This window comes from Pseudochelatococcus lubricantis, assembly GCF_011762225.1.
GTDB classification, from domain to species: domain Bacteria; phylum Pseudomonadota; class Alphaproteobacteria; order Rhizobiales; family Beijerinckiaceae; genus Pseudochelatococcus; species Pseudochelatococcus lubricantis.
The window spans coordinates 226,786-342,128 of record NZ_JAASQI010000003.1; the positions used below are offsets into that span (position 1 = coordinate 226,786).

Consider the following 115,343-nt stretch of genomic DNA (forward strand, 5'->3'; position numbering starts at 1 on the left):
CGGCGCTGCCCACGCCCGCGAGCGTCGGCACGCTGCTGGCCGGCGCAGACGACGCAGCCTTCGCCACGGGAAAGGGAATTGCGGACGCCAACGCGCCCGTGGCGCTCGATGCCACCGGTGAGACGGTCGCCATCGATCTGGCGGCGGGTCTCAATTTCACGCTCGCGCTGCCGGACAGCCGCACCGTCGCCAACCCCGCCAACGCGCGGCCGGGGCAATCTGGCAGCATCTGGGTAACGCGCACAGCCGCAGGCGCGGTGCCGTCGTTCGGCGCTCACTGGCGGCCGGCCGGGGGCAGCAGCGCATTCAGCGCGGACACGAATGCGGCCGACCTCGTGACATTTCTCGTCATCGCGCCGGGCGTCGTGGCCTACACGGTGCTCGGCGGCTTCGCGGCGTAGGAGGGGAACATGATGCTGGGCCTGCATCCCATGTTGATGGGAGAGATGGCAAAGCCGGAGCCGCCGGGCGTGTGGAAGGCGTATGCCTCGGCGTCGCCGCGCACGATCCGCTCCGTCATCCACGTCAACGGACTGTTCGTGGCGGTGGGGGACGGCGACACGATCCAGACGAGCACTGACGGCGCCAACTGGACGCTGCGCAGCAGCGGCACCGCCGGCGACCTGCGCAGCGTGACCCATGGCAAGGGCCAGTTCGTGGCCGTGGGCGACAAGTGCCAGATATACACCAGCCCGGACGGCATCGGCTGGGCGTCGCACGGGACGCCGGAAGAGGCCGCCGGCGGCATGTGGAGCGTCGCCTACGGCAATGGCCTGTTCGTGGCCGGCGGCGACGGCGGCACGATGTATACGAGCTGGGACGGCGTGTACTGGGCGGCCCGCGCCGGCCACTACGCCGCCAACGCCTACGCGCTGATCTATACCGATTATACCGGCAGCCTGTTCGTGGCCGGATGCGGCGGCGGGCGGTTCCAGACGAGTACCGACGGCATCTTCTGGATGCCCGGCGACGACTTCGGCGTCAGCGCGGTGCGCGCCATGGCCTATGTCGGCGGCGTGTTCGTGGCCGTGGGCGACAGTGGCGTCACGCAAACGGGCACTAATGGCAAGAAGTGGACGCGCCGGTCCGGCGCCCACACGAGCGACATCCACGCGCTCGCCCACGGCGGCGGCCTGTTCGTCGCGGGCGGAGACAGCGGCGCGCTCCAGCGGAGCGCGGACGGAATCACCTGGCAGGCGGACGCCGGGGCGCAAACGGGCGATATCCGGAGCCTCGTCTACGCCGGCGGCCAGTTCGTCGCCGGCGGGCAGGGCGGCCAGATCCAGAAAATGAGATGGCCGTAGCGCATTTTTGCTTGAAAACGCTTTAACGCCGGGAACCGGATGCAATGCCGCCATCCGGGGCGGCTTTTTTGTGGCTGAACTTCTTCATCAAACGAACATGGAGGCCAGCATGGACCGCAAGGTAACGGACCTCGTCATCGACCGCATCAGGCAATGGGAGGGGCTGCGGCTGACCGCCTATCGCGACGCGGGCGGTGTGTGGACCATAGGCTACGGCCACACGGGCGCGGAGGCGCGCGCCGGCCGGACCATCACGCGCGAGCAGGCGGAAGCGCTGCTGCGGCGCGATCTCGCCCGCTTCGAGGCGGCGGTGGAAAAGGCCGTCGGCGTGCCGCTGTCCGACAACCAGTTCGGCGCGCTGGTGTCGTTCGCGTTCAACGTGGGGGAAGCGGCCTTTGCCGGCTCGACGCTGGTGAAGCTGCTCAACGGCGGCGACTACAACAGTGTGCCCGCGCAGCTCGCCCGCTGGGTCCACGCCGGCGGGCGACGGGTGCAGGGGCTGGTCAACCGCCGGGCGGCGGAGGCGGGCCTGTGGGCCGCGGGCGCGTTCGTGTCGTCCGCGCCGGTGGCGGCTTCCGTGCCGCCGCAGGGGTTGCTGACGGCGGAATCCGCCACGGCGACGGCAGGCGTGCTCTCGGCCGTCGCCACGGCGGCGAGCACGCCGGGACCGCTGCAATGGCTGTTCATGGCGATCCTCGTCGCTTCCTACGGCTTCAGCGCACTGTCGTGGTGGTCGCGCCGCCGGGAGCAGGCACGGTGATCAGCCCTCCTCTCGCAGCGCCCGGCGCAGGACCTTGCCGACGTTGCTCCGGGGCAGGGCATCGCGGAAGACGATGGAGCGCGGCGTCTTGTAGGCGGTGAGGAACTGCCTGCAATACTTGACGATATCCTCCTCCGTCAGGTTCGGGTCCTTGCGCACCACAAAGGCCCGGACCGCCTCGCCGGTCGCCTTGTCCGGCACGCCGACGACGGCGACTTCCGAAACGCCGGGATGGCCCGCGACGACGTCCTCGATCTCCGCCGGGTAGACATTGAAGCCGGAAACCAGGATCATGTCCTTCTTGCGGTCGACCAGCACGACGCGGCCGTTGTCCGTGAGGCGGGCGATGTCACCGGTCTTCAGCCAGCCGTCGGCGGTGAGGGCGCGGTCGGTCTCCTCCGGCGCGTTCCAGTAGCCGCGCATGATGTTGGGGCCGCGCACCCACAGCTCGCCTTCCTTTCCCGGCGCGACCTCCTCGCCCAGATCGTCGCGCAGGCTGATCTCCATGGAGGGCAGCGGCAGGCCGACGCTGCCGTCGAATTCGTGGCCGTCGACCACCGGGCTGAAGGTGACGACGGGCGACGTCTCGGTGAGGCCGTAGCCTTCGATGATGGGCACGCCCGTGCGCTCGCGCCAGCGCCGCGCCACGGCTTCCTGCGTCGAGGCGCCGCCGGCGATGGCATAGCGCAGGCCGCTGAAGTCGATCCGGCCGAAATCCGGGTGGTTCAGCATGGCGTTGTAGAGCGTGTTGATGCCCATGATCGCCCTGAACTTCAGCCTGGCGATGGTTCGGATGAAGCCCTTGATGTCACGCGGGTTGGCGATCAGCACCGACGTCATGCCGTAGGACATGAACAGCAGCAGCATGTTGAGCGCGAAGATATGGTAGAGCGGCAGCGGCACGATGACGCTGCCGCCGCCCGTGAGGCAGGCGAGGGCGCGAACCTGCTCGACATTGGCGACGAGGTTGCGGTGGGTGAGCATCGCCCCCTTCGCCCGCCCGGTGGTGCCGCCCGTGTACTGCAGGAACGCCAGATCGTCGCCAAGGATGCGCGGCCTGCACGGCGGCTGCTTGCGGCCGATCGCCAGCGCCTCGCGCAGGGACCGCGCGCCGGGCAGGTCGTAAGGCGGGACGGCCTTGCGGAACTTCAGGACCAGTTCCACGAGCCAGCGGCGCGGCAGGGGCAGCAGATCACCGATGCCGGTGACGATGACCGTGCCGACGGGCGTCTGTGCGCGGACTTCCGCCAGCGTGGCGGCGGCGAGGCTGCTGACGACGATGACCTCCGCGCCGCTGTCGACGAGCTGCGACTTCAGCTCGCGCGCCGTGTAGAGGGGATTGACGTTCGTGACCACGAGGCCGGCCTTCAGGATGCCCAGAAGCGCCACCGGATATTGCAGCAGGTTCGGCATCATCAGCGCCACGCGGGTGCCGGCGCGCAGGCCGAGGCCGTTTTGGAGATAGCTGGCGAAGTCGTCGGAGAGGCGGTCCAGCGCGCCGTAGGTCATCGGTGCGCCGAAACTCGACAGAGCGACGCGGTCGCGGTAGCGTCCGGCGGCTTCCGCGAACATTGCCGGGATGGACGGAAAGCGGTCGGGATCTATGGTCTCCGGCGCGTTCGGCGGGTAGTGATCCAGCCAGATCGGTTTCATGGCTTCCCCCAGATAGCCTGATATTGGACAGATGCCTTGCGGCCCGGGGCGCGTGCCGGGCCGGGGCGTCGCTTCTAGCGGAACACCGCCAGCGGCTGTTCAGGGTCGTCCCAGCGGTAGCGCATGCCGACGGAGACGATGTCGGCCGAGGGCTTGAGGTCCGCCACGAAGGGCAGGCCCACGTAGTCCGGATGGCCGGGCACGATGCGCACCGGCGCGGGCTTCACGAAGAGATGCGCGTAGGAAACATCGAACGACAGCTTGTCGTTCCACCGGTAGGAGGCGCCGAGCGACGTCCACAGCCGGTCGGCATCCGGGATGCGCACGTTGCGCACCGCGTCCGAAATCGGCGACAGCTCGTAGCCCAGGCCGCCGCGCAGGGTCAGCCTGTCATCGACCTTGTACTCCGCGCCGAGGCTGAAGAACCAGCCGTCGTCGTACTGGAACTTCAGCGCCGTGGCGGGGGTGCCGGTGACCTTGTTGACGACCGCGACGCGGTTCAGCCGGCTCCAGTTGGTCCACTCCACGCCGGCGAGCAGCGTCCAGCGTTCGTCGATGCGCTGCGACAGGCCGAGCGTCAGCACCTCCGGCAGGTTCACCTTGGCGCGCACCGGGACGGAGACGCCGGGACGGGGCAGCAGCGAACCGTCCAGCTCGTGATGGATGGAGGAACGGAAGCCGAGGCCGATCACCGTGCCCTCGGCGGGCGTGAGCGTCGCGCCCAGCACATAGCCGACACCGGTGTGATCGCCCTCCAGCGAGACGTTGGGCGCGCCGAAGCCGATGCCGGAAGCCTGCCGCAGGGTGACGTCGAGATACTGGACCTGGATGCCCGCGCCCAGCGACAGCCAGTCGTTGACCTTGTAGGCAATGATCGGCGTGGCGTTGAGGGAGAACACCTTCGACGTGCGGCCGTAGACCTGGCCGGCCCAGTCCTGATTCGGTTTGGTGACGAAGCCGAAGGGCGTGTTGGTGGTGAGGCCGAGCCAGAACCGGTCGTTCAGCTGGATGGCGGCGGTGCTCGCGGGCAGCACGCCTGCCTGGCTGATGTTGCCGGAATCCCGCGGCACGCCGCCGGCTGCCCTGACGGTGCCGAGCGTGTAGAGATCGGGCTTGATGGTGGACCGCGGCGCGACAAGCGTGACGCTGCTCTCAAAGGTGAGGCCCGGGTTCATGGTGATCGTCGCCGGGTTCCAGAAGGCCGACGACAGGCCGCCCGAGCCCGCGCTGACGCCCGCGAACGACAGGCCGAGCCCACGGGCGCTCTGCTCGCGCAGTGCGAAGGAGCCTGCGATAGCCGGCAAACAAAATCCTGTAAAGGAGAAGGAAACGGCCAGCATGCATGCCAGCCGCGAGGGCTTGTTCATATGGTCCTCCCTATATGTTTTTTTGGCGTCCGCCTTGTCGGCGGCTCTTGTTGGTGGCGATACGGCGGGTGGGCCGTATCGCTTCTTGCCCCGTGGGCGTGCGGTCAGTCTTCTCCCTGCAGCAGGCCGGCGAGCTTGAGGGCGACGCCCTGCGACCCTTCGACCTTCAGGCGGCCCGTGGAATAGGCGACCAGGGGGTTGAGCTTGCCGTCCATCAGCTTCTGCAGGTTGGCGGAGGACAGCCGCACGGTGGTGTCGGCCTCTTCGCCGCCCGCCTCGACGCTGATGCCGTCCTCGCCGTCGGCGATGGTGATGGTGTCGTCGTTGTCCGTCAGCGCCACCACGACGCGGTAACCGATCCGCGCCACGTTGCCGACGCGCGCGCGGATCGCATCGATGAGTTCTTCCGTCGCGACCATGCGGATTCTCCTTCTGTCACAGCGCGCTCCGGTCTGGTCTATGGGGACGCGCCAAAATCAAAGAACTAGAACCGGTCCTCGCCCAGCGCCATCGTCGACGCCTTGCCGCTTCTGATTGCCGACCACAAGGCACCGGTCTGCGGCAGCAGGCGTTCCATGTAGAAGCGGGCGGTCACCAGCTTCGCTTCATAGAACGCGGCATCGGCGCCGGCGGTTTCACGTTTCCCGACGGCGATCTTCGCCATGCGCGCCCACATGTAGCCCAGCGCCACGAGGCCGAAGAGGCGAAGGTAGTCGGTGGCGGCGGCGCCGGCCTCCTCGGGATCGCGCAGGCCGTTCGCGGCGATGTGGGCGGTGGCCTGCTGGAGAGTGCCGAATGATTTGGCGAGCGGGCCGATGAAGTCGGCAAGCGCCTCGTCCTCCAGATTGGCGTCGATGAAGGCGAGCACGGGATGGAAGAAGCTGCGCAGCGGCCGGCCGAAGTTGGACGACATCTTGCGGCCGACGAGATCGAGCGCCTGCACGCCGTTGGTGCCCTCGTAGATCTGGGCGATGCGGGCATCGCGGACGTATTGCTCGACGCCGTGCTCGCGGATGTAGCCGTGGCCGCCGTAGGTCTGCACCGCGAGGTTCGCCACCTCGAAGCCGAGGTCCGTGAACAGCGCCTTGACGATGGGCGTCATCAGCGCCACGCGGTCCTCCGCCGCCGTGCGGATCTGCTGGTCCGGCGACAGCTCATGCTCGTCCAGCGCACGCGCCACCCAGCCGCAGAGCGCGCGGCAGCCCTCGGTATAGGCGCGGGCCGTCATCAGCATGCGGCGCACGTCGGGATGGACGATAATGGGATCGGCGGGCCTGTCGGGGTACTTCGCACCCGCCAGCGAGCGGCCCTGCAGACGCTCCCGCGCGTAGGCGACGGCTGCTTGATAGGCAGCCTCCGCCACGCCGAGTCCCTGCGTGCCGACCGAGACGCGCTCGCTGTTCATCATGGTGAACATGGCGCGCATGCCCTTGTGCGGCTCGCCGATGAGCCAGCCTTTTGCGGCGTCGAAGTTGATCTGGCAGGTGGCGGACGCCTTGATGCCCATCTTGTGCTCGATGCCGGAGCAGCTCACGCCGTTGCGCGGGCCGGGGTTGCCGTCGGCATCCTGCAGGAATTTCGGCACCAGAAAGAGGCTGATGCCCTTGATGCCCTTCGGCGCGTCGGGAAGCCTCGCCAGCACGAGGTGGACGATGTTTTCCGTGAGGTCGTGCTCGCCGGCCGAGATGAAGATCTTCGAGCCGGTGATGCTGTAGCTGCCGTCGCCCTGCGGTATGGCGCGGGTGCGCAGCAGGCCGAGGTCGGTGCCGCAATGCGGCTCGGTGAGGCACATCGTGCCGCTCCAGCGGCCCTCGACCATCTTCGGCAGCCAGGCGTCCTTCAGCTCTTGCGATCCGTGCGACCTCAACGCCAGATAGGCGCCATGCGTGAGGCCCGGATAAAGACCGAACGACAGGTTCGACGAGCAGATCATTTCCTCGACGAGCTTGTAGACGCTCGCGGGCAGTCCCTGTCCGCCATAGGCCGGGTCGCTCGCCGCGGCATTCCAGCCGGCCTCGCGGAAGGCGTCGTAGGCCTGCCGGAAGCCCTGGGGCGTGCGCACCACGCCGTTCTCGTAATGGCAGCCTTCCAGATCGCCGCTGGCGTTGAGCGGCAGCAGAACGGTTTCGGTGAAGTTCGCCGCCTGCTCCAGCACATCGTCGATGAGATCGGCGGACAGCTCGCCCTGTCCCTCAAGCGCTGTCAGCTCCGCGCTGCCGTGCAGCTCGTGCAGCACGAAGCGCATGTCCCGCAAGGGAGCCTTGTAAACCTGCATTGTCTCCTCCCCGTTGAAGCGCCCGCCGCTTTCGCTGGCGGCGGGCATTCGTGTTGCGTTGTGCCGTCAGTTGCGGAGCGGCTTGCCGGTCAGCAGCATGTGCTCGATGCGCGCCAGCGTGCCGGGCGTGCGCGCGAGGCGCATGAACGTCTCGCGCTCAAGCCGCAGCACATCCTTTTCGGCGGCCGGCACGGTGGGGTCGGCATCGCCGCCCGAGAGCACGTCCGCAAGCCCGTCCGCGACGACGAGGTCGTGGTCCGTGGCGATGCCGCGCTTGTGGAAGCCCTGCGCGGCCATCATCATGGCGAGCTTGCCGGACGGGCCGGGCAGGACGATCTCGACGCGCTCCGGCGGCGTGTAGCCTTCCACGAGTTCGAGCGCGCGCGCCTTCGCGTCCGCGAGCAGACGGTCGCGGTTCATGGTGACGCGGTCGCCCTCGCGCAGGATCAGCATGTCGCGCGCCTCCGCCGCCGATTTGGAAACGGTGGCGGTAGAGACCATCTCGAACACCTTCGCGGGCGCGGGCATCGGGCCATGCGGCAGCTTGCCGGGCGCAGACCAGCGCACCAGCAGCTCCTTGCAACCGCCCCATGCCGGCACGAGGCCGACGCCGCATTCGACGAGGCCGGCGTAGGTCTCGGCGTGCGCCTGCACCGCGTCCGAATGCAGCAGCAGCTCGCAGCCGCCGCCGAGCGCCATGCCCGACGGCGCGCCGACAACGGGGAAGGGGGCGTGCTTCAGCGCGCCGTAGACCTTCTGGCCGGTGGCGACGAGCTTCTCGATCTCGCCCCACGCGGCGATGTTGGCCGCGAAGAGCGCCAGGCCGAGGTTGGCGCCGACGGAGAAATGCCGGCCCTCGTTGTAGATCACCAGCGCCTTGTAGTCCCTCGCGACCAGCTTGATGGTGCGGTCGAGCGCGTCCAGCACCTGATCGTCGAGGGAATTGCCCCTCGTGGTGATCTCGAAGCACGCCACGCCGTCGCCGATATCCCACAGGCTCGCGGCGCCGTTTTTCAGCACCGGCTGCGACCGGCGCCTGATGTCCTCCAGCAGGATCACGCCTTCCGGGCGGACGACGTCGTGATAGTCGCCGTCGAGGCCGAAGAACTGCAGGCGGCCGTTTTCGACGCGGTAGAATTTCCGGTCGCCGATCTGCTCCAGCAGCGGCGGCACGGTTGCGCCCTCCGCCTTCAGCCGTTCGACGAGCCACGCCGCGCCCACGCGGTCGATGAGCGCGAACGGCCCTTCCTTCCAGTTGTAGCCGAGGCGCATGGCGTCATCGATGGCGACAATGTCGTCCGCCGCCTCCGGCACCAGACCGGCGGCGTAGGCCAGCGTGCGGCCCATCACGCGCCAGGCATATTCGCCAACGGGGCCGGGTGCGTTGAACAGCGCGCGCAGGTCGCGGCCGGCTTCCTTCAGCGTTTCCGTATCCGCCCTGGCCGAAGGGCGGTAGGCGCCGGTCGCGAGGTCGATGCTCTCCTTGACGCGCCCGCCGTTCGCGGTATTGAGGCGATAGAAGCCGCCCTTGCCCTTGCGGCCCGTGTAACCCTCCGCGATCATGCGGCCGATCAGCGGCAGGTCGCGGTTCAGCGCGTGGAAGGCATCCGCCGGCGGCAGGCTTTTCGCCAGACTCGCGTTGATGTGCGGCATCAGGTCCAGCCCCACGAGGTCGGCGAGGCCGAAGACGCCGGTCTTCGGGATGCCGAACGGCCGGCCCATGACGGCGTCGGCGTCCTCGATGGCGAGGCCGAGGTCGATGGCCTCCACGACGCCCGCCTGTATCCAGTAGACGCCGAGCCGGTTGGCGATGAAACCCGGGCTATCCTTGCATCTGACGATGGACTTGCCCAGCCTTTCGTCGGCGAAACGCGACACGCGCGCCGCCTGCGCGGGATCGGTATCCGCTCCCGCCACCACCTCCAGCAGCCGCATGTAGCGCGGCGGGTTGAAGAAGTGGGTGATCAGGAAGTTCAGCCGGAACGTTTCCGGCAATCCAGCGACGAGGTCGTGCAGCGGAATGGTGGAGGTGTTCGAGGACACGGCTGCGTCCGGCCGGCGTGCCGCCTCGATCTTCGCGTAAAGCGCCTGCTTGATGTCGAGACGCTCAATGACGGCTTCGACGATCCAGTCGCATTCGCCGATCCGGGCGAGATCGTCGTCGATGTTGCCTGGCTCGATGAGCCTCGCAGCCTTTTCCGACATCAGCGGGGCGGGGTCGGTCTTCTTCAGCCGCTCGATGGCGGTGCGCGCGATGGCGCTGCGGTCTCCGCCTTCCGCCGCGCCGGCAGGAACAATGTCGAGCAGCAGCACCGGCACGCCCGCATTGGCGACCTGCGCCGCGATGCCCGCCCCCATGACGCCTGCGCCGATGACGGCGACTTTTTCAATCTTGCCGTTGGTCATCACACGCGCTCCAGAATCGTTGCGATGCCCTGGCCGCCGCCGATGCACTGGGTGGCGAGCGCGTAGCGCTTGCCCTCGCGCACGAGCAGGCTCGCGGCCTTGCCGGTAATGCGCGCGCCCGTCGCGCCGAGCGGATGGCCGAGCGCGATGGCGCCGCCGTCGATGTTGAGCGTTTCCTCGCGGATGCCGAGTTCGCGCACGCAGGCGAGCGCCTGGCTGGCGAAAGCCTCGTTCAGTTCCACGATGTCGATGTCATCGATGGTGAGCCCGGCGCGGTTCAGCGCCTTGCGGGTCGCGGCGACGGGGCCGATGCCCATGATCTCCGGCTCGCAGCCCGCCACGGCCACCGAGACCACCCGGGCGAGCGGCGTCAGGCCGTTCCTGTCGGCATAATCCTCGCTCGTCACGAGAACGGCGGAGGCGCCGTCAGTGAGCGGCGAGGACGTGCCCGCGGTGACCGTGCCTTGCGCGTCGAAGGCCGGCTTGAGGGCCGCGAGCGCCTCGGCGGTGGTGTCCGGGCGCGGGCAGCCGTCGCGCGTTACCAGACTCTTGCCGGTATCGATGGCGACGATCTCGTCGTCGAGGCGCCCGGCCGCCTGCGCCTCGGCTGTCAGGCGCTGGCTGCGCAGGGCGAAGGCCTCCTGCTCCTGGCGGCCGATGTCCCACTGCCTGGCGACGTTTTCCGCCGTGTCGCCCATGCCGAGCAGCGCGCCCGGACGGGTTTTCGCGAAGGCCGGATTGGGCAGCGGGTTGAAGCCCATCATCGGCACGCGCGACATGCTTTCCACACCCGCCGCGATGAATGCCTCGCCCGCGCCGAGCTGGATCTGGCCCGCTGCGATGTGGATCGACTGCATCGACGATCCGCAATAGCGGTTGACCGTCATGCCCGCGACGGACAGCGGCAAGCCGGCGAGGAGACCCACGGCGCGGCCGATGTTGAAGCCCTGCTCGCCCTCCGGAAAGGCGCAGCCCATGATCAGGTCCTCAAGGTCGGCGGCTTTCACGCGGCTGCGCTCCACGAGCGCGCGCACCACCTGCGCGGCGAGGTCGTCCGGGCGCACACGCGCCAGATCTCCCTTGCGGGCAAGCCCGAAGGGGGAACGGACGTAGCCGGCGATGACGACATTCTTCATTGACGTAATCCTCCCCAAGTAATGGCAATCGATTTTTTTATTCACTCGGCGGCGGCCAGTACGGCGCTATAGTCTGTCCTGTTTACGTTGAAATAGGCAGATTATAGCTTCCTTATATTGAGCGAATTCTGATCGATCAGATGGTTCCATCTGATCGGAGCGCGCTCTAGCGGCCGGAAGGCGCGGTTCTGCTGCCGTATGCCATCGCCGCGCGGGCTTCCCGCTCGATCTCGTCGAGTTCGGCCAGCGCCTCGTCGAGGGCGATGCGCTGCTCCTGCAGGGACTGCCGGCGCACGCCGATGCGCTTCAGCAGCATGCGCAACTGCTCCTGCTGGGTCCTGTCGGCGTCGTAGAGATCAAGATACTCCCTGATCTCGCGCAGCGAAAACCCCAGCCGCTTGCCGCGCAGGATCAGGATCATGCGCACCCGGTCGCGGTGGCTGTAGATGCGGTTGTTGCCGGCGCGGCGCGGCGCGATCAGCCCGCTATCCTCATAGAAACGCAGCGTGCGCGCGCTTACGCCGAGTTCGCGGCCAAGCTCCGTGACCGAATAGAGGCGGTCGTCCGGCGCGCCCGCGTCTTCGCCGAAGCCGCCATCCACCGCGGCGGAAACGGTCTGCTCCGGCACCGCATCGATCGCGCCCGCGTCAGTCATTCCGCCCTGTATCCCTGCTGCATGTTTTTCATCCTCCCGTCAGCTGGCGATACGAATCGCCCGCACGCGCCGGAGCGGCGGCCATTTGCAGCCTTGTTGCTCATGCTCCAAGCTTCCCTATACATCTCATACTTGACGTATACGTCAATTGCAATACCACTTGGTGAGGAAAGATCGCCCGGCCCGGGCCGTCTGGTGGAATCCGCCGGTGTAGGCAATAGTTGCGGGCGATGGTTGCGATCGCATCAAGGATGCATTTGGGAATGGAGCGCCTGGAATGGGTTTGATGTCTCTTGTCGAAGGCCGGCTGACGCTGCCGGCGATTGCCGCGCCGATGTTTCTGGTTTCGGGGCCCGATCTCGTGATCGCCCAATGCCGTGCGGGCGTCGTCGGCAGCTTTCCCTCGCTCAACGCGCGGCCGCTTGAGGTGCTCGACGAATGGCTTGTGCGGATCGGGGAGGCGTTGCGCGCCCACGACGCGGCGCATCCTGAAAAGCCTGCGGCGCCTTTCGCGGTCAACCTGATCGTGCACCGGTCGAATGCGCGTCTCGACGACGATCTGGCGCTCGTCGTCAAGCACAGGGTGCCGCTGGTCATCACGTCGCTCGGCGCGCGCGAGGACGTGAACGCCGCGATCCACGCCTACGGCGGCATCGTGCTGCATGACGTGATCCACACCACCTTCGCCCGCAAGGCGATCGAGAAGGGCGCGGACGGGCTGATCGCCGTCTCCGCCGGCGCCGGCGGACATGCGGGCGCGTGGTCGCCATTCGCGCTCATCGAGGAAATCCGCGCGTGGTGGGACGGGCCGCTGGCGCTGTCCGGCGCCATCGCCACCGGGCGCGGCGTGCTGGCGGCGCGCGCGGCGGGGGCGGACTTCGCCTACATCGGTTCCGCCTTCATCGCCACGCAGGAGGCGCAGGCGCCGCAGGCGTACAAGGACATGATCGTGGCGGGCGGCGCCGCCGACATCATCTATACGGATGTATTCACCGGCGTTGCGGGCAACTATCTGAAGCCTTCACTGACGGCGGCCGGCATCGATCCCGACAAGCTGTCGCAGGTGACGCCGCAGGCGCTGGACCTCGCGCTGTCGAAGGACGGCCCCCGGCCGTGGCGCGACATCTGGGGCGCGGGGCAGGGAATCGGTGCGATTCGCGAAATACCGACGGTCGCCGGCCTCGTGGCGCGGCTGAAACAGGAGTATGACGCCCAGCGCGAACGGCTTTGCGGCGCCCCCGGCGCAGGGGAATGAGGGCGCCGGGCGAGGCGCGGGTCGCGGACTGTTTTGCGCATCGCCCGCAAAATCACCATATTGAGGCGTGAACACCACGCGCTACTGAAAAGATGACAAGCGAGCCCGTTGCCATGCAGCCCCCCCTTGAAGAGATTCTCGACAACTTCGCGTTCCTCGACGACTGGGACGACAGGTATCGATATCTGATCGAGCTGGGGCGCACGCTGGAGCCGCTGCCCGAGGACGCGCGCACGGAGGACAACAAGGTGCGCGGCTGCGCCAGCCAGGTGTGGCTGCAGTCGAGCGTCGTGCCCGATTCGCGGGGCGGCGCGCCGGTGCTCATCTTCCACGGCGACAGCGACGCCCATATCGTGCGCGGGCTGGTGGCGCTGGCGCTCGCGATCTTTTCCGGCAAGCGCGCGGCCGAGATCGTGCGCACCGATGCCTTTCCGGTCTTCGACCAGCTCGGCCTCGCCGCGCACCTTACGCCCCAGCGCTCCAACGGCCTGCGGTCGATGGTGGACAGAATCAGGAAAGACGCCCAGCGCGTCGTGGCGCAATCGTCGCCGAACGCGGCGGCAACCGCCGATTCCGCCTGACTCCGCGCAATGGAAGGCGCGCGGGACGATATCTCTGCCGGAAAATACGCCGCACGGGGACTTGTCCACAGGCGTCACGCAAACGACATAACAAGTGCCTCACCCCCCATTGACAGTTCGGGAACGGCTTCGTAAACAGACGTCCTCGCTTGCAGGCGAGCCCAGGTGGCGGAATTGGTAGACGCGCTGGTTTCAGGTACCAGTGACGCAAGTCGTGGAGGTTCGAGTCCTCTCCTGGGCACCATCAGTCTGATCTCTTTCATGAAATCGGCTGATCAGGTGCAGGGCGCATCCCGGAAAGCAAGGGATCAAGGCGCTGCTGATAGACTTTCCCATTACGATTAAGGCCAGGTTGATTACGTCGCAATTGTCGTGTGGCGAGTCGGCCTCTGTTGCCTTTGCGGCGGAGGCGGTGGCTACCGTGGCAAGAGCCATGGCGATGTTGCCATGATATGCGGGGTCGCGGGGACCGGATGACAGATTATCTCCACCACGTCATGCTCACTACCGGCGACGTCACGCGGATGCCGCGCGACGGGATTTCGGACGACGACATCGGGGCTATCGCCGAGATGCTGGATGGCGTGTTGCTGGGCGGCGTGCTGCCGGCTCCCGGTGCGGAAGAATATCTGGTCAACGGCTCACACCATCGGGATAACCTGATGGTCACGTTATGGCGCGGCCCCTGGCCGAAGCGGACGGCAGTCCTGACGACGGCCGTGGCGCGCGGGCCGGGGCCTGCGCTGACGTTGTGGCGCGAGATGCACCGCAGCGCGCGCGTACCTCTTGCCACCGACACCGGCAACCCGCCGCCGGAGCCGTGGATCGCCGACCGCGTGGAAGCGAATGCAGTCGCATATGCGGCGGAGGCGTCGCGGATCGGTGACTGGTCGCGACGCCTCGGCTGGGCGTGGATGGATTATGGCAGGTGAGGGCGCAGGCCGGCTCCTCAATCCGCCTGATCGAACAACTTGCTGAACTGCCGCGGCTGGGAGCGCAGGTACTGGTTGGGCGCGCGCACGCTCGCGCCGAAATGGGCGGCGGCGTGCCAGGGCCAGTGCGGATCGTAGAGGATGGTGCGCGCCAGGGCGATGAGGTCGGCATCGCCGGTGCTGACAATTGCTTCGGCCTGCTCGAATTCCGTGATCAGCCCCACCGCGACGACCGGAATTCCGACAGCGGCCTTCACCGCCCGCGCGAAGGGGACCTGATAACTGGGGCCGATGGCGATCCGCTGGTTTTCGGCCAGCCCGCCGCTCGAAACGTGGATGGCATCGCAGCCGCGCGCTTCCAGCGCCTGCGCGAAAGCAATGGTCTGCTCGACATCCCAGCCGCCTTCCACCCAGTCGGTTGCGGAGACGCGCGCCGAGACCGGGCGGTCGGCCGGAAAGGCCGCGCGCACGGCGTCGAACACCTCCAGCGGGAACCGCAAGCGGTTTTCCAGCGATCCGCCGTATTCGTCATCGCGCCGGTTCGAAAGCGGCGACAGGAACTCATGCAGCAGGTAGCCGTGCGCGGCGTGGATCTGGACTGCGTCCAGCCCGAGTCTGCCGGAACGTTCGGCCGCCTGCGCGAAGGCCAGGCGGATGCGTTCAAGCCCGTTCCTGTCGAGCGCTGCCGGCGCGACATCGCTGGCGCGGAAGGGCACGGCGGATGGGGCCACCGTCTGCCAGCCATTCGCATGGTCGGGCGGAATCTGCGCGCCGCCGTTCCACGGCACGTCCGTGGAGGCCTTGCGGCCGGCGTGGGCGAGCTGGATGGCGATCGGCATGCCCGACCAGCGGCGGATGCCGTCCAGCGTCCGGCCCAGCGCGGCCTCGGTTTCATCCGAATACAGGCCGATGTCCCTGTAGGTGATGCGCCCTTCGGGCGCGACGGCCGTCGCCTCGATCGTCAGCAGGCCGGCGCCGGAATTGGCGAGGCTGCCAAGGTGAATCAGGTGCCAGTCTGTCGTCTTGCCGTCCTCGGCCGAGTATTGGCACATAGGAGCGATGACGATTCTGTTCCGCAGGGGTAGCTTGCCGATGTCGATCGGTGAAAATAACTTCGCGTGAGTCACGATTGCTTTCCTTCGCGTAGAAACAGGCGGTGTCCCCAAGAGTGGCACAGCGGACGGCTGGCGACCATGCGCTCCGGCAGCACAGGCCGACGGATCGATCAACGGACACTGAAGACAAGCAATTTTATAGATGATCGCGATGAAGCTCCACCGCCGCGACAGGGGACACCACCGGACAGGTGCGCACAAGCACCCATCCCAATTTCAGCAGCATTTCACTGTGAGATTGAGTGGTGCGGCCGAGAGGACTCGAACCTCCACTGGTTGCCCAACTAGCACCTCAAGCTAGCGCGTCTACCAATTCCGCCACGGCCGCAGCGTGTCCCGAAGGAGCATGTCCTCCCGAAGTGGGCTTGGATGTAACAGAACGTTTCAGCTTCCACAAGTCCCTTGCGGCATCTCGCGCCGGACGATTCACATTGCCTGTGGGCAACTTTGCCGTGCCCGCCGCGCGGGGGGCGGCAAAAAGGTTTGCCGGATATAGCGGCGCGGCCGGCGGGGGCCTATATTACGGTCACGAACGCGCTTCGGGAAAACGAATTGCCTTCATTTCGAGGCGCGCGGGCAAAGGCGGGAATCAGCCGGCTGATTCGACAGGGCCATTACGCGCCGGCGGGATTTCGCTTTATGTCCGGCTGCAATCGTTCAAATGTAGGGTGACGCGGTCGGCGGCGGGAATCGGGCCGGAGACGGCGGAGAATCAATGTATCAAGAGCAGGTCATGATGAGCGAGCATTCCGATGACGGCCCGCGTCTCCCGAGGCTGGTGGTGTTTTCGGGCGCCGGCATCAGCGCCGAGTCCGGTATCGCGACCTTTCGGGACGCCAACGGGCTCTGGCACGGGCACGATCCGCGCGACGTCGCCAATTTCGATACGTGGCGGCAGAATCATGCACTCGTCCACGCATTTTACAATCATCGGCGGACGGAACTCGGCAAGGTGGCGCCCAACCCCGCCCATGCGGCGGTCGCCACGTGGGAAAAGGACTTTCCTGGCCGGGTGCTGAACATCACGCAGAACATCGATGATCTATTCGAACGCGCCGGGGTGGAGAGCACGGTGCATCTGCACGGCTTCCTGCGCAACCTGCGCAACACGCGCACCGGGGAATTGCGCGACATCGGCTACACGAGCTTCGACCCCGCCGGCGATCCGCAGCGCGTGATCAAGCCGGACGTGGTCTTCTTCGGCGAACTGGCGCCGAACTACCGGCTGCTGGGCGAACTCGCCGCAAGCCTCGACGAAAACGACACGGTGATCAGCATCGGCAGTTCGGGCGCCGTGGTCAGTATCGACGGGCTCGTGGAGGCGACCGGCGTCTTCGGCATCCTGAACGTGCTGGACAACGTCGTGGGCGCGATCGACGAGCGTGTCTGGCACGAGCGCTTCTTCGAGCCGGCGACGCGCGCCGTCGAACGCATCGATGAGATCGTGCGCGAGCGCATGCAGGAGAAGCCATGACCGCGTCGTCCTTGCCCGTCGCGCGCGGCGACCTCGTGGACAGGCTGCTGCCCGCGCCCGGCGCGTCGCCCGTCGAATGGATCGTCACCGACACGCCGGTGCCTTACGAGACGGCGATGGCACTGATGGAAACGCGCGTCGCGGCCATCGCGGACGGCAAGGCCGGCGAATGCGTGTGGCTGCTGGAGCATCCGCCGCTCTACACCGCCGGCACCTCCGCCAAGCCGGAGGACCTCGTCGACCGGCGCTTCCCCGTGTTCCGGACAGGCAGGGGCGGGCAGTTCACCTATCACGGCCCGGGCCAGCGGGTGGCCTATGTCATGCTCGACCTCCACCGCCGCACGCCCAGCCCGCAGACGCCGGATCTGCGCCGTTTCGTGGCTTGCCTTGAAAGCTGGCTGATCGCGACGCTCGATGCGTTCAACGTGCGCGGGGAGCGGCGGGAAGACCGTGTCGGCGTCTGGGTCAGGCGGCCCGAGATGGGCGACGGCGCGGAAGACAAGATCGCCGCCATCGGCATCCGCGTGCGCCGCTGGGTGACGTTTCACGGCATCAGCCTCAACGTGGAGCCCGACCTGTCGCATTATCAGGGCATCGTGCCTTGCGGCATTCGGGGGCATGGCGTCACCAGCCTGGTCGATCTCGGCCTGCCCGTCACGCTCGCCGACGCCGACGTGGCCCTGCGCGCGGCGTTCGAGGATATTTTCGGCGAGACGGTTTCGGGACTCCAGCCATGACGGTTCTTGTAGCGGGAGCGCCCGCATGAGCGGGCTGCATCTCATCAAGCTGTGCGTGGGCGTCGATTCGGTCGCCGAACTCGTGGCCTGGAACGCGCAGCATGAGGGCCGCGAGAGCGGCCACACCACGCGCATGACACCGAAACGGAACGACGAACTGCTCGACGGCGGATCGCTGTACTGGGTGATCAAGGGCCAGATCGCCTGTCGACAGCGGCTGCTGGAGTTGCGCCCGATGCGCGGCGAAGACGGCGTATCGCGCTGTCGCCTCGTGCTGGACGGCACGATCGTGCCGGTGGTGCCGCGGCCGTATCGTGCGTTTCAGGGCTGGCGCTATCTTGAAGCGAAGGATGCGCCGCCCGATCTGGAGGAAAGCTCCGGCGCCGTCGCCGCCATGCCCGAGGAGATGAAGCGCGAACTCGCGGCGCTCGGCTTGATCTGAGCCCGGCGCCCGTTGCGTTCACGCCCGTACGTTTTAGCCCATACGTTTCGCTTGGACGCCGGATGCTTTATGATGGCGGCAACGCAGGAGGATCGTTTGAAAAGAGTGACGACCTTGTTGACCGGCGCACCCGTGCTTCTGGTGCTGGTTGCCGGTTGCGCCTTCGCACAGCCGGCGGGGAATGCCGGGCGCTGCATCGCTGTGGGCGGTGAAACACCAGCCGGCGCTGGCGCCGATTGTCGCGGCGGGCCGCTGAAGCCGGGCGATCCGCGCTTTGGCAAGCCGCAGGTGCCGCAGTCGGCGCAACGCGCGGGGCCGCCGGGGCAGACGTTCCAGATCGGCGGCAGCAGCGTGACGCTTTCCGGCTCCGTGCGGGTCGAGGGTGTATATTCTTCCCGCTGACGGTGACCGGCACGCGGAAGACGCCCGTTTTCCCAATCATTGATGGTATGGCGTATGATCTACCTTCTTGGAGGAATTCTTGCCGTCAGCCTGCTCTGGTGGGTGGGGAAGAACTATGCCGACGCCGATCCCCGGCAGATGGCGGCGCTCGTCCGCAAGATCGGCGGCTGGGGCCTCATCGCCTTCGCTGCACTGCTGCTGCTGCGCGGGCGGATAGACCTCGCCGTGCTCATGGGCGGCGCGGGCTGGTGGCTGGTGCAGGGAAACCGCCTAGATGCGTATCTGAACAGCCGCTTTTCCCTTGGGCGAAAAAACGCTGAGGGAAACGCGCACGCGGGGCCGGTCGAGCGCACGCGGCCGGGCGAGATGTCCGAAAAGGAGGCTCTTGAGATACTCGGCCTTCATCCGGGGGCGACCGAGACGCAGATTCGCGAAGCCCACCGGAATCTGATGAAGAAACTGCACCCCGACCAAGGGGGCACGAACTACCTTGCCATGCGGGTCAATCAGGCCAAGGACGTCTTGTTGAACCGACATCGCTGATGGCTCCGCTTTCGGATTGATCATCGGGTGGACAACCTGGAAGCGACGTCGCCGCTTCCGCTATGGCAGCAACCTTGGCCCGAAGGCTCAGCCGGGCGTCGCGAAGCAGTCGAACCCGCTGCGCTTCAGCGTCTTGCATGCGGCCTGCGCGCCTTCGGGGTCGAAGCCGGAGAAGCGCGCCCTGAACAGCGTGACGTTGCCGCGCACGACCTTTTCGGTGAACGGCGAGGCATTGGCCAGCAGGCCGCGCGACTTGCTCTTCGCCTGCTGCAGGATATGGTGGGCCTTGTCCTCGTCGGCAGATGCGCCAAGCTGGATGATCCAGCCGGGAGCGCGCGCGGCGGACGCCGCAGCCGGCTGTGCCGGCGCCTCGACGGCGGGAGTGGCGGCGAGCTTGGCCAGCGCCTTTTTTTCCAGCGTCCGGTCGGGTTGGACGGAAGCGAGCGTCACCGTTGCCTCCGCAGGCCGGGGCGCGGGCGCCGGAGCGTCCGCATACGCGAGCGCGCCGCTGGTCGAGGATTGCGCGGCGGGGCCGGAAGAGGGCGTCACCGTCGCGCCCGAGGCCGAGGCGACGACCGGGCGGATGTTGGACAGGTCGATCGGCTTGCCGATCTGCAGCGGCACCGTATTGGAAAGGGGCTGGGACGGCGGCACATAGACCGGCTCGGCGCTGGCCACCCGGACAGGCGCCTCGACATTGCGGGCGCTGGGTGCCTCGACGACGAGCGCCGTCCGGCGGCGGCCGGTGGAGGCGTCCGGCAGGGACTGTGCCAGCAGGACTTCCATGCGTTGATCGCGCTGCGCGCCGGAGCGCCCGCCCAGAACCGTGGCCACCACGTGACGGCTGTCCGTGCGCAGGGACGTCAGCAGGTTGAAGCCGGATGCCCGCGTATAGCCAGTCTTGATGCCGTCGACGCCCTCGACGCGGCCGAGCAGGCGGTTGTGATTGCCGATCGACCGGCTGCCGTAGTTGAAGGTCCGCGTGCCGAAATAGGCATAGTAGCGGGGGAAGCGGTCCTGGATAGCGCGTCCGAGGATCGTGAGATCGCGGGCGGTCGTGATGTTCGGCGGGTTAGCCGGCAGGCCATGCGGATTGCGGAACGTCGTCCTGCTCATGCCGAGCGCGCGCGCCTTCTGGGTCATCATGCGGGCGAAGTCGGCCTCGGTCCCGGCGATGTTTTCGGCGATGACCATCGAGACGTCATTCGCGGAGAGCGTGACGAGCGACTTGATGGCGTCCTCGACACGGATGGTGCTGCCCGCCCTCACGCCAAGCTTGGTCGGCGGCTGGGAGGCGGCGTATTTCGTGACCCGCAGGCGAGTGTCGAGATTGAAATTCCCGCTCTCAAGCTGTTCGAAAAGCAGATAGAGCGTCATCACCTTGGTTATGGATGCCGGGATGCGCGGGGCGTCCTCGTTTTCCGCGAACAGCGTCCGGCCAGTCTTGACGTCGACGACCATCGCCGCAGATGGAGGCGCATAGGCGGGCGCATGGCTCCTGCGCTGCGCAGCATCGGCGGAACTGGCCGCCCCAACGACAACGGCAGCCGCCAGACCAGCCGCTCCCGAAATCTCAAGAATGCGATGACGTTTCCCCACAACGCAACCCCAGATCATAGCCGCCGCCCCTTCATCACACCTTGCAGCACTCACCGTTCTGTGCCTTCCGGCTTACACGCCCGAGAGCGCGTCGCCCGGCCGGCACAGTCAACAACCCTAAAGGGACGCGGTTACGGAGCCGTTAATTCCACGACGGTTCCGGCTGAACTTATTTTGCACCGCACAATAACGCTTGACAACTTTTGTGCAGTGCACATATATTGGCGGCGTTCGATATGCTCAGATGGGCAGGTAACGGTTTGGCCTTGGGAACGGCATGTCGGGAAGGGAACCGGTGCGGGCGATTCTCCCGCATCGATCCCATGTATAATGAAATCCGGGCGGACGCCGGTCCGCGCTCAAGGAGATACATGATGGCTGCGCAGTACGAAGACGTTCAGAAGTTCGGCAAGGAACAGATCGACAGCTCGCTCAAGGCGTTCGGCGCCTTCTCCAAGGGTCTGCAGGGCATCGCCGCCGAGCTGGCCGACTACACCAAGCGTTCCTTCGAGGAAGGCACGAGCGCGCTTGAGAAGCTCGCTGCCGCGAAGACGCTCGACAAGGCTCTCGAAATCCAGACCGAATACGCGCGCACCGCGTATGAGAACTTCGTCGCCGAGTCCACCCGCATCGGCGAACTCTACACCGACCTGACCCGCGAGGCCTTCAAGCCTTACGAGGGCGCTTTCGCCCGCAGCCAGTCGCAGTCGCACTGACGATACCGTCGGTCGGGAAGGGCTGACGCCCGTCCGCCGCGCAGGCCGTTTTGCGGCATGCGGTCGGGGCGGGTGTGGTGCCCTGCGTTCAGTAATATGTGAAAAAGCCCGGCGATGCGGGCTTTTTTGCTTTCTGGCGGCGCGGATGTTCCTGCTCGCCGCCCGGCAGCGACGACCTGAAAGCTTTGTGACTGAATTATTGCATGGGGGACTGGCGTGGAGGTGCAACCGCGATTAGATTGTGCAGGGTGAGGAATTCGACGCGCCGCAGCAGCGGCCGGGGATGTGATCGGGCAGTGACGCAGTCAGGAACGACGGGAGCGAGCGGGGTGCTCCAGGCAGCAGAACATCCGGGCATATTGCCCGCATTTCCGACTGCTTGCCGGAAAGCGGCGTCTGGCGTTGCCGGCATGGCGACAAAAGGGCGTTCCGCGGACGGGCACAGCCGCGCGGTGTGGCATATGGCGGACAAGCCGTCGCGAACGGTCTCCATTCCCGAAGGGCCGGGGACCACGCTGCTGACGCGCACCCGGACCCGCACGAAGCGGCCGAGCATGTATCGCGTATTGCTGCTTAACGACGACTACACGCCAATGGAGTTCGTCGTACATGTACTCGAACGGTTTTTCAACAAGAACAAAGAAGATGCCACGCGCATCATGCTGCACGTCCACCAGACGGGCGTCGGCGAATGCGGCATCTTCACCTACGAGGTTGCCGAGACCAAAGTGACTCAGGTTATGGACTTCTCACGCAAACACCAGCATCCTCTCCAATGCGTCATGGAGAAGAAATAGGGCCCACCCAGCCGGAGAAAGGATTTTCCCTTGCCGACATTCTCCCGCAGCCTTGAACAGGCCCTGCATCGTGCCTTGGCTTTCGCCAACGAGCGCCGCCATGAATATGCCACGCTCGAACACCTGCTACTCGCGCTGGTGGACGATCAGGACGCAGCGGCCGTGATGCGGGCCTGCAACGTCGACATCGAGGCGCTGCGGCGCAATCTCATCGATTATGTCGACGGTGAACTCACAAATCTGGTCGTTTCCGGACGTGAGGATTCGAAACCGACAGCGGGCTTCCAGCGCGTCATTCAGCGCGCGGTCATCCACGTCCAATCGTCCGGGCGGGAAGAGGTGACCGGCGCCAACGTGCTCGTGGCGATTTTCGCCGAGCGCGAGAGCCACGCCGCGTATTTCCTGCAGGAGCAGGACATGACGCGCTATGACGCCGTCAACTACATCAGCCACGGCATCGCCAAGCGTCCCGGCGTCGCGGAATCGCGCCCGCCGCGCGGCGCCGACGAGGAGGCGGAAACGAGTTCTCCCAGCAACGAGGAAACCGAGGTTCGCGCCAAGAAAAAGGGCGATGCCCTCGATGCTTACTGCATAAACCTCAACAAGAAGGCGAAGGAAGGCCGCATTGATCCGCTGATCGGCCGCGCCAGCGAAATACAGCGCACCATCCAGGTGCTGTGCAGGCGGCAGAAGAACAATCCGCTGCTCGTCGGCGACCCCGGCGTGGGCAAGACGGCCATCGCCGAGGGGCTGGCGCGCAAGATCGTGACCGGCGAGGTGCCGGACGTGCTGAAGGACGCGACGGTGTTCTCGCTCGACATGGGCACGCTGCTCGCCGGCACGCGCTACCGCGGCGACTTCGAGGAGCGCCTGAAGCAGGTAATGAAGGAAATCGAGGCGCACCCGAACGCCATCGTCTTCATCGACGAAATCCACACCGTCATCGGCGCGGGCGCTACATCCGGCGGGGCGATGGATGCATCGAATCTGCTGAAGCCGGCGCTCGCCTCCGGGACGCTGCGCTGCATCGGCTCGACGACCTACAAGGAATATCGCCAGTATTTCGAGAAGGACAGAGCGCTGGTGCGCCGCTTCCAGAAGATCGACGTCAACGAGCCGAGCGTGCCGGACACGATCGAGATCGTGAAGGGTCTGAAGCCCTATTTCGAGGACTTCCACAAGCTGCGGTACACGAACGAGGCCATCAAGGCTGCTGTGGAGCTTTCGGCGCGCTACATCCACGACCGCAAGCTGCCGGACAAGGCCATCGATGTCATCGACGAGAGCGGCGCCTCCCAGGCGCTGCTGCCGGCAAGCCGGCGCAAGAAGACTATCGGTATCCGGGAGATCGAGGCGACGATCGCGACCATGGCGCGGATTCCGCCGAAGACGGTGTCGAAGAACGATGCCGAGGTTCTGGCGCATCTGAAGGAAACGCTGGAGCGGGTGGTCTACGGGCAGGATGCGGCCATCGAGGCGTTGTCGGCGGCGATCAAGCTGGCGCGCGCCGGGCTGCGCGACGGCGAGAAGCCCATCGGCAGCTACCTGTTCGCCGGCCCCACCGGCGTCGGCAAGACGGAGGTTGCGCGCCAGCTCGCGCACGCGCTTGGTGTGGAACTTCTGCGTTTCGACATGTCGGAATACATGGAGCGGCACACCATTTCGCGGCTCATCGGCGCGCCGCCCGGCTATGTCGGCTTCGACCAGGGCGGCCTGCTGACGGACGGCGTCGACCAGCACCCCCATTGCGTGTTGCTGCTGGACGAGATCGAGAAGGCGCATCCCGATCTCTACAACATCCTGCTGCAGGTGATGGACCACGGCAAGCTGACCGACCATAACGGCAAGCAGGTCGATTTCCGCAACGTGATCCTGATCATGACGACGAACGCCGGTGCGGCGGATCTGGCGAAGCAGGCCTTCGGCTTCACGCGCACGCGCCGCGAGGGTGACGATACCGATGCGATTTCGAAGCTGTTCACGCCCGAGTTCCGCAACCGCCTCGACGCCGTGATCTCCTTCGGCCACCTGCCGAGGGAGGTGATCGCCAAGGTCGTCGACAAGTTCGTGATCCAGCTTGAGGCCCAGCTGGCCGACCGCAACGTCACCATCGAGCTGACAGACGAGGCACGCGACTGGCTGGTCGAGAACGGCTACGACGAGTCCATGGGCGCGCGTCCGCTCGGCCGCCTGATCCAGACGACGATCAAGACGCCGCTCGCCGACGCCGTCCTGTTCGGCCTGCTCAGGAATGGCGGGGCCGTGCGTGTCGTGGTGGTGAGCGACGAAACGGGCAGGAAGTCGCTTGCACTCGACTATCCGCAGGGCCCGGTCACGCCCCAGCCGGAGAAGGACGTCGCGGGCTCGCGCCGGAAGCGCGGCAAGCCGGACGAATCCGGCGGTGCCGACGACGGACCCGACGGTGACGATGGTGGGCCGGACGATCCGGACAAGGATGGCGCGGGTGCGGTGGAAGGTCAGCGCGCCGGCAGTTCCACGCCGAAATCCGGGACGGACGCTCCTTCCAAGTCCGGCGCCGCCAGGCCGCGCCGCTCCCGCAAGACTGTCGAGGCGGAGGAGAAAAAAGCAGGAGACAAGAAGGCAGGTGCGAAGGTATCAACGCCTGTCAGCATCGTCCCCAAGGTTCCCCTGCCACGGAGTTGAGTTTTCATGTCGACCTGGTTTGAACGCAGACGCGATCGGGCGCGGCGGCGCCGGCACTTCGAGGAAGTCGCCGCATGGGTCATCCTGCCGTTGATCGTCGTGATCGGCTGGGTCGTTGGTCAGCAGGTATATTCTGAACTGGAGGAGCCGATTTCGGCCTTTCTTCAGAACATTGATCGCGAGCGGTGAGCGTGCGGGCAAATGCCGCCGTTCACACGTTCTCGAACCGCATGACCCTATAACTTCCGTAAGTACGGGAGCAGATCGTGCCTCGCCGCGAGGCATTTCTGTCGGGCATGCCCGCGGGATCGCGTAACAGGCGACAGATATCGATAATGTAACATGGCGGCGCGGGATATGGCGCTGGCATCTGGCAGTGCGCCGGGGCAGTTCGCGCGGCGGCTGTCGAGCCGTATGGCGGTGTAAACCTGCAATCGTCCCGACAGGCAATCGCCTGTCGGGATTTCTGTTTCGGCAAGCTGCGCGCTTACCGCCGCGACCACCAGCCCGACCGTTTCGGCCTTGTGTCGTCATCGGACGGCGCTGCCTCCGAAGCTTCCGCCGCGTCGGCTTCCGTTTCCGGCGTAACAGACTCAGCCGGGTCGTGACCGTTGCCCTCGACAGCAGGCGCAGGGACGGGCGCGGCGTCATCCGCCTCATGCTGCGGAAACGGCGCTTCCTCAGGCGACGCGGGCTCGTCGCCTTCCACGTCCTCTGCTTCGCCGGCCGTTGCATCAACCGTCGTCTCGGCTTCCGTCTCCGTCTCGGCAGACGGCACCGGAAGGGCCGGGGCAGCAATCGTCTCCTCATCTTCGACGCGGAGCGCCTCAGCCGGAACTTCTTCCGCCAGCGGCTCTATCTGCGCGACCGCCTCATCGGCCTCCGCATCGTCCTCATCCTCCGCGAAGGAATCGTCCTGCGCGGACGTATCCTGCTCGGCCCCGCCAGCAGTCTGTCCGCCTTCCTCGCCGCCGCGTCCGCCACGCCGGCGGCGCCGACGGCGCCGACGCCGGTTTCCGGCTTCGCCCTCGGCCCCGGAAGCGTCCTGCTTCAGCTTCTCGTCGGCCGCTTCTGCCTCGTCGTCACCATCGCTCTCGTTCTCGCCGGGGGGGATATCCGCATCGCTGTCGGACACCTCCGGCTCCTCATGCGGGCTCTCGACCGCTTCGCTCCACCGGCCGGCGGGCTCGGCCACCGGACGCGCCTGCACCGCAGCGGGCTCGCCCTGCGGCTCGGGGCGGATGACCGCCTCGCCGCGCTCCAGCGCGTAGTAGTTGACGCCGGTGAAGTTGACGTCGTCGGCCAGAATCGAGATGGCCACGCCGAAGCGGGTCTCAAACTCGCGCAGGTGGAGGCGCTTCTGGTTGAGCACGTAGAGCGCGACCTCGGTGCGTGTCCGTACCTCGATGTCGTAGCCGGCGTTCTTGATCAGCGCTTCTTCGATGGCGCGCAGGATATGCAGCGCGATGGAGGGCGTCGCGCGCACGAAACCGGTGCCGGCGCAGTGGGGGCAGGGCACCGACGAGCTTTCCAGCACGCCCGTGCGGATGCGCTGGCGCGACATCTCCAGCAGGCCGAAGGCGGAAATCCGCCCCACCTGGATGCGCGCCCGGTCATTCTTCAGGCAGTCCTTGAGCTTCTTCTCGACATTGCGGACGTTGCGCCTGTCCTCCATGTCGATGAAGTCGATGACGATGAGCCCGGCAAGGTCACGCAGGCGCAACTGGCGGGCAACTTCCTCCGCCGCCTCCAGATTGGTGCGATACGCGGTGTCCTCGATGTTGTGCTCGCGCGTCGAACGACCGGAGTTGACGTCGATCGAGACGAGCGCCTCGGTCGGGTTGATGACGATGTAGCCGCCGGATTTCAGTGTCACCTGGCTGGAGAACATGGCATCGAGCTGACCCTCGACGCCGTGGCGGGCGAACAGCGGCTGGATGTCCTTGTACGGCTGCACGGCCTTCGCATGGCTCGGCATGAGCATGCGCATGAAGTCCTTGGCCTCGCGATAGCCGTCGTCCCCGGCCACCAGAATTTCGTCGATGTCCTTGTTGTAAAGGTCGCGGATGGCGCGCTTGATCAGCGAACCCTCCTCGTAGACCAGCGCGGGCGCGCTCGACCGCAGCGTCAACTCGCGCACGCTCTCCCACAGGCGCAGCAGATACTCGAAATCGCGCCGGATCTCGGCCTTGGTGCGCGCGGCGCCGGCCGTGCGCACGATTACGCCCATGCCGTCCGGCACCTCAAGTTCCTGCGCGATGGCCTTGAGGCGCTTGCGGTCCGGGATATTTGTGATCTTGCGGGAGATGCCGCCGCCGCGCGCGGTGTTGGGCATCAGCACGGAGTAGCGGCCGGCAAGCGACAGGTAGGTCGTCAGCGCCGCGCCCTTGTTGCCGCGCTCCTCCTTCACGACCTGGATCAGCAGCACCTGGCGGCGCTTGATGACCTCCTGGATCTTGTATTGACGGCGCAGCGGACGCTGGCGGCGGTCCGACACCTCCTCCAGCGCGTCGGAAGCACCGCCGACGTGCTCGACGTGGTCTTCGTCACCGTTGCCGTTGTTGTCGTTATTGCCGTCCGTCTCGGCGTCGCCCTCGTCCCGACCGCCGTTCTCGTCGTCGGCGGTGACGGAGGCGCCCTCGTCGGCGTGTTTCGCCCCACCGCGGCGGCTGCGGCCCCCGGAGCGCTCGTCGTCGCGGTCGAGGTCGCGCTCGGCGCGAGCCTCCTCGTCGAGCAGCGCCTGACGGTCGGCAACCGGAATCTGGTAATAGTCGGGATGGATTTCGCTGAAGGCGAGGAACCCGTGCCTGTTGCCGCCGTATTCAACGAACGCAGCCTGAAGCGAAGGCTCCACACGGGTGACCTTGGCGAGATAAATATTGCCGCGCAGCTGTTTACGATTGGCGGACTCGAAATCGAACTCTTCTACCTTGTTTCCACGGACCACGACAACCCGGGTTTCCTCCGGGTGCGAGGCATCGATAAGCATCTTGTTAGCCATGTTGAACTCTCGAAAGGGCGCCCGCAGCCGAACGCAGCAACGGCCGTCGGCGGACCGCCGGAGACGCAGCCACGCCAGAAGGCCGGCCGCGTTCCACGGGTTGCATGTCGCTGGAGCGCAGAAGCGCCGGAACAACGCCGGCGCGCAGGGCGAATAGGAATGATGGAGCGGGGAAATCGCCCGAAACCCGGTTGACCGGCACGGTCCATGCCTTCAGCGAAAGAATGGGCGGCGCGGAAAACCCGCACGGGACCGGCTTGGGGACGCACGATCGACGGGCGAGGCGGCAGGGACATCGACGACGGCTGTGCCGCAGAAAAAACCGTGCAGCCCGCATGCCGGCGACACAGGTTCCGCGGTGCAATCTCAAGCCTGTCGATCAAAGCCTGTTCCAAAAACGTGCGCCCGCCCGGGAAACCCGGCAGCGGACAATATCCAATACAACCTTTTCAGGCAGCGTCCGCCCCCGCCGCTATACGATCGGGACAACGGCCGCTGCCGCGAGGCGACGCGATGGAGCGCCGGGATTGACGCCGGGCATTGACGGATCGCACCCGTCGGCCGGCGAGGACCGCGGCACGGCGCGACGAGGCAAAACCTCTCGCGCCCATGCGACGAATCACGGGCTCCGCTGATCCAGGCCACGACGGTCGTCAAACGACGGCCGCACAAGAATTTTCGCGCATGGGCCACCACGTTGGCGGGGCGGGCAGGCGAGGGTGCTAGCTGTCGCTGCGTTCGCCCTATGGGGGGAACGACGCATGACGATGCCGAAACCGGATCATCTTCATTACAGAACGGAATTGCCATTTGGCAAGCGTTATGCGTGACATGGGTCAATTATGTTCGGCATCCGTGTCATGCATCGGCGGGATGCGTATTGCTGCCGGGTGTGACATGCGTCACACGAAATGTTGATTGCGGTGCGGTAAAAAGAGATTAACCATCCTCCCATTATGCTGTCGAAAGCGAATGGCCCGAACAGCAGCTAACGTGAAGAGCGGCAGCGTATGGAATCCCGGCACGGCATTGACATCCCGGCGTGCAAGTCTCGCCCGTGCACACCCGGCGTTGGCGCGTTCTGCCTGCACGCGCTTCGCGCCTGCCTTCTCGCGCTTGCGCTGTTCGTGCCGGCGGGCCTCTCCGTCGGCGCAGCCGGCGCGCAGGATCGGCCGTCCGGCGAGGTGATCCGGGCAGTCGCCATTGACCTCTCGGGAAACCGGGAGAAATCGCGGATCGTGCTGACCCTGTCTGCGCCCGTGGAGGCGCGGGCGTTCCTGCTGGAGCGGCCGGACCGCGTCATCATCGACCTGCCGCAGGTCGCGTTCAGCATGCCGGGTGATTCGCACGCCGACGGACGCATGAAGGCTGCGGGTCTCGTGGCATCCTTCCGCTACGGGCTGTTCGCGCAGGGGCGTTCGCGCATCGTGATCGATCTCAAGGAGCCGGCGCTGGTGACGCAGGTCGTCAGCGAGCCGGTTGCCAAGGGAGCGACGCTTACCATCGAATTGTCCCGCGCGGACCGTGCCGCCTACAGCCGCGCGGCGATGCAGCCGATGGTCGAGGCGGCGGCGGCTCTCTCGGCGGCGGAGAACGCGCGCGCGGCGGCCGCGCGTGCGTCGGCCGGGGCGGATGCGTCGGCCGATCGGCGCGACGATCGCCCCCTCATCATGATCGATCCCGGGCACGGTGGCGTCGATCCCGGCGCCATCCGCAAGGGCGTTCAGGAAAAGGATCTTGTGCTGGCCTTCGCGCAACGCCTGCAGGACAAGATCCGCACGGGCGGGCGCTACCGCGTGCAGCTCACCCGCAGCGACGACAGCTTCGTCTCGCTGCGCGGGCGCGTGCGGATCGCACGTGAGGCCGGAGCGGACCTGTTCATCTCCGTCCACGCTGATTCGCTCGGCGGCGGCGGTAACGACAGCGTGCGTGGGGCGACCGTCTACACCAGCTCCAGCATTCCGACGGACGCTGAATCGGCGCAACTCGCGGCGAAGGAAAACCTCGCCGACCAGATCGCTGGCGTCGAGGTTGCGGAGGAGGCCGACGACGTCGTCGGCATTCTCGCCGAACTGACCCGGCGCGAGACGCAGACACTCTCCCACATCTTCGCCGAGCGTACGATCGAGACGCTGCGCGCGCAGGTGCGTCTCAACCGCAATCCGCAGCGGTCGGCGGGTTTCCATGTGCTGAAAGCGCCTGATGTGCCTTCGGTCCTGCTGGAACTCGGCTATCTGTCGAGCGAGCAGGACGTGGCGTTGCTCACCTCCGACGCCTGGCAGGAAAAGACGGTCAGCGCGCTGGTCTCGGCCATCGACCGCTTCTTCGCCCGGCGCATCGCCGAACAGGGGCGGGACAAGGGCTGAGCGCGTCCGGGGCACCTGCCGTCGATGCCGTAAAGACACATAACCTTCAAATGCCCCGGAACGGGTGTTTTCCTGAACTGCATCTTCATGATAAAGGCATATATTAAAGACAACGTGTGTTTCCGGCTATGGCCGGACGGTGGTGGTGCGGTTTTCCAGGATCGTTTTCCTGATTTGGGCGACAGGCCTTACATATGAGATTTCTGCTTCGGTTCGTCGGGTTTGCGTTTGCCGCCCTCGCGCTGCTGTTCGTGGGCGGCGCGGCGGTCGTCGGCTTTTTCATCTGGAAGTACTCCCAGGACCTGCCCGACTATTCGCAACTGGCCAACTACCAGCCGCCCGTCACGACGCGCGTGCACGCGGGGGACGGCAGTCTGCTCGCCGAGTACTCGCGCGAGCGCCGGCTGTACCTGCCCATTTCCGCGACGCCGAAGCTGCTGATCGACGCCTTCCTTTCGGCTGAGGACAAGAGCTTCTACAAGCACGCTGGTGTCGATCCGGAAGGCATCGTGCGCGCGTTCGTCTCGAACCTGCGCAGCGGAGGGCGCCCGCAAGGCGCTTCCACCATAACCCAGCAGGTGGCGAAGAACTTCCTGTTGAGCAGCGAGCGCAGCTACGACCGCAAGATTCGCGAGATACTGGTCGCCCAGCGCATGGAGAGCGTCTACTCGAAGGACAGGATCCTCGAGCTTTATCTCAACGAGATATATCTCGGCATGGGCAACTACGGTATTGCCGCCGCCGCGCTGAACTATTTCAACAAGTCCGTCAACGAACTCACGCTGCCGGAAGTCGCCTATCTCGCCGCGCTGCCCAAGGGGCCGAACAATTACAACCCCTACACGCGCAACCAGGCGGCCGTCGATCGCCGCAACTGGGTGCTCGACCGGATGGCCGAGAACGGCTACATCACCGCCGCCGACGCGGCTGCCGCCAAGGCGACGCTCCTCAAGCCGACGCCGCGTGCGCTCTCGCCCAATACGTACGTCGCGGGTTATTTCGCGGAGGAGGTCCGCCGTCAGCTTGCCGAACGCTACGGTGAGAAGGAACTCTACGAGGGCGGCCTGTCGGTGCGTACCACGCTCGATCCCAAGTTGCAGGCTACCGCCCGCAAGGTGCTGACGGACGGGCTCGTGCGCTATGACGAGGTGCGCGGCTGGCGCGGTGCGGACGACAGGATCGACCTTGACGGGGACTGGGGCGAGGCGCTCGCCAGGAAGCCCCGGCTCGGGGACGTCAGGCCGTGGGAACTCGCCGTGGTGCTTGCCGTCGACAGCCAGAACGCGCGCATCGGGCTGCAGCCTGGGGTTGATCCGGGCGGGCGGGTGGATTCCGAGCGGCGCACGGGCGTGATCACGGCCGAGGGCGTGCGCTGGACGCGCCGGCGCCTCGGGCAGGTGCTGTCGGTGGGGGATCTCGTTTATGTCGAGCCCATCGCCGGGCGGCAGAACAGCTACCGCTTGCGGCAACTGCCGGAGATTTCCGGCGCCATCGTGGCGCTGGACCCGGCGACAGGGCGCGTTTTCGCCATGGTCGGCGGCTTCTCCTTCGACCAGAGCGAGTTCAACCGCGCCATCCAGGCACTTCGGCAGCCGGGCTCGGCCTACAAGCCCTTCGTCTATGCGACGGCAATCGACAATGGCTATACGCCGTCGAGCATCGTGGTCGACGGTCCCATCGAGATCGATCAGGGGCCGGGCATCGGCATCTGGCGTCCGGAAAACTACGAGAAGCGCTTCGCCGGCCCGCGCACGCTGCGATACGGCCTCGAACGCTCGAAGAATCTCATGACCGTGCGTCTGGCGCGCGATATTGGCATGCCGCTGATCATCGAGTACACCAAGCGCTTCGGCATCATGGACGACATGCCGGCGATGCTGTCGATGTCGCTCGGCGCGGGTGAGACGACGGTGCTGCGTCTGACGGCGGCCTATGCCATGTTCGTCAACGGCGGCCGCCATATCCGCCCGACGCTGATCGACCGTATTCAGGACCGCTGGGGCAAGACGCTGTTCCGCCACGACCAGCGCACCTGCGATACCTGCGCCGCCGACCGCTGGCACGGCCAGGCCGAACCCGCGCTCGTCGACAACAGCGAGCAGGTGCTCGACCCGCTCACCGCCTACCAGATCGTCTCGATGCTGGAGGGCGTCGTGGAGCGCGGGACCGGGCGCCTCGTCGCCGAGGTCGGCAAGCCGCTCGCCGGCAAGACCGGCACGACGAACGACGCCAAGGACGTGTGGTTCGTCGGCTTTTCGCCCGATCTCGCAGTGGGCGTTTACATGGGTTACGACCGTCCGCGCTCGCTCGGCGCCAAGGCGCAGGCGGCAACCTACGCCGCGCCGATGTTCCGCGACTTCATGAAGATCGCGCTGGAGGACAAGCCTGCGACGCCGTTCCGCGTGCCGGCGGGCATCAAGCTGATCCGCGTTGACGCGGCCACTGGCAGGCGGACTTCCGGCAGCGGCAACGGCGTCATCCTGGAGGCGTTCAAGCCCGGTACCTCGCCGCCCGACACGGTTGTTTCCAGCAACGCGCAGAAGGCGCCGGCAGCGTCCGCTCCGCCGCCGCAGGCCGCACCGCCGGCCGGCGGGTTTGCCGCGGGCGGCCTCTACTGACGCCGTCGCATTTACAAGCCACCATTTACATTGCACCACGGGACGGCTATGTCCCGTGTTTGCATTCTCTTCAGACAGTTCGTTTGCCGTTATCAGGAAGCCATGCGCGCAGAGATCGAAAACCTCATCGAGAACGTCAAGCAGTCCGTGGGACTGCTGAGGAGGCATCTTTGACTGGGATGTCGCACAGAAACGCCTTGCCGAACTGAACGCGCTGGCCGAAACCCCCGACCTGTGGGACGATGCGGAAAAGGCGCAGAAGATCATGCGCGAGCGCACCGACCTCGACGAGGCGGTGGCGACCGTGCTGCGCATCGAGCGTGACCTTGCCGACGCCATCGACCTTATCGAACTCGGCGAGGCGGAAGGCGATCAGGAGATCGTGACGGAGGGCGAGGAAACCATCCGCGCCCTTGCGGCCAACGCGGCGCGCCGTCAGGTGGAAACGCTGCTTTCGGGCGAGGCGGATCAGAACGACACCTTCCTCGAAGTGCACTCCGGCGCGGGCGGCACCGAGAGCCAGGACTGGGCGCTGATGCTCATGCGCATGTACTCGCGCTGGGCGGACCGGCGGGGCTTCAAGGTCGAGATGCTCGAAGTCACCGACGGCGAGGAGGCGGGAATCAAGTCCGCGACCCTGCAGATCAAGGGCCACAACGCCTATGGCTGGCTGAAGACCGAATCGGGCGTGCACCGGCTGGTGCGCATCTCGCCCTTCGACTCGAACGCCCGCAGGCATACGAGCTTCGCCTCGGTCTGGGTCTACCCGGTTGTCGACGACCGTATCCAGGTGGACATCAAGGAATCGGACTGCCGCGTGGATACGTTCCGCGCCTCCGGCGCGGGCGGCCAGCACATCAACAAGACCGACTCCGCCGTGCGTATCACGCACATTCCCACCGGCATCGTCGTGTCGTGCCAGGCCGAGCGGTCCCAGCACAAGAACCGCGCCACGGCATGGAACATGCTGCGCGCGCGCCTCTACGAGCTGGAGTTGCAGAAGCGCGAGGAAAAGGCGAGCGCGGAAGCGGCCAGCAAGACGGATATCGGCTGGGGCCATCAGCTCCGTTCCTACGTGCTGCAACCCTACCAGCTCGTCAAGGACCTGCGCACGGGCGTGACGTCCGGCACGCCGTCCGATATTCTTGACGGCGACATCGATTCCTTCCTCGAAGCCGCGCTGGCGCAGCGCGTCTACGGCGGCGGCGGGGATGTGGAGGACATCGACTGACGGGCCGGGCTAATGCCCGGCGCCAAGCCAACGTATTCGGGGGATGACGGTCTGCCATGTCGCTCCCCGGCGACGTTGACGCTTGCGCATTTCATGTTGTGATGCAACATTGAAGACAGACTCGTATTTCACGCTTCCGGCTTCACTCGGGGCGGCGGGTAATAACAACAACAATATCGCCTGCCGGAAAGCGGGCGATCGGCTCACGAGGGCTCAACAAAATGGCGGGCGAACGCACGCAAAACCTTCAGGACACCTTCCTTAATCACGTCCGTAAGAACAAGGTTCCGCTCACGATCTTCCTCATCAACGGCGTGAAGCTGCAGGGTGTCGTCACTTGGTTCGACAACTTCTGTGTTCTGCTGCGCAGGGACGGTCATTCGCAGCTCGTCTACAAGCATGCGATCTCCACCATCATGCCCGGCCAGCCGGTGCAATTGTTCGAACAGGCGGAAGAGCTTGGCGAGAGAGCATAAGTTTCTCAGTCGTCCTGGCCGGGTGAACGGCCGTTCCGGTATTCTTTGTCGATGTCATTGACCGAGCAGCGGCCTACGGCCGGCGGCACGCGCACGTTCGTCGTCGGCGCGTATAGCACCCGCAAACCGAAGCCGGCAGCAGTGCCCGCTACGCCCGACGAGTTCGCTGCGGTACGCGATCCACAGGCGCGAATCGATGAGGCGGTCGGGCTTGCCCGCGCCATCGATCTAGAAGTGGTGCGGCCGATCGTTGTCGGCCTCGACGCTGTCCGCCCGGCGACCTATCTGGGCAAGGGGCGCGTGGAGGAGATCGCGCAAGCGGTGAAGGACGACGATGTCGGCCTCGTGGTGATGGATTGCGCGCTTTCGCCTGTGCAGCAGCGTAACCTCGAACGGGCGTGGGGCGTCAAGGTCATCGACAGGACGGGCCTGATTCTCGAAATCTTCGGCAGCCGGGCCCACACCCGCGAGGGCACGCTGCAGGTTGAACTCGCGCATCTTTCCTACCAGAAGAGCCGCCTCGTGCGCTCGTGGACCCACCTTGAGCGCCAGCGGGGCGGCTTCGGCTTCCTAGGCGGCCCCGGTGAAACGCAGATCGAGGCGGACCGGCGCATCATCCAGGAGCGCATGACGCGCATCGAGCAGGACCTCGAAGCGGTGAAGCGCACGCGCTCCCTGCACCGCGCCAGCCGCAGGCGGGTGCCGTATCCGGTTGTTGCGCTCGTCGGCTATACGAATGCGGGCAAGTCGTCGCTGTTCAACCGGCTGTCAGCCGCCGAGGTGATGGCGGAGGACATGCTGTTCGCCACCCTCGATCCCACGGCGCGGTCGGTCACGCTGCCCCATGGCGGCAAGGCGATTCTCTCGGATACGGTCGGCTTCATCTCCGACCTGCCGACCATGCTGGTCGCCGCCTTCCGCGCCACGCTGGAGGACGTCATCGAGGCGGACGTGCTGCTGCACGTGCGCGACGTTTCCCATACCGACACACTGTCGCAGGCGGCGGACGTCAACGCCATCCTGCGCGAACTCGGGATCGACCCGGACGGCGGTGCGCGCATCATAGAGGTGTGGAACAAGGCCGACCTGCTCGACGAGGGAGAGCGCGAGCGCCTGCTCAACGTGGCGGAAGGGCGCCCGGCGGACCAGCGCCCGGTGCTGGTCTCCGCGTTGACGGGTGAGGGGCTCGACCGGCTGCTCGCCACCATCGAGGACCGGATCGCGCGTGGCCGCGGCGTCTTTCTCGTCAGCCTGGAACCGGAGGACGCCGGCCTCGCGAACTGGCTTCACGAGGAAACCGAGGTGCTGGAGCGGCGCACGGACGATAACGGCCGCTTGTCCATCGTGGTGCGCGTCGCACCGGAGAAGGAGCCGCGCCTGCTCAACCGCTTCCGTGGTGCCCGGCAAATACGCTGATATGGTAGTCTGTTATCGGCATTCCTTAGTATAACACACGAACGGTATCCCGCGCGCGAACGCTCTCAGGAGGCGGCGGATGGCGATGAGACCTTCGCCTCCTGCCACAGTTCCTCCATTTCGCCGAGTGTTGCTTCGGATATCGTTTTTCCATATTTATCAATGTGTTTTTCGATATATTTGAAGCGTGACATAAACTTTTCGTTGGTGGCGCGCGCGGCTGCCTCCGGATCTATGCCCAGATGCCGGGCGAGGTTGGCGACGGCGAACAGCAGATCGCCGATCTCCTCCGCCACCGCAGTGCGGCCGCGCGGTGCGGCCTCATCCTGCGCGATGGCTTCCTCCACCTCGGCGAGTTCCTCGCGCACCTTGGCGATCACGTCGGCGGTGTCCGTCCAGTCGAAGCCGACGCGGGCGGCCTTGCGTTGCAGCTTTTCGGCGCGCATCAGGGCGGGCATGTTGGCGGGCACGCCGTCGAGCAGGCTTTCATCCAGCTGACTGCCGCCGCTGCGCGGGGCGCGTGCGTTCTTTTCGGCGGCCTTGATGTTTCCCCACAGGACCTTGACCTGATCCGGCGTCAGATCGCGCGCATCGCCGAAGACATGGGGATGGCGGCGGATGAGTTTTTCGGTAATGGCCTGCACCACGTCGCCGAAAGCGAAGTCACCCCGTTCCTCCGCCATGCGGGCGTGGAAGACGACCTGGAGCAGCAGGTCGCCCAGCTCCTCGCGCAGGTCGTCGAAATCGCCGCGCGCGATGGCGTCGGCCACTTCGTAGGCTTCCTCGATGGTGTAGGGGGCAATGGTCGCGAAATCCTGTTCGAGATCCCACGGGCAGCCCGTGCCAGGCGTGCGCAGGGCGGCCATGATCTCCAGCAGGCGGGCTATATCACGCGATGGCGTCATCGTTCGATCCTCGAAAGCCTCATGTGAAGGCGAGTCTCACCCCATGGCAAGATGGCATTCCATGTCGCCATGTGGTCTTCTGCAAGCCATGCACAGTTGATTCCCGGCCAGTGTCGCTAGACCGGAGAACATTGGCAAAGCCTAGCATTGGCCAACTAACAGTGGCTAAGTCTAAAGGAGCCTCCTGTCAGGGGGATGACCCGATATGCCTGACGATACTTCTCCGACGTCTCCCGCGGGACGAGTCGCACCCGCCGCGACGGAACGGCGGGCGGCGTCGCGGCTTGCCCGCGTCGCGTCCTTTCTCGCGATGGATGTGCTGTCGGCCGCGGGCGCGATCGAGCGGGCGGGCGGCAGCGTTATCCATATGGAACTCGGCGAACCCTCCGCACCGACGCCGCGCCGCATCCGTGACGCGGCGAAACGGGCGCTCGACGGCGACAGGGTGAGCTACACGGAGGCGCTGGGGCGGGGTGCGCTGAGGGAACGCATCGGCAGGCACTATAGGGACACTTACGGCGTCACGGTCGATCCCGCGCGCATCGTCGTCACCACCGGGTCATCGGCGGGCTTCGTGCTGGCCTTCCTCGCGCTGTTCGAGCCCGGCGCGCGTGTTGCGGTGTCGGCGCCCGGCTATCCCGCCTATCGCAACATCTTCGCCGCGCTGGGGATCGAGGCCGTGCCGGTGCCGCTCGACGACGCCAACGGCTGGACGATCACCGGCGCGGCGGTCGAGCGCCTGCATGCAGAAGCGCCGCTAGCGGGCGTGCTCGCCATGAGCCCGGCCAATCCCTCGGGCGTCACAATGAAACGGGAAACGCTCGCCGCGCTTGCGGGCGCGTGCCGGCGGCTCGGCCTCTGGTTCGTTTCCGATGAAATCTATCACGGGCTGACGTACGGCGTCGCGGCCGAGACGGCGCTCGCCTTCGACGACGAGGCCGTGATCGTCAATTCGTTCTCGAAATACTACTGCATGACGGGATGGCGCATCGGCTGGCTCGTGCTGCCGGAGCGGCTGGTGCGCGGTGTGGAGCGGCTGGCGCAGAACCTCTACATCTCGCCGCCATACTTGTCCCAGGTCGCGGCGGAAGCTGCCTTTGATGCCATAGACGAGCTTGAGGCAATCAAGGCCGGCTATGCCGCCAACCGCGACCTGTTCCTCAACGAGTTGCCGAAGATGGGTCTCGGCAAGGGGCCGGCCGCCGATGGCGCGTTTTACCTGTACATCGACGTCAGTCATCTGACCGACGATTCGCTCACGCTGAGCCGGGCAATCCTGCGGAAGGCGGGCGTCGCGGTAACGCCCGGCCTCGATTTCGACCCCGACAACGGCGGCCGCTTCATCCGGCTGTCCTATGCCGGCTCGCAGGCGGACTGCCGGGAGGCCGTGTCGCGGCTCTACAGTTTCGTCACCGCGAACGCATAGAGCCGACGCGCCACGAGCCGACGGGCCTCATGCCCCCTGCGTGTCGGCGTCGAGCGCGGCGCGAATGCGGCCTGCGTGCTCCGCCAGCACCGCCGCGTCGGCGAACGCGCCTGATGCGTGGCGCTGCAGCGGCACGCCCTCGAAACGGGGAATGATGTGGACATGGAGGTGGAAGACCGTCTGTCCGCTCGCCGTCTCGTTGAACTGGCTGACGAAAACGCCGTCGGCGCTGAAGGCCGCGCGGGCTGCGCGGGCGACCCGCTGCACCGCCTTGAACAGCACCGCGACCGTTTCCGGATCGGCGTCGAGAAGGTTGCGCGACGGCGCCTTGGGGACGACGAGCGTATGGCCCTCGCCCTGCGGCATCACATCCATGAAGACGAGGATGTCGTTATCCTCATAGACCTTGGCGGCCGGAATCTCCCCGCGCAGGATCTTCGCGAAGACGTTGTCGGGATCGTAAACGGTCATGGCGCGCTCACCCTTGTGACGATTTCGATGCGGAAGCGCCGCGATGCGGGGGCATTGCAACATTTCCGATGCTGAATGTTGCGATGCAAAGGCATCGCAACTTGGGCATCGCAACTTGGCGCGCAAACGTCAACGGGCAAACCGCGTTTTCGCCCCTCGCGGGGCGCGGACCGTGATGGCGGAAAAGGGAGAGAGGCTGGCCGGGAGCGGCGGCGGAAACCGCACACGCCGCTCGCCGGCCAGCAACCCCACGGACCCAGGAGATGCGGCGGACCTGAGCACTCCGTAGGGTAAACTGACGCCTTACTTATAAACGATCTGGATCAGGTGTAAATCTTTAAGCTGCAGAACTTTGCCGGCCCATGGACAGAACCGCGGGAAACGCAGGAGAATCAGGGTGCCGGACTGTAGGTGCGGACCGTTTCCAAAAACTTCGCTACCGAAATCGGTTTCGACAGATAGGCCTCGCAGCCACTGGCGCGGATTCGCTCCTCGTCGCCCTTCATGGCGAAGGCGGTGACGGCGATGACGGGAATCGCGCGCAATTCCGCATCGGCCTTCAACCATTGCGTGACCTCGATACCGGAAACTTCCGGCAGCTGGATGTCCATGATGATGAGATCGGGCTTGTGATCGCGCGCGAGTTCCATGGCCTCGCGGCCGTTCGTGGCCTTGAGCGTGGCATAGCCATGCGCCTCCAGCAGATCGCCGAAGAGCTTCATGTTCAACTCGTTATCCTCGACGATCAGCACCGTGCTGGTCATGCCCCAACCTCGCCCCATTCTGCCGGTACGCACTGGCGGATTCACAACACCAGAACACGCGGCATAGTCGCATATTCGACGTGTTTTCCGATTCTTCCAATAGAAAAGCGCAGCGCGCAGCGCCTGAAACAGCGCCGTCCACCGGCGATTCGGCGCTGGCGGGGAAGGCGCGGCCGCACGACGGAGCGGCAGGGGCCCGGCTGTCGAATTGCCGTCCGGCCTGTCTCTTCGGTTCATGCATCAAATGGAATCGGAAAACGGTATCCGTTTCCCGATTCCATGCCTTATGCTTGATGTAACCGGATCGCTCACCGACGCATTGCCCGCCCGGGCGCGCGGCACGGCGACAACCCATTGATGAAAGGCGGAATTCCATCATGTCCCGTTCGATCTCCGCGCGCTCAGGTGCCGGCGCCCAGCAGGATCCCGAGGCGCTCGCCATCTCGGCGCTTGCGTTTCTGGCCGGCGAGCCGGAGAGGCTTGGCCGCTTTCTCGCGATTACCGGGCTTGGGCCGGAGACGATTCGCGGCGCGGCGTCGAACCCCGGTTTCCTCACGGCGGTGCTCGATTATCTCGCCAATGACGAAACCCTGCTGGTCGCCTTCGCGGCCAATGTCGGCATTGCACCCGAGGCCGTGGCGCAGGCGCAGGCGCGGCTGGCCGGGCCTTCAGCCGGCTCCCTCTGAGCGGCCTGCGGCTGCGTCCCCGTTTACCCTTGTGTTGCCGGGCGCGATCCGTCAAAACATCGGGGTGGGCCGCGCCGGTCCGCATGCCTTTCCCGTTCGCCAATCAGAGAGAGATCGAGCCATGAGCGCCATCGATACGAAACTCGCCGAACTCGGCATCGCGCTGCCGACGCCCGCGATCCCCGTCGCCAATTATGTCTCGTTCGTCCAGTCGGGGTCGCTGCTCGTCATTTCCGGCCAGTTGCCGCTGGGCGCCGATGGCACCATCGACCCGGCGCACAAGGGCAAGGTCGGCGGCGACGTGGCGCCGGAAACGGCTGCCGAGGCCGCGCGCCTCGCCGCCATCAATGTATTGGCCCAGGCGCAGGCTGCCGTGGGCGACCTGTCGCGAATCGTGCGCGTCGTACGCCTCGGCGGCTTCATCAACGCGGCGCCGGGCTTCACCGCGATCGCGCCCGTCATGAACGGCGCCTCCGATCTCGTCGTCGCCGTGCTGGGCGATGCGGGCCGTCACGCCCGCTCCACCGTCGGCGTCGCGGAGCTGCCGCTGGGCGCGGCGGTTGAGGTCGAAGCCCTGATCGAGGTCGCCTGATGAGCGCGCCCGCCTCCGCCTCCGATTGGCTCGCCGCCCGGCCGGTCGCGCATCGCGGCTTGCACGATGCCGCGCTCGGCGTGGTCGAGAACACGCCCACGGCCGGGCAGGTGGCGGCGCGGGCGGGTTTCGCCATCGAATGCGACGTGCAGCTCTCCGCCGATGGCGAGGCCGTCGTGTTCCATGACTTCACGCTCGACAGGCTGACGACCGGGCAGGGGCGTGTCGACGACCTGAGCGTGGCGGAACTCGCCGCGCTCTCCTACAAGGGCTCGACCGACCGTATCGTCACCCTTGACGCCTATCTCGACCTGATCGGCGGCCGCGTGCCGCTGATCGTCGAGATCAAGAGCCGCTTCGACGGCGACCTGCGGCTGACGCGCCGCACGGCCGACATCGTGAATCGGCGCAGCGAGCCGGTGGCGCTGATGTCGTTCGATCCGGATGTGGTGGAGGCGCTGCGCGCGCTCGCCCCGGATCGCCCGCGCGGCGTCGTCGCGGAAGCCGCCTATACGCACGGCGAATGGCAGGAGCTTTCCGACGAGCAGCGGCACGAGCTGACGAACTTCCTCCACATAGACCGCAGCCGGCCGGACTTTATCGCCTGGCATGTGAAGGACCTGCCGCACACGACACCCGCGCTGGCGCGCCATTTCGGCCTGCCGGTGCTGACGTGGACGGTGCGCAGCCCCGACGACCGCGAGGCGGCGGCCCGGTTCGCCGACCAGATCATTTTCGAGGGCTTCCATCCTTGAAGATCGGCGTCGCGGGAGCCATCGCTGCCATTCCCGCCGCAGAATGGGATGCCTGCGCGCTTGACAGCGCGCGGCACGCGCCGGGGGAAGACGCCGACAACCCCTTCGTCCGCCACGCTTTCCTGCGCGCGCTGGAGGAATCGCGCTCCGCCGCGCCGCGTGCCGGCTGGCAGCCGCTGCACCTGACCGTCCATGACGATGCGGGCAGGCTCGCCGCCACGGCGCCATGCTATCTGAAAGGCCACTCTCAAGGCGAATACGTGTTCGATCACGCCTGGGCGGATGCCTATGAGCGGGCAGGGGGGCGCTACTATCCGAAGCTTCTCGTCGCGGTGCCCTTCACGCCCGCGACCGGGCCGCGCCTGCTGGTACGCGACGGTCCGGCGCAGGAAGAGGCGCGCAACGCGCTGATCGGCGGCCTGCGCGCGCTGCGGAAAGAAGCCGGAGCGTCGTCCATCCACGTCAATTTTACGACGAATGCGGATTCGGAACGGCTGGAGCAGGCAGGTTTCCTGCCGCGTATCGATTGCCAGTACCATTGGCTCAACGAAGGCTTCGGCTCGTTCGAGGACTTTCTGTCCGCCCTCGCGTCACGCAGGCGCAAGACCATCCGGCGCGAGCGGCGTGAGGCGCTGGCGCCGGGGATCACCGTCGAGCACCTGCGCGGCAGCGACATCGCAGAGGAGCACTGGGACGCCTTCTTCGCCTTCTATCAGGACACCGGCAACCGCAAATGGGGCCGCCCCTACCTGACACGCGCCTTCTACGACAAAATCGGCCGCACCTTCGCGGACAGGGTGCTGCTCGTCATGGCGAAGCGTGCCGGGCGCTACATTGCGGGCGCCATCAACTTCATCGGGCAGAATACGCTGTTCGGCCGCCATTGGGGGGCGATCGAGGAACACCCGTTCCTGCATTTCGAGGTCTGCTATTATCAGGCGATCGATTTCGCCATCGCCAATGGACTTGCGCGCGTGGAGGCGGGTGCGCAGGGCGAGCATAAACTGGCGCGTGGCTATCGGCCGGTGCTGACCCATTCCTGCCACGATATCGCCGATCCGGCCCTGCGGCGCGCCGTCGCGGACTATCTGGCGCAGGAGCGCCCGGCGGTGGAGCGGGAGGCGTGTTATCTGGAAGGGGAAACCCCGTTCCGCAAGCCGACACCGTAAACGCAAAACGCCCCCGGAGCGCATCGCGGGGGCATTCGGCGCAAGTACAAAACTACCTCAGCGGCAGCCTTACTTGATCTTCGTTTCCTTGAACTCGACGTGCTTGCGCGCGACGGGATCGTACTTCTTGATCGCCAGCTTGTCGGTCATCGTGCGCGAATTCTTCTTCGTCACGTAAAAGTAACCCGTGCCTGCCGTCGAAGCGAGCTTGATCTTGATCGTGGTGGCCTTGGCCATGGCGTAACCTCTGTCAGGTGACGCCGCGGCGGGCGTCCGAAAAAATGCAAAAAGCCGGAAACCCGGCTATTCATGTTATTGACATGCAGCATCGCAAGGCCCGTGTCAAGGGCGCGCAACTCCCTTCGGGCGGCTTTTCCCCGCCGGTCCGACTAGGAAGAAACGCCGCATCGCGGGATGCGATGAAAATCTTGTTTTCGCCTTCTGACGTACCTAGGTTAAACCGATGATGCGTCGAGAGCGGCGGCGGGCGTGCGTGTTTGATTCGTTGCGGGAGGATTTGGCATGGGTGGATTTGGCAGTATCTGGCACTGGATCATCGTCGGTGGCCTCGTGCTGCTCCTTTTCGGCGGACGCGGCAAGATTTCCGACCTGATGGGCGATGTCGCGAAGGGCATCAAGGCGTTCAAGAAGGGCCTGTCCGATGACGACAAGCCGGCTGCGGACAACGATGCGGCGCAGAAGCCCGTGACGCATCAGGAAACGGCGAACCAGGCGGCGCCCCAGGAAAACAAGGTGAGCTGAACCGCCTTCCGCCCGATCGGGCGGATGTGCAAGCGTCGGCAATTGGTTGCAGGGATATTCCGAGGTGACATCCCGGAATTGTCATCGGCGTCGGGACGACAGAGCGCGGCATGTTTGATCTGAGTTGGAGCGAGCTTCTGCTGGTGGGAGCCGTCGCGCTTGTCGTCATCGGCCCGCGCGAGCTGCCGCGTGTCCTGCGCACCGTGGGGCAGGCATTCGGCAAGATGCGGCGCATGGCCGGCGAGTTCCAGACGCAGTTCAACGCCGCCATGCGCGAGGCGGAACTAGACGAAATCCGCGACACTGTCCGCGACGTGAAGAGCACCGCAAGTCGCGCTATGGATACCAAGGTCAACACGGCGTTCGATCCGTTGCGGCAGGTGCGCGACGAGCTGCGCGACGCGCTCCAGAAGGCGGAAACGAAGACAGAAGTGCCCGCTCCGGCGCCCGTCCATGCCGACTGGTTCGACGCGGCGTCGGTGGTCCCGTCCGCCGCCCGCGCCGGTGAGTTTTCCGCGCCCCTGCCGGAGGTTCCCGCGCCCGCCGGGCCGCCGCTTGTCGCGGAGGCGTCGCTTGCCCGCATCGTCCACAAGAAGGGGCGGCGTGTGATCGTGGCGGCGCCGCAGGAGGCGGTGAGGCCGCTGTCGCGTCCGTTGTCGGGCACGGCGCGTCTTTACAAGGCGACGAAGTTTTCCGCCCTTCCGGCCCGCTCCGCCGCGCGGCGGAAGCAGCGGCCGTCTGCCCCCGTGACGCCGCCGGGCGGCAGCGAGGGCGGCCAATGAGTACGCAAGTGACCCGAGCGAGCGATGACGTGAACGCCCATCCTTCAGACGAAGACGAGATCGAGGCATCCCGCGCGCCTCTCATCGATCATCTCATCGAGCTTCGCTCGCGCCTGATCAAGGCCATGCTGGCCTTCATCGTGATGTTCTTCCTGTCGTTTGCCTTCGCGAAGCAGATCTATAATATTCTGGTCTGGCCCTATATTTTCGCGGCGGGCGAGGGGGCGGACGTGCGTCTTATCTATACGGCGCCGCTCGAATACCTGTTCACCCAGATCAAGATCGCGGCCTTCGGCGCGGCGTTCTTGTCGTTCCCGGTGGTCGCCATCCAGATCTACAAGTTCGTCGCGCCGGGGCTCTACAAGAACGAGCGCCAGGCCTTCCTGCCTTATCTTTATGCCACGCCGTTCTTCTTCGTGCTTGGCGCGCTGGTGGTGTACTTCATCGCGATGCCGATCGTCATGCGCTTTTCGCTCGGCCAGCAGCAGGTGGCGGAGGCCGGACAGGCGGCTATCCAGCTCCTGCCCAAGGTGAGCGAGTACCTGTCGCTGATCACGACGCTGATTCTGGCCTTCGGCATCTGTTTCCAGTTGCCCGTGATTCTCAACCTGCTGGCACGGGCGGGGGTGATCGATTCCGCTTTCCTCACGTCGAAACGCCGCTACGCCATCGTCATCGTGTTCGCGGTCGCGGCCGTGCTGACCCCGCCGGACATCATCAGCCAGATCGCGCTTGCGGTGCCGACGTTGCTCCTTTACGAGCTTTCCATCGTCTCGGTTCGTCTGACCGAGAAGAAACGCGCCGCGGCGGATGCCGCGCGGCAGGACGGATAGTCCGCCGCGCACCCGTCCGGCATGGGCGAGGCAGGCAGATTAAGGAGAGGCGGTGCGCCCGCGCCGCCGTTCGGGAACGTCATGCACGACATCCGTATCATTCGCGATAACTCCGAAGGCTTCGATGCGGCGCTGGGGCGGCGGGGGCTGCCGGCGGTGGCGCAATCCATCGTTGCGATCGACGAACGGCGCAAGTCCGCCATCGCCTCGCTGCAGGTGCTTCAGGAGAAGCGCAACGCGTTGTCGAAGGAGGTCGGTCAGGCCAAGGCCGCCCGGGACGAGGAGCGGGCGCAGGCGCTGATGGCCGAGGTCGCCTCCCTCAAGGAAGCCATGCAGGAGGCGGAAGAGGCCCAGAAGGCCGCCATCGCGGAACTGGACGAGGTTCTCGCAGCCCTGCCGAACACGCCGCTCGCCGAGGTGCCGGATGGTCCGGACGAAAGCGCCAATGTCGTGCATCACGTCTTCGGTACGCGCCGGGAGTTCGATTTCGCGCCACGCCAGCACTTCGAACTCGGCGAGGAACTGCGGCAGATGGACTTCGAGACGGCGGCGAAGCTGTCCGGATCGCGCTTCGTCGTGCTCAAGGGGCATCTCGCCCGGCTGGAGCGCGCTATCGGCCAGTTCATGCTTGACATCCACACGCAACACAACGGCTACACGGAAGTGAATCCGCCGCTGCTGGTGCATGACGACACGATGTTCGGCACGGCGCAATTGCCGAAGTTCCGCGACGATCAGTTCGCCGTCTCCGACGACAAGTGGCTCATCCCCACCGCCGAGGTGCCGCTGACGAATCTCGTGCGCGAGATCATCCTGCCGGAGGGCGAGCTGCCGCTGCGCTTCGCGGCGCTTACTCCCTGCTTCCGGCGTGAGGCTGGTGCGGCGGGACGCGACACGCGCGGCATGCTGCGCCAGCATCAGTTCACCAAGGTGGAACTCGTCTCGATCACCACGCCCGAAACATCGCGCGATGAGCACGAGCGGCTGCTGTCCTGCGCGGAGGCCGTGCTGAAGGCGCTGGACCTGCATTACCGCGTGGTGACGCTGTGCACCGGCGACATGGGCTTTGCCTCGCAGAAGACTTACGACATCGAGGTCTGGCTGCCGGGCCAGCAGGCGTACCGTGAGATTTCGAGCTGTTCGGTCTGCGGTGATTTTCAGGCGCGCCGCATGAACGCCCGCTACCGGCCCGACGACGAGAAGACGTTCGGCAAGGGCGCCCGCTTCGTGCATACGCTCAACGGATCGGGCACGGCGGTCGGCCGCGCGCTCATCGCCGTCATGGAAACGTGGCAGAATGGCGACGGGTCGGTCACGGTGCCGGATGCGTTGCGCTCCTACATGGGCGGCATCGAGCGGATCGAGGCCATTTCCTGAGCTGAAATGGAAGTCTGGGCGGCAAGGAGCGGGCCATGCGCATTCTCGTGACCAACGACGACGGAATCAACGCCGAGGGAATCGCCATACTGGCGCGGGTGGCGGCCGAGCTGTCCGACGACGTATGGGTCGTCGCGCCCGAGACCGATCAGAGCGGCGTATCGCATTCGCTGTCGCTACACGATCCGCTGCGGCTGCGCGATCTGGGCGGGCAACGGTTCGCCGTATCCGGCACGCCCACCGACTGCGTCATCATGGCCGTGCGTCATCTCTTCAAGGATGTGCTGCCAGACCTGGTGCTGTCCGGCATCAACATCGGCCAGAACGTCGCCGAGGACGTCATCTATTCCGGCACGGTGGCCGGCGCGATGGAGGGAGCCATCCTCGGCATTCCCTCCATTGCCCTGTCGCAGGTGTACGGTCCCGGCGGGCGCGGTGACGCCAATTGGGACTGCAGCGCCACCCATGCGGGCGAGGTTGTCCGCCGCGTGGTGAAGGCCGGGATCGAGCCGGGCATTCTGGTCAACGTGAACTTCCCGAGCTGCGCGCCCGAGCAGGTCGCCGGCATCGCGGTCACGGCGCAGGGGCGGCGCAACCTCGCGCTGCTGAAGGTCGAGGAGCGGCTGGACGGCCGCAACAAGCCGTATTACTGGCTGATGGGCGCGCGCAATCCGCATGAGCCCGTCGACGGCACGGATTTGTGGGCGGTGCGCAACAACCGCATCTCGGTCACGCCCCTGCAGATCGACTTTACCCACGAGCCGACCATGACGCGCTACGCCGGCCTGTTCCACGGGCTTCGTGGATAGTCGGCTGCGCACATGTCCCAGGCGGATTCGCACCAGCCGGATCGTACAGCGGAAGAAACGGTTGCCTTCCTGCTCGCGCTGCGGGAGCGCGGCATCCGTGACACCGCCCTGCTGCGGGCCATGGAGATGGCGCCGCGCCCACTTTTCGCGCCGCGCCGTTTCAGCGATCTGGCGCGGGCCGACATATCGCTGCCGCTGCCGTGTGGCCAGACGATGACGGCGCCGGGCATCATCGCCACCATGGTGATGGCGTTGAAAGTCGCGCCCCGACACAGGATTTTCGAGGTCGGCACCGGCTCGGGCTATGTGACGGCGGTGCTCGCCCGGCTGGGGGCGCAGGTGATCTCGGTGGAGCGTTACCGCACCCTTGCGCTCGCGGCGACGGAGAGACTCGCGACCATCGGGCTTGCCAACGCGCTCGTCCTGCCTGGCGACGGCCTGTCCGCGGCTGACGTCGCCGGGCAGCGCCTTGACCGCATCCTGCTGAACGGCACCATCGCCAGCGAGTTTCCCGCGCCGCTGCTCGCGAGCCTCAACCCCGGCGGTGTGCTGGTCGGCGCGCAGGTTATCGGGGGCGAGTCGCGACTCGTGCGCGTGACCCGCCGCGCGCTGCCGGAAGCCGTTCCGGCGGAGCACGGAGCCGGCGGGCAGCAACTGCTGGAGGAAGGGCCGGAGTTCACGCAGGAAATCCTTGGCCCCGTCCGCTTGCCGCCGCTGGCGCATGGCGTCGCGCGCGTGCTGTGAGGGTTGCGCCTGCTGCGCGGAACATGGCAGCAAGGCTGTGTCACGACACTGCACCGGAAATCGTCATTCAAGGTGAATCAATTTCCCCCGAACACCGGTTTGGCAACGCTTGTTTAACCAGAATCCGATCTTATTGACCCATCGAGATTCACGGGTACGGGTTAGGTGGGGGCAATGCCTGAGAGCGAAAAAACGTTGCTGCCGGTGGTTCATGCGGGGTCCATCCAACGTCTTGCCGTGGCAGGATTGCTGGCGAGCGCCGTTGCGGCATGCAGTTCCGATACCTTGCGGTTCGGGGACAACCCGTTTGCCAATCCATTCAGTAATGCGCGGGCCGACAACACGACGACGGGCAGCATCGGCTACTCGCCGTCGATGCCCGTGCAGTCGGCGCCGCTTGATCCGCCGGTTCCCGTCCGGCAGGCTTCCCCGCAGCCGAACTACAGCGCGCCGGTGAACGCCGCCGCGCAGCAGGCGGCGAGCCGCGTCGAGGCCGTGGGCGGCACCGCCAGGGGCTGGACGGCGCAGGGCGGGTCGCAGGTCTATGTCGGCACCGGCGATACGCTCGCCACCCTGTCGGGGCGTTACAACGTGCCGACGGCCGCCATCCTCGCCGCGAACGGCCTTTCCGGCGCCAATCAGATCGCGCCCGGCCAGCGACTGGTCATTCCCGTGTACAACGCCGGCGGCGGAGCCGCCCCGGCCGCAACCGCAACTGCTGCCGCCAGCAGCGTGAGATCGACAGTCACCTCGGCGGCCGCTCCCGTGCAGCAGGCGGCGACGCACACGGCGACGAAGGCTGCCGGCGCCGTCAGCAACGTGTCGCACGCCGTCGCGAAGCCTGTGGCGCGGGCCGAAGGCTCGCTGAACGATCAGGCTGCCCGGATCGCGAAGGTCAGCACGGCCGCGCCGGCGTCTCCGCCCGCGCGCCAGGTCGTCGCTGCGTTGCCTCCGGTCGCGACGCCGGCTGCAACTCCCAAGGCTGCCGTGGCGGCGGCGGTGCCCAAGGCCGTCGCGGCTCCGAAGGTCGTTGAGCAGAAGCCGGTCGCAGCCGTGACGCCGGCGCCCGCACAGGCAAAGCCGGTTGCGGAAGACAGGCAGCCGGAAGTCGCGGCGAAGGCTGCGGCCGAGGACAGCGCCGGCTTCCGCTGGCCGGCCCGTGGGCGCGTCATCAACGGCTTCGGCAGCGGCAACGAGGGCATCAACATCGCCGTACCGGAAGGCACGGCAGTGAAGGCAGCGGAGGGCGGCGTCGTCGCCTATGCCGGCAGCGAGCTGAAAGGCTACGGCAACCTGGTGCTGATCCGCCACGACAACGGCTGGGTGAGCGCCTACGCCAACAACGGCGAGCTGAATGTCAAGCGCGGCGACAAGGTGTCGCGTGGCCAGACCATCGCCAAGTCCGGCCAGACGGGCAATGTCACCTCGCCCCAGCTTCATTTCGAGTTGCGCAAGGGTTCCAAGCCGGTCGATCCCGTGCCGCACCTCGCGGGCTTGTGATCGCCCGGACCACGGAAAACAGGCAAGGGCCGCACGCAAGCGCGGCCCTTGCCTGTTGGATCAGGCGTCGATGGGCACGCCGAGCCGCCCGGCGAGGTCCGTCACATACTGCCACGCCGTGCGCCCGGAGCGCGCGCCGCGCGTTGTCGACCATTCGAGCGCGTCGGCCCGCAGCTTCTCGCGCAGCAGATCGAGGCCGAAACGTTCCGCGTAGCCATAGACCATGTCGAGATATTCGTCCTGGCTGCACTTGTGGAACCCGAGCCAAAGGCCGAAGCGGTCGGATAGCGAGACCTTCTCCTCGATGGCTTCGCCGGGGTTGATGGCGGTGGCGCGCTCGTTGTCCATCATGTCGCGCGGCAGCAGATGCCGTCGGTTCGAGGTGGCGTAGAATACGACATTCGTCGGCCGCCCCTCGATGCCGCCCTCCAGCACGGCCTTCAGCGACTTGTAGGAGGTGTCGTCTGCGTCGAACGACAGGTCGTCGCAGAACACGATGAAGCGATGCGCGTCCGCGCGCAGGATCGCCATCAAACCGGGAAGGCTTTCGATATCCTCTCGGTGAATTTCCACAAGTTTGAGCGGCAGGGCGCCTGCCGAGGCACGCGCGGCATTGATTTGCGCATGCACCGCCTTCACGAGCGAGGACTTGCCCATGCCGCGCGCGCCCCACAGCAGCGCGTTGTTGGCGGGCAGCCCTCCGGCGAAGCGTTCTGTGTTCTCGGCCAAGGTGTCGCGCAGCCGGTCGATGCCACGCAGCAGGCCGATTTCCACCCGGTTCACGCGCGGCACGGGAGCGAGCGTGCCCGGCGGCTGCCATACGAAGGCGTCGGCGGCGGCGATGTCCGGCGCGGGGGAGGCCGGTGGCGCCAGCCGTTCGACCGCCTCGGCAAGACGCCTGATTTCCCTGAAAAGCGCCTCGCCCAGTTGCATGGCAGCCGCCGCACCTGCGTCGCCGCCCGAACGCTCATCCGTCATGGACATTCACCCTTCGATGTTTTCGCCCCGCGACTCCGAAAGCCGATTTGAGGCGTTTGATTTCGCTTGCGCGATGGTTATAGTCCCCGCAACTTTCCGACTCCATATCCATACCGGATTGGCGCGTTCTTTCTGTCTGGAGGATGACCCTTGATTTCGATGGCCTTTGCCCAGGGCACGACCGCCGCTCCCACCGGGAGCAGCATCATTATCCAGTTCATCCCCTTCATCCTCATCTTCGTGGTGATGTGGTTCCTGATCCTGCGCCCGCAGCAGAAGCGCGCCAAGGCGCATCAGGAGATGGTGAAGGGTGTGCGGCGCGGCGATACCATCGTGACCTCCGGCGGCTTCATCGCCAAGGTGACGCGGGTCATCGACGACAACGAGCTGGAGGCGGAAATCGCCGACGGCGTGAAGGCCCGCATCGTGCGCTCGACCATCGCGGACGTCCGCGCGAAGGGCGAACCGGTGAAGGGCGAGGCCGCCAACGACGCCGGCAAGTAACCGGCGGCGCAGCGACGTAATCGCCCGTATTCTCCGGCGCCGCGACCGCCGGACAGAGGACACTGGCGCATCGGACCGCGAGGCGGAAACCGGCTTCCGGATCGGTCCGATGCCCGACAGGAAAACAAGATTGGCCCTGCGCGCGGATCGGCGTACGGCTATCCGCCCGGCATCAGGAAGGCCGCCCGACAATGCTCCGTTATTCGACCGGCAAGGTCGTTGCCGTTCTCGTGCTTACCATGCTCGGCTTTCTTTTCGCCGCGCCCAGCCTGTTCACCCCCGCCCAGCGTGACGCCTTCATCGCGTCCGTGCCGTCGTGGATACCGCGCGCGCTGGTGCCGCATCAGGGCATCGTGCTCGGCCTCGACCTGCAAGGCGGTTCGCATGTCGTGCTGGAGGTCGATACGAACGATCTGCTGCGTACGCAGCTCAACCTGCTGCGCGACGACGTGCGCGCCATCCTGCGGGACGAGCGGGTGACGGCGCAGGGTGGCATTGTCGTGCAGCCGCGCGGCGTGCAGATTCGCATTCCCGACGGCGAGGCGCGCAACAAGGTGCTGCCGCGGCTGCGCGAATTGTCGCAGCCCATCGGCAATCCGCTGCTGGGGCAGGCGGGCGCTTCCACGATTGACATCACCGCGGACGCCGACGGCCTCATCCGCCTGACGCTGTCCGATGCCGGCATCAACGATCGGGTGCGCCGCGCCGTCGATCAGGCGATAGAGGTGCTGCGCCGGCGCGTGGACGCACTTGGCACCACCGAACCCAACATCCAGCGTGAGGGCGCGGATCGCGTGCAGGTGCAGGTGCCGGGCCTGCAGGACCCGCAGAGGCTGAAGGAAATCCTCGGCCGCACGGCCAAGCTCGAATTCCGCTTCGTGTCGGAGACGGGCTCCGGCGACGTGGAGAACATTCCCTCGCAGGAGATCCCCGGCCAGACCTTCCCGGTGGAGCGCCAGCAGGCGGTTGACGGCGCCGACCTCGTCGATGCGCAGCCATCGTTCGACTCTCAGACCGGCCGGCCCATCGTCAATTTCCGCTTCAACATGCGTGGCGCGCAGCGCTTCGGACAGGCGACGACGGAGAACGTGGGCCGCCTGATGGCCATCGTGCTCGACAACGAGGTGATCTCCGCTCCCCGTATCCAGACGCCGATCACCGGCGGTTCGGGCATGATCTCCGGCAGCTTCACGGTGGAGCAGGCCAACAACCTCGCCATCCTGCTGCGCGCCGGCGCGCTGCCCGCCAAGCTCACCATCGTGGAGGAGCGCACGGTGGGGCCCGGTCTGGGGCAGGACTCCATCGAGGCCGGCAAGGCGGCGGTGGCGGTCTCCACGGTGTTCGTCGTGCTGTTCATGTTCGCGACATATGGCCTTTTCGGACTGATCGCCAACATCGCGCTCGTTGTCCACGTCGTGTTCATCTTCGCGCTGATGTCGCTGCTCGGCGCGACACTGACGCTGCCCGGCATCGCGGGCATCGTGCTGACCATCGGCACGGCGGTGGACTCGAACGTGCTCATATACGAGCGCATGCGCGAGGAATCGCGGGCAGGGCGCTCGCTGATCACGGCGCTGGAAGCCGGCTTCAACCGCGCTTTCGCGACGATCATCGATTCGAACTCCACCATGCTGATCGCTGCGCTGATCCTGTTCTTCCTGGGGTCCGGGCCCGTGCGTGGCTTCGCCGTGGTGTTCATCCTCGGCATCCTGACGACGGTCATCACCGCCGTCACCATGACGCGGATGATGGTGGCGCTGTGGTACCGGCTGGCACGGCCCAAGAGACTGCCGTTCTGAAGACTGCCGTTCGAACGTATTGAAGTGAAGGGTTGGCGCCGCCCCGCGCGGGCCGCCCGCTGAGGAGAGACGAGAGTGCGCCTGCTTCGCATCTACCCCGATGACACCCGTTTCGGCTTCGTCCGCTTCCGGCGCATCACGCTGCCGCTGTCGGCGCTGCTGGTCGTGATGACGGTCGTTCTCGGCATGACTGTCGGCCTCAATTTCGGCATCGATTTCAAGGGCGGCACGCTGATCGAGATGCAGGCCAAGTCCGGCAAGGCCGATGCGGGCGCCATCCGGCAGACGGCGGAGGGGCTCGGCTTCGGCGGCGTCGAGGTGCAGGAATTCGGCACGCAGGGCGGTGTGTCGCTGCGTTTCCCCATCCAGGAAGGCGGCGAGGGCGCACAGAGCAACGTCGTGCAGCAGGCGCGCGCGACCTTCGAGGCGGATTACGAGTTCCGCCGCGTGGAGACGGTGGGGCCGCGCGTGTCGGGCGAACTAGTGCGCTCGGGCACGCTCGGCATCGTGCTGGCGATCGGCGCGGTGATGGCCTACCTGTGGTTCCGGTTCGAGCTGCAGCTCGCGATCGGCGCCATCATCGGCACCATCCACGATATCATTCTCACGGTCGGCTTCTTCGTCGTCACGCAGTCCGAATTCAACATGACGTCGATCGCCGCGATCCTGACCATCGTCGGTTATTCGCTCAACGAGACGGTGGTGGTGTTCGACCGCACGCGCGAACTGATGCGCCGTTACAAGAGCATATCGGTCGAGGAGCTGCTCGACGTTTCCGTCAACACCACCATGTCACGCACCGCGATGACCGCCACGACGACCTTCCTCGCCGTGCTGGCGCTCGTGCTGTTCGGGGGTGAGGCGATTCGCGGCTTCGCGGAGGTCATGCTGTTCGGCGTGGTGATCTGCACATACTCGGCGGTGTTCGTGTCATCGCCCATCCTGATCTATCTCGGCTTGCGTTCGCGCCCGGCCGAGTCGGCACAGGCGGCGACGCGGGCGGACGCAGCGGAGCAGACGCCCTGATGTCGAAGCCGGAGGCACGCTACGAGGGTTTCCTGCCAGGGCAGCATCCCGTGACGGCCTACGGCAATGGCGGCTTCCGATTCGCCGGCATGTCGCACCGGGGATCGCTGCTGCTGTTGCCGTCCGGCGTCGTTGCCATCGAAGCGGCCTCAGTCGCCGATCTGTCCACGGTGCAGCTGACGCAGGTCGCGGCGGAAGGCGAGGGGGTCGAACTGCTGCTCCTCGGCACCGGGCGCAACATGCAGCTGCTGCCTGCCGGTCTGCGGCAGTTCCTTTCGGAGGCAGGCGTGCGATTCGAGACCATGCAGACCGGGGCGGCGATCAGCACCTACAACGTCCTGCTGGCGGAAGACCGGCGCGTGGCGGCTGTCCTGATCGTCGTGGAGTAATCTCCCCGTCATGTCGGCGTGTCGTTGCAAGGGTGCAGTCACCGTTTGCTGAAATTGCTTTGGAGCGCACGATGGCGCCGACCGTTTCCGTGTCTGCCTTCTCCCATTGCGAAGCCATCGTGCGCGAGCACGAACCGGACCGTTACTGGGCGAGCCTCTTCGCACCGGCGGACAAGCGGCCCTATCTCCACGCGCTCTATGCCTTCAACCATGCGGTCGCGTGCGTGCGCGAATCGGTCAGTGCGCCCCTTCCGGGCGAAATCCGCCTGCAATGGTGGCGGGATGTGATTGACGCCGCACAAAGCGGCGCGCAGGGCGACCCGGTGAGCGAGGCTTTGATCGCCACCATCACCCGCTTTTCGCTTCCTGTGCAGGCCTTCCACGACCTGATCGACGCGCGCGTCTTCGATCTCTACGACGACCCGATGCCTTCGCTCGCCGATCTGGAGGGATATTGCGGGGAGACATCGTCCGCCCTGTTCCGGCTGGCGAGCATCGTGCTGGCCGATGGCCGCGATCCGGGCGGCGCGGACGCCGCCGGGCATGCGGGCGTCGCCCATGCGATGACCGGCCTGCTGCGCGCCCTGCCGTGGCATTTGCGGCGGGGGCAGGTCTACCTGCCCGCCGACGTTCTGGAACGGCACGGCGTGAGCCGCGAAAGCCTGACGACGGGCGCCGCCGATGGCCCGGGTCTGTCACGGGCGCTCGCCGACCTGCGGGCGGTTGCTCGCGATCATTTCACCAAGACCGAGACGGCCATGGCTGATGTGGCGCCGGAGGCCCGGGCGGCCTTTCTGGCGGCGGCTACCGTTCCGGCTTATCTCGCGCGCATGGAGCAGCGCGGCTACACGCCGTCGCGCTCCATCATCGATCTGCCGCAATGGCGTCGGCTATGGGCCTTCTGGCGGACAGCCGGGCGCTGGGGCCGATAGGGTAGCCAGCCACGACGCGAGGTCCCGCCGCGCCCGCGTCGTCAGCGCCTGCTTGCGTGCGAGTGCCTTGGCCGATCCCCGCAGCCGCTTGCCGTCCTCCGAGCGCAGCGCCTCGGTGAGCGGCGGAAACAGGCCGAAGTTCACGTTCATCGGCTGGAACGAGGAGGGTTTCGATACGGCCTCACCCTCCGCGCCGTCGTCGTCCGCATCGACGGAGACATGGCCACCGGTGATGTAGTCGAGCAGCGCGCCGATCGCCGTCGTCCGGGGCGGAAGGGGCAGGCTCGCCCCCGTGTCCTCGGCTGCGGCAAAGCGTCCGGCCATGAGGCCCACCGCCGCACTTTCCACATAGCCCTCGCAGCCGGTGATCTGTCCGGCGAAGCGCAGGCGTGGCAGCGCTTGCAGCCGCAGCGTCCTGTCGAGCAGGCGGGGGGAGTTGATGAAGGTGTTGCGGTGCAGGCCGCCCAGCCGTGCGAACTCGGCGTTTTCGAGGCCGGGAATCATGCGCAGGATGCGCGTCTGCTCGCCGTACTTCAGTTTCGTCTGAAAGCCGACGATGTTGTAGAGCGTCGCGGAAGCGTTATCCTGCCGCAACTGCACGATGGCGTAGGGCTTGACGAGAGGATTGTTGGGATTGGTCAGGCCCACCGGCTTCATCGGGCCGAAGCGCAATGTCTCGCGCCCGCGTTCCGCCATCACCTCGATGGGCAGGCAGGCGTTGAAATAGGGCGTGTTTTTTTCGAATTCCCGGAAGTCCGTCTTCTCGCCGGCCAGCAGCGCGTCGACGAATGCTTCGTACTGTTCCTGCGTCATCGGGCAGTTGAGGTAATCGGCGCCCGTGCCGCCCGGCCCCGCCTTGTCGTAGCGCGATTGCGCCCAGACGATGTCGCGGTTGATCGTATCCGCATGGACGATGGGCGCGATGGCATCGAAGAAGGCGAGCGCGCCTTCGCCGGTGGCTCCCTGCACCGCGTCCGCCAGCGCCTGCGAGGTGAGGGGGCCGGTGGCGATGATCGTCCGCCCCCAGTCCTCGGGCGGCAGGTCCTTCACCTCCTCCCGCACGACGGTGATGAGCGGATGCGCGCCGATGGCTGCTGTCACCGACTGCGAGAAGCCCTCGCGGTCCACGGCGAGCGCGCCACCCGCCGGCACCTGATGGGCATCCGCATGCGCCATAATCAGCGAGCCGAGCGCCCGCATCTCCTGATGCAACAGTCCGACAGCGTTGGTGCCGGCATCGTCCGAGCGGAAGGAATTGGAGCAGACCAGTTCGGCCAGCCCGTCTGTCTTGTGGGCGGGGGAACTGTTGTCGGGGCGCATCTCGTGCAGCACGACGGGCACGCCCTGGGAGGCGACCTGCCAGGCAGCCTCGCTGCCCGCGAGCCCTCCCCCTATTATGTGAACCGGATTCGTCATCCGGTCTATGTGTCGCTTATGGGGGCAAGCGTCAAGCGAGGTTAGCGTCCTCGCCGCGGCTTACCGCAAGCGCCCAAACAAGAACGCCCGCCTGCTAACAGGACGGGCGTTCTATCGAGGCCTTCACGGTGCCGGTGTCACGCCAATGCGTGCCACAGTCACGCATTGGAATACTTCTTGGCGACGTACGGGATTTCCCAGCGGGACAGACCAACGTCGTTCAACTCACGATCCGAAAGCTGCGAAAGCTCGCGAATGGTCTCACGGTACAGACGCCAAGCGCGGATTTTGGACAGAATATAAGAAACGATCATCACACTCTCCTGATGCAGCGATGCGGAGGGATTAATCTCCTGCACTGTTGCGATGCAATATACGTCACCAGCGCATGCTGAGGGAGAGGGCATTTGGAAGATCAGTCAGGCATTCAATGCATGGCTAGAAGGCAGTTTCTTCACGATTTGCCCACAATTGGGGCAAAAAGATAAATGGTTTCATGTGTAAGCATTGCGCTCTCGTCATTCCGCCGCTTGTGTGCGCTTGCGAAGAGGTCGGCGGGCCAGCACTTCCCGCAGGAAATGGCCCGTATGGCTCTTCTCGTCTGCGGCGATCGTCTCCGGCGTGCCCTGCGCGACGATCCGCCCGCCGCCATCGCCGCCCTCGGGCCCCATGTCTATGATCCAGTCCGCCGTCTTGATGACTTCGAGGTTATGCTCGATCACCACGACGGTGTTGCCCTGCTCGACGAGTTCGTGCAGCACTTCGAGCAGCTTGGCGACGTCATGGAAATGCAGGCCGGTGGTCGGCTCGTCGAGGATATAGAGTGTGCGGCCGGTGGCGCGTTTCGACAGCTCCTTGGAGAGCTTGACCCGCTGCGCCTCGCCGCCGGACAGCGTCGTCGCGGGCTGGCCTACCTTCACATAGCCGAGCCCGACGCGCGACAGCGTCTGCAGGCGGTCGCGGATGGCCGGCACGGCCTTGAACAGCTCCAGCCCCTCGTCGACCGTCATGTCGAGCACGTCGGCAATGGAGTGGTCGCGGTATTTCACCTCCAGCGTCTCGCGTTCGTAGCGCTTGCCCTTGCAAACGTCGCAGGTGACGTAGACATCGGGCAGGAAGTGCATCTCGATCTTGATGACGCCGTCGCCCTGGCACGCCTCGCAGCGCCCGCCCTTGACGTTGAACGAGAACCTCCCCGGCTGGTAGCCGCGCGCCTTCGCCTCCGGCAGGCCGGCAAACCATTCGCGGATCGGCGTGAACGCGCCCGTATAGGTGGCCGGATTCGAGCGCGGCGTGCGGCCGATGGGCGACTGATCGATGTCGATCACCTTGTCGAGCTGCTCCAGCCCGTCAAGTGCGTCGAACGGGGCAGGGTGGGCCACAGCGCCATTCAGATGCCGCGCCGCCGCCTGGTAGAGCGTGTCGATGACGAGGGTGGACTTGCCGCCGCCCGACACGCCGGTGACGCAGGTGAAGGTGCCGAGCGGAAACGCGGCGGTGACGTTCTTGAGGTTGTTGCCCCGCGCGCCCCTGAGCGTCAGCATGCGGCTTTTCTGCGGCTTGCGGCGCTTGGCGGGCACCGGCACCGAGAGTTCGCCGGTCAGATACCTGGCCGTCAGCGAATCGGGGGATTTCAGCAGCTCCCCGGGCGTGCCCTGCGCCACGATGCGCCCGCCGTGGACGCCCGCGCCGGGCCCGACGTCGACGACATAATCCGCCTGCAGGATGGCGTCCTCGTCGTGCTCGACCACGATCACGGTGTTGCCGAGATCCCGAAGGCGCTTCAGCGTCTGCAGCAGCCGCTCGTTGTCGCGCTGGTGCAGGCCGATGGATGGCTCGTCCAACACATAGAGCACGCCGGTGAGGCCCGATCCGATCTGGGACGCAAGCCTGATGCGCTGGCTCTCGCCGCCCGAAAGCGTGCCGGAGGCGCGCGCCAGCGTGAGGTACTCCAACCCCACATCGAGCAGGAAGGTGAGCCGCTCACGGATTTCCTTCAGGATGCGGTAGGCGATCGCGTTCTGCTGCTCGGTCAGCGTCACCGGCGCCGCCTCGAACCAGCCGCGCGCGTCGCTGACCGACAGTTGCGACACCTCGCCGATATGTTTCCCCGCGATCTTCACGGCCAGCGCCTCGGGCTTGAGGCGGAAGCCGTTGCAGGCGGCGCAGGGCGTCTCGGACATGAAGCGCGCGATGTCCTCCCGCGCCCATTCGCTGTCCGTCTCCTTCCAGCGCCGTTCGAGATTGGGTATGACACCCTCGAACGGCTTGTTGACCTCATAGCTGCGGCTGCCGTCCGCATAGAGGATGCGCACCTTCTCGCGCCCGGTGCCGTAGAGAATGGCGTTGCGCAGGCCCTCCGACAGCTCCGACCACTTCGTCGCCATGCCCTCGCCGAAGTGAGCGGAGAGCGCGTCGAGCGTCTGGGCGTAATAAGGCGAGGTCGATTTCGCCCAAGGCGCCACCGCGCCGTCGCGCAGCGTGCGGCCCTCGTCCGGCACCACCAGCGTGGGCGAGACGTGCATCTCGCGGCCGAGCCCGTCGCAGACCGGGCAGGCGCCATAGGGGTTGTTGAACGAGAACAGCCGCGGCTCGATCTCCGGAATCGTGAAGCCGGAGACGGGGCAGGCGAATTTCGACGACAGAATCAGCCGGCGCGGCGCGCCTGATTCGTCCGTTTCGTCGGCGAATTCGATGACGGCAATGCCGTCCACCAGATCGAGCGCGGTCTCCAGCGATTCCGACAGGCGCGACGCCATATCGGTGCGCACGACCAGCCGGTCGACCACAACGTCGATGTCATGCTTCAGCTTCTTGTCGAGCGATGGCGCGTCCGCGATCTCGTGGAAGACGCCGTCGATCTTCACACGCTGGAAGCCGCGTTTCAGGAACTCGGCGAGTTCCTTGCGGTACTCGCCCTTGCGCCCGCGCACCACGGGCGCGAGCAGATAGAAGCGCGTCTTCTCCGGCAGGGCGAGCACCCGGTCGACCATCTGGCTGACTGTCTGGCTTTCGATCGGCAGGCCCGTCGCCGGCGAATAGGGCACGCCGACGCGCGCCCACAGCAGGCGCATGTAATCGTAGATCTCCGTCACCGTGCCGACGGTGGAGCGCGGGTTGCGCGAAGTCGTCTTCTGCTCGATGGAGATGGCTGGCGACAGGCCGTCGATCTGGTCGACGTCCGGCTTCTGCATCATCTCCAGGAACTGGCGAGCGTAGGCGGACAGCGATTCGACATAGCGGCGCTGCCCCTCGGCATAAATCGTGTCGAAGGCCAGCGATGATTTGCCGGATCCCGACAGGCCCGTGAACACCACGAGCCTGTCGCGCGGGATCGTCAGGTCGACGTTCTTCAGGTTGTGCTCGCGCGCGCCGCGAATGCTGATCACGTGGCGGGGGCCCGCCGGCAGCGGGGTCGAGCCATCGAAAAGGTCGTCAAGAGAGGCCATCAGTCACCAGCCGGTTGCAGAAAAAGGCACGCCGGAATACGGTCAGGAAAAGTCGTCATGCGCAAGGCGATCATAGCGGCATCCGATGCCCGGTGTTGTGCGTTTGTCGAAAATCGGTCTTGCATTCACTTTTGCACTGCATTAGGAACATTTCAAGAACAATTTTCTTTGCGGGACGGGTAGGTTCGATTGGCGGCGTTTTCCGGGCATAAGCGCTTCGGGGCCGGGCGTGCGGATTGGTGGCACCGGCGGATTCGCGTATTGTCCGGGTTCGCCAACGGCACCCGCAGCAGGAGGACATCGGTATGGCAGGCAGCGTCAACAAGGTCATTCTCGTCGGCAATCTCGGGCGCGATCCGGAGATTCGGCGCCTCAATTCGGGAGAGCCGGTCGCGAGCCTGCGCATCGCCACGTCCGAGACCTGGCGCGACAAGGGGACCGGCGAGCGCCGCGAGCGGACGGAATGGCATAATGTCGTGATCTTCAACGAGAATCTCGTGCGTATCGTCGAACAGTACCTGCGCAAGGGCACCAAGGTCTATGTGGAAGGTCAGCTGCAGACGCGCAAGTATCAGGACAAGGACGGCCAGGAGCGCTATACGACCGAGGTGGTGCTGCAGCGCTTCCGGGGCGAACTGACGATTCTCGACAGCCGCGGCGGCGGTGAGGAAGGCGCCGGCGGGTATGGCGGCGGCAGCTTCGCCGGCGCGGAGCCATCGCGCCCGGCCGTCAGCGACAGGTCGCAGACATCGGGCAGCGGCAGCTACGGAGGCGGCCAGTCCGGGAACTATTCCACGGACCTCGACGACGATATTCCGTTCTGATCGCGGTATCTGTCGGCATGCCGGCATTCCTTGGCCGGTTGCCGGCGGCCTGCAGGTTCAGGTATTGCCGCACATCGGGTCGCGCTTAGGTTCCATAATCGTGCTTACGCGATTCATCTATCCGTGTAGCCGCGTCACACCCCCTGCGTGGCGCCAGCTACACGACGTCGCCATTTGATATAAGGAATCGACACCAGCGTGCCGATGACCAGATGGTAGAGAACGACGGCGAGCGCGGCTCTTTCGTCGGGGAAATTGACGCTGGCGATTGCCATGGCGATTCCCGGATGGCGCGTTCCAGTCGCCAGTGCCAGCACGGTGCGGTCCTTCGGCTCTGGACCACCGAGCTGGTGGCCGACCAGAAGACCGATCAGCGTGAAGGCCGCCAGCGCGACGGCGACGCCGTTGCCCACCATCGCCCATACAGCCGGCCATGCCACGAACAGCACCGGCAGGCATGCGGCGACGAGCAGCGCCATCGCTGCAGCTGAAACAGGCCGGGCAATCCGGTCCGCGAAGGCCGGCGCGTAGTGCCGCACAGCAATGCCGGCTGCCAGCGGCGCGATGACGGACGTGAGTTCTATGAAGCCTATCTTGAGCGCCGATATGCCCGTATCGTGTCCGAATGCCGCGCCGACGAGTCTCACGGCGAGCGGTGCCAGAACGATCGCCATGAGCGAGGCCGCCACCAGCAGGCCGATGGTATAGGTGGCCGAGCCGCCCGCCCCGCGCTGCTTGTTGGCAAGGATGGGTGGCACCGGCGAGACCGCCAGCGCCACCAGCGCGATGCTGACCGGCCGCGGCAGATGGAACAGCGCGGCGATCGCTGCGGCGACGACAACCATGATGACGTTCATGGCGAGGATCGAGCGCAGGAAAAGCGCGCGATGCTGCACAAGGTATATCGCATCCTCCCGTCTGGCGGAAAGACCGATCGTGAAGACGAGAAAGAGGATGCTGACCTTGATCGTCAGCAACAGCAGGTGCGCGAGCGTCATGCCTGCACTCTATGCGTGAAGAATATAACGATATTATTTATCCCGGGATTTATGCCATGACTGCCACGCCCCCGGCCTGCGGGTCGTCGCCGCGTGCGGGATGGCGCGCGGCGACGGGCAGGATCACTCCGCCGCCACGCGGGCATAGGCCGCGGGATCGTAGTTGAGGATCGGGCCGAGCCAGCGCTCGACCTCGGCCACGTCCATGCCCTTGCGCAGTGCATAATCTTCCACCTGATCGCGCTCCACCTTGGCGACGCCGAAGTAGAACGCTTGAGGATGCGACAGGTAGAGCCCCGAAACCGATGATCCCGGCCACATCGCGTAGCTCTCGGTGAGCTTCACGCCGATGCGCTCTTCCGCCTTCAACAGGTCGAACAGCGTCGCCTTCTCGGTGTGGTCGGGCTGGGCCGGATAGCCCGGCGCCGGACGGATGCCCCGATAGTCCTCGCGCAGCAACGCCTCGTAATCGTCCTCGCGTTCGTCGGGTGCGTAGCCCCAGAATTCGCGCCGCACGCGCTGGTGCATCCGCTCCGCGAAGGCTTCCGCCAGCCTGTCGGCGAGCGCCTTGACGAGGATGGAGGCATAGTCGTCGTTGGCGTGCTCGAAGCGTTTGGCAATTCGCTCCTCGGCGAGGCCGGAGGTCACCACGAAACCGCCAATGTAGTCGGCCTTGCCGCTGCCCCCGGGCGCGACGAAATCGGACAACGCCACGTTCGGCTTGCCGTCGCGCCGGGCGAGTTGCTGGCGCAGGGTATAGAAGGTCGCGATCCGCTCCTGACGGCTTTCGCCCGTATAGAGCGCGATATCGTCGCCCACCGCATTCGCCGGCCAGAAGCCTATGACGGCCTTAGGCGTGAACCAGCGCTCGTCGACGATCCGCTTCAGCATCTCCTGAGCTTCCGCATAGAGTTGGCGCGCCACCGGGCCCTGCGTTTCGTCGGCGAGGATATCCGGGAAGCGCCCGCGCAGCTCCCATGACTGGAAGAACGGCGTCCAGTCGATGTAGCGCGCGAGTTCGCCCACGTCGTAGCTGCTGAAGGTGCGCGTGCCGAGGAATGCAGGTCTGGGCGGCGTGTAGTTCGCCCAGTCGACGGCGAAATGGTTCGCCCTCGCCTTCTCGATCAGCACGCGCTTCTTGTCGGCCTCGGCGCGCGCATGGGCGGCGGCGGCCTTCGCGTAGTCCTCGCGGACGCCGGCGATATAGCCGTCGCGCAGGTCCGGCGAGAGCAGCGACGACACCACGCCCACGGCGCGGCTGGCGTCGTTGACGTGGATCGCCTGCCCGCGCGCGTAGTTGGGGTGGATTTTCACCGCCGTATGCACCCGGCTCGTGGTGGCGCCGCCGATGAGCAGCGGGACGTCGAAGCCCTCGCGCTCCAGCTCCGCCGCCACATGCGCCATCTCGTCGAGCGAGGGCGTGATGAGGCCGGAGAGGCCGATGATATCGACCTTCTCCGCGCGCGCCGTGTCGAGAATCTTCTGTGCCGGCACCATGACGCCGAGATCGATGATCTCGTAATTGTTGCACGCCAGCACGACGCCGACGATGTTCTTGCCGATGTCGTGCACGTCGCCCTTCACGGTCGCCATCAGCACCTTGCCGGCGGAAGACAGCTGGGAGAGGCCCGTCTCCTGCTTCTCCTTTTCCATGAAGGGCATGAGATAGGCCACGGCCTGCTTCATCACGCGGGCGGATTTCACCACCTGTGGCAGGAACATCTTGCCGGCGCCGAACAGGTCGCCGACCACATTCATGCCCGCCATCAGCGGCCCCTCGATGACGTGCAGCGGGCGCTGCGCGGCAAGGCGGGCCTGGTCGACATCGTCCTCGATATATTCGGTGATGCCGTTGACGAGCGCGTGTTCGAGACGCTTGCCGACTTCCCAGGTGCGCCACGTCAGGTCCGCCTCGCGCGCCTGCTTGCCCTTGCCCCTGAAATCCTCGGCAAGCGCCAGCAGCCGCTCGGTGCCGTCCTTGCGCCGGTTCAGGATCACGTCCTCGCACGCCTCGCGCAGCGCGGGGTCGATCTCGTCATAGACGGAAAGCTGCCCGGCGTTGACAATGCCCATGTCCATGCCAGCCTGGATGGCGTGGTAGAGGAAAACGGCGTGCATCGCCTCGCGCACCGGCTCGTTGCCGCGGAACGAGAACGACAGGTTGGAAACGCCGCCTGAGATGTGCGCATGCGGCAGGGTCTGGCGGATGCGGCGTGTCGCCTCGATGAAATCGACGCCGTAGTTGTCGTGCTCCTCGATGCCGGTCGCGACGGCGAAGATGTTGGGATCGAAGACGATGTCCTCCGGCGGAAAGCCCGCCTCCTCCGTCAGCAACTTGTAGGCGCGTGTGCATATCTCGACCTTGCGCGCCTGCGTATCCGCCTGCCCCGTCTCATCGAACGCCATGACCACGACCGCCGCGCCATAGGCACGCACGATGCGCGCCTCGTGCAGGAACTTTTCCTCGCCCTCCTTGAGCGAGATGGAGTTGACGATTCCCCTGCCCTGCAGGCACTTCAGCCCGGCCTCTATGACGCTGAACTTCGAGGAATCGACCATGATCGGCACGCGGGCGATGTCGGGCTCGGACGCCACCAGATTGAGGAAGGTCGTCATCGCCTTCTCACTGTCGAGCAGGCCTTCGTCCATGTTGATGTCGATGACCTGCGCGCCGTTCGCGACCTGATCCCGTGCCACATCCAGCGCCGCTGCGTAGTCGCCGGCCGTAATCAACTTGCGGAAGCGCGCGGAGCCGGTCACGTTGGTGCGCTCGCCGACGTTGACGAAGGGAATGTCGGGCGTCAGCGTGAATGGTTCGAGGCCCGAGAGGCGCAGCAGCGGCGGTTGCGTCGCCGGCTTGCGCGGCGCCTTGTCCGCCACCGTCTCGGCAATGGCGCGGATATGGTCGGGCGTCGTGCCGCAGCAGCCGCCGACGATGTTGACGAGCCCGGCTCCGGCGAACTCGCCGATGAGCTTCGCCATTGCTTCCGGGCTTTCGTCATAGAGGCCGAACTCGTTCGGCAGCCCCGCGTTCGGATAGGCGCAGACGAAAGTGTCCGCCGCCTGCCCCAGCTCCTGGATATGCGCGCGCATCTCCCGCGCGCCGAGCGCGCAGTTGAGGCCGATGGAGAAAGGGTCTGCGTGGCGCAGCGAATACCAGAAGGCCGTCGGCGTCTGCCCGGACAGAGTTCGCCCGGAGAGGTCCGTGATCGTACCGGAAATCATGATCGGCAGCCGCACGCCGGTTTCCGCGAACACCTGTTCGGCGGCGATGACGGCGGCCTTGGCGTTCAGCGTGTCGAAAATGGTCTCGATCAGGATGACGTCCGCGCCGCCCGCGATCAGCCCGCGCGTCTGCTCGGCATAGGCGCCGCGCACTTCGTCAAAGGTTACAGCGCGATAGCCGGGATCGTTGACATCCGGCGAGATCGACAGCGTGCGGTTCGTCGGGCCGATGGCGCCCGCCACGAAACGCCGGCGGCCGTCTTTCTCCCGCGCGATGGTGGCGGCCTCGCGGGCCAGCCGCGCGCCCTCGAAGTTGATGTCAAACACCGCTGATTCCAGCCCGTAGTCGGCCTGCGCGATCGAGGTGCCGGAGAAGGTGTTCGTCTCGACGATATCCGCGCCGGCCAGGAAATATTGCAGGTGGATGTCGCGGATGGCGTCCGGCTTCGTGAGCACGAGGATGTCGTTGTTGCCCTTCAGGTCCTGTCCGTGGTCCCGGAAGCGCTCGCCGCGGAAGTCGGCCTCCGTCAGCTTCAGGCCCTGCACCATGGTGCCCATGGCGCCGTCGAGGATCAGGATGCGCTCCCGCGCGGCGGCCGTCAACGCCCTGCGGACCTCGGCTCCGTCAACAACCGGCGATGTACTCATTCTCAACTCATCCTCTCTCCGCCGCACGGGGCGGCGCTGAAACCGCGTCAGGCGGCTGCTTGCGCCTGCCCGGCCAACGGGCGCAGGCCCAGCAGATGGCAGATCGCGTAGACGAGATCGGCGCGGTTCATCGTATAGAAATGGATATCGGTGACGCCGCGGTCCACCAGATCGAACACCTGTTCGGCGGCCACCGCCGCCGCGATCAGGCGGCGCGTCTCCGCGTCGTCGTCGAGGCCGTCGAAGCGCTGCGCGAGCCAGGCCGGCACGCTCGCCCCCGCGCGGGCGGTGAAGGCCGCCGTCTGGCGGAAATTCTGCACCGGCAGGATGCCCGGTACCACGGGGATATCGATGCCCGCCGCGCGCACCTTGTCGAGATAGCGGAAGTACACATCGTTATCGAAGAAGAACTGGGTGATCGCGCGCGCCGCGCCCGCCTCGACCTTCTGCCGCAGCACATCGATATCGACATCGATGCTCGCGCTCTCCGGGTGTTTTTCCGGATAGGCGGAAACGCTGATCTCGAAATCGCCGATCTGGCGGATGCCCGCGATCAGCTCGGGCGTCGAGGCGTAGCCTTCCGGATGCGGCGCATACGGCGTGCCGATGCCGCCGGCCGGATCGCCGCGCAGCGCCACGATGTGATGCACGCCCGCCTCGGCATAGGAGCGGATGACGTCGTCCACCTCCGCCCTCGTCGCGGAGACGCAGGTGAGATGCGCGGCCGGGCGCAGCGCCGTCTCCTCCACGATGCGCCGGACGGTGGCGTGCGTGCGCTCGCGCGTTGAGCCCCCCGCGCCGTAGGTCACCGAGACGAAAGCGGGACGCAGCGGCTCCAGCCGCTTGATCGAGGCCCAGAGCGTCTCTTCCATCGCCGGCGTTTTCGGCGGAAAGAACTCCAGCGAGACGCGCACCGGGCGCGTGCCGTCGCGGCTCGGCCGGAAGCCTGGTCGGAACCCGGGACGGGATTCATGAAGCGTCATATCAAAAACTCCCGTCAAGCAACTGCGGATATGGAAGAATATTCTGGAACATCGGTAACGACGCGCCGGTCGCGAGCGAGATACAGCGAGACGGTCAGCAGATCGCCCCGGCCGGGCTCGGCAGGCGTCAGGTCGCGATAGCCGATGAGGTCGAGTTCCGCCTCCTCCAGCCAGCCGGACATCTGCTCATGGGAAAAGCCGAGCCTGCGGTGGGCGTGCTTCTCCCGCAGGAACTCAAGCTCGTGGGCGGCGAAATCCACGATCAGCAACCGCCCTCCCGGCGACAAAGCCCCGGCCGCCTCGCGGATGGCGCGCGCCGGATCGTCGAGGAAGTGCAACACCTGATGAATGAGCACGAGATCGAAGGAATGGCGCTCGACAGGCAGCGCGTGGATATCGCCCTGCCGGAGCTGGACATGGGACAGGCCCGCCTGCTCCAGATTGGCGCGCGCGACGGTCAGCATGGCATGGCTTGCGTCGAGGCCGACGGCCCTCGCCGCCCGCTCGCCCAGAAGCTGCAGCATGCGGCCGGTGCCGGTGCCGAGATCGAGCACGGCGCGGAATGGTTGCTCGCCGATCATCTCGCGGATGGCGGCTTCGACGGCATCCTCCGGAACGTGGAGGGCGCGCATCTCGTCCCAATGCCCCGCGAGACGCGAGAAATGCACCTGCGCCGCCTGTGCCCGCGCCTCGCGCACGGCATCGAGCCGCTGCCTGTCGGCCTGCAGCCGGGAGTCCCCGCGATGCAGGCGCGCGACGAGATCGCGCACCACCATGGCGCCGGCGTTCTGGTCCGCCAGCCGGAAGAAGGCCCACGCACCCTCGCGTTGGCGCTCGATCAGCCCGGCTTCCGTCAGCAGCTTGAGATGGCGCGATATGCGCGGCTGGGATTGCGCCAGAATGTCCGTCAGATCGGAGACGTTCAGCTCGCCCTCGGCCAGCAGGGCGAGAATGCGCAGGCGCGTTTCCTCGCCTGCAGCCTTCAGCGCCGCCAGCATCGCGGACAGCGGAACGGCCATGGACGCCTTCTCCCGGAGCGGCCCGCGAGATCGCAAAGGAGCGGACGCTGCCGCTGATGACGTCGTGCCGGAAGTCATGTTCGCACCCCGCTCAAGCCCGCGATATTCCTCGCGTCCCCCTCGTCCGGGACGCTCCATGCCTTATTTTGAAGAACTGCAAAAATCATATAAAGATATATTTATATATATTCTCGCATGGAGGCAAGCGCCATTTTCCGGCGTCTCCCGCCCCTGCGGGCGGGCGGGCCGCCTCTTGACCGGCGCCTGGCGAGGGGTCATATGTCGTTTCAAGCTGTTTCCGGATAGGTGCTGCATCGGCGGGCCTGTGCGGGAGTGTTCCGAAACGAAGTGCCAAAAAGGGCTTCGGATATGTCACGCATGCCATCGTTGTCCTCGCCGTTCCTCCTTGGCTTCGACGAGATCGAGCGCGCGCTCGACAGGGTCGCCAAGGCCGCGAGCGACGGTTATCCTCCCTACAATATCGAGCGCATCGCCGGCGAAGGTAACACGCCGGACCGCCTGCGCATCACGCTGGCCGTCGCAGGATTCACGCGCGAGCAGCTTGAAATTACGCTGGAGGAAAACCAGCTTGTAATCAGAGGCCGTCAGACTGAGGATAAGGGCCGCCAGTTCCTGCACCGTGGCATCGCGGCGCGGCAATTTCAGCGGTCGTTCCTTCTGGCGGACGGCATGGAGGTGTTGGGGGCCGACCTCGCTAACGGGCTCCTGTCGATCGATCTGGTCAGGCCCGAGGCCCAGCGCATCGTCCGGCGGATTGATATTCTGGCGCGCGATTGATCGCGGCCAAGACTCGCGACTGCTTCTGAAGGAGAGTGCGATATGATCAATGGTTCCTTTGAATTCGACGGCGACGCGACCGACGTGCGGGCTTTCGGCCTCGCTGGCGGCGGCAAGATCGCCTACCTGCGGTCCATCCGTTCCGAGGACGTGAAGAAGCTGTTCCCCGATGCGCCCGCCATCAAGCCGGGCCTCAAGCTCTTCGCCCTGCTCGCGGCGGACGGCACGCCCATAGTCGTCACCGACTCGCGCGATGCGGCCATCGCCAACGCCTGGGCGCACGATCTTGAGGCAGTGAACGTCCACTAATTCAGTATCTTACCGGGTGATATTCATATGCCGCCGCGGGTTCTCCTGCGGCGGCATTGTTTTTCAGGCGGAAACGGCTCCAGCGACGGTCGCCACCAGCAGATCGATATCCTGCGGGCGCGAGAGCCGGTGATCGCCGTCCTTGATGAAGGTCACGGTCGTCGCCTCGCCCGGCAGGTGCTCCACGAGTTCCAGCGCGTGGCGCCACGGCACATCCGGGTCCTGCATGCCCTGCAGGATATGCACCGGGCAGCCGGGGGCGATGGGCGCGCCGAACAGGTTGTGGCGCGCGCCGTCCTCAATCAGCGCCCGGGTGATCGGATAAGGCTCGCCATAGGCCGAAGGCACCAGCAGACGGCCGCTTTCCGTAACGGTGCGCCGGTCGCTTTCGCTCATGGCGGCCCACATCAGCTTGTCGGTGAAATCGACGGCGGGCGCGATCAGCACCAGCGCGGAAGGCGCGCTGTCCGTTCCCGCAAGCGTGCGTGCGGCAAGCAGCGAGAGCCAGCCGCCCATGGAGGAACCGACGAACACCGGCCGCGTGCCGGCCCTGGCGCGGATGATGCTCACTGCATCCGACAGCCAGTCCGAAATGGTGCCCTCCTCGAATCGCCCGTCGGATTCGCCGTGTCCCGAATAGTCGAAACGCAGGAAGGCCTGCCCGCTTCGCTGCGCCCAGTCGTCGAGCGCGGCGGCCTTGGTGGCGCGCATGTCCGAGCGGAAGCCGCCGAGCCAGACGACGGTCGGCGACCGCCCCTCGCGCGGCAGATAAGCCACACGACGACCGCCGGTAGCGGTTTCGTTAATGAAAAATTGCGCGTTCGGCTGGTTCACTTTACATAACTCCGCTGTCAGCATGGGTATTGTACGAATCTTTCCACCTACTCTTACCATTGGTGAACCTGTCGATGCGACCGGGCGCTCTCCGACCGAATGTATCCCGTGGCCTGTCCGCGACGACGACGCACCCGCTGTACGGCCGCACGGTCTTGCAGATCATTCCCGATCTGGAGGCCGGCGGGGCGGAGCGCACCACGGTCGATATCGCCGCCGGCCTTGCGGAAGCCGGTGCGCGCGCGCTGGTCGCGACGGAAGGCGGCCGGCTGGTGGGCGAGCTGCAGGCCAATGGCGGCGTCTGGGTGCCCTTCCCGGCCCGTAGCAAGAACCCTGTCGCGATGGCCTTCAACGCGCGCAAACTGGCCCGCCTTTGCCGACAGGAGGGCGTCGAGCTGCTCCACGCCCGCTCCCGCGCGCCGGCCTGGGTGGCGCTGATGGCGGCAAGGGTGCTCGGCCTGCCGTTCGTCACGACCTATCACGGCAGCTATTCGGGCAAATCGTCCGTCAAGGTGCTGTACAATTCCGTCATGGCGCGCGGCGACGTGGTCATCGCCAATTCGCGCTACACCGCGGGTCTCATCGAGGCCGCGCATCCGGTTGCAGCCGGGCGTGTGAAGGTCATTCACCGTGGCACGGATCTCACGCAATACCAGCCCGACAGGGTGGCGCCGGAGCGAGTCGAGGCGCTGCGCAAGCAATGGCAGACCGCGCCGCACCAGCGGATCGTGCTGCTCGCCGCACGCCTCACCGCATGGAAAGGGCAGCGCGTACTGATCGAGGCGGCGCACCTCCTGCACGACGGGCAAGCCCATCGCGACGCGCTTGCGGACGTGGTCTTCATCCTCGCCGGCGACCCGCAGGGGCGCGATGGTTACGTACGCCAGCTCGACAAGGACGTCGCGCGCCTCGGCCTGACGGACGTCGTGCGCCGCGTCGGCCATTGCGCGGACATGCCAGCCGCCTTTCAGGCCGCGTCCGTCGTCGTCGTGCCGTCGACCGAGCCGGAAGCCTTCGGGCGGGTGGCGGTGGAAGCGCAGGCCATGGGAACGCCGGTCATCGTCTCCGATCTCGGTGCGGTGCCGGAAACCGTGCTGAGCCCGCCGGACGTCGCGCCCCAGCAACGGACCGGCTGGCGCGTGCCCGCCGGCGACGCGCCAGCCCTGGCCGCCGCCGTTGCGGAGGTGCTGCTGCTCGGCGCCTCCGCCCGTCAGTCGCTGACCGCGCGTGCGCGCCGGCACGTCGAGTCGCATTTCTCGCTGGAATACATGGTTAATGAGACGCTTGGCGTCTATGCCGCCCTGCTGGCCGGCAGGCAGCGCACGCCGCAGGGTTGACACAGGTCGTCATTTTCGTGTCGTGATGTGGCCGGATGCTATTGACATTGTGGTACTTTATGCAAATGTTCCGGTCATCGAGGCAGTGCGTCGTGGCAGGAGGGCAGTTGATTTTTTCGGTTTGATCCGGGAGGTGCCCATCGCTGTCCGGCGTCAATCAGGAGAGATCAGCCATTCGCCGCCCCATGAGATCGCTTGCGGTTCCGCAGAAGGAAGGGCCGCGCGCCAACAGAGACATCCGTGGCGTTCGTGAAGTTCAACTTATCGATGAAGAGGGCCAGAATCGCGGGGTCGTATCGTTCTTCGACGCCCTGCGCATGGCCGAGGAAGCGGGACTGGACCTCGTCGAGATAGCCCCCAACTCGACCCCCCCCGTCTGTAAGCTGCTCGATTACGGCAAGTTCAAGTTTCTGGAGCAGAAGAAGGCCGCCGAGGCCCGCAAGAAGCAGAAGACCGTCGAGGTGAAGGAGATCAAGCTCCGCCCCGGCATCGATGACAACGACTATAACGTCAAGATGCGGGCGATGCAGCGCTTCTTCGAGGAAGGCGACAAGGTCAAGGTAACCTTGCGCTTTCGTGGTCGCGAGATGGCGCATCAGGATCTCGGCTACAAGCTGATGCTGCGCGTCAAGAACGATGTGCTCGAAACCGCCAAGGTGGAGAGCGAGCCGCAGCTCGAAGGCCGCCAGATGACCATGGTACTGGCGCCACGGTAGAGCTTTATATCAGGTATATCGAATAACAATTATTGGCGCTTGCGTGACGGCGCGCGCTTGCGCACAATGACTCCCGGGGGCGGCGGACAACGGGTTCGCCCTCCGCGCATTCCCGGGAGCAACATATGTCGTCGCCGCTCGTTTCTCCGCAATGGCTCGCCGAAAAGCTCGGCCTCGCCGGCAGTGCCGCCGATCCCGCCGTCGTAACGGTCGACGGATCGTGGTATCTGCCCGCGGAGAATCGCGACCCGCAGGCGGACTATCTCAGGGCGCACATTCCCGGCGCCGTTCGTTTCGACATCGACGCCCTCAGCGATCGCGCCTCGCCCCTGCCCCATATGCTGCCATCAGCGCCGGATTTCGCCGCGCGCATCGGCGAACTTGGCATTTCCGACAAGGATATCATCGTCGTCTACGACGGCGCGGGCCTGTTTTCGGCTGCGCGCGTGTGGTGGACCTTCCGTCATTTCGGCGTGGAAAACGTCTTTGTGCTCGACGGTGGCTTTCCACGCTGGCAGGCGGAGGGGCTGCCGGTCGAGGCAGGCAGCGTGACGCGCCAGCCGGCGGCCTTCGCGGTGAAGCCGGCGCTTGAGGCGGTGATCGATGCCGAGGGCGTGCGCACCTATCTCGATCGGGCATCCGCCCAGGTCGTTGACGCACGCGGCGCACCCCGCTTCCGGGGAGATGTGCCGGAGCCCCGCCCGGGCCTGCACAACGGCCACATTCCGGGTAGCCGGAACCTGCCCTTCAGCGAGATCGTCAACAACGGGCAGCTCAGGCGCCCGGAAGAAATTGCCCGGGCCTTCGCACAGGCTGGGGTGGATACCGACAGGCCGGTCGTCGTCACCTGCGGCTCCGGCGTCACGGCAGCGGTGCTGGCGCTCGGCCTCCACAGGTTGGGCAAGCCAGTGACAGCGCTTTACGATGGATCGTGGGCGGATTGGGGCTCGCGCGAGGACCTGCCGGTCGCCACCGGCCCGGCATCGTGATGCCAAGGGATATTGGCCGACCCGACTGATCGGCCATTATCCATGCCTCGTCTGCTCAACTACTTTCAACAAAATTTTGTGTAAGCTATTGATTAAAAATCACATTATCCGGGTGGTTGCGCGATTTCCAGCATGTGGCGTGTCAGCCGGCGCTCGAAGCGCAGCCAGACGCGGCGGGTGATTTCCACCAGCACCAGATAGAGTACGGCGGCGTAGATATAAACGTTGAAGTCGTAGGTGCGCGAATAGGCATAGCGCGCCTCGCCCATCAGGTCGAAGATGGTGACGAGGGCGGCGAGCGCGCTGGCCTTGACCATCAGCACCACCTCGTTGCCGAGCGGCCGCAGTGCCACGATCATGGCCTGCGGCAGAACCACGAGCCGGAACGCTGGCCAGTAGCCAATGCCGAGCGCCCGCGCGGCTTCCCATTGCCCGGTGGGCACGGATTTGATCGCGCCACGGAAAATCTCCGCCTGATAGGCTGCTGTATTCAGCGTGTAGGTGAGCAGCACGCAATACCACGCCTCGCGAAAAATCCACCAGACGCCGAGTGTTTCAAGCGTTCCGCGAAATTGCAGGCCGCCATAATAGACGAGGAAGAGCTGCACCAGCAGCGGCGTGCCGCGCAGCGAATAGCTGAATGCGCGGAACGGCGCGCGCAGCCAGCGCCTGCGGGACAGCAGCGCGAGGGACGATGCAAGCCCCAGCACCGCGCCGAGGCTGCAGGTGATGACGACGATCTGCACCGTGATGCCGAGGCCGGACACGATGCGCCCGCCGTAGCGTTCCCAGAGTTCCGGACTGCCGAACGGCGTGAACAGCACGCCGAGCGCCTGCGTCAGCACCGCGTGCAGCCAGCCGGTGAGGGTCGGGATGAGATCCGTCATGCGTCCCGCTCCCGTCCGCGCGCACTGCGCCGTTCGAGGTGCGCGAAAAGCTCGCCGGAAACGGCGGAGATCAACAGGTAGACAACGAAGGCGGTGATGTAGAACAGAAAATACTGCTTCGTCGTGCCCGCCGCGACCTGCGTCATGCGCATCAGCTCGGTCAGCGAGATCACGGATACGAGCGAGGTATCCTTCAGCAGCACCATCCACAGGTTGCCGATGCCAGGCAAGGCGTGGCGCAGCAGTTGCGGGAAGATGACGAGGCGCAGCGTCAGTCTGCGCGACAGACCGAGCGCGGCGGCGGCGGCATACTGGCCTTGCGGAATCGCTGTGAAGGCGCCGAGCCACACCTCGCTCGCGTAGGATGCGTTGACCACGCCCAGCGCGACGACGCCCGCGGCGAAGGCCGGTATTTCCACGACGACGCCCGGCGCCACGGCCGCGAACAGTTGCCGGAGCGCGATCTGCGCGCCGTAGAACACGAGGAACAGCGTCAGCAGCTCCGGCAGGCCCTTGAACACCCACGCGAACGCAACGGAAGCGCCGCGCGTGATTCTGCCGCCGGAGCGCTGCGCCAGCGCCAGCAGAAAGCCGAACATGATGCCGAACGGAAAAGTGACGAGTGCGAGCGCCAGCGTAAGCAGCGCCCCCTTCAGAAGCTCGTCGCCCCATCCCCCCTCGCCGAACGATAGCAGGCTCAGCAACTCGGACGCCGGCATAAGCACGCCCCCTGCGTCCGCCCCCGCGTGTGCGTCATTGGATCGTCAACCGTCTCGACCGCCTGGGAAATCCGTGCGGCTTGAAAATGATAGCCGCTGTCAAACCGCAAAACGGCGCCCGTGTCCAGCCGGGAAGCCCGAATTCCTCAGGGATTCCCGCAGGAAATACAGCCGCGGGGGCGCAAGGCCCTCCCCGGCGGTGTCACGATCAGTCGAGCTTGTAGTCGAAGTACTTCGCCGCGATCCGCGCGAAGGTGCCATCGGCGTGCACCTCGTCGATCGCCTTGTCGAGCAACGCCTTCAGATCGCTGTCTTCCTTGCGCAGCGCCGCGCCGATGCCCTCGCCATGGTACTCGAGAACATTGTCGAGGTCTGCCAGCAGCTTGCAGCACGCCTGCCCTTCCTTGCTGCGCAGGAAGTCCATGATCGTTGGCTTGTCTGCCATCGTGGCATCGATGCGCCCGCCGGCGAGATCGGTGTTGGCCTCGTCCTGCTTGGGATAGAGACGGATGTCGGCGTCCTTGTAGACGCCTTCCGCGTAATTCGTGTGGATGGTCGACGACTGCACGCCCAGCACCTTGCCCTTCAGGCTTTCGGGCGAGGCGTCCTTGAGGGGCGAATCCTTCGCGACCGCGACGCTGGGGCGCAGCACGAGGTAGGGCTTCGTGAAGGCCACCTGCTTCTTGCGCTCCTCGGTGATCGACATGGAAGCGAACACCGCGTCATAGCGGCCCGCGAGCAGCGCCGGCAGGATGCCGTCCCAATCCTGCGCCTGGAAGGTGCAGGTTACGTTCGCCTTCTCGCAGATGGCCTGCGCGAGATCGATCTCGAAGCCGGCGACCTTGCCGGACGAATCCGTGTAGTTGAAAGGCGGATAAGCGCCTTCGGTAGCGATGCGAATGGTTTTCCATTCCTTGGCCGACGCCGGCGTGGCGAGCGGCAAGGCGGCGAGCGCTGCCGCAAGCGCGACAGAGGCTGCAACGGTAAGACGGCGCATTACGGTTCCCCTTATGATTTTGCGGACACAGGCACTGCATCCCCGTTCCCGCCCGCCGGAACGGGAATCGCATGACATCTGGCTTCTAGGGTACCGGAAAGACGACGCGGCTTACAAGCCGTCCGTTTGAAGGGCATCCGGTGCGCGACAATGGGCCGCCGGATGCAAACGGGGGCTGCGGCCGGCGCCGCGCCCCCGGAAAGTCAGGCGAAAGACAGCCGATCAGGCCGCGGCGGCGCTCGCCTCTTCGAGCGTGCGCACGGAAAGCACCATTTCGGGCACGTATTCCGGCACGTGGATCTTCGCCGTCGTGTTCTCGACGATGGTGTCGACCACGATGCCCGGCGCGCGCTCGCGCAGGACGAGGCCGTCGTCGGTGGGCTCGATCACCGCGAGTTCCGTGACGATCAGCGTCACGCGGCGCAGCGAGGTCAGCGGCAGGGTGCATTTGGGCACGATCTTCGGCCGGCCGCGCGCCGTGTGCTGCATGGCGACGATGACGCGCCGCGCGCCGGTCACGAGGTCCATCGCGCCGCCCATGCCCGGCACCATCTTGCCCGGCACCACCCAGTTGGCGAGCTGGCCGTTCTCGTCCACCTCAAGCCCGCCGAGCACGGTGGCTTCGACGTGGCCGCCACGGATCAGGCCGAAGGAGACCGCGCTGTCGATGGTAGCCGCGCCCGGCAGGGCGGAAACGTAGCCGCCGCCAGCGTCGGTCAGGTCTTCGTCCTCCATGCCCTCCGGCGGGCGGGCGCCCATGCCGATGATGCCGTTTTCCGACTGGAAGAAGACGGAGAGTTCCGCCGGCACATAGCGCGACACGCCGGTGGGCAGGCCGATGCCGAGGTTGACGAGCGAGCCGGGTTTGAGTTCACGCGCCACGCGGCGCTGGATGATTTCCAAGGCGTCCATGCTCAGGCCCTCTTGATCAGATAGTTGACGAGCACGCCGGGCGTGCGCACGGCGTCCGGCGGAATCACGCCGACCGGGACGATCTCGCGCGGTTCGCAGATGACGGTGTCGGCCGCCATCGCCATGATCGGGTTGAAGTTCGTCGCCGTCAGCTGATACGTGAGGTTGCCCACGTAGTCAGCCTGGTCGGAGTGGATGAGCGCGAAGTCGGCTCTCAGTGGCGGCTCGTAGAGCCACTCCTCGCCGTCGATCTCGATGACGCGCTTGCCCTCGGCCTCGATGGTGCCGAGAGCCGTCTTCGTCAGCACGCCGCCGAGTCCGTAGCCGGCCGCCCGAAGCTGCTCCGCCAGCGTGCCCTGCGGCGCCAGATCGATGACCATCTCGCCGTCGATCATCTGCTTCTGCGCTTCGGGGTTGAGGCCGATATGCGACACGATGAGCTTCGACACCGCGTGCGCGTGCACGAGGCGGCCGATACCGAAATCGGGACGCCCGGCGTCATTGCCGATCACGGTGAAATTCTTGCGGCCGGCCTCCACAAGCGCATCGACGATACGGTGCGGCGTGCCGACGCCCATGAAACCGCCGATCGCCAGAACGGCGCCGTCCGGGATCAACTCCGCAGCCGCCTGCGGCGTGATTGCCTCTTTCATGTCTACTCTCCAGCCGTTGAAACGGAAACAAGCGAAGCCATCTTCCGACCCGTCGCGCCATGAGCCACGTCAACGATAGAATGCTTGTAACAATGGCAACTATTTGCACGGTCGACGTTTTGCATGACAACCATGACGGGCATGTGTCGTCAAGCGGCCCCCGTACTACAATTGTTGCATCGCACGGAAACTGTCACAACGCCCATGCGCGATACCTTCCGCGGCCGGTCGTCTCGCGCAGTCCGAGTTCGGCGATCAGACCCTGTGCCGCGCGCGGGGAAACGGCGAGCGCCTGCGCCACCGTGCCCGCCGTCACCAGCGGCCGGCGCGTTGCCAGCGCGATCAGCGCCGGCAGCCGCGATGTCGTGCGCCGGTTGGCGCACTTGCGCTCCAGCAGGCTGATCGCCAGTGTCAGGCGGTCGTGCTCGCGCAGGCCCGCCGCCGCGCAGGCGCGCACGGCCTCGCACCACGCGGCGAGCCGCGTCGCGCGGTCGGGCGAGCGCCGCCGCTCCCACGGGGATAGGCGCAAGCCAGTGTTGAGGCACGGCAGGTGCGCCAGCGTCTTGCCGCGCTGCCGCAAGTAATCCGCCACGATCTGCCGGCCGAGCCACGCACCCCGGCGCACGGGTGGCGCCGTCTCCCACGCATCCCACAGCAGGCCGGCGGCGATGACCGGCGGCAGGCCGTCCATGACGGCGGCCATACGCCGCCATGCGGCCAGTTGCGCGGCCTCGTCCGGGTCCGCTGCCGGCAGCGGCTCCCGCCGCGTCCCGCCTTCCGCCCGCGCTTCTCCGGCGAGCGCTTGCGCCGAGCGGGCGAGCGCTTGCGCCGAGCGGGCGAGCGCGGCGTCGATCAGCGCCAGCGCGGAATCGAGCGCTGCGTTTTCGTCCGTGGCTTCCGGCGCGCGCGCGTCCGCGATTTCCGCCCCCGGCAGGCGGGTTTGCGGGCGCTCCCCCTCGCCGTGCAGGCGCGCGAAACCTTCCGGCGACAGGGCCCAGCCCGAAGGCTGCGCCGCGATGACGCGGCGCGCGCCGACGATGGCCCGCGCGCGGATCAACTGCGGCGTCGGGGCATGTATATCCATGCCGGCGTCATGCAGCACCAGATCTTCCAGCGCCACGAGTTCTCCCTCGATCCACAGCGACGCGCAGGCATCCGCGAAATGCGAACGGGCGATCCATCCCTCGCCGGCGGCGCCTGCGCGCAGGCGCTCGTCAAGGCGTGCCAGCGCGTCCTCGGCGGCGACCAGCGGGCCGGCGAGAGACGCCCACGGTAAATCCGCCGGCCCGCAGGCGGCGAAGCGGTCAGCGGAGGCGCCCGGCATGGTGGAAACCGTCAGGATACGCCGTCCACGTGGACGAGGCCGGCCGGATGGTGCGCCTGTTCCCGGGATGCAAGCTCATGAGGCGATATCGCTTTCCTGCTCCACCGCGCCCTGTGCTCCCGCCTGCACCAGCGCCAGCCATGCGTCCTCGTCGATGGTTTCGATGCCCAGCGCCCGTGCGCGCTCCAGCTTCGATCCCGCCTTCGGGCCGGCGACGACGAGATCGGTCTTCACCGAGACGGAACCCGCGACCTTCGCGCCAAAACGTTCCGCCATGGCCTTCGCCTCCTCGCGCGTCATGCGTTCCAGCGAGCCGGTGAACACCACCGTCTTGCCCGCCACGGGGCTGTCGCTGACTGTCGCCTCCATCGGCTGAGGCGTCACCCGTGCCAGCAGCGCGTCGAGCGTCTCGATGTTGTGCGGTTCGGCGAAGAACTGCACGATGGCGTCCGCCACCACCTCGCCGATGCCGTCGATGGAGGTCAGTTCCGCCCAGGCTTCGTTGTTCAGCGCCTCGGCCGATATCCCCCTGCCGGCGTCGAGGGCGGCCTGCCGGAACGCGGCGAAGCTGCCGTAATGGCGCGCGAGCAGCTTCGCCGTCGTCTCGCCGACATGGCGGATGCCGAGCGCGAAGATGAAGCGGTTAAGTGTCACCGTGCGGCGCGAGTCGATGGCGGCGAAGAGGTTGCGCACGCTCACCTCGCCGAAGCCCTCGTAGTTCTTCAGCTTGCTGACCGGGTTCTGTGAATCGCGCTCCTCCAGGGTGAAGATATCCTGCGGGCCGTGCACCAGCCCCTTCGCGAAAAACAGCTCGATCTGCTTCTCACCCAGCCCGTCGATGTCGAAGGCGTTGCGCGAGACGAAGTGCTTCAGCCGCTCCACCGCCTGCGCCTCGCAGGTGAGGCCGCCGGTGCAGCGGCGCGCCACGTCCTGCCGGCCTGTGCGCGGATTCGTTTCGCGTACCGCGTGGGCGCCGCATACGGGGCAGACTTCCGGAAACACGAAGGGCTGCGCGTCCGCCGGGCGGCGTTCGGGGACGACACCGATGATCTGCGGGATCACATCGCCCGCGCGCTGGACGATGACGGTATCGCCGATGCGCACGTCCTTGCGCGCGATCTCGTCTTCGTTGTGGAGGGTCGCGTTCGACACGACGACGCCGCCCACCGTCACGGGTTTGAGCTTGGCGACGGGCGTCAGCACGCCGGTGCGTCCCACCTGGATGTCGATGGCGAGCAGTGTCGTGGCCGCTCGCTCGGCCGGGAATTTGTGCGCCAGCGCCCAGCGCGGGCTGCGTGAGACGAAGCCGAGGCGTTCCTGCAGCGCGAGGCTATCGATCTTGTAGACGACGCCGTCGATGTCGTAACCGAGATCGGCGCGCTGTGCCTCGATGATGCGGTAGTGGGCGAGCAGCTCGTCGGCCGACTGGCAGCGCGTCATCAGCGGATTGACCGGCAGGCCCCAGCGCTGGAAAGCGGCGATGACGCCATATTGCGTATCCGCCGGCAGGGCCGTGCGTTCGCCCCACGCATAAGCGAAGAACGCGAGCGGCCGCGCCGCGGTGATCTGCGGATCGAGCTGGCGCAGGGAACCGGCCGCCGCATTGCGCGGATTGGCGAACACCGGCTTGCCGGCCTCCAGCTGGCGGGCGTTGAGGGCGGCGAAATCGGTGTGGCGCATATAGACCTCGCCGCGCACCTCGATAACCTCCGGCACGTCGCCGCCCGCCAGTTGGTGGGGAATGCCCGCCACCGTCAGCGCGTTGGCGGTCACGTCCTCGCCCTCCTCGCCGTCGCCGCGCGTCGCGGCGGTCACCAGCCTGCCGCCCTCGTAGCGCAGGCTGCAGGAAAGGCCGTCTATCTTGGGTTCGGCGGTGAAGACGAGCGGCGTGTCCGCCGGCCAGTCGAGAAAACGGCGCACGCGGGCGACGAACTCGCGCACATCGTCGTCCGAAAAGCCGTTCGACAACGAGAGCATCGGCACCCTGTGGCGCACCTTGGCGAATTTTTCGGACGGCCGCGCGCCGACCTTGACCGACAGGCTCTCGGCGTCGCGCAGCGTCGGAAAGCGCGCTTCGAGCGCATCGTAGCGGCGGCGAAGGGCGTCGTAGTCCGCATCCGAAATGACCGGCGCATCCTCGCTGAAATAGCGCACGTCATGGGCTGCGATTTCCGCGCCCAGCGCCGCATGCTCCCGCTTTGCCTCGCGCGGTGTCAGGACGGCCACGTCGACCGGACGCAGATCGGACGCCATGCTCAGGCTCCCTTCAGCAGGCGGACGGCGGCGGCGCGCGCCTCGCTTGTGATGGTCGCGCCGGCGAGCATGCGCGCGATCTCCTCCTGCCGCTCGTCGTGCGCCAGCGGCGCGACGCGGGTCGCGACGCGCTCCTCGCCGTTCGCGCTCCTGTCGCCGACGGCCTGCTTGGCGATCAGCAGATGCGTGAGGGCGCGCGCGGCGACCTGCGGCGCATGCGTCACGGCGATGACCTGCACGCCGCGCGACAGGCGGGCGAGCCGGTGGCCGATGGCATCCGCCACCGCGCCGCCGACGCCGGTGTCGATCTCGTCGAACACGAGCGTGGGCGCGGAACCCCGATCCGCCAGCACCACCTTGAGCGCCAGCATGAAGCGCGACAGCTCGCCGCCGGAGGCCACTTTCATCATCGCGCCGGGTTTCGTGCCGGGGTTGGTCTGCACCCAGAATTCCACGCGGTCGAAGCCCTCGGCGGTGCGCGCGTTCTCGTCTGTGTCGACGCGGGTGATGAAGCGCGCCCGCTCCAGCTTCAACGGCGGCAGTTCGCCATTGACGGCGGCATCGAGCTTTTCGCCCGCCGCCCGCCGCGCCGCGCTCAGGGAGCCTGCCGCCGCGAGATAGGCCGCCTCCGCCTGCGCCAGTTCCGCCGCAAGGCTCGCGAGCCGCTCCTCCCCCGCGTCGAGCGCCGCAAGGTCGGCCTCGAATTTTTCGCGCAGGGCCGCGAGATCGTCGGCGAGCACGTTGAACTTGCGCGCCGCCGCCCGGATGGCGAACAGGCGCTCTTCCGTCTGCTCCAGCTCACGCGGATCGTACTCGGCGTCGCGCAGTGCCTGTTCGAGCACGTTGCCGGCGATTTCGAGTGCGTTGATGGCTTCGTCTAGCGCCTTCACCGAGGGTTCGATCAGCGCGGGCGCCTGATCCGCCCGCCGCTCCAGCCGCCGGACGGTCGACGCCAGCACCGGCAAGGGCGAGGTGTTGCCGGCGACACTCTCGTATGCCTCCCGCAGCTCGCGCGCCACCTTTTCCGACTGCATCATCACCTGGCGGCGCGCCGCCAGCTGTTCCTCCTCGCCCGGTTCCGGCGCGAGCTGCGCGAGTTCCTCCGCCGCGTGGCGCAGAAAATCCGCCTCGTTGCGTGCGGCCTCCACCCGCGCCGCGTGGTCGGCGAGCGCCCGCTTCAGGCGCTGATAGGCGCCGTAGGCGCCGGCCACCTCGTCCGCCTGCGCCTCCAGGCCCCCCAGCGCGTCGAGAATGGCGCGGTGCGAGGCCGGATCGGTCAGGGCCCGGTCGTCGTGCTGGCCGTGGATTTCAACGAGATGCACGCCGATGCCGCGCAGCGTCTGCACGCTGACAGGCCGGTCGTTGACGAAGGCGCGCGTGCGCCCGTCGGCATATTGGACGCGGCGCAGGATGATCTGCCCGTCGCCGGGGTCGCAGAACTCGTCCGCGGCGCGGCGCGCGGGGTGCTCCGGCGCCACCTCGAAGGAGGCGGTGACCTGCCCCTGCGCCTGCCCGTGGCGAACCAGCGCGCCATCCCCACGCCCGCCGAGCGCCAGCGCGAAGGCATCGAGCAGGATCGACTTGCCCGCCCCCGTCTCGCCGGTGAGCACGGTCAGCCCCTCCTCGAACGCGAGGTCGAGGCGGTCGATCAGGACGATATCGCGAATCGAAAGATGAACCAGCATCGCTCACGCTATCCGGAAAGGATGGGAACAGAGTAGCAACAAATTCTGCCTACAACCAGCCCTTCCACCGGAAAAAAAAGTAGGGCGTGACCGCGGCCATGATCATGACGAAGATAGCGACCGGATAGCCGAACTGCCAGCCGAGTTCCGGCATGTCCTGAAAGTTCATGCCGTAGATGGAAGCGATCAGCGTGGGCGGCATGAACACAACGGACATGACCGAGAAGAGCTTGATGATGTTGTTCTGTTCGAGGTTGACGAGGCCGAGCGTCGCATCGAGCAGGAACTGGATCTTGCCGGACTGGAAGGTGGCGTGCTCCTCCAGGGACTGGATATCGCGCAGGATGGTGCGCAGCTCCTTGCGCAGTTCGCCGCTGCCCCCGCCGCTGCGGTAACTCGCGGACAGGAACAGCAGGGCGCGCTCCAGCGACACCAGGCTCTCGCGGCTCATGGCGATGAAGGTGCCGGCGTGGCCGAGCGCGCGCAGCGTCCGCTGGTGGCCCTTGCCGGCGGCCTTGCTTTTCTCCTCGAACACGGAGCGCGACAGCACGTTGATTTCCTCCGCCGTTGCCTGCAACACCTCGGCGGAACGGTCGATGATGGCGTCGATCAGCCCCTGGAAGATGGCATCCGCCGTGCCGGTCGTGCCGCCCGGCTTCGACGCGCGGAAGGCGAACATCGCAAAGGCGCGCGGCTCGTCGTAGCGCACGGTGACGAGCGTGTTGCCTTTCAGCACGAACGTGACGCCGGCCATGTCCGGTTCGTCGTCGGCGGAAATGAGCAGCTTCACGGTGATGTAGCGCGCGCCGTTGTCGTGGTACAGCAGCTCGGAGAGTTCGATGTCGTCCATGTCCTCGCGGGTGGGCATCTCGACGCCGAGCGTCTTTTCCACAAGCTCCTCCTCGGCCCGCGTCGGCTCGACGAGGTCGATCCATACGGCATCGGGAGGGATGGGCTCGCCGAAACCGAGCATCTGCCGTTGCAGCCTGACGTTCTGCGGTTGCGCCTCACCGGGAGCGATGCGATAGACGATCAGCATGCGGTATCATCCCCTGATCTGGACATGCGTATGGAACGCGATCCCGGAAAGCGATGCCCGCCCGCCGGGAAATATCGTGCATCAACAAAGAGACAGAGCGGGAAGCAGCAAGAAGTCATCCCGATCCAGCGCGAGAATCCGCCAGCCGCGTCCGCTTGGGGCACACGCTTGGCAACCTCGCGCTGATGCTTTATGCGTAGCGCCTGCCGGCGTCAACGTGAGGGAGCGGACGGGCTGGCATGCGGCCGCGACTTCCGCTATCGCGTTGCCTGTCCGATACTTTTTCACGTGCCCGCCGTTGGGCGCGACGTTTGTGCCCATTTAGGCGCCTGCCCTGCTCCAATGACGGCCCGATCCGACGATTCGTCCACCCTGCTGCTGCCGGCGACCCCGGAAGGTATTGCCCGCGCGGCGGCGTTGCTGCGGGCTGGGCGGCTCGTCGCCTTCCCGACCGAGACCGTCTACGGTCTCGGCGCGGATGCGACTTCCGGCGAGGCCGTCGCCGCCATCTATGCGGCGAAGGAACGGCCGCGCTTCAACCCGCTGATCGCGCATTATCCCGATGTCGCGAGCGCGATGCGCGACGGGCGTTTCAGCGACGCCGCGCGCCGGCTGGCGCAGGCCTTCTGGCCCGGGCCGCTGACGTTGGTGGTGCCGAAGTCCGGCGATTGCCGGATCAGCGATCTCGCTTCCGCCGGGCTCGACAGCGTGGCGCTGCGCGTTCCCTCCCACCCCGTTGCCCGTGCGCTGCTCGCGGCGGCGGGCGTGCCTGTCGCCGCCCCTTCCGCCAACCGGTCGGGGCGCGTCAGCCCCACGTCCGCGGCCCATGTGCTGGGCGATCTCGACGGGCGCATCGCCGCCGTTATTGATGGTGGGGAAACGCAGGTGGGCGTGGAATCGACCATCGTCGCGTGCCTCGGAGAGCGGCCGGTGCTGTTGCGCCCGGGCGGCGTGCCGCGAGAGGCCGTTTCCGACGTGCTCGGGTTCGCCGTGGATGAGCCGGCTGTAGGCATTTCCGCAAACGAGGGTGCGCCCGTGGCACCGGGGCAGCTCAGCTCGCACTACGCCCCCCGCGCCGCCGTGCGCATGCATGCAAGCGACGTTATGCCGGGCGAGGCTGCCCTGCTGTTCGGCCCGCCCCTGCCGGGCACGGAGCAGGCCGCCGCCTTCCTCAACCTCAGCGAGCGCGGCGATCTGGCGGAAGCCGCCGCGCGGCTATTCGCGTATCTGCGTGCGCTCGACCGGCCAGGCATCGACAGCATCGCGGTGGCGCCCGTTCCCGATACCGGGCTCGGCGAGGCGATCAACGACCGGCTGAGGCGCGCGGCCGCGCCCAGAACGGCGTGATACTTCCCGCCTGACACTTCACGCATAACGCGCGCCAACGAAAAAGCCGGTCCGAAGACCGGCCTCCGCAAACAATCGGGCAATTGGCCCGTCAGTTCTTCAGCTTGGCCGCGAGCTTGGCGACATGGGCGCCCTGGAACTTCGCGCCGTCGAGGTCCACCTGCGTGGGCTGGCGGCTGCCGTCGCTCGCCGCAATCGTGGATGCGCCATAGGGCGAGCCGCCGACGATGCCGTCAAGCGTCGTCTGGCCGGCGAAGGAATACGGCAGGCCGGCGATCACGAAACCGTGGTGCAGCAGCGTGGGCAGGAAGGTGAGCAGCGTGGACTCCTGGCCGCCGTGCTGGGTGGCGGAGGATGTGAACACCGCGCCGACCTTGCCGATGAGGGCGCCCCTGGCCCACAGCCCGCCGGTCTGGTCGATGAAGGCGCGAAGCTGCGAGGCGACCACACCGAAGCGCGTGGGCGCGCCGAAGATGATGGCGTCATAGTCGGCCAGTTCCTCGACGGTGGCGACGGGCGCCTTCTGGTCGAGCTTGAAATGGGCGTTGCGGGCGATTTCTTCCGGCACAGTCTCCGGCACGCGCTTCACCACGACTTCCGCGCCTTCGGACGCGGCGCCTTCGGCGACGGCATAGGCGAGCGTTTCGATGTGGCCGTAGGTCGAATAATAAAGGACAAGGACTTTGGCAGCCATGGGTATCGTTCTCCCATTCGATGTTGGATGGGCAGACAATACCGTTTCGGGGTGACAGCGCGAGCGCTATCTGCGCAGAATGCCGCTTGCATCAATGCAAGCAAGGACGATTCCTGCACAGGAGACCGTTGTGGAGCAACCGCGCCAACCTTCCCGCGATTTCGTCGGCCGGATGTCGTGGGACGATTTCAGGCTGGTCCGCGCCATCTGTGAATCCGGCTCGCTGACGGGCGCGGCGGAGGCGCTCGGCGTCAATCATTCCACGGTTTTCCGGCGGCTCGCCAATCTGGAGGCGCTGATCGGCGTGAAGCTGTTCGAGCGCCACCGCTCCGGCTATACGCCCACGCCGCCGGGCGAGGAGATTCTCGCTATCTCGGAACGTTGGGCGGATGATGTCGCGGCGCTGAGCAGGATGCTGATGGGCTGTTCGCATTCGCCCGCCGGCGAGTTGCGCATCACCACCAACGACACCCTGCTGATCCATCTGCTGACACCGCTGTTCGCCGGTTTCCGCAGGGAATATCCGAATATCCAGCTCGAAATCCTGCTGGCGAACCAGCCGCTCAATCTCTCGAAGCGCGATGCGGACATCGCCATCCGTGCCACCGACAATCCGCCGGAAACGCTGGTGGGGCGGCGGCTCAGCACCATGGCGTGGGCCGTGTACGGCCGGCGCGCGGACTTTGGAGACCGCCAGCCCGGCGAGGCGGAACTGGCACAGGCCGACTGGGTTTCGATGAACGATCATTTCGGCGCCATGAAAGCGGTGCGCTATGCGCATGCGATGTCCGCCTCCGGCAAGCCCGTCTACCGCGTCAACAGCGTTCTCGGCCTGGCGGAGGCGGTGGAGGCCGGCATCGGCATAGGCCCGCTGCCCTGTTTCATCGCCGATGCGAAGCCCGCCCTGCGGCGGCTGACCCCGCCAAATCCGGATTTCTCGACAAGCCTGTGGCTCCTCACCCATCCGGACCTGCGCCGGTCGGTGCGGGTACGGGCGTTCCTCGACTACGCGGCATCCGATGTCACACGCCTGCGGCCGTTTCTGGAGGGCGAGGAACGGCAGGTTTCTGCTGCCTAAAGCGTTTTCAAGCAAAGTGGATACCGGTTTGCGTGAAGAAAGCGCGTAATATCAAAAACTTATAGCATTTCGGCGTTTCAATGAAATGTCGAAATGCTATAGAGTGTCTTCCGATCAGATGGAATGCAAGTTGCGGTCAATATAAAATTTGGAGCGCATGGTCTGCTTCCATCAGCACGTCTGGCGCTCTGGTCACGCAGCGTTCAGGTCTGGCCGGGGCGCAGCTTGTAGAAGATGTGGCGGCCGATGACGTCCATCTTCTTGAGCTTGCTTGCCCAGAAGGGGCGCACGTAGTCCGCGTGGTAATGGGTCGCGCCGCCTACCTCGGCGTTGTACATCTGGCCTGCCACGACCCGGTCGGCCACACGCACGGCCACGCTCCAGGAGCGCCTGTCGGTGATGCGCAGCGAGCGCCCCTCGCAGGCGAATGAGAACTGGCAGCCTTTGTAACGATGGCGGTTCTGGTAGACGACGCCGCAGACGCTTTTCGGATAAAGGCCGCTTTTCACGCGGTTCAGCACCACCTGCGCCACGGCTGCCTGCCCGGCTTCCGTTTCCCCGCGGGCCTCGAAGTACACGGCCTCTGCCAGGCATTGCGCCTCGCGCTGCGTGTTATCCGCATCGATGAGGTCGGCATAGCGCGGCGGCGTGTCGCTCAGCGGGGTTTCCTCAAGCGGCGCCTTGGTGATGATCGTCGTGCGCGGCGGCGGCGCGGCGGGCCGTTTCGTCAGCAGCCCGACCGCCATCTCGGGCGGCAGCGCCAGCGGCACGGCGGCGATTTCGACCGGCACCGCATCCGCGGGCGCCGGCGTGACGGAAGCGAGCGCCTGCGCGGCCGGTGAAGGTGGCGTCGCGCCATCTCCCAGAAAAATGGTCGTGCCGCCCGCCCGCACATAGGCGGGCGTGGTCCGCGGGGCAACGGCGAGCTGGGTCGCGATGGCCTCTTCCTCCGTCAGCGGCTGGATGCCCCACATGTCCTCGACGGCGGGAATCTCGGTGGAACCTTCCATGAGCAGCGTCGGCGGCAGCAGGCGGATGTCACGCCCGAGCACGGCCTGTGCCTCGGTGGCGCGCGTGCGCGCCGTCTCGTGTCCCTGACGACTGATGGACGGACTGACGCCCCCGAGCGGATCGCCCTTCCGGCTGCGAATGATCTCCGGCCACGCGCCGGGATAGCGTTTCAGGTCGCCGCGCGGCGCGGCCGTCTGCACTTCGGCATCGCTTTCCTGCACCAGCGGCACCGGCTGGAGAGCGCGGGCCAGATCGGGCGCGGGCAGGCCGATCATGGTGGCGGTGGCGCGCGTGTGGCCCGGCACGATGTCCGCCGTCGTGAGCGCCAGTCCCCGGCTGACCCCGGCGAAGCTGATGCCCGAGTTCGCCTCCTGCCCGGCCGTGGCGGTGAAGGAGATCAGCATGCCGCCCGCCAGCGCCCAGGGAGCAGCGGTGGCGAAAGCCCAGATCAGTCCGGATTTGCGTCGACGCATTGGCTCGTCACTCAACTCGAAAAGCGATTGTTATGGTTATCGCTTGTCAAGGTTGAGGCTTGGTTAAAGGTGGCCGCCGGAAGAGCAACAGGCGCCCCCGCCGTTTGCCGGGCGGAGGCGCCTGTCGTCCGAGTACCAGTCCGGGGCGGATCAGGCGGCGGTCACGCCTGGCTTTCCGCCCTCACCTTCAGCGCGGCCTGCGCGGCGGCGAGACGCGCGATCGGCACGCGGTAGGGCGAGCACGACACGTAATCGATGCCGGTTTCCTCGCAGAAGGCGATGGAAGCCGGATCGCCGCCATGTTCGCCGCAGATGCCGAGCTTGATGTTCGGCCGGGTCGCCCTGCCCTTCGCCACTGCATGCGCCACCAGCGCGCCCACGCCCTCGCGGTCGATGGTCACGAACGGGTCCGACGGCAGGATGCCCTTGGCGGTATAGTCGCCGAGGAAGATCGCCGCGTCGTCACGGCTGATGCCGAGCGTCGTCTGCGTCAGGTCGTTGGTGCCGAAGGAGAAGAACTCCGCCGTCTGCGCGATGTCGTCGGCCTTCAGGGCGGCGCGCGGCAGCTCGATCATGGTGCCGACCTGATAGTCGAGCGTCACGCCCGTTTCTTCCGCCACCGCCTTCGCGATCGTATCGATGCGCACCTTGGTGAGGTCGAGTTCGGCCTTCGTCATGACGAGCGGCACCATGACTTCCGGCTTCACCGTCTCGCCCGTCGCCTTCGAGACCTGGGAGGCGGCCTCGAAGATAGCGCGCGCCTGCATCTCGGCGATTTCCGGATAAAGGATCGCGAGGCGCACGCCGCGGAAGCCGAGCATCGGGTTGAACTCGTGCAACGCCTGCGCGCGGCCCTTCAGCTTGTCCGCGGGCACGCCGAGCGATTCCGCGACTTCGGCAATCTCCGCGTCGGTGTGCGGCAGGAACTCGTGCAGTGGTGGGTCGAGCAGGCGGATGGTCACCGGCAGCCCCTGCATGATGGTGAACAACTCGACGAAGTCCTGCCGCTGGTAGGGCAGCAGCTTCGCCAGCGCCGCCCGCCGGCCGGCCTCGTCGTCGGCGAGGATCATCTCGCGCACGGCGATGATGCGCCGGGCGTCGAAGAACATATGCTCGGTGCGGCAGAGGCCGATGCCCTCGGCGCCGAAGTTGCGCGCGGTGCGCACGTCGTGCGGCGTCTCGGCGTTGGCGCGCACCTTCATGCGGCGCACGGAATCGGCCCACCCCATCAGCGTGGCGAACTCGCCGGACAGCTCGGGTTCGAGCATCTTGACCTCGCCGGCGATGATCTGGCCAGTGCCGCCGTCGATGGTGAGAATGTCGCCGGCCCGCAGCGTGACGCCGCCGGAGGACAGCGTGCCCGCCGCATAGTCGACGCGCACGGAGCCCGCGCCGGACACGCAGGGCTTGCCCATGCCGCGCGCCACGACCGCCGCATGGGAGGTCATGCCGCCGCGCGTCGTGAGGATGCCTTCGGAGGCATGCATGCCGTGGATGTCTTCCGGCGACGTCTCGACGCGCACCAGGATGACCTTGCGACCGGCCTTCTTCGCCTCCTCAGCCGCCTCGGACGTGAACACGATCGCGCCCGACGCCGCGCCCGGCGAGGCCGGCAGGCCGGTAGCCAGCACCTTGCGGTCGGCCTTGGGATCGATGGTGGGATGCAGGAGCTGGTCGAGCGCGGCGGGCTCGACGCGCGCGACCGCCTCTTCCTGCGTGATCAGGCCTTCGCCGGCGAGATCGACGGCGATCTTCAGCGCGGCCTTGGCCGTGCGCTTGCCATTGCGGGTCTGCAACATCCACAGCTTGCCGGACTCGATGGTGAATTCGAGGTCCTGCATATCGCGGTAATGGCTTTCGAGCAGCTTGTAGATGCGAACCAGCTCGGCATAGGCATCCGGCAGCGCGGTTTCCAGTGAGGGCCGCGTGGAGGCGGAGGCGATGCGCGCCTGCTCGGTGATGTCCTGCGGCGTGCGGATGCCGGCGACGACATCCTCGCCCTGTGCGTTGATGAGGAACTCGCCGTAGAGTTCCTTCTCGCCCGTGGAGGGATTGCGCGTGAACGCGACGCCGGTCGCGGACGTCTCGCCGCGGTTGCCGAACACCATCGCCTGCACGTTGACGGCGGTGCCCCAGCTCGCGGGAATGTCGTGCAACTCGCGGTACTTGATGGCGCGCGCGTTCATCCACGAGCCGAACACGGCGCCGATGGCGCCCCAGAGCTGCTCCTTCGGGTCCTGCGGGAAAGGCTTGCCGGTCTCGCGCTCGACGATCTGCTTGTACTGGCCGACGAGCTGCTGCCAGTCGGCGGCGTCAAGCTCCGTGTCGAGTTCGACGCCCTTGCGCTCCTTGTAGACTTCGAGCACTTCCTCGAAATGGTGGTGGCCGACATTCAGCACGACGTTGCCGTACATATTGATGAAGCGGCGGTAGCTGTCCCATGCGAAGCGCTCATCCCCGGCAGCCGTCGCCACGGCGACGACCGTCTCGTCGTTGAGGCCGAGGTTGAGGACTGTGTCCATCATGCCGGGCATTGAGGCGCGGGCGCCCGAGCGCACGGACACGAGCTGCGGATTTGCGGGATCGCCGAACACCTTGCCGGTCTGGCGCGAGATCCGGGCCAGCGCGCTCTCGACGGCCTGCTCAAGGTCCGGCGGATAGCTTTGGCCGTTCTCATAATAGTAGGTGCATACATCCGTCGTGATGGTAAAACCGGGGGGAACAGGCAGACCCAGATTTGCCATCTCGGCAAGGTTAGCGCCCTTGCCGCCAAGCAGGTTGCGCATATTGGAAGCGCCTTCAGCCTGACCGTCACCGAATGTGTAGACCCATTTCGTCATTTGGCGTTCGCCTTTTAGAGCATGATCCCGGATCGCTCCCGCCGACGCGGCGCATCCCCGGAAGGTGATATGCTTCAACATAAAGAACAGAGCATGACGAACGCCGCTGCCGGCGCCGCGAGGCTCCATCCCGCTTCGAACTGAACAGCCGTGCCGGCCAGGATCGTCGTCCTGTCCGGATCATCCGGCCGCTCCCCTGGCCTGACGGGCCGCCCGCGCCCAACGAACCGCCGTCCGCCAGTGGCGGCCGGTTCATCGGGGGCGTTTCAGCCCGCCAGAAAGCGCTCCCGCATCCGCGAAACCGGAAACGGGCTCGCGAGGCTTGGCGCATTCAAACGAAAAATGCAATGCGACATCGGACAGAATATGACCAAATGACGATACAAAGCTTGTTCCGCACGAAATTATATTGTCCGAAACGTGTCGAACAAGCCCCCGCAAAATCGCGCGCTGACTCATCCGCCGATCACACCGAAGTCCGCCACCGTGTGCGTCGCGGCGCGCAGCGCGTCTAGCAGCTTGAGGCGATTCGTGCGCAGCTCGCTGTCCTCCGCGTTGACTGTCACCGCATCGAAGAAGGCGTCGACGGCGGGGCGCAGCTCGGCGAGCGAACGCATGGCCGCCTCGAAGTCCTCGCGTTCGACCGCAGCGTGCGCTTCCTCCCGCGCCAGGCGCAGCGCCTCGACCAGTGTCCGCTCTTCCTCCTTCCCCCTGTCGAGGATCAGCGCGACGTCCGCGCCGCCCTCATAGGTGCGGCCGTCCTTCTTTTCCTCGATGCGCAGGATGTTCGCCGCGCGCCGGTATCCCGCGAGCAGGTTGGCGCCGTCCTCGGTGTCCAGAAAACGCCCCAGCGCCTCGACGCGGCGCACGATGAGCACGAGGTCGTCCTGTCCCGCCAGCGCGAACACCGCCGCGATCAGGTCATGCCGCGCGCCCTTGTCGCGCAGGTAGACGGTGAGCCTGTCGGCGAAGAACGACAGCAGATCAGCGATGAGCGCCGCCTTGTCCGCCTTCACCGGCAGCGCATCGAAGGCGGCGTCGAGCAGCCGCGACAGCGGCAGGCGAAGATTGTTGTCCAGCACGAGCCGAATCACGCCCAGCGCCGCGCGCCGCAGCGCGAACGGGTCCTTCGAGCCGGTGGGCTTCTCGTCGATGGCCCAGAAGCCCGCGAGCGTATCGAGCTTGTCGGCGAGCGCCAGCGCCACCGATACCGGTCCCGAGGGCGTCGTGTCGGACGGGCCCTGCGGCTTGTAGTGCTCCTCGACGGCGGCCGCCACCGCCTCGTCCTCGCCCTGCGCGGCCGCATAGTAGCGGCCCATCAATCCCTGCAGCTCCGGGAACTCGCCGACCATTTCGGTGACGAGATCCGCCTTGGCGAGCCCGGCTGCCCGCTCCACCTTGCCGGCGTCCGCGCCGACGAGCGGGGCGATGAGGCCGGCGAGCTTCGCGATGCGCCCGATGCGCGCGGCCTGCGTGCCGAGCTTCTCATGAAAGACGATGTTGAGCGCCTTCAGCCGCTCCAGCCGCTGGTCTAGCGGCTTCAGCGCGCTGCCGACGAATTCCGGCAGAGGCTTCTGGTCGGTGTCCCAGAAGAAGCGGGCGTCGGAAAGGCGCGCCCGCACGACGCGCTCGTTGCCCGCCACGATGGCGGCGCCGCCGTCCGACGCCTCGATGTTCGCCACCAGAATGAAGCGGTTTGCGAGCTTTCCCGTCGAAGCCTCTTTGAGAACGAAGCATTTCTGGTTGGCGCGGATCGTGGCGCGGATCACCTCAGGAGGCACCGCGAGATAAGCCTCGTCGAAACGTCCGATCAGCACCACAGGCCATTCCACGAGGCCGGCGACTTCTTCGAGCAGCCCTTCGTCGGGGATGATGTCATATCCCTGCGCGAAGGCGAGCGTGTTGGCGTCTGCCAGGATGCGGCGCTTGCGCTCGTCGAGATCGAGCACGACATGCGCTTTTTCCAGCGCGGCGATGTAGTCGTCGAACCGCCGCACGAGGATCGGCCCCCGCGACAGGAACCGGTGGCCGCGCGTCACGTCGGAGGCGCGCAGGCCGTCGATATCGAAGGGCACTACGTCGGGAATCTCAGTCTCCGGCCCGAAGGTGCACAGGATGGACTGAAGCGGGCGCACCCAGCGCAGGCTGCCGGGCTCGCGCGAGGCCTCGCCCCAGCGCATGGACTTCGGCCACGGGAACGCGCGCACCACGGCCGGGATGATCTCAGCCAGCACCGCCGCCGTCTCCCGCCCCTCGCGGCGGATGCGGGCGACGTAGAATTCGCCCTTCTTCGGGTCGGCGACGATGTCCGCCTCGTCGATGGAGTTGAGGCCGGCGCTCTTCAGAAAGCCCTGCACAGCCGCCTCCGGCGCGCCGACGCGCGGTCCCTTGCGCTCTTCGTTCTGGTCCGGTTGGCGCACGGGCAAGCCGATGACCTGCAGCGCGAGGCGGCGCGGCGTGACGTGCGCCTGCGCGCCCTCATAGACGAGGCCCTGCTCCACGAGGGCGTCGGTGACGAGCTTTTTCAGGTCATCGGCCGCTTTGCGTTGCATGCGGGCGGGGATTTCCTCGGAGTGAAGTTCAAGAAGCAGGTCTGGCATCGGTCGTGGCTTTTCTCGTGTCGGGTCGGAATGCGGAGGTCGTGGGCGGGCGTCATGCGGCGCCGCCGCCCTCCGTCAGCAGCCACGCCGCGCCGCACGCCTTGGCGAGTTCGCGCACGCGCAGGATGTAGCTCTGGCGCTCCGTCACCGAAATGACGCCGCGTGCATCGAGCAGGTTGAAGGCATGGCCGGCCTTCAGGCACTGGTCGTAGGCGGGCAGCACCATGAGATGGCGCCCGTCCGCCGAGGCGCCCTTTTCCAGCAGCGCCCGGCACTCCTCCTCCGCCTCGCGGAAGCGGCGGAAAAGCGCCTCCGTGTTCGCGTATTCGAAGTTGTAGCGCGAGAACTCCTGCTCGGCCTGCAGGAAGACCTGACGGTACATCACCTTCTCGTCGCCTTCGCGGCCGTTGAAGTTGAGGTCCATGATGCTCTCGACGTTCTGCAGGTAGCACGCGAGGCGTTCCAGCCCGTAGGTCAGTTCGCCCGACACCGGCATGCATTCGATGCCGGCGACCTGCTGGAAGTAGGTGAACTGGCTCACTTCCATCCCGTCGCACCAGCATTCCCAACCGAGCCCCCACGCGCCGAGAGTCGGGTTCTCCCAGTCGTCCTCGACGAAGCGCACGTCGTGCACGCGCATATCGATGCCGATGGCTTCGAGAGAACGCAGGTAGAGTTCCTGCAGGTCCGGCGGATTGGGCTTCAGGATGACCTGGAACTGATAGTAATGCTGAAGCCGGTTGGGGTTTTCGCCATAGCGCCCGTCCTTGGGCCGGCGCGAGGGCTGCACGTAGGCCGCCTTCCACGGCCTCGGCCCCAGCGAGCGCAGCATGGTGCCCGGATGCGAGGTACCCGCGCCCACCTCCATGTCGTAAGGCTGAAGAATCACGCAACCCTCCGCCGCCCAGAAGCGCTGCAGCGTGAGAATCAGCCCCTGAAAGGAACGTGTGGGATGCAGGGGGTCTTTTATATCGGGCGTGGTCATCGCGATCTTTGCCGAACTGGCCCCGGCACTTGCGAGGCGATCTGGAGATGCGACAAACTAGTCCGCGATCGTATCAAGTCAAGGTGCGGAACGAGCTTTCCGCCTCAGCGGATATTTTTCCGGTGATGAAGCCGGTGACGCCGGCCCGTGCGCTCCGGATATCCGTACATGCGATCGCCAGCGCGCGCATCGCGCGAACCTCGCTTCGGGCTTGCGCCCGCAGGCGTGACGCCCAATAATTCCGTGATAGGCGCGTTGCCCCCACTTGGCGGCGGGCGCGCGGGCTGATATGGCGTTGCCATGACTGCGCACAGCTTTGACAACATCCGTAATTTCTCGATCGTCGCCCACATCGATCATGGCAAGTCGACGCTCGCCGACCGTCTCATCCAGACGACCGGCGCTGTGTCCGAGCGCGAGATGGTCGAGCAGGTGCTCGACAGCATGGACATCGAGCGTGAGCGCGGCATCACCATCAAGGCGCAGACGGTTCGTCTCGAATACAATGCGAAGGACGGCAAGACCTATGTCCTCAACCTGATGGACACGCCCGGCCACGTCGACTTCGCCTACGAGGTGTCGCGTTCGCTCGCCGCCTGCGAGGGCTCGCTGCTGGTCGTGGACGCCTCGCAGGGCGTGGAGGCGCAGACGCTCGCCAACGTCTATCAGGCGCTCGACGCCAACCACGAGATCGTGCCCGTTCTCAACAAGATCGACCTGCCCGCCGCCGAGCCCGAGCGCGTCAAGGAGCAGATCGAGGAAGTGATCGGCATCGACGCCTCCGACGCCGTGGAGATTTCGGCCAAGACAGGCCTCAACATCGAGGGCGTTCTGGAGGCCATCGTCACCCGCCTGCCGCCGCCGAAGGGTGACGAGACGGCCCCGCTCAAGGCGCTGCTGGTGGATAGCTGGTACGATGCGTATCTGGGCGTCGTCGTGCTGGTGCGCATCGTCGACGGCGTCATGAAGAAACACCAGACCATCCGCATGATGGGCACCGGCGCTACCTATCAGGTGGAGCGCGTCGGCGTGTTCCGGCCCAAGATGACGCCGGTCGAGGTGCTCGGCCCCGGCGAGGTCGGCTATCTCACAGCCTCGATCAAGGAAGTGGCGGATACCGCCGTCGGCGACACCATCACCGAGGACAGGCGCCCCTGTGCCGAGCCCCTGCCCGGCTTCAAACCCGTGCAGCCGGTGGTGTTCTGCGGCCTGTTCCCCGTGGACGCGGCCGACTTCGAGGACCTGCGCGCGGCGATGGGCAAGCTGCGCCTCAACGACGCCAGCTTCTCCTTCGAGATGGAAACCTCCGCCGCGCTCGGCTTCGGCTTCCGCTGCGGCTTCCTCGGCCTGCTGCACCTCGAAATCATTCAGGAGCGGCTGGAGCGCGAGTTCAACCTCGACCTGATCTCCACCGCGCCCTCGGTCGTGTACCAGCTGAAGCTGCGCGACGGCACGAACATGGACCTGCACAATCCGGCCGACATGCCGGACGTGATGAAGATCGAGGAAATCGCGGAGCCGTGGATCCGGGCGACCATTCTCACGCCCGACGAGTATCTCGGCGCGATCATCAAGCTGTGTCAGGACAGGCGCGGCGAGCAGGTCGATCTCAACTACGTCGGCAAGCGCGCCATGGTGGTGTATGACCTGCCGCTCAACGAAGTGGTATTCGATTTCTACGACCGCCTGAAGTCCGTCTCCAAGGGCTATGCTTCCTTCGACTACCAGATCACCGAGTATCGCACCGGCGATCTCGTGAGGATGTCGATCCTCGTCAACGCGGAGCCGGTCGACGCGCTCTCCATGCTGGTGCACCGCACGCGGGCGGAGGCGCGCGGGCGAGCCATGTGCGAGAAGCTGAAGGAACTCATCCCGCCGCACATGTTCCAGATTCCTGTGCAGGCCGCGATCGGCGGCAAGGTCATCGCGCGCGAGACCATCCGCGCCCTGCGCAAGGACGTGACCGCCAAGTGCTATGGCGGCGACGTATCGCGCAAGCGCAAGCTGCTCGACAAGCAGAAGGAAGGCAAGAAGCGCATGCGCCAGTTCGGCAAGGTGGAGATTCCGCAGGAGGCCTTCATCGCCGCCCTGAAGATGGATGACTGAGCGCGCCTGTTTCCTCCGCCGCGCAAACCTCCTAATCTGACGGCGGGGGAGGAAGACGATGGCAGGGTGGCTCGTCGTTCTGGTGGCGCTCGTCTATCTGTGCGGCCTGTTCGCGGTCGCCCACATGGGCGACACCTTCGGCAAGCGCATGATGGGCGGCAGCGCGCGCGCAAGCATCTATGCGCTGACGCTCGCCGTCTACTGCACGTCGTGGACCTTCTTCGGTTCGGTCGGGCTTGCGGGCCGTTCGGGGCTGGACTTCCTCACCGTCTACATCGGCCCCGTGCTGCTGCTGGGGCTCGGGTTCCGCTTCATCACGCGCGTGGTGGAGCTCGCCAAGGCGCAGAACATCACCTCCGTCGCCGACTTCCTAGCCGCCCGCTACGGCAAGAACGACCGCGTCGCCGTGCTGGTGACGATGATCGCGGCAATCGGCGTCATCCCCTATATCGCCCTGCAGCTCAAGGCGGTGTCGTCCTCGCTGACAGTGTTCTTCGAGGCCGCGCCGGACATCACCTTCATCCCGCCGGCGGCGCTCGGCATCGATCTCGCCTTCGTGGTCGCGGCCGTGCTGGCGGCATTCGCGGTGGCGTTCGGCACCCGCCATGTCGACGCGACCGAGCACCAGGACGGGCTCGTGCTCGCCATCGCGCTGGAATCGCTCGTCAAGCTGGTTGCCTTTCTGGCCGTCGGCATCTTCGTGACCTATGTCATGTTCGACGGCGTCGGCGACATTCTCATGCGGGCGGCGGTCACGCATCCGGGCGGCGACATCCAGGAGAAGACGTCGGATGTCGTGACCTACCTGACGCTCACGCTGCTGTCGCTCGGCATGGCGATGCTGCTGCCGCGCCAGTTCCACATGATCATCGTCGAGAACCGCGATATCTCGGATGTGCGCCGCGCGGCGTGGATGTTTCCGCTCTACCTCATCGCCATCAACGTCTTCGTGCTGCCGCTGGCGCTCGCCGGGCAGGCGGCGTTCCCGGAGGGCGCCATCGATCCCGACATGACGGTGCTGGCGCTGCCGCTGTCGGCGGGAGCGCACACGATGGCGCTGATCGCCTTCATCGGCGGGCTGTCGGCGGCAACCGCCATGGTGATCGTCGATTCGGTGGCGCTCGCCATCATGATCTCGAACGATCTCGTCATCCCCTTCATCCTGCGGCGGCGCGCGCGCGCCAACACCCACAACACGGGCGACCTCAGCGGCTTCGTGCTGCTGGTGCGGCGCGGCTCCATCGTCACGGTGATCCTGCTCGCATATGTCTACTATCGGGTATCGGGCGAAGCGGCGCTGGCCTCCATCGGCTTTCTGTCGTTCGCGGCCATCGCGCAGCTCGGCCCCGCCTTTGTCGGCGGCTTCGTCTGGCGGCGCGGCACGGCGCTCGGCGCGAGCGCCGGGCTCGTCGCGGGTTTCCTGGCATGGGCCTATACGCTGCTGCTGCCGAGCCTCGCCGGCAGCGGGGGCGGCGACTGGGCGTCCTTCGTATCGCAGGGACCCTTCGCAATCGAGGCCCTGCGGCCGACGGCGCTGTTCGGCACCGATCTGCCGGAGCTGACGCATGGCGTGTTGTGGAGCCTGTCGGTCAATCTCGCGGCCTACGTCGTGTTCTCGCTGCTGCGGCCGGAAACGGCGCTGGAACGCCTGCAGGCGAACGTCTTTGTCGGTTCGGACGGCGCGCCGCTCGCCGTGGTGCAGACGTTCTGGCTGCGCCGTTCCCCGGTTTCCGTGGAGGACCTGAAGGGCGTCGTAGCCCGCTATCTCGGCAACGAGCGCACGGAGCGCGCCTTTGAGAGCTTCACGGCCCATCGCGGCGGGCCGACGTCCGGCGAGGCGGACATCCACCTCCTGCGTTACGCCGAGCATCTGCTCGCCTCCGCCATAGGCGCGTCAAGCTCGCGGCTGGTGCTGTCGCTGCTGCTGCGCGGGCGCAACCTCTCCACGCACGATGCGCTGCGCCTGCTCGACGACGCCTCCGCCGCCATCCAGTACAACCGCGACATTCTCCAGCACGGCCTCGACCACGCGCGGCAAGGCATCACGATCCTCGATCGAGACCTGCGGCTCATCGGCTGGAACCGCGCCTTCCGGGACCTGTACGACCTGCCGCCCCACCTCGTGCGCTTCGGTGTCGGCATCGATGAGATCGTCCGCTATAATGCCGAGCGCGGGTCCTACGGGCCGGGCGATACGGAGGATCTGGTCGCCGTGCGTCTCGCGAGCCTCATCAGCGAGGTGGAGCCGGCGCGCCTGCGTCTCTACCCGGCGAACCGCGTCATCGAGGTGCGCTCCAACCACCTGCCGGACGGCGGCGTGGTCACGACCTATACCGATATCACCGAAGCGGCCGCCGAGGAGGAGGCGCTGGAGCAGCGCGTGCGCGAACGGACCGAGGAACTGACGCAGCTCAACGTCGCCCTCACCCGCGCCAAGGCCGAGGCGGAGGAGGCGAACGCCTCCAAGACGCGCTTTCTGGCCGCCGCCAGCCACGATATCCTGCAGCCGCTGAACGCCGCCCGCCTTTACGCCACATCGCTGGTGGAGCGTGACCGCAAGGCGGACAATGCGGCGCTTGCCGAGAATGTCGAGGCGTCGCTCGATGCCGTCGAGGAAATCCTCACCGCGCTGCTCGACATCTCGCGCCTCGACAGCGGCGTCATGCAGCCGGAACTGTCGAGCCTGCGCATCGACAGTCTCCTGCGCCAGTTGCAGCGCGAATTCGGCATGGCCGCGCAGGAGAAGCACGTGGGGCTGCGGGTCGTCGCGCCGGCACTCACGGTGCGCTCCGACCGGCGGCTGTTGAGGCGCATGCTGCAGAATTTCGTCTCGAATGCAATCAAGTACACGCCCTCCGGCCGTGTGCTGATAGGCGCGCGCCGGCGCGGCAGCAGTCTGCGCATCGAGGTCTGGGACACCGGCCTCGGCATTCCGGCCAGCCAGCAGCACCTGGTGTTCCGTGAGTTCCAGCGGCTACAGCAGGGGGCGAAGATCGCGCGGGGGCTGGGGCTCGGCCTGTCCATCGTCGAGCGCATTAGCCGCGTGCTCGCCCATCCGGTGTCGCTGTGCTCGGAGCCGGGCAAGGGCACGGTATTCATGGTGACGGTGCCGCTGACGGAGCCCGTCGCGCCGGAAACGCCGGCGCCGCAACTACCGGTCGCGCCGGTGACCGGCCTGGAGGACCTCGCGGTGTTCGCCATCGACAACGAGCCCACCATCATTGACGGCATGCGCCAGCTGCTCACCGGCTGGGGCTGCACGATCGTGACGGCCGACGGCGTCGGTACGGCGCTCGACCGGCTGGCGCGCTGCACGCGGCCGCCGGATGTGCTGATCGCCGATTACCACCTCGATCAGGGCGACGGACTTGCCGCCATCGCGGCGCTGCGGGAGCGGCTGCGCCGACCGGTGTCCGCCATCCTGCTGACGGCGGACAGGTCCCCGACCGTGCGGCAGCGCGCCGAGGCGGCCGGCGTTCACGTGCTGCACAAGCCGCTGAAGCCGGCCGTGCTGCGCGCGCTGCTGACGCGCTGGCGGGCCGTGGACGCGGGGTCCGTGTAGGCCCGCCCGCCGTTTTTGGAGTTCCGGCGGAGCGCCGTATCAGCTCTGCACGCCCTCGACGAGCCAGTCCATCTTCAGCAGGTCGGCGTCGCTGATGGTTTCGCCCGCGGCGATCCGCACCGCACCCTTCTGGTCCTTCACCGGGCCGGCGAAGGGCTGTAGCGTCCCGGCGGCGATCGCGTCGCGGACGGCATCGGCCTGCTTGCGGATTTCTTCCGGCAGGGAGGGGTTGTAGGGCGCCATCCTGATCAGCCCTTCCTTGAGGCCCCACCAAGTGTCGTCCGACTTCCACGCCCCGTCCAGCACCAGCTTGACGCGCTCCTTGTAGTAGGGCGCCCAGTCGTAGACAATGGCGGTGAGGTGCGCGCGCGGCGCGAAGCGCGACATGTCGCTCGCCTGCCCGAAGGCGTAGGCGCCGCGTGCCTCGGCCACCTGCATGGCGGCGGGGCTGTCGACATGCTGGGCGATGACGTCGGCGCCGCCGTCGATCAGCGCCTTGGCGGCATCGGCTTCCTTGCCGGGATCATACCACGAGTTCAGCCAGATCACCTTCACGGTGAGATCCGGCCGCACCTTGCGCGCGGCGAGCAGGAAGGCGTTGATGCCCATGATCACTTCCGGAATCGGGAACGACGCGACATAGCCGACCGAGCCGGTCTTCGACACGAGCCCGGCGATGGTGCCGAGCACCGCCCGCCCCTCATAGAAGCGGCCGTTGTAGATGCCGACGTTGTCGGCGCGCATGTAGCCGGTGGCGTGCTCGAACACGACCTTGGGGAACTGGCGCGCCACGCGGATCGTCGGCTGCATGAAGCCGAAGGAGGTCGAGAAGATCAGGCCGTTGCCCGCCGTCGCGAGCTGGCGGATGACGCGCTCGGAATCCGGACCTTCGTTGACGTTCTCGACGAAGGTGACCTTGACGCGGTCGCCGAACTCCGCCTCGACCGCCTTGCGGCCGAGATCGTGCGAGTAGCTGTAGCCGTGGTCGCCGATGGGGCCGACGTAGACGAAGCCGACCTTGAGCGGATCGGCGGCGAGGCCCGTCCGGGTTCCGGCCAGCATGGCCGCCGTTGCACCGGCACCGACGATCAGCGAGCGCCGGGAAAGGGGGAGCGAGGTGATTTCCGACATCTGGTTTCCTTCGGGAAGCGTAAACCGATCGCGCTGATGCATATAGGTTTTCGCGTCTGCTTTGAACGGCAAAATGTGCGGTGACCGCAATTTGTGCGCCGCCCGCGGCACCGCTGCCTCAGCGCGATGCGCGGAACGGCTTGCCGAGGTCCGCCGGTGCGCGCGAGCCCGTCCCGCCTGCCTGCGACCGGGCCGAAATGACGGTAAGCACGAGGACGGTGGCGACATACGGCAGCATCGAGAACATTTCCGAGGGCAGCCCCCACGCGCCTTGCGCGTGGAGCTGCACGATGCCGACGCCGCCGAACAGATAGGCGCCGACGAGCGCGCGCCACGGCCTCCACGCCGAGAACACCACGAGCGCCAGCGCGATCCAGCCGCGCCCGGCTGTCATGCCCTCCATCCACATCGGCGTGTAGGACAGCGACAGGAAGGCGCCCGCGAGCCCGGCCATGGCGCCGCCGAAGAGGCTCGCCGCGTAGCGGATGGCGATGACCGGGTGGCCCAGCGCGTGCGCGGCTTGCGCCGACTCCCCCACGGCCCGCAGCTTCAGCCCGGCATGGGTGCGGTTCAGGAACCACCACGTCGCGGCGACGGCAGCGACCGAGAAATAGACGAGCCCGTCATGCCTGAACAGCAGCGGGCCGGCGACGGGAAGGTCCGAAAGGCCGGCGATGTCGAGCTTCGGCAGCGCCGGAACCGGCTGGCCGACGTAAGGCGCGCCGACCAGCGCCGACAGGCCTATGCCGAAGATCGTCAGCGCAAGCCCGGAAGCCACCTGGTTGGCGGAAAGCGAGAGCGTGAGGACGGCGAAGACGAGCGCCATCAGCATCCCGGCCAGCGCCGCCGCCAGCAGGCCCGCGAGGTGGGAGCCGGTGAGCAGCGCCGCCGCGAAACCGGCCATCGCCCCCATCAGCATCATGCCCTCGATGCCGAGATTGAGCACGCCCGAGCGCTCCACCACGAGTTCGCCGGTCGCCGCGAGCAGCAGCGGCGTCGCGGCGCTGATGGCCGCCGCCATGACGGGGATGAGAAAGTCGATCATGGTTGCGCCGCCCGCGGGGAACGCGCGCCGGTGAGCCGGATGCGGAAGCGCAGCAGGCCGTCGGTCGCCAGCAGATAGAACAGCAGCATGCCCTGGAACACGCCTGTCGCCGCCTGCGGCAGGCCGGCGGTGATCTGCGCGTTCTCGCCGCCGATGTAGGTCAGGGCCATCAGCGCCGCCGCCGCGACGATGCCGGGCGGGCTGAGGCGGCCGAGGAAGGCCACGATGATGGCCGTGAAGCCATAGCCGGGCGTGAGCACCGGCACAAGCTGCCCTATGGGCCCGGCGGCCTCGAACGCGCCGGCAAGGCCGGCGGCGCCGCCGCCCACCAGGAAGGACAGCCACACCGTGCGTCGTGTGCTGAAGCCCGCGAAGCGCGCTGCCTGCGGCGCGTCGCCGACGACCGCGATCTCGAAGCCCGTCACCGTCCGCGCCATCACGAACCACGCCGCGAGCGCCGCCAGCAGCGCCACGAGCGCCCCGGCATGCAGCCGCGTGCCCTCGATCAGCACGGGCAGCAGCGCCGCTTCCGAGAACAGCCGCGTCTGCGGGTAGTTGAAGCCGTCCGGGTCTTTCCAGGGCCCGAAGACGAGCATCTGCAGGATCAGCGAGGCGACGTAGGTCAGCATCAGGCTGGTGAGGATTTCGTTGACGCCGAAGCGAGTCTTGAGAAAGGCCGGGATTGCGGCCCATGCCATGCCGCCGGCGACAGAGGCCGCCAGCATCAACGGCAGTATCCACCAGCCAGCCTCGTTCCAGAACGCCAGCGCCACACCGCCCGCCGCGATGGCGCCGATGATGAGCTGCCCCTCCGCGCCGATGTTCCAGACATTGGCGCGGAAGCCGATGGCGAGCCCCGTGGCGATCAGTGCCAGCGGCGCGCCTTTCACGCCGAGTTCCGTCAAGCTCTGGAAGGTCGTGAGCGGCGCGAGCATGAACTGGTAGAGCGTCTCCACGGGATCGAGCCCCAGCGCCAGAAACAGCACGAAGCCCGAGGCAACCGTGAGCGCCACCGCCAGAAGCGGCGCCACGATCCCGAACCACGGGCTTTCGGGCCGGCGCACGAGTTCAAGCCGCATCGCGCGTTTCTCCCTCCGCGCCGCCCATCAGCAGGCCGATCTCGTCCACCGTCACCTGCGCGGTTTGCAGCGTGCGCGACAGCCGCCCGCCGCTGATGACGGCGATGCGGTCGGTCAGCGACAGCAGTTCGTCGAGGTCCTGCGAGATCACCACGATGGCGGCCCCTTCCCGCGCCAGGTCGGCGAGCGCGATATGGATCGCTGCGGCGGCTCCGGCGTCGACGCCCCAGGTGGGCTGTGCCACAACGAGCACGGCGGGCTTCTGCAGCAGCTCCCGCCCCACCACGAACTTCTGCAGGTTGCCGCCGGACAGGCTGGATGCCGGCACGTCGACACCGAAGGTGCGCACGTCGAAGGCGGAGACGATCCGCTGCGCGAACCGCCGCGCCGCATCGCGCCGGATAACACCCGCGCGCGTGAGCCCCATATGATGGCGGGCCGAGAGCAGCGTGTTGGCGGCGAGGCTCATGCCCGGCACGGCCGCATGGCCATTGCGCTCCTCCGGCAGGGTATAAAGGCCGGCGAGGCGGCGTGCCTGCGGCCCCCTGTCGGCGACCGGCGCACCGTCGACGGCGATCGCGGCGGCGGCGGACGTCCGCCACTCGCCGGACAATGCCTCCATCAGCTCACCCTGTCCGTTGCCCGCCACACCGGCGATGCCAAAGATTTCGCCCGGCCCGACGGAAAAGCGGATGTCCCGCAGCGCCACGCCGAACGCCCGTTCCGCCGGCCGGTCAAGACCGTTGACGGACAGGCGCGCGGGCTTCTCCGGCGCGCGGTCGGACGGCATGCGTTTCGTGACGCGCAACTCGTTGCCGATCATCATCTCCGCCATGGAACGGGCGGTCTCGACAGCGGGGTTGCAATTCGCCACCACGCGCCCGGCGCGCAGGATGGTGGCGCGCTGGCAGAGCGCGCGGATTTCGTCCAGCTTGTGGCTGATGTAGAGAATGGAGCAGCCTTCCGCCGCGAGCCGACGCAGGGTGGCGAACAGCACCTCCGCCTCCTGCGGGGTAAGGACGGACGTCGGCTCGTCCATCACCAGCAGCCGCGGGTTCTGCAGCAGGCAGCGCACGATCTCGACACGCTGGCGCTCGCCCATCGAGAGCGTGCCGACCGCACGGCCGGGTTCGAGCGGCAGGCCGTAGCTCGCGGACACGGAGGCGATGCGTGCCGCGAGCGCGCGCCGGTCTCCGGCGGCGTCGAGGCCGAGCGCGATGTTTTCCGCCACCGTGAAGGCATCGAACAGCGAGAAATGCTGGAACACCATGCCGATGCCGAGCCGGCGCGCGGCGTGCGGGTCCGTCGGGGCGACGGTCTCCCCGTTCCAGCGAATCACCCCGGCGTCCGGCCGCAGCAGGCCGTAGATGATCTTCACCAGCGTGCTCTTGCCCGCGCCGTTCTCTCCCACGAGCGCGTGTATCTCGCCGGGGGCGACGGAGAAGGATATGTCGTCGTTCGCCACCACCGCGCCGAACCGCTTCGTTATTCCGGCGAGGGCGAGACGGGGAGGAACAGCGGACATGAGAACGGGCGATCCCTGAAAATGCAACCAGAACAAAGGACGGCCCATCGCCGTCGATGCGCCCGCGCCGCTCCTTCGCAGAAGAAATCCGCCCCCTCGGCATCGTCACGAATGACGGCCATCGACGACGTTTTCTTCACCGGAAAGTGTGACGCGGATGCTCCCTTAACATGAAATTCAAACAAAGCGGAGTCGCGATTGGCGGCCCCTTCGCGCGGCGCGGGAAAATCGAGAGAGCCGGCGCCGGGGTCACCCGGTTTCCGCGAGGCTCGTCAACAGCCCCGCGCTTGAGCCTTGCGCTCGTCCGGGCATTGTGACAAAAACCTGTCGTATTACCCGGCGAAGGGGCGGCGCGCGCCGCCGTTTCCGGATATCCTTCGCCTCGCGCCATCGGAACACCGGGAACGGCGCCCGGCGCGGGCCAGTAGCTCAATGGTTAGAGCCGACCGCTCATAACGGTCTGGTTGGGGGTTCGAGTCCCTCCTGGCCCACCAATTCATTTCAACATCTTGCAATAATGTATCGCGAAAATGTTCCGGGCCGCCCGTTTCCGTCCTTGACGGGAGGCGCGCGCCGCCGATGATCGGAAGCGACCGGGAGGAATCGTTATGGCGATGCAGATGAACGGGAAAACGCAATTCCACCTCTGGTACTGGTTGGCGGCTTTCGTCGTGCTGATGGTGTTCCAGTATTTCTTCGCCACGGCCACGCAGGTCGCCGAAATCCCCTACAGCCAGTTCGAGACCTATCTCTCCGAGGGCAAGATAGCCGAGGTCGCGGTTTCGGACCGCTTCATCCAGGGCCAGTTCAAGGAGCCAGTCGACGGCCGGCCGATGTTCGTCACGACGCGCGTCGAGCCCGATTTCGCGCAGGCGCTGCAGGCGCACGGCGTCGTCGTCACGGGCCGGATCGAGAGCACCTTCCTGCGCGATCTCCTGTCGTGGATCGTCCCCGTCCTGCTGCTCGTCGCCGTGTGGATGTTCGTGCTGCGGCGCATGGGGGCGGGCGACGTCGGCGGCGGGTTGATGCAGATCGGCAAGTCGAAAGCGCGCATCTACGTCCAGTCCAACACCGGCGTCACCTTCGCCGATGTCGCGGGCGTCGACGAGGCCAAGGACGAACTCAAGGAGATCGTCGACTTCCTCAAGGACCCGAAAGGCTATGGCCGGCTCGGCGGGCGCATGCCGAAAGGCATCCTGCTCGTCGGCCCGCCCGGCACCGGCAAGACGCTGCTCGCGCGTGCCGTCGCCGGCGAGGCGGGCGTGCCGTTCTTTTCCATCTCCGGTTCGGAATTCGTCGAGATGTTCGTCGGCGTGGGCGCGGCGCGCGTGCGCGACCTGTTCGAGCAGGCGCGCGCGAGGGCGCCGGCCATCATCTTCATCGATGAACTCGACGCCCTCGGCCGCGCGCGCGGCATCGGCCCGCTGTCGGGCGGCAACGACGAGAAGGAGCAGACGCTGAACCAGCTTCTGGTCGAACTCGACGGCTTCGACCCCTCTGCGGGGCTCGTGCTGCTGGCGGCGACCAACCGGCCGGAAATCCTCGACCCGGCGCTGCTGCGCGCCGGTCGTTTCGATCGCCAGGTGCTCGTCGACAGGCCGGACAAGATCGGCCGCATCCAGATCCTCAACGTCCATCTGAAGAAGGCGAAGCTCGCCACCGATGTGTCGCCCGAGCAGATCGCGGCCCTGACGCCCGGCTTCACCGGCGCGGACCTTGCCAACCTCGTCAACGAGGCGGCGCTGCTCGCCACCCGCCGCAAGGCCGACGCCGTGACGATGGAGGACTTCAACAACGCCATCGAGCGCATCGTCGCCGGGCTGGAGAAGCGCAACCGCCTGCTGAACCCGAAGGAGCGCGAGATCGTCGCTTATCACGAGATGGGCCACGCGCTCGTCGCCATGGCGCTGCCCGGCTCCGACACGGTTCACAAGGTCTCGATCATACCGCGCGGCGTCGGCGCGCTGGGCTACACGATCCAGCGGCCCACGGAAGACCGCTTCCTGATGACGCTCGACGAGCTGGAGAACAAGATGGCGGTGCTGCTCGGCGGGCGCGCCGCCGAGTGGATCATCTTCCACCACCTGTCGACCGGCGCGGCGGACGACCTCGTCAAGGTCACGGACATCGCCCGCGCCATCGTGACCCGCTACGGCATGACGGAAAAGCTCGGCCATGTCGCGCTGGAGAAGGACAGGCGCTCGCTGATGGCGACCGACCAGCCCTACTATGGCCCGCCGGAGCGCACCTACTCCGACGAGACGGCGACCTCCATCGACGAGGAGGTGCGCCGCATCGTGGACGAGATGTTCGCGCGCGCGGTCGCGCTGCTCACCCGGCGGCGCGACGTGCTGGAACGCTCCGCCCGCATGCTGCTGGACAAGGAGACGCTGGTCGAGGACGATCTGCGGAACTTCGCGGCACAGGCCGGCCCGCAACCGGCCGCCCCGGCGCAGGAACAGCCGCAGGGCCATCCGGCCGGCGCATGACGGCACCAGCCGGACAGGTCGGCCGGGATCCGTGCCCTTACCCGGGGAAGAAGTCGTCGAAGACGGACAGGGGCCGCACGCCGAGCATCGTGCTCTCCTGATCCGTATCATGTCCCCAAGTGCTTGAGCCGGAAGTGTTCGAGCCGGATACCGCCGCGGTAGCCTTGCCGCGTGCCGGCCCGTCGATGAGGCCGCCGTCGCGCTGCACCGTGTTCGTTTCCGTCTCGACGGCGGTTGCCGCCGCCACGCTGGCGAATGTCGACGGGGCGGTGCCGAGGGAGGCGATAATGCTGCTGATATCGGAGAGGTTGCCGGCGGTCAGCGCGGGCAGGTTCTCGAAAACAGCGTCGCAGTTCTTGTCAAAGGCCACCTCGCCGGCAGGCGTCTTGATGCTGAAGACTTCCGTGTGCGCGCCGTCCGTCACCTTCCAGGAATTGCCGCCGACATTGGTGAGCGTCGCTCCGCTGCTGAAGCCGGAGAGCACGATACGGTCGCCGACCCCGACGCCGTTGCCGACGAAGTCCTCGATGATATCGCCCGCGATCTCGCCCTTGCGCAGGATGAACACGTCGTTGCCCTCGCCGCCCCAGAGCCGGTCGACGCCCGCGCCGCCGTCGAGGATGTCGTCGCCGGCACCGCCGCGCAGGATGTTCTTGCCGCTGCCGCCGCCGATGAAGTTCGCGAGGGCGTTGCCGGTGCCGTCGATGTCGCCGCCCTGCAGCAGCAGGTTCTCGACATGCGCGCCCAGCGTGTAGCTCCGGTTGGAAACCACCGTGTCGATGCCGCTGTTCGCGTTTTCGATCACCACATCGCCGGAATGGTCGACGATGTAGGTGTCGTTGCCGGCGCCCCCCTCCAGCGTGTCGGCGCCGGCACCGCCGTCGAGGACGTTGTTGCCCGTGTTGCCGACCAGATGGTTGGTGCCGCTGTTGCCGGTGGCGTTGAGGTTGGCCGTGCCCTTCAGCACGAGCTTTTCCACCTGCGTGGGCAGCACGTAGCTCACGGATGAGTAGACCGTGTCGTAGCCTTCGCCGGTCTTCTCGACGACGACGTCCCCGGCGTTGTCGACATCGTAGACGTCGTCGCCCGCGCCGCCTTCCATCCTGTCTGCCCCGGTTCCGCCGATCAGCGTGTCGTTGCCCGCGCCGCCCTGCAGCGTGTCGTCACCGGCCTTGCCGTCCAGGATGTCGTTGCCGCCGTTCCCCTTCAGGAGGTTGGCGCTGTCGTTGCCGGTGATGGTGTTGTCGAGGTCGTTGCCGTTGCCGTTGAAGCTGCCGGCACCGATGATCAGGTTCTCGACATTCGCCGTCAGCGTATACACGCCCGCCAGGTGCGAGATCACCGTGTCGATGCCCTTGTTGGGAAGCTCGGTCACCACGTCACCCGAGTGGTTGACGACGTAAACGTCGTTGCCGCCGAGTCCCGCGAAGCTGTCGGCGCCCGAGGTGCCCGGCAGGAAGTCGTCGCCTTCGGTCGCACTGGTCGCGGGAATGTAGTAGTCCCCGGCCGTCATGTTCGTGATCGTGTTGCCGGAGACCGACGTATGCGACGGGCTGGCGATGGTCGAGTTCGAGATTTCCTCGCGGATGCCATACCGGGTGGCGCCGTTCGAGGTGATGACGTTGTCGATGATCCGCGTATTGGTCGACCGGTAGATGTTGCCGGTATGGCCCGGTTCGGTGTCGTCGCGCACGCGGATGTTGATGGCGTCGTAGGCGCCGGGCGTCTCGACGCCGTTGTTGTGGATGATGTTGTTCTCGATCAGCGTATCGGTCGAGCCTTCCACGCGCACGCCGGCGCGGGCGTTGTCGTGAATGTTGACGCCGGTCACCGTGACGTCGTCGGAGAGCTTGATCAGGACGCCTTCGCGGGAGTTGCCGTAGTATTCCCCGCCCTGGATCGTGATGTTGGTCGGCCAGACGATGTCGGGGGCGCCGTCGAAGACATCGCCGCGCTGGATGACGATGCCGGTGCCGCCCGTCGCGCCGAGACCGTTGCCGTACGAGATGTTGTTCAGGAACAGCACATCGTTGGAGCTGGTGGTGGCGTTGAAGCCGTGGCGGTCGTTGCCGTAGGAGATGTTGTTCTCGTAGAGGCCGCCCTCGACATAGTCGGCGACGAAGCCGTCGAGGTGGTTGCCGTGCGACACCGAGTTCCGGACAATGAGATTGTAGGTGATCTCGTGCGGATTGATGCCATAGGCGGTGCAGTTCATCGCCTCGACGCTGTCGATCACGATATTCTGGTGCACGCGCCCGTCGGCGTTCGTCTTCACGCCGGTGATGATGCCGGCCTGATGGCCCAGATTGTTGGCGCGGTTGCCGTCAATGGTCAGATTCTTGATCAGGATGTTCTCCGCGCTCTCGTTGACCGGGGTGCGCAGAATGCCGTTGATGCGGTCGTTGAAATTGTCCGCGAGCTTGAGCACGGTCTCGCCCATGCCCGCGCCGACCAGACTCACGTTCGACCGCACCTCCACCGCGCCGGCGGAGGGGTTGGAATGGTCGCCGCTCACGATGTAGATGCCCGCGGGAATGATGACCGTGCCGCCGCCGGCGGCATGGGCCGCGTCGATGGCCGCCTGAATGGCTGCGCTGTCATCGGTTACGCCGTCGCCTTTGGCGCCGAAATCAAGAACATTGTACTCCATGGAACGTCTCCGCGCTAGAGCAGATGCCGGAAGGTGCTTTCCGGAAAGGATTGTGCTTGCTCAAATGGACCGACCGGGATGGACATTCAGCGAAAAGTCATCCCGGTCCTCTATCAAGCCCTGTGCGGGCGTCTGGGGTCGTAAACCGCTGCAGCGCGCGTATTTGCCGGTGACAGAAATTGCCGCGCACGTTTTTTAACGGCGAATTCTAGGCAAATGATCGCGTGCGCATAATAATCTATGTTTAGGAACAGCCAGTCGGGGGCACTTTATTTACGCCCTTCGGTCTCCGCATCGGTCACGGCTGCGCGCCCGATGACGGTGTCGGCCTCAGCCCGCGACATGCCGCCGAACCGGGCGGCGGCCAATGCCGCGGGCGCGTTTCCCTGTGCGGCGGCGAGCGACAGATAGGCGCGGGCGAGTTCGGTGTCGCCCTCCGTCCGCGCGCCCGTCAGCAGCAGCATGCCCAGCCTGTATTGAGCGACGGCGTCGCCGTCCCGCGCCGCGAGCGTGAGGAAGCGCTGCGCCTTCTGCTGTGCGCCCTCCTCTGCCCCCGCCCTGAAGGCATAGATTTCGCCCAGGCTGACGCGCGCCGGGTTGGAGCCCGCGAGCGCCTTTTCCTCCAGGAATTGCAGGATCGTGCCGTCCCCCGCCACATCGTTCTGCCCGCCGCCCGAAAGCTTCGACAGCGCCTCGATACCGCGCCGGTCGCCCGTCCCGGCCGCCTTGAGGAGCAGGTCGATGGCTTCGAGGCGGTCGTGCGTGTCCGGCTGTGCGAGAAGATGCCGGGCGAGGACGATGCTGGCGTCCGTGTCGCCGCGCGCGATGAGGGGCTGCAGCCAGCGGCGCAGCGTCTTGCCCTCTTCAGGGTCGCCGGGGGCGGCGAGGCCGGCATGCAGGCCGGCGGCGGCCACCGTGGCGGATGTGCCGAGCACGGCGGCGCGGCCGAGCCATTGCCTCGCCGCTTCCGGTTCTTCCCGGCCGGGGGACAGGAGCGCGCGGGCGATCTTCAGCATCTCCCTGGCCCGCTCCTCGCGCGGGAGGCCGGCGAGCAGGCGCAGCGCCCTGTCCGTGTCGCGCCGCACCCCCCAGCCCAGCGCGTAGGCGACGGCCGCGCCTTTCACGGACTTGACGTTACCCGCTTGCGCCCCGCGCGCATACCATTGCGGCGCCTCGCCGGGGTTCGCCTCGCCGCCGATGCCGTGCTGCAACAGAATGGCATAGGCGGTCGCCGAGGCGCTGGAGCCGTTCAGCGCCTCGCGGCGCAACAGCGGCCGCAACTGGGCCGCGCCCTTGAATGGCTGCGGCCCGCGCGCGGCGATCAGCTTGGCGGCGGCCCGGAGCGCCTCGCGGTCGCCGTCGAGGGCGGCGCTCACAAGACTGTCGAAACGCGGCGCGGCAGCGGCGGGGGTTGCGGCGACGGCGAGCAGCGCCGCCGCGAAGAAGGCGGCGCGGACCTTATCGGATATAGCCATTGTCGTGCGCCCTCTTCTGCCATCGCATCGCGGACTGCCGGTCTGCCTTGACGCCGAAGCCGAGATCGAGCGCCAGTCCATACTGGTACATCGCTTCCGGATCGCCCGCCTCCGCCGCCCGGCGCGTCCAGCGAGTAGCCTCGTCCGCCGAGACCCGGCCGCCGTTGAGCCCGGCCGCGTAAAGCCGGGCGAGGGATTTCATGGCCGTGACATCGCCCGTTTCCGCCGCCTGCGTCAGCAGGGCGACACCCTCTTGCCCCCGCTCCGGCTGCAGCGTGAGAAGCAGCGTGCCATAGGCGTTGAGCGCGGAGGGAACGCCGTTGCCCGCTGCCTCACGGAGCGCGGCAAGCGCCGTTTCCGATGCATCGGACGCATCCCGCCCCGCGAGCACCACGAGACCGCGCACGGCGGCCGGCTGGCCGGCCAGCGCGCCGAGGCGGTACCATTTCGCCGCTTCCGCGCCATGTTGGTTCGCATGGAGATCGCCGAGCAGCGTCGCCGCCTTCGGGTGCCCGGCCGCAGCCGCGCGCTCGAACAGGCGGATGGCACGGGCCGTGTCGGGAGCGCCGGTGGCGGCGCCCGAGGCGTAGAGTTCGCCGAGGCCGAAGAGTTGCCTGGGCCGCTCGGCGGCGATCCGCTCGGCCTGCCGCAGCAGTGCTTCGGCACGTGCCGCGCCGCCATCCGGGAACCGCGCGTAGAGGCCTGCGGCGAGCGCCAGCGCGCGGGGATCGCAGACGATGCGCTGTCCCACACCGGCGAGCACGCGCCGCACCGCCGCCTCGTCGTCGGGCAGGGCCGCGAGCGCATCCGCCTCGCCGCGTTCGGCGGCGCGCAGCAGCCATTCTCCGGCCGGCACGCCTGTCTTGTCCGCGACGCCCTCGCCCAGACGGTAGAGCGCCAGCATGGCCTCGCCGTTGCCTGCGCCTGCTGCGGCGGCGAGGCGGCCGATCGCCTGCGCACGCGCGGCGTCGTCGACAGGCGTGTGCGCGAGCAGGCGTTTCGCCAGCCGCAGGTCGACGTCGCCGTTGCCGCTTTCCGCCACCGTCGCCAGCAGTCTGTCGCCATCGCCGGGCTTCGACGGCAGCCGCGCGGCGAAATAGGCATCGGCCAGCGCCAGCCGGCCGGGGACCACGCCGTCGCCGGGGGCGGCGGCGCGTGCGGCAAACCGCACGGCCTCCTCCTCCTGCGCGACACCACCGTCGATCAGCACTGCCAGTTCGACCATGGCGCGGCGGTCGCCAAGCGCGGCGGCCTTGTCGAGCCAGCCGCGCGCCGCCGCGCCGTCTCCGGCGTCGGCGGCGGAGCGGGCAAGGCGGCGCAGGGCGGCGGCGTTGCCCGCGTCCGCGGCGCGTGCCAGCAGGGAAGCTGCCTCCTCCGGCGAAGCCGCGCCGGGCACGCAGCGCCCGATTTCTGAGAGCGTGTAAAGCGCCGCCGGTTGTCCGGCCCCGGCCGCGCGGGTGAGGCGCGCGGCGGCTTCCCGCAGGTCGAGGCCCTGGTCGAGCAGATAATCCGCATAGGCGACGTCCGCCTCCGGGGAGCCCATCGCCCCGAGGCGTTCGTAGATCGCCCCGGCGCGAGCCTCATCGGCCGTCACGCCCCGTCCGGTGCGGTAGGCGAAGGCCTGCGCCGAGAGCGCTTCCACGGCCGGCGAGGGCGCGGCGGCCGCATTGTCGAGACTGGCGGCCAGCGCCACGGGATCGGCCTTGCCGGTGAAGTCACCGCGATGGTAGCGCACCGCCAGCAGCAGCGCGTCCGGTTCCTGAGCGAGCACGGCGCGGGAGAGAAGTTGCTGCGCCGACGGGGTGTCCCGCCCCGCCGCGAGATGGAGGCGCGCGGCGGCCGTCATGGCGCGCACGGAGCCCTGCCGGGCCGCGAGTTCCCAGAGTTCGAGCGCCTTCGCCGTATCCTTCGGCAAGCCGCGTCCCGTTTCGTGGAGGCTGGCGAGCCTTGCCGCCGCGTCGGCGTCGCCAACGCCGGCACCGACCTCGTACCACCTCGCCGCCGCCGCCGCGCCCGCGTCGCCCTCCACGCCGAGGAGGAAGTCGCCGACGTCGGTGAGCACCGAGCAGTCGCCGCCAGCCAGCGCCGTTTGCACGCCGATGACGGCGAGCGTGAGGAAATGCCGGGCGGCGTTGTCGAAGGGCTGCGCGGCTCCGGGCGTTGCGTACAGCGCGGCGAGCTGGAGCGCGGCGGCGGGGTCGCCCTGGCTCGCGGCGATGCCGAGATAGCGCGCCGCCGCATCGGGATCGGGCGCCGGCAGCGCGCCGGTGCGGTAGAGCCTGCCGAGCGTGAGCGCCGCGCCTGTCCGCAGCGCGGCCGATGCTTCCTGCAGCAGCGTCTCCGCGCGCTTCAGGTCTACCGGGCCGGCCGCCGGATCGGTGAGCGAGAGCGCCAGTTGCCGCTTGGCCTCCGGCGTTGCCGCCGTCGAGCGGGCCGCGAGATGGTCGAGCATGCGCCGCGCGAGCGCCCTGTCGCGCGCCACGTCGGCGCCGCCCGCCGCGTAGCGGCCGGCGTCCGCCAGCATGCGCTCCGGCGGGACCGTGGTGTCCCGGCCGTCCCACTTCGTCCAGTCCACGGCTGGCGGCTGCGGGCGCGGAATCTTGCGGCAGACCTTGGCGTAGTCGCGTTTCGGCGGCGTGCGCAGAAAGGCCTGCGCGCTGGCCGTCGTCTCCCGCGGCTCGGCCTGCTGGGCGCGTGGCGCCGGCACTCCGGCGAACAGGGCCGCGCCGGCCGCCGCCAGCACGAGAAGGCGTATCCCGCCTCCGGAGAAAGGCGCTGTGGCGTTCATCTCGATCCTCCCGATGCGGCCGCCGCTTTCGACGCCTGCTGCTGTTCGTCAGCGGCGGGCGCGAGCGTCTTCAGCATGCGCGCGGCACGCTGGTTGCCCGCGCCGGCGGCCTGTTCGAGCCACCGCGCCGCCTCCGTGTCGTTCTGCCCGACGCCGGCGCCCTTCAGATAGGCCGTGCCGATCTGGAAGGCGGCATCGGCGTGGCCACGTTCGGCGGCGCGGCGCAGCCATGCCGCCACCCGCGCGCCGACGGCCTTGTCCGTCCCGCTGCCGGCGGCACGCGACAGGTCGTCGACCGCCGCCAGGTTGCCTGCGTCGGCCGCGCGCGTCAGCCACTTCTGGCCCTCTGCCCGCGACGTCCGGATGCCGTGGCCGTTGACGAGCAGATGGCCGAATGCCGCCATGGCGTCCCGGTCGCCGTTCGCCGCCGCCTCGGACAGATGGACCGCGGCCCGATCCGGATCGAGCGGGCCGCCGAGGCCCGCGAGGTAGCCGAGGCCAAGCGCGGTGCGTGCCTGCACGGAGCCGCGATCTGCCTGCGCCTCCAGCATCGCGGCGGGATCGGCCCCGGCATCGGCCTGCGTCGGCGCGGCGGCGAGCCACTCCGCCTCCAGCAGCGTTGCGCCGGGCCGGTCGTATGCGCCCTCCGCGCGGACGGCGGCGACGATCTCCGCGCCCCGCGCCGTGTCCCGCGTGACGCCCCGGCCGTTGAAATAGGCGCGCGCCAGCAGCAGCCGTGCCGGAACGTCGTGCGGTTCGTCGGCGAGGATGGCGTCGAGCAGGCCGACTGCTTCGGCGTGGCGCGCGGCGAACGTGCCGGAGGACAGCAACGCGGAAGCGAGCGCCAGCCGGGCGGGCCGGGAGCCAGCAGCCGCCTCCCGCTCCAGCAGCGCCAGCCCTTCCCGGCGCTCGGGTCCCGCCGTGTCGCCGCGCGTCAGCACCAGACCGTAGAGTGCCTGCGCCTCGGGATCGGGCCCTGCGGCGAGCGCCTGCGCGAGCACCCGCCGGGCTTCGGCAAGGTCGCCGTCGCGGCCTGTAGCGGCCAGCGTTCTGGCGAGCGCGACGAAATCCGCCGGCCGCTTCGCGGTCTCCCGCGCCCGCGCCAGCAGGCGTGGCTCGGCCGGGCCCGATTTCAGCGCCCGGGCGACGAGCGCCAGCGCGGCGCGCATGTCGCCCTCATCGAGCTTTTTCAGGTAGAAGCGTTCGGCCGCCGCGCGCCCGGCGGGATCGCTGTCGCGCATGCGCAAGGCGGCCAGTTCCCATGACGCCGCGTCGACGCCGGCGGCAGCGGCCGTCTCGTACCAGCGTCTGGCGAACAACGGGCTGC

At 66.8% G+C, this 115,343-nt stretch carries 92 protein-coding genes, 3 tRNA genes and 1 pseudogene (2 of these 96 only partly in view); 50 read left to right on the forward strand and 46 right to left on the reverse strand.

What is annotated here, in order from left to right:
* The 3 genes from FHS82_RS07950 to FHS82_RS07960 form a co-directional block, all read left to right on the forward strand.
* Positions 1–401: the end of a hypothetical protein gene (locus FHS82_RS07950; protein ID WP_166950683.1), read on the forward strand. It extends 871 nt beyond the left edge of the window; 401 of the gene's 1,272 nt are visible here — the last part of the coding sequence; its start codon lies beyond the left edge, outside the window; its stop codon occupies positions 399–401.
* A 9-nt stretch (positions 402–410) separates the two neighbouring features.
* On the forward strand, positions 411–1,304 hold the full coding sequence (locus tag FHS82_RS07955; RefSeq protein WP_166950685.1) for a hypothetical protein: 894 nt from the start codon (positions 411–413) through the stop codon (positions 1,302–1,304).
* Between the two features lie 109 nt (positions 1,305–1,413).
* A complete protein-coding gene (locus FHS82_RS07960; protein WP_166950687.1) occupies positions 1,414–2,064 on the forward strand; it encodes a lysozyme in 651 nt (216 codons plus the stop codon).
* Here FHS82_RS07960 and FHS82_RS07965 read toward each other — a convergent pair whose 3' ends face one another.
* From FHS82_RS07965 to FHS82_RS07995, 7 genes are all read right to left on the reverse strand, one after another.
* Entirely contained in the window at positions 2,065–3,717 is a 1,653-nt protein-coding gene (locus tag FHS82_RS07965) for an AMP-binding protein (RefSeq protein ID WP_166950689.1), read from the reverse strand.
* Between the two features lie 74 nt (positions 3,718–3,791).
* Entirely contained in the window at positions 3,792–5,084 is a 1,293-nt protein-coding gene (locus tag FHS82_RS07970) for an OmpP1/FadL family transporter (protein WP_246225186.1), read from the reverse strand.
* Positions 5,085–5,188: 104 nt separating this feature from the next.
* Complete coding sequence (locus FHS82_RS07975) at positions 5,189–5,503, reverse strand: SCP2 sterol-binding domain-containing protein (protein ID WP_166950691.1); 315 nt, start codon at positions 5,501–5,503, stop codon at positions 5,189–5,191.
* 65 nt (positions 5,504–5,568) lie between these two features.
* Positions 5,569–7,359 carry an acyl-CoA dehydrogenase C-terminal domain-containing protein gene (locus tag FHS82_RS07980; RefSeq protein WP_166950693.1) on the reverse strand — a complete coding sequence of 597 codons (1,791 nt, stop codon included), beginning with the start codon at positions 7,357–7,359 and terminating at the stop codon, positions 5,569–5,571.
* A gap of 66 nt (positions 7,360–7,425) precedes the next feature.
* Positions 7,426–9,765: a 3-hydroxyacyl-CoA dehydrogenase/enoyl-CoA hydratase family protein gene (locus FHS82_RS07985; protein ID WP_166950695.1), complete on the reverse strand. Its 2,340-nt coding sequence runs from the start codon at positions 9,763–9,765 to the stop codon at positions 7,426–7,428.
* Entirely contained in the window at positions 9,765–10,901 is a 1,137-nt protein-coding gene (locus FHS82_RS07990; protein ID WP_166950697.1) for a thiolase family protein, read from the reverse strand. Before FHS82_RS07990 ends, FHS82_RS07985 begins: the two co-directional genes overlap by 1 nt.
* A gap of 166 nt (positions 10,902–11,067) precedes the next feature.
* Entirely contained in the window at positions 11,068–11,556 is a 489-nt protein-coding gene (locus FHS82_RS07995) for a MerR family transcriptional regulator (RefSeq protein WP_166950699.1), read from the reverse strand.
* Between the two features lie 277 nt (positions 11,557–11,833).
* On the opposite strand from FHS82_RS07995, the gene FHS82_RS08000 reads away from it, so the two are divergent.
* The 4 genes from FHS82_RS08000 to FHS82_RS08015 all read left to right on the forward strand — a co-directional run bounded on the left by FHS82_RS08000 (position 11,834) and on the right by FHS82_RS08015 (position 14,324).
* The gene (locus FHS82_RS08000; protein ID WP_166950701.1) at positions 11,834–12,811 is read left to right on the forward strand and encodes an NAD(P)H-dependent flavin oxidoreductase; all 978 of its coding nucleotides are present in this window, start codon (positions 11,834–11,836) and stop codon (positions 12,809–12,811) included.
* A gap of 113 nt (positions 12,812–12,924) precedes the next feature.
* Positions 12,925–13,392, forward strand: a complete 468-nt coding sequence (locus FHS82_RS08005; RefSeq protein WP_166950704.1) for a SufE family protein — start codon at positions 12,925–12,927, stop codon at positions 13,390–13,392.
* A 159-nt stretch (positions 13,393–13,551) separates the two neighbouring features.
* A tRNA-Leu gene (locus tag FHS82_RS08010) sits at positions 13,552–13,636 on the forward strand.
* Between the two features lie 229 nt (positions 13,637–13,865).
* A complete protein-coding gene (locus FHS82_RS08015; protein WP_166950706.1) occupies positions 13,866–14,324 on the forward strand; it encodes a hypothetical protein in 459 nt (152 codons plus the stop codon).
* Between the two features lie 17 nt (positions 14,325–14,341).
* Here FHS82_RS08015 and FHS82_RS08020 read toward each other — a convergent pair whose 3' ends face one another.
* Positions 14,342–15,451, reverse strand: coding sequence for an oxidoreductase (locus tag FHS82_RS08020; protein WP_166950708.1), 1,110 nt, complete (start codon positions 15,449–15,451; stop codon positions 14,342–14,344).
* Between the two features lie 231 nt (positions 15,452–15,682).
* A tRNA-Leu gene (locus FHS82_RS08025) sits at positions 15,683–15,767 on the reverse strand.
* Between the two features lie 387 nt (positions 15,768–16,154).
* On the opposite strand from FHS82_RS08025, the gene FHS82_RS08030 reads away from it, so the two are divergent.
* The 5 genes from FHS82_RS08030 (at position 16,155) to FHS82_RS08050 (ending at position 19,037) form a co-directional block, all read left to right on the forward strand.
* Positions 16,155–16,913 carry an SIR2 family NAD-dependent protein deacylase gene (locus FHS82_RS08030; RefSeq protein WP_208394147.1) on the forward strand — a complete coding sequence of 253 codons (759 nt, stop codon included), beginning with the start codon at positions 16,155–16,157 and terminating at the stop codon, positions 16,911–16,913.
* The gene (gene lipB, locus FHS82_RS08035) at positions 16,910–17,650 is read left to right on the forward strand and encodes a lipoyl(octanoyl) transferase LipB (protein ID WP_166950712.1); all 741 of its coding nucleotides are present in this window, start codon (positions 16,910–16,912) and stop codon (positions 17,648–17,650) included. The genes FHS82_RS08030 and lipB overlap by 4 nt, the downstream gene beginning before the upstream one ends.
* 25 nt (positions 17,651–17,675) lie before the next feature.
* Complete coding sequence (locus tag FHS82_RS08040; protein ID WP_166950714.1) at positions 17,676–18,092, forward strand: DUF1489 family protein; 417 nt, start codon at positions 17,676–17,678, stop codon at positions 18,090–18,092.
* Positions 18,093–18,197: 105 nt separating this feature from the next.
* The gene (locus FHS82_RS08045) at positions 18,198–18,494 is read left to right on the forward strand and encodes a hypothetical protein (RefSeq protein ID WP_166950716.1); all 297 of its coding nucleotides are present in this window, start codon (positions 18,198–18,200) and stop codon (positions 18,492–18,494) included.
* A gap of 54 nt (positions 18,495–18,548) precedes the next feature.
* Entirely contained in the window at positions 18,549–19,037 is a 489-nt protein-coding gene (locus tag FHS82_RS08050; protein ID WP_166950718.1) for a DnaJ domain-containing protein, read from the forward strand.
* A gap of 87 nt (positions 19,038–19,124) precedes the next feature.
* Here FHS82_RS08050 and FHS82_RS08055 read toward each other — a convergent pair whose 3' ends face one another.
* Entirely contained in the window at positions 19,125–20,636 is a 1,512-nt protein-coding gene (locus tag FHS82_RS08055) for a D-alanyl-D-alanine carboxypeptidase (protein WP_428982488.1), read from the reverse strand.
* A gap of 374 nt (positions 20,637–21,010) precedes the next feature.
* Between FHS82_RS08055 and FHS82_RS08060 the strand changes: the two genes are divergently transcribed.
* From FHS82_RS08060 to FHS82_RS08075, 4 genes and pseudogenes are all read left to right on the forward strand, one after another.
* Positions 21,011–21,352 (forward strand): phasin family protein, encoded by a 342-nt coding sequence (locus tag FHS82_RS08060; RefSeq protein ID WP_166950722.1) that lies wholly within the window; start codon positions 21,011–21,013, stop codon positions 21,350–21,352.
* 461 nt (positions 21,353–21,813) lie between these two features.
* Positions 21,814–22,149: an ATP-dependent Clp protease adapter ClpS gene (clpS, locus tag FHS82_RS08065; protein WP_246225223.1), complete on the forward strand. Its 336-nt coding sequence runs from the start codon at positions 21,814–21,816 to the stop codon at positions 22,147–22,149.
* A gap of 30 nt (positions 22,150–22,179) precedes the next feature.
* Positions 22,180–24,538, forward strand: a pseudogene (clpA, locus tag FHS82_RS08070) (ATP-dependent Clp protease ATP-binding subunit ClpA); the annotation flags it as partial.
* Between the two features lie 281 nt (positions 24,539–24,819).
* On the forward strand, positions 24,820–25,002 hold the full coding sequence (locus FHS82_RS08075; RefSeq protein ID WP_166950726.1) for a hypothetical protein: 183 nt from the start codon (positions 24,820–24,822) through the stop codon (positions 25,000–25,002).
* A 298-nt stretch (positions 25,003–25,300) separates the two neighbouring features.
* On the opposite strand, the gene FHS82_RS08080 is transcribed toward FHS82_RS08075, so the two are convergent.
* Positions 25,301–27,814 (reverse strand): ribonuclease E/G, encoded by a 2,514-nt coding sequence (locus tag FHS82_RS08080; RefSeq protein ID WP_166950728.1) that lies wholly within the window; start codon positions 27,812–27,814, stop codon positions 25,301–25,303.
* A 1,010-nt stretch (positions 27,815–28,824) separates the two neighbouring features.
* On the opposite strand from FHS82_RS08080, the gene FHS82_RS08085 reads away from it, so the two are divergent.
* The 5 genes from FHS82_RS08085 to hflX all read left to right on the forward strand — a co-directional run bounded on the left by FHS82_RS08085 (position 28,825) and on the right by hflX (position 35,921).
* The gene (locus tag FHS82_RS08085) at positions 28,825–30,180 is read left to right on the forward strand and encodes an N-acetylmuramoyl-L-alanine amidase (RefSeq protein ID WP_166950730.1); all 1,356 of its coding nucleotides are present in this window, start codon (positions 28,825–28,827) and stop codon (positions 30,178–30,180) included.
* 194 nt (positions 30,181–30,374) lie between these two features.
* A complete protein-coding gene (locus FHS82_RS08090) occupies positions 30,375–32,798 on the forward strand; it encodes a penicillin-binding protein 1A (protein WP_166950732.1) in 2,424 nt (807 codons plus the stop codon).
* A gap of 102 nt (positions 32,799–32,900) precedes the next feature.
* Positions 32,901–34,029, forward strand: a protein-coding gene (prfB, locus tag FHS82_RS08095) for a peptide chain release factor 2 (RefSeq protein ID WP_166950734.1) whose coding sequence is annotated in 2 segments (ribosomal slippage) — positions 32,901–32,969 and positions 32,971–34,029 — 1,128 coding nt in all. Because the reading frame shifts where the segments join, the coding sequence is not laid out codon by codon here.
* Between the two features lie 221 nt (positions 34,030–34,250).
* Entirely contained in the window at positions 34,251–34,505 is a 255-nt protein-coding gene (gene hfq, locus FHS82_RS08100) for an RNA chaperone Hfq (RefSeq protein WP_166950736.1), read from the forward strand.
* Positions 34,506–34,556: 51 nt separating this feature from the next.
* Positions 34,557–35,921 (forward strand): GTPase HflX, encoded by a 1,365-nt coding sequence (hflX, locus tag FHS82_RS08105; protein WP_166950738.1) that lies wholly within the window; start codon positions 34,557–34,559, stop codon positions 35,919–35,921.
* Between the two features lie 65 nt (positions 35,922–35,986).
* Here the strand turns inward: hflX and mazG are convergent, their stop codons facing one another.
* Positions 35,987–36,826: a nucleoside triphosphate pyrophosphohydrolase gene (gene mazG / locus FHS82_RS08110; protein WP_166950741.1), complete on the reverse strand. Its 840-nt coding sequence runs from the start codon at positions 36,824–36,826 to the stop codon at positions 35,987–35,989.
* A 310-nt stretch (positions 36,827–37,136) separates the two neighbouring features.
* On the opposite strand from mazG, the gene FHS82_RS08115 reads away from it, so the two are divergent.
* The gene (locus FHS82_RS08115; RefSeq protein ID WP_246225225.1) at positions 37,137–38,252 is read left to right on the forward strand and encodes a pyridoxal phosphate-dependent aminotransferase; all 1,116 of its coding nucleotides are present in this window, start codon (positions 37,137–37,139) and stop codon (positions 38,250–38,252) included.
* Positions 38,253–38,279: 27 nt separating this feature from the next.
* Here FHS82_RS08115 and FHS82_RS08120 read toward each other — a convergent pair whose 3' ends face one another.
* Together FHS82_RS08120 and FHS82_RS08125 are read right to left on the reverse strand one after the other, a co-directional pair.
* A complete protein-coding gene (locus FHS82_RS08120; protein ID WP_166950745.1) occupies positions 38,280–38,723 on the reverse strand; it encodes an HIT family protein in 444 nt (147 codons plus the stop codon).
* 392 nt (positions 38,724–39,115) lie between these two features.
* Entirely contained in the window at positions 39,116–39,487 is a 372-nt protein-coding gene (locus FHS82_RS08125; protein WP_166950747.1) for a response regulator, read from the reverse strand.
* 377 nt (positions 39,488–39,864) lie between these two features.
* On the opposite strand from FHS82_RS08125, the gene FHS82_RS08130 reads away from it, so the two are divergent.
* The 4 genes from FHS82_RS08130 (at position 39,865) to FHS82_RS08140 (ending at position 42,689) form a co-directional block, all read left to right on the forward strand.
* Positions 39,865–40,173: a DUF3572 domain-containing protein gene (locus FHS82_RS08130; RefSeq protein WP_166950749.1), complete on the forward strand. Its 309-nt coding sequence runs from the start codon at positions 39,865–39,867 to the stop codon at positions 40,171–40,173.
* 121 nt (positions 40,174–40,294) lie between these two features.
* Positions 40,295–40,765, forward strand: a complete 471-nt coding sequence (locus FHS82_RS08135; RefSeq protein WP_166950751.1) for a RidA family protein — start codon at positions 40,295–40,297, stop codon at positions 40,763–40,765.
* Positions 40,765–41,520: a glycerophosphodiester phosphodiesterase family protein gene (locus FHS82_RS21105; protein ID WP_246225188.1), complete on the forward strand. Its 756-nt coding sequence runs from the start codon at positions 40,765–40,767 to the stop codon at positions 41,518–41,520. Before FHS82_RS08135 ends, FHS82_RS21105 begins: the two co-directional genes overlap by 1 nt.
* Positions 41,517–42,689 carry a GNAT family N-acetyltransferase gene (locus FHS82_RS08140; RefSeq protein ID WP_246225190.1) on the forward strand — a complete coding sequence of 391 codons (1,173 nt, stop codon included), beginning with the start codon at positions 41,517–41,519 and terminating at the stop codon, positions 42,687–42,689. The genes FHS82_RS21105 and FHS82_RS08140 overlap by 4 nt, the downstream gene beginning before the upstream one ends.
* A 69-nt stretch (positions 42,690–42,758) precedes the next feature.
* On the opposite strand, the gene rpmG is transcribed toward FHS82_RS08140, so the two are convergent.
* Positions 42,759–42,926 (reverse strand): 50S ribosomal protein L33, encoded by a 168-nt coding sequence (rpmG, locus tag FHS82_RS08145; protein WP_166950755.1) that lies wholly within the window; start codon positions 42,924–42,926, stop codon positions 42,759–42,761.
* A 285-nt stretch (positions 42,927–43,211) separates the two neighbouring features.
* Here rpmG and FHS82_RS08150 point away from each other — a divergent pair, with 285 nt between their 5' ends.
* From FHS82_RS08150 to FHS82_RS08180, 7 genes are all read left to right on the forward strand, one after another.
* A complete protein-coding gene (locus FHS82_RS08150) occupies positions 43,212–43,451 on the forward strand; it encodes a twin-arginine translocase TatA/TatE family subunit (RefSeq protein ID WP_166950757.1) in 240 nt (79 codons plus the stop codon).
* A gap of 110 nt (positions 43,452–43,561) precedes the next feature.
* Positions 43,562–44,233, forward strand: coding sequence for a Sec-independent protein translocase protein TatB (tatB, locus tag FHS82_RS20915; protein WP_208394148.1), 672 nt, complete (start codon positions 43,562–43,564; stop codon positions 44,231–44,233).
* The gene (gene tatC / locus FHS82_RS08160) at positions 44,230–45,066 is read left to right on the forward strand and encodes a twin-arginine translocase subunit TatC (protein WP_166950759.1); all 837 of its coding nucleotides are present in this window, start codon (positions 44,230–44,232) and stop codon (positions 45,064–45,066) included. The genes tatB and tatC overlap by 4 nt, the downstream gene beginning before the upstream one ends.
* An 81-nt stretch (positions 45,067–45,147) precedes the next feature.
* Positions 45,148–46,443 carry a serine--tRNA ligase gene (gene serS, locus FHS82_RS08165; RefSeq protein ID WP_166950761.1) on the forward strand — a complete coding sequence of 432 codons (1,296 nt, stop codon included), beginning with the start codon at positions 45,148–45,150 and terminating at the stop codon, positions 46,441–46,443.
* Positions 46,444–46,478: 35 nt separating this feature from the next.
* Positions 46,479–47,252: a 5'/3'-nucleotidase SurE gene (surE, locus tag FHS82_RS08170; protein WP_166950763.1), complete on the forward strand. Its 774-nt coding sequence runs from the start codon at positions 46,479–46,481 to the stop codon at positions 47,250–47,252.
* A 12-nt stretch (positions 47,253–47,264) separates the two neighbouring features.
* Positions 47,265–47,996 (forward strand): protein-L-isoaspartate O-methyltransferase family protein, encoded by a 732-nt coding sequence (locus FHS82_RS08175; RefSeq protein ID WP_166950765.1) that lies wholly within the window; start codon positions 47,265–47,267, stop codon positions 47,994–47,996.
* 174 nt (positions 47,997–48,170) lie between these two features.
* A complete protein-coding gene (locus tag FHS82_RS08180; protein WP_166950767.1) occupies positions 48,171–49,496 on the forward strand; it encodes a peptidoglycan DD-metalloendopeptidase family protein in 1,326 nt (441 codons plus the stop codon).
* A gap of 60 nt (positions 49,497–49,556) precedes the next feature.
* On the opposite strand, the gene FHS82_RS08185 is transcribed toward FHS82_RS08180, so the two are convergent.
* Positions 49,557–50,429 carry an ATP-binding protein gene (locus FHS82_RS08185; protein WP_208394167.1) on the reverse strand — a complete coding sequence of 291 codons (873 nt, stop codon included), beginning with the start codon at positions 50,427–50,429 and terminating at the stop codon, positions 49,557–49,559.
* A gap of 204 nt (positions 50,430–50,633) precedes the next feature.
* On the opposite strand from FHS82_RS08185, the gene yajC reads away from it, so the two are divergent.
* The 5 genes from yajC to FHS82_RS08210 all read left to right on the forward strand — a co-directional run bounded on the left by yajC (position 50,634) and on the right by FHS82_RS08210 (position 55,124).
* Positions 50,634–50,978, forward strand: coding sequence for a preprotein translocase subunit YajC (yajC, locus tag FHS82_RS08190; protein ID WP_208394149.1), 345 nt, complete (start codon positions 50,634–50,636; stop codon positions 50,976–50,978).
* A gap of 191 nt (positions 50,979–51,169) precedes the next feature.
* Positions 51,170–52,777: a protein translocase subunit SecD gene (gene secD / locus FHS82_RS08195; protein WP_166950773.1), complete on the forward strand. Its 1,608-nt coding sequence runs from the start codon at positions 51,170–51,172 to the stop codon at positions 52,775–52,777.
* Between the two features lie 75 nt (positions 52,778–52,852).
* The gene (secF, locus tag FHS82_RS08200) at positions 52,853–53,803 is read left to right on the forward strand and encodes a protein translocase subunit SecF (protein ID WP_166950775.1); all 951 of its coding nucleotides are present in this window, start codon (positions 52,853–52,855) and stop codon (positions 53,801–53,803) included.
* Positions 53,803–54,192: an Mth938-like domain-containing protein gene (locus FHS82_RS08205; protein WP_166950777.1), complete on the forward strand. Its 390-nt coding sequence runs from the start codon at positions 53,803–53,805 to the stop codon at positions 54,190–54,192. The genes secF and FHS82_RS08205 overlap by 1 nt, the downstream gene beginning before the upstream one ends.
* 71 nt (positions 54,193–54,263) lie before the next feature.
* The gene (locus FHS82_RS08210; protein WP_166950779.1) at positions 54,264–55,124 is read left to right on the forward strand and encodes a phytoene/squalene synthase family protein; all 861 of its coding nucleotides are present in this window, start codon (positions 54,264–54,266) and stop codon (positions 55,122–55,124) included.
* Here FHS82_RS08210 and trmFO read toward each other — a convergent pair.
* The 3 genes from trmFO to uvrA form a co-directional block, all read right to left on the reverse strand.
* Positions 55,083–56,540, reverse strand: a complete 1,458-nt coding sequence (trmFO, locus tag FHS82_RS08215) for a methylenetetrahydrofolate--tRNA-(uracil(54)-C(5))-methyltransferase (FADH(2)-oxidizing) TrmFO (protein WP_166950781.1) — start codon at positions 56,538–56,540, stop codon at positions 55,083–55,085. The two genes, FHS82_RS08210 and trmFO, sit on opposite strands and share 42 nt — an antisense overlap.
* A gap of 158 nt (positions 56,541–56,698) precedes the next feature.
* On the reverse strand, positions 56,699–56,854 hold the full coding sequence (locus tag FHS82_RS08220) for a DUF1127 domain-containing protein (protein ID WP_166950783.1): 156 nt from the start codon (positions 56,852–56,854) through the stop codon (positions 56,699–56,701).
* A gap of 204 nt (positions 56,855–57,058) precedes the next feature.
* On the reverse strand, positions 57,059–59,989 hold the full coding sequence (gene uvrA / locus FHS82_RS08225; protein WP_166950785.1) for an excinuclease ABC subunit UvrA: 2,931 nt from the start codon (positions 59,987–59,989) through the stop codon (positions 57,059–57,061).
* 305 nt (positions 59,990–60,294) lie between these two features.
* Here uvrA and ssb point away from each other — a divergent pair, with 305 nt between their 5' ends.
* On the forward strand, positions 60,295–60,813 hold the full coding sequence (gene ssb / locus FHS82_RS08230; RefSeq protein WP_166950786.1) for a single-stranded DNA-binding protein: 519 nt from the start codon (positions 60,295–60,297) through the stop codon (positions 60,811–60,813).
* 134 nt (positions 60,814–60,947) lie between these two features.
* Here the strand turns inward: ssb and FHS82_RS08235 are convergent, their stop codons facing one another.
* The 4 genes from FHS82_RS08235 to FHS82_RS08250 form a co-directional block, all read right to left on the reverse strand.
* Entirely contained in the window at positions 60,948–61,811 is an 864-nt protein-coding gene (locus tag FHS82_RS08235) for a bile acid:sodium symporter family protein (protein WP_166950787.1), read from the reverse strand.
* Positions 61,812–61,934: 123 nt separating this feature from the next.
* On the reverse strand, positions 61,935–65,684 hold the full coding sequence (gene metH, locus FHS82_RS08240; RefSeq protein ID WP_166950788.1) for a methionine synthase: 3,750 nt from the start codon (positions 65,682–65,684) through the stop codon (positions 61,935–61,937).
* A gap of 47 nt (positions 65,685–65,731) precedes the next feature.
* Positions 65,732–66,667: a methylenetetrahydrofolate reductase [NAD(P)H] gene (gene metF / locus FHS82_RS08245; RefSeq protein WP_166950789.1), complete on the reverse strand. Its 936-nt coding sequence runs from the start codon at positions 66,665–66,667 to the stop codon at positions 65,732–65,734.
* Positions 66,668–66,681: 14 nt separating this feature from the next.
* A complete protein-coding gene (locus tag FHS82_RS08250; RefSeq protein WP_208394150.1) occupies positions 66,682–67,686 on the reverse strand; it encodes an ArsR/SmtB family transcription factor in 1,005 nt (334 codons plus the stop codon).
* A 369-nt stretch (positions 67,687–68,055) separates the two neighbouring features.
* On the opposite strand from FHS82_RS08250, the gene FHS82_RS08255 reads away from it, so the two are divergent.
* Both FHS82_RS08255 and FHS82_RS08260 read left to right on the forward strand, forming a co-directional pair.
* Positions 68,056–68,484 (forward strand): Hsp20 family protein, encoded by a 429-nt coding sequence (locus FHS82_RS08255; protein ID WP_166950792.1) that lies wholly within the window; start codon positions 68,056–68,058, stop codon positions 68,482–68,484.
* Between the two features lie 42 nt (positions 68,485–68,526).
* On the forward strand, positions 68,527–68,793 hold the full coding sequence (locus FHS82_RS08260; RefSeq protein ID WP_166950793.1) for a BQ00720 family protein: 267 nt from the start codon (positions 68,527–68,529) through the stop codon (positions 68,791–68,793).
* Positions 68,794–68,856: 63 nt separating this feature from the next.
* On the opposite strand, the gene FHS82_RS08265 is transcribed toward FHS82_RS08260, so the two are convergent.
* On the reverse strand, positions 68,857–69,570 hold the full coding sequence (locus FHS82_RS08265; RefSeq protein WP_343042530.1) for an alpha/beta hydrolase: 714 nt from the start codon (positions 69,568–69,570) through the stop codon (positions 68,857–68,859).
* Positions 69,571–69,701: 131 nt separating this feature from the next.
* Between FHS82_RS08265 and FHS82_RS08270 the strand changes: the two genes are divergently transcribed.
* From FHS82_RS08270 to sseA, 3 genes are all read left to right on the forward strand, one after another.
* Entirely contained in the window at positions 69,702–70,964 is a 1,263-nt protein-coding gene (locus FHS82_RS08270) for a glycosyltransferase family 4 protein (RefSeq protein ID WP_166950795.1), read from the forward strand.
* 185 nt (positions 70,965–71,149) lie between these two features.
* Positions 71,150–71,680 (forward strand): translation initiation factor IF-3, encoded by a 531-nt coding sequence (gene infC / locus FHS82_RS08275; protein WP_166950796.1) that lies wholly within the window; start codon positions 71,150–71,152, stop codon positions 71,678–71,680.
* A gap of 125 nt (positions 71,681–71,805) precedes the next feature.
* The gene (gene sseA, locus FHS82_RS08280) at positions 71,806–72,669 is read left to right on the forward strand and encodes a 3-mercaptopyruvate sulfurtransferase (protein WP_166950797.1); all 864 of its coding nucleotides are present in this window, start codon (positions 71,806–71,808) and stop codon (positions 72,667–72,669) included.
* Between the two features lie 104 nt (positions 72,670–72,773).
* On the opposite strand, the gene FHS82_RS08285 is transcribed toward sseA, so the two are convergent.
* The 9 genes from FHS82_RS08285 to corA form a co-directional block, all read right to left on the reverse strand.
* Positions 72,774–73,556, reverse strand: a complete 783-nt coding sequence (locus tag FHS82_RS08285) for an ABC transporter permease (protein ID WP_166950798.1) — start codon at positions 73,554–73,556, stop codon at positions 72,774–72,776.
* Positions 73,553–74,275, reverse strand: coding sequence for an ABC transporter permease (locus FHS82_RS08290; RefSeq protein ID WP_166950799.1), 723 nt, complete (start codon positions 74,273–74,275; stop codon positions 73,553–73,555). Before FHS82_RS08290 ends, FHS82_RS08285 begins: the two co-directional genes overlap by 4 nt.
* Before the next feature lie 208 nt (positions 74,276–74,483).
* Entirely contained in the window at positions 74,484–75,272 is a 789-nt protein-coding gene (locus tag FHS82_RS08295) for a transporter substrate-binding domain-containing protein (protein ID WP_166950801.1), read from the reverse strand.
* Between the two features lie 222 nt (positions 75,273–75,494).
* A complete protein-coding gene (locus FHS82_RS08300; RefSeq protein WP_166950803.1) occupies positions 75,495–76,184 on the reverse strand; it encodes a 3-oxoacid CoA-transferase subunit B in 690 nt (229 codons plus the stop codon).
* Between the two features lie 2 nt (positions 76,185–76,186).
* Complete coding sequence (locus FHS82_RS08305; RefSeq protein WP_166950805.1) at positions 76,187–76,837, reverse strand: CoA transferase subunit A; 651 nt, start codon at positions 76,835–76,837, stop codon at positions 76,187–76,189.
* 193 nt (positions 76,838–77,030) lie between these two features.
* Positions 77,031–78,161 carry an RHE_PE00001 family protein gene (locus FHS82_RS08310; protein WP_166950808.1) on the reverse strand — a complete coding sequence of 377 codons (1,131 nt, stop codon included), beginning with the start codon at positions 78,159–78,161 and terminating at the stop codon, positions 77,031–77,033.
* A gap of 75 nt (positions 78,162–78,236) precedes the next feature.
* Positions 78,237–80,414: an NAD-dependent DNA ligase LigA gene (gene ligA, locus FHS82_RS08315; RefSeq protein WP_166950812.1), complete on the reverse strand. Its 2,178-nt coding sequence runs from the start codon at positions 80,412–80,414 to the stop codon at positions 78,237–78,239.
* Between the two features lie 2 nt (positions 80,415–80,416).
* A complete protein-coding gene (recN, locus tag FHS82_RS08320) occupies positions 80,417–82,099 on the reverse strand; it encodes a DNA repair protein RecN (RefSeq protein WP_166950825.1) in 1,683 nt (560 codons plus the stop codon).
* A gap of 49 nt (positions 82,100–82,148) precedes the next feature.
* Positions 82,149–83,138, reverse strand: a complete 990-nt coding sequence (gene corA, locus FHS82_RS08325) for a magnesium/cobalt transporter CorA (RefSeq protein ID WP_166950829.1) — start codon at positions 83,136–83,138, stop codon at positions 82,149–82,151.
* Positions 83,139–83,480: 342 nt separating this feature from the next.
* Between corA and FHS82_RS08330 the strand changes: the two genes are divergently transcribed.
* The gene (locus tag FHS82_RS08330) at positions 83,481–84,485 is read left to right on the forward strand and encodes an L-threonylcarbamoyladenylate synthase (protein ID WP_166950835.1); all 1,005 of its coding nucleotides are present in this window, start codon (positions 83,481–83,483) and stop codon (positions 84,483–84,485) included.
* A gap of 91 nt (positions 84,486–84,576) precedes the next feature.
* Here the strand turns inward: FHS82_RS08330 and wrbA are convergent, their stop codons facing one another.
* Entirely contained in the window at positions 84,577–85,179 is a 603-nt protein-coding gene (gene wrbA / locus FHS82_RS08335; protein WP_166950839.1) for an NAD(P)H:quinone oxidoreductase, read from the reverse strand.
* Positions 85,180–85,309: 130 nt separating this feature from the next.
* Between wrbA and FHS82_RS08340 the strand changes: the two genes are divergently transcribed.
* Positions 85,310–86,257: a LysR family transcriptional regulator gene (locus FHS82_RS08340; protein WP_343042531.1), complete on the forward strand. Its 948-nt coding sequence runs from the start codon at positions 85,310–85,312 to the stop codon at positions 86,255–86,257.
* Positions 86,258–86,460: 203 nt separating this feature from the next.
* Here FHS82_RS08340 and FHS82_RS08345 read toward each other — a convergent pair whose 3' ends face one another.
* From FHS82_RS08345 to FHS82_RS08360, 4 genes are all read right to left on the reverse strand, one after another.
* Positions 86,461–87,741: a cell wall hydrolase gene (locus FHS82_RS08345; RefSeq protein WP_208394151.1), complete on the reverse strand. Its 1,281-nt coding sequence runs from the start codon at positions 87,739–87,741 to the stop codon at positions 86,461–86,463.
* Between the two features lie 161 nt (positions 87,742–87,902).
* A complete protein-coding gene (gene ppdK, locus FHS82_RS08350; protein ID WP_166950851.1) occupies positions 87,903–90,581 on the reverse strand; it encodes a pyruvate, phosphate dikinase in 2,679 nt (892 codons plus the stop codon).
* Positions 90,582–91,036: 455 nt separating this feature from the next.
* Positions 91,037–93,181: a glycine--tRNA ligase subunit beta gene (gene glyS / locus FHS82_RS08355; RefSeq protein WP_166950854.1), complete on the reverse strand. Its 2,145-nt coding sequence runs from the start codon at positions 93,179–93,181 to the stop codon at positions 91,037–91,039.
* A gap of 52 nt (positions 93,182–93,233) precedes the next feature.
* The gene (locus FHS82_RS08360) at positions 93,234–94,166 is read right to left on the reverse strand and encodes a glycine--tRNA ligase subunit alpha (RefSeq protein WP_166950857.1); all 933 of its coding nucleotides are present in this window, start codon (positions 94,164–94,166) and stop codon (positions 93,234–93,236) included.
* Positions 94,167–94,466: 300 nt separating this feature from the next.
* Between FHS82_RS08360 and lepA the strand changes: the two genes are divergently transcribed.
* Together lepA and FHS82_RS08370 are read left to right on the forward strand one after the other, a co-directional pair.
* Complete coding sequence (gene lepA / locus FHS82_RS08365; protein ID WP_166950860.1) at positions 94,467–96,272, forward strand: translation elongation factor 4; 1,806 nt, start codon at positions 94,467–94,469, stop codon at positions 96,270–96,272.
* Positions 96,273–96,330: 58 nt separating this feature from the next.
* Positions 96,331–99,834, forward strand: a complete 3,504-nt coding sequence (locus tag FHS82_RS08370; RefSeq protein ID WP_166950863.1) for a PAS domain-containing hybrid sensor histidine kinase/response regulator — start codon at positions 96,331–96,333, stop codon at positions 99,832–99,834.
* 39 nt (positions 99,835–99,873) lie between these two features.
* Here the strand turns inward: FHS82_RS08370 and FHS82_RS08375 are convergent, their stop codons facing one another.
* The 4 genes from FHS82_RS08375 to FHS82_RS08390 all read right to left on the reverse strand — a co-directional run bounded on the left by FHS82_RS08375 (position 99,874) and on the right by FHS82_RS08390 (position 104,614).
* Positions 99,874–100,965, reverse strand: coding sequence for a BMP family ABC transporter substrate-binding protein (locus FHS82_RS08375; protein ID WP_246225192.1), 1,092 nt, complete (start codon positions 100,963–100,965; stop codon positions 99,874–99,876).
* A gap of 118 nt (positions 100,966–101,083) precedes the next feature.
* Positions 101,084–102,007 (reverse strand): ABC transporter permease, encoded by a 924-nt coding sequence (locus FHS82_RS08380; RefSeq protein ID WP_377700222.1) that lies wholly within the window; start codon positions 102,005–102,007, stop codon positions 101,084–101,086.
* Positions 102,007–103,089 (reverse strand): ABC transporter permease, encoded by a 1,083-nt coding sequence (locus FHS82_RS08385; RefSeq protein ID WP_166950869.1) that lies wholly within the window; start codon positions 103,087–103,089, stop codon positions 102,007–102,009. Before FHS82_RS08385 ends, FHS82_RS08380 begins: the two co-directional genes overlap by 1 nt.
* A complete protein-coding gene (locus FHS82_RS08390) occupies positions 103,079–104,614 on the reverse strand; it encodes an ABC transporter ATP-binding protein (RefSeq protein WP_166950872.1) in 1,536 nt (511 codons plus the stop codon). Before FHS82_RS08390 ends, FHS82_RS08385 begins: the two co-directional genes overlap by 11 nt.
* Positions 104,615–105,032: 418 nt before the next feature.
* Between FHS82_RS08390 and FHS82_RS08395 the strand changes: the two genes are divergently transcribed.
* Both FHS82_RS08395 and ftsH read left to right on the forward strand, forming a co-directional pair.
* Positions 105,033–105,108, forward strand: a tRNA-Ile gene (locus FHS82_RS08395).
* 120 nt (positions 105,109–105,228) lie between these two features.
* Positions 105,229–107,103: an ATP-dependent zinc metalloprotease FtsH gene (gene ftsH, locus FHS82_RS08400; RefSeq protein WP_208394169.1), complete on the forward strand. Its 1,875-nt coding sequence runs from the start codon at positions 105,229–105,231 to the stop codon at positions 107,101–107,103.
* A gap of 37 nt (positions 107,104–107,140) precedes the next feature.
* Here the strand turns inward: ftsH and FHS82_RS08405 are convergent, their stop codons facing one another.
* The 4 genes from FHS82_RS08405 to FHS82_RS08420 form a co-directional block, all read right to left on the reverse strand.
* A complete protein-coding gene (locus FHS82_RS08405) occupies positions 107,141–109,753 on the reverse strand; it encodes a glycosyl hydrolase family 28-related protein (RefSeq protein ID WP_166950875.1) in 2,613 nt (870 codons plus the stop codon).
* Between the two features lie 269 nt (positions 109,754–110,022).
* The gene (locus tag FHS82_RS08410; RefSeq protein WP_166950878.1) at positions 110,023–111,228 is read right to left on the reverse strand and encodes an SEL1-like repeat protein; all 1,206 of its coding nucleotides are present in this window, start codon (positions 111,226–111,228) and stop codon (positions 110,023–110,025) included.
* Positions 111,212–114,016, reverse strand: coding sequence for a tetratricopeptide repeat protein (locus FHS82_RS08415; protein ID WP_166950881.1), 2,805 nt, complete (start codon positions 114,014–114,016; stop codon positions 111,212–111,214). The genes FHS82_RS08410 and FHS82_RS08415 overlap by 17 nt, the downstream gene beginning before the upstream one ends.
* Positions 114,013–115,343, reverse strand: the 3' portion of a protein-coding gene (locus FHS82_RS08420) for a tetratricopeptide repeat protein (RefSeq protein WP_166950884.1). Its footprint extends 1,360 nt past the window's final position; 1,331 of the gene's 2,691 nt are visible here — the last part of the coding sequence; the start codon falls outside the window, past its right edge; its stop codon occupies positions 114,013–114,015. Before FHS82_RS08420 ends, FHS82_RS08415 begins: the two co-directional genes overlap by 4 nt.

Excerpts from the sequence above, each read along its gene's own strand:
- FHS82_RS08205 (WP_166950777.1), top strand. The coding sequence starts at position 53,803 with ATGTCGAAGCCGGAGGCACGCTACGAGGGTTTCCTGCCAGGGCAGCAT.
- FHS82_RS08405 (WP_166950875.1), bottom strand. The coding sequence starts at position 109,753 with ATGGAGTACAATGTTCTTGATTTCGGCGCCAAAGGCGACGGCGTAACC.
- FHS82_RS08015 (WP_166950706.1), top strand. The coding sequence starts at position 13,866 with ATGACAGATTATCTCCACCACGTCATGCTCACTACCGGCGACGTCACG.
- secD (WP_166950773.1), top strand. The coding sequence starts at position 51,170 with ATGCTCCGTTATTCGACCGGCAAGGTCGTTGCCGTTCTCGTGCTTACC.
- mazG (WP_166950741.1), bottom strand. The coding sequence starts at position 36,826 with ATGACGCCATCGCGTGATATAGCCCGCCTGCTGGAGATCATGGCCGCC.
- ligA (WP_166950812.1), bottom strand. The coding sequence starts at position 80,414 with ATGGCGTCCGATCTGCGTCCGGTCGACGTGGCCGTCCTGACACCGCGC.
- metH (WP_166950788.1), bottom strand. The coding sequence starts at position 65,684 with ATGAGTACATCGCCGGTTGTTGACGGAGCCGAGGTCCGCAGGGCGTTG.
- wrbA (WP_166950839.1), bottom strand. The coding sequence starts at position 85,179 with ATGGCTGCCAAAGTCCTTGTCCTTTATTATTCGACCTACGGCCACATC.
- rpmG (WP_166950755.1), bottom strand. The coding sequence starts at position 42,926 with ATGGCCAAGGCCACCACGATCAAGATCAAGCTCGCTTCGACGGCAGGC.
- FHS82_RS08385 (WP_166950869.1), bottom strand. The coding sequence starts at position 103,089 with ATGCGGCTTGAACTCGTGCGCCGGCCCGAAAGCCCGTGGTTCGGGATC.
- surE (WP_166950763.1), top strand. The coding sequence starts at position 46,479 with ATGCGCATTCTCGTGACCAACGACGACGGAATCAACGCCGAGGGAATC.
- ssb (WP_166950786.1), top strand. The coding sequence starts at position 60,295 with ATGGCAGGCAGCGTCAACAAGGTCATTCTCGTCGGCAATCTCGGGCGC.
- FHS82_RS08375 (WP_246225192.1), bottom strand. The coding sequence starts at position 100,965 with ATGTCGGAAATCACCTCGCTCCCCCTTTCCCGGCGCTCGCTGATCGTC.
- infC (WP_166950796.1), top strand. The coding sequence starts at position 71,150 with ATGAGATCGCTTGCGGTTCCGCAGAAGGAAGGGCCGCGCGCCAACAGA.
- lepA (WP_166950860.1), top strand. The coding sequence starts at position 94,467 with ATGACTGCGCACAGCTTTGACAACATCCGTAATTTCTCGATCGTCGCC.
- FHS82_RS08330 (WP_166950835.1), top strand. The coding sequence starts at position 83,481 with ATGACGGCCCGATCCGACGATTCGTCCACCCTGCTGCTGCCGGCGACC.
- FHS82_RS08090 (WP_166950732.1), top strand. The coding sequence starts at position 30,375 with ATGAGATTTCTGCTTCGGTTCGTCGGGTTTGCGTTTGCCGCCCTCGCG.
- FHS82_RS08210 (WP_166950779.1), top strand. The coding sequence starts at position 54,264 with ATGGCGCCGACCGTTTCCGTGTCTGCCTTCTCCCATTGCGAAGCCATC.
- FHS82_RS08290 (WP_166950799.1), bottom strand. The coding sequence starts at position 74,275 with ATGCCGGCGTCCGAGTTGCTGAGCCTGCTATCGTTCGGCGAGGGGGGA.
- FHS82_RS08000 (WP_166950701.1), top strand. The coding sequence starts at position 11,834 with ATGGGTTTGATGTCTCTTGTCGAAGGCCGGCTGACGCTGCCGGCGATT.
- FHS82_RS08295 (WP_166950801.1), bottom strand. The coding sequence starts at position 75,272 with ATGCGCCGTCTTACCGTTGCAGCCTCTGTCGCGCTTGCGGCAGCGCTC.
- glyS (WP_166950854.1), bottom strand. The coding sequence starts at position 93,181 with ATGCCAGACCTGCTTCTTGAACTTCACTCCGAGGAAATCCCCGCCCGC.
- FHS82_RS08080 (WP_166950728.1), bottom strand. The coding sequence starts at position 27,814 with ATGGCTAACAAGATGCTTATCGATGCCTCGCACCCGGAGGAAACCCGG.
- FHS82_RS08260 (WP_166950793.1), top strand. The coding sequence starts at position 68,527 with ATGATCAATGGTTCCTTTGAATTCGACGGCGACGCGACCGACGTGCGG.
- FHS82_RS08030 (WP_208394147.1), top strand. The coding sequence starts at position 16,155 with ATGTATCAAGAGCAGGTCATGATGAGCGAGCATTCCGATGACGGCCCG.
- ppdK (WP_166950851.1), bottom strand. The coding sequence starts at position 90,581 with ATGACGAAATGGGTCTACACATTCGGTGACGGTCAGGCTGAAGGCGCT.
- FHS82_RS08040 (WP_166950714.1), top strand. The coding sequence starts at position 17,676 with ATGAGCGGGCTGCATCTCATCAAGCTGTGCGTGGGCGTCGATTCGGTC.
- FHS82_RS08360 (WP_166950857.1), bottom strand. The coding sequence starts at position 94,166 with ATGACCACGCCCGATATAAAAGACCCCCTGCATCCCACACGTTCCTTT.
- FHS82_RS08075 (WP_166950726.1), top strand. The coding sequence starts at position 24,820 with ATGTCGACCTGGTTTGAACGCAGACGCGATCGGGCGCGGCGGCGCCGG.
- FHS82_RS07980 (WP_166950693.1), bottom strand. The coding sequence starts at position 7,359 with ATGCAGGTTTACAAGGCTCCCTTGCGGGACATGCGCTTCGTGCTGCAC.
- FHS82_RS08120 (WP_166950745.1), bottom strand. The coding sequence starts at position 38,723 with ATGACCGTTTACGATCCCGACAACGTCTTCGCGAAGATCCTGCGCGGG.
- uvrA (WP_166950785.1), bottom strand. The coding sequence starts at position 59,989 with ATGGCCTCTCTTGACGACCTTTTCGATGGCTCGACCCCGCTGCCGGCG.
- FHS82_RS08175 (WP_166950765.1), top strand. The coding sequence starts at position 47,265 with ATGTCCCAGGCGGATTCGCACCAGCCGGATCGTACAGCGGAAGAAACG.
- FHS82_RS08305 (WP_166950805.1), bottom strand. The coding sequence starts at position 76,837 with ATGAAAGAGGCAATCACGCCGCAGGCGGCTGCGGAGTTGATCCCGGAC.
- FHS82_RS07965 (WP_166950689.1), bottom strand. The coding sequence starts at position 3,717 with ATGAAACCGATCTGGCTGGATCACTACCCGCCGAACGCGCCGGAGACC.
- serS (WP_166950761.1), top strand. The coding sequence starts at position 45,148 with ATGCACGACATCCGTATCATTCGCGATAACTCCGAAGGCTTCGATGCG.
- FHS82_RS08050 (WP_166950718.1), top strand. The coding sequence starts at position 18,549 with ATGATCTACCTTCTTGGAGGAATTCTTGCCGTCAGCCTGCTCTGGTGG.
- FHS82_RS08180 (WP_166950767.1), top strand. The coding sequence starts at position 48,171 with ATGCCTGAGAGCGAAAAAACGTTGCTGCCGGTGGTTCATGCGGGGTCC.
- FHS82_RS08150 (WP_166950757.1), top strand. The coding sequence starts at position 43,212 with ATGGGTGGATTTGGCAGTATCTGGCACTGGATCATCGTCGGTGGCCTC.
- FHS82_RS08370 (WP_166950863.1), top strand. The coding sequence starts at position 96,331 with ATGGCAGGGTGGCTCGTCGTTCTGGTGGCGCTCGTCTATCTGTGCGGC.
- FHS82_RS21105 (WP_246225188.1), top strand. The coding sequence starts at position 40,765 with ATGAGCGCGCCCGCCTCCGCCTCCGATTGGCTCGCCGCCCGGCCGGTC.
- FHS82_RS08415 (WP_166950881.1), bottom strand. The coding sequence starts at position 114,016 with ATGAACGCCACAGCGCCTTTCTCCGGAGGCGGGATACGCCTTCTCGTG.
- sseA (WP_166950797.1), top strand. The coding sequence starts at position 71,806 with ATGTCGTCGCCGCTCGTTTCTCCGCAATGGCTCGCCGAAAAGCTCGGC.
- FHS82_RS08135 (WP_166950751.1), top strand. The coding sequence starts at position 40,295 with ATGAGCGCCATCGATACGAAACTCGCCGAACTCGGCATCGCGCTGCCG.
- FHS82_RS08285 (WP_166950798.1), bottom strand. The coding sequence starts at position 73,556 with ATGACGGATCTCATCCCGACCCTCACCGGCTGGCTGCACGCGGTGCTG.
- FHS82_RS08270 (WP_166950795.1), top strand. The coding sequence starts at position 69,702 with ATGCGACCGGGCGCTCTCCGACCGAATGTATCCCGTGGCCTGTCCGCG.
- FHS82_RS08345 (WP_208394151.1), bottom strand. The coding sequence starts at position 87,741 with ATGCGTCGACGCAAATCCGGACTGATCTGGGCTTTCGCCACCGCTGCT.
- FHS82_RS08220 (WP_166950783.1), bottom strand. The coding sequence starts at position 56,854 with ATGATCGTTTCTTATATTCTGTCCAAAATCCGCGCTTGGCGTCTGTAC.
- trmFO (WP_166950781.1), bottom strand. The coding sequence starts at position 56,540 with ATGACGAATCCGGTTCACATAATAGGGGGAGGGCTCGCGGGCAGCGAG.
- FHS82_RS07985 (WP_166950695.1), bottom strand. The coding sequence starts at position 9,765 with ATGACCAACGGCAAGATTGAAAAAGTCGCCGTCATCGGCGCAGGCGTC.
- FHS82_RS07990 (WP_166950697.1), bottom strand. The coding sequence starts at position 10,901 with ATGAAGAATGTCGTCATCGCCGGCTACGTCCGTTCCCCCTTCGGGCTT.
- FHS82_RS07975 (WP_166950691.1), bottom strand. The coding sequence starts at position 5,503 with ATGGTCGCGACGGAAGAACTCATCGATGCGATCCGCGCGCGCGTCGGC.
- FHS82_RS08085 (WP_166950730.1), top strand. The coding sequence starts at position 28,825 with ATGGAATCCCGGCACGGCATTGACATCCCGGCGTGCAAGTCTCGCCCG.
- FHS82_RS08185 (WP_208394167.1), bottom strand. The coding sequence starts at position 50,429 with ATGCAACTGGGCGAGGCGCTTTTCAGGGAAATCAGGCGTCTTGCCGAG.
- hfq (WP_166950736.1), top strand. The coding sequence starts at position 34,251 with ATGGCGGGCGAACGCACGCAAAACCTTCAGGACACCTTCCTTAATCAC.
- FHS82_RS08410 (WP_166950878.1), bottom strand. The coding sequence starts at position 111,228 with ATGGCTATATCCGATAAGGTCCGCGCCGCCTTCTTCGCGGCGGCGCTG.
- metF (WP_166950789.1), bottom strand. The coding sequence starts at position 66,667 with ATGACGCTTCATGAATCCCGTCCCGGGTTCCGACCAGGCTTCCGGCCG.
- FHS82_RS08255 (WP_166950792.1), top strand. The coding sequence starts at position 68,056 with ATGTCACGCATGCCATCGTTGTCCTCGCCGTTCCTCCTTGGCTTCGAC.
- hflX (WP_166950738.1), top strand. The coding sequence starts at position 34,557 with ATGTCATTGACCGAGCAGCGGCCTACGGCCGGCGGCACGCGCACGTTC.
- FHS82_RS07970 (WP_246225186.1), bottom strand. The coding sequence starts at position 5,084 with ATGAACAAGCCCTCGCGGCTGGCATGCATGCTGGCCGTTTCCTTCTCC.
- FHS82_RS07995 (WP_166950699.1), bottom strand. The coding sequence starts at position 11,556 with ATGACTGACGCGGGCGCGATCGATGCGGTGCCGGAGCAGACCGTTTCC.
- tatB (WP_208394148.1), top strand. The coding sequence starts at position 43,562 with ATGTTTGATCTGAGTTGGAGCGAGCTTCTGCTGGTGGGAGCCGTCGCG.
- corA (WP_166950829.1), bottom strand. The coding sequence starts at position 83,138 with ATGCTGATCGTCTATCGCATCGCTCCCGGTGAGGCGCAACCGCAGAAC.
- FHS82_RS08115 (WP_246225225.1), top strand. The coding sequence starts at position 37,137 with ATGGATGTGCTGTCGGCCGCGGGCGCGATCGAGCGGGCGGGCGGCAGC.
- FHS82_RS08060 (WP_166950722.1), top strand. The coding sequence starts at position 21,011 with ATGGCTGCGCAGTACGAAGACGTTCAGAAGTTCGGCAAGGAACAGATC.
- FHS82_RS08250 (WP_208394150.1), bottom strand. The coding sequence starts at position 67,686 with ATGGCCGTTCCGCTGTCCGCGATGCTGGCGGCGCTGAAGGCTGCAGGC.
- yajC (WP_208394149.1), top strand. The coding sequence starts at position 50,634 with ATGGCCTTTGCCCAGGGCACGACCGCCGCTCCCACCGGGAGCAGCATC.
- FHS82_RS07955 (WP_166950685.1), top strand. The coding sequence starts at position 411 with ATGATGCTGGGCCTGCATCCCATGTTGATGGGAGAGATGGCAAAGCCG.
- FHS82_RS08125 (WP_166950747.1), bottom strand. The coding sequence starts at position 39,487 with ATGACCAGCACGGTGCTGATCGTCGAGGATAACGAGTTGAACATGAAG.
- FHS82_RS08130 (WP_166950749.1), top strand. The coding sequence starts at position 39,865 with ATGTCCCGTTCGATCTCCGCGCGCTCAGGTGCCGGCGCCCAGCAGGAT.
- tatC (WP_166950759.1), top strand. The coding sequence starts at position 44,230 with ATGAGTACGCAAGTGACCCGAGCGAGCGATGACGTGAACGCCCATCCT.
- FHS82_RS08005 (WP_166950704.1), top strand. The coding sequence starts at position 12,925 with ATGCAGCCCCCCCTTGAAGAGATTCTCGACAACTTCGCGTTCCTCGAC.
- FHS82_RS08235 (WP_166950787.1), bottom strand. The coding sequence starts at position 61,811 with ATGACGCTCGCGCACCTGCTGTTGCTGACGATCAAGGTCAGCATCCTC.
- lipB (WP_166950712.1), top strand. The coding sequence starts at position 16,910 with ATGACCGCGTCGTCCTTGCCCGTCGCGCGCGGCGACCTCGTGGACAGG.
- FHS82_RS07960 (WP_166950687.1), top strand. The coding sequence starts at position 1,414 with ATGGACCGCAAGGTAACGGACCTCGTCATCGACCGCATCAGGCAATGG.
- clpS (WP_246225223.1), top strand. The coding sequence starts at position 21,814 with ATGGCGGACAAGCCGTCGCGAACGGTCTCCATTCCCGAAGGGCCGGGG.
- ftsH (WP_208394169.1), top strand. The coding sequence starts at position 105,229 with ATGCAGATGAACGGGAAAACGCAATTCCACCTCTGGTACTGGTTGGCG.
- FHS82_RS08310 (WP_166950808.1), bottom strand. The coding sequence starts at position 78,161 with ATGCCGGGCGCCTCCGCTGACCGCTTCGCCGCCTGCGGGCCGGCGGAT.
- recN (WP_166950825.1), bottom strand. The coding sequence starts at position 82,099 with ATGCTGGTTCATCTTTCGATTCGCGATATCGTCCTGATCGACCGCCTC.
- FHS82_RS08390 (WP_166950872.1), bottom strand. The coding sequence starts at position 104,614 with ATGTCCGCTGTTCCTCCCCGTCTCGCCCTCGCCGGAATAACGAAGCGG.
- FHS82_RS08300 (WP_166950803.1), bottom strand. The coding sequence starts at position 76,184 with ATGGACGCCTTGGAAATCATCCAGCGCCGCGTGGCGCGTGAACTCAAA.